Here is a 114,767-nt window from a genome sequence, read left to right on the forward strand (position 1 = left end):
GTCTAAACATATTTCAAATAAATTGAAAATTCCGCACATGCATACCTATCACACCTTGTACGAAAATTATTTGGATTATTTATTTGGTGGAATTATCAATAAAAATATATCAGCAAAAATTACCAAGAGAATTTTAAGTAATCTAAATATTGTTATAGCTGCAACGAATAAAACTAAAGACACACTTTTGAGTTATGGAATAGACAGACCTATTTATGTTATACCCACAGGAATAGAATTGAGTAAATTCCAACGAAAATTATCAGCAGAAGATAAACAAAAGATAATGTCGGAGTTGAAAATTAGTCCGGATGACCGAATAATCGGCTATGTTGGAAGAATAGCAGAAGAGAAAAACATAAGTGAAATTCTAATGCTTTTACCGGATGTTATCAAGAAAAATAAAAATGTGAAGCTTTTAATTGTAGGCGGTGGGCCGTATTTGGATCACTTAAAAGATCTAGTGAAGACCCTGCACTTAGAAGGAAATGTTATTTTTACGGGTATGATTAGTGCAGACGAAGTATATAAATATTATAAAATATCGGAAATATTTGTGAATGCATCGACCAGCGAAACTCAGGGATTAACTTTTATAGAGGCATTAAGCAGTGGCTGCCCAGTAGTGTGTAAATATGATGCTTGCATCGATGGAGTAATTGTACAGGGGAGTAATGGATATTCTTATAAGGAGCAGGACAAATTCACATCTTATATTAATGAAATACTGGAAAACCCGTCTTTAAGACAAAGAATGAGCGTCCAAGCTGTTATTAAAGCTAATGAATATTCCAGTAGCATTTTTGCAAATAAAGTATTGGATAAATATTCGAGTATGACATACGCCAATAAAGAAGCCAATATCCCCTTGGTAGATTACATGAATCCTAAGATCCAGAAGAGATAAGTTCTGGTTTAAGCTATTGCCGGGAGATAAAGGCCATGGCTTTTTTTAAAATATAAGAATTTATATGCTTCACGCAATAACTTATCCTTATATTTCTCGAAGAAACGGTACCGTCCATATTAAGGACGGCGAAGCCGTTTCATCTTACGGTCTTTTTTTTGCATTGGGTAGTACTAGCGTAAATATACCGCCTATAGCTATAGTGGAGTAATAAGTTAATACTCGCCATACAAAGATGGCTGTCAAAATGGTGCTTGCATCAAAAAACATATTGTATATTAAATAAAACCCTCCTTCTGCACCTCCTGCAGCACCTGGAAGAGGGATTATTGCCATGAAATTTGTTAAAAAGATTTGGGCACTAATCAAGGTCCATATATCAGCGGTATTAAGCCCAAAGCTCCGATAAATACAGTAAGGGATACTGAAAAAAGCTAAATATTGAAGAAAGGTGAAGAGAGATGCATAAATGCACATTTTTATATGCTTAGCGATTAAGAAGGCATTTTCATGGAAATTTTCTAGTTCAATCTCAATTTTGTTGTAAGTGGCTTCCGTATTCTTCATTAGTCTAGTCTTCTTTAATACCTTGAAAATAAGGGTTAATATACTTTTTGTCAGCTTGCTATTCAGAGAGAACATTACGGCAAATACCATTATGATAACATGGATAGAAAGCCCCAAAATACAAAGATAGGGGAAATAATCGACCCTGGAGTTAAAATAATGAAATTTAAACAAAAAGGCCAAAATTAGAATTAGGATGTTTATGAATTGATGGATCATAAATTTTATCATTAAAATAGAACCGGCCATCCCAGCCGGGATTTCATTCTCTGTCATTGCATAGAGCTGAGCGGGATTACTTCCGGCTGAAAAGGGTGAAATCGCGCCAAAAAACAAGCCGGTCATTTGAAATTTAATGGAGCGAACAAGTAGATTTTTTATATTATATAACTTTTTAGTTATTACATATAAGCTTAACATTTCGAAGAACCAAAACAGGAGCATACATGTAACGGCCAATATAATCCAAGAGGTATCTAATGTTTTGATTTCTTGTACCAGCGAATGTAAGCCTTTAGTGAAAAAGAAAAACGACAAAAAGATACATGCCGTAACGATTACCATGATTAAACTGAATATTTTTTTTTTCATTTGCGTAACTCCTAAATTCTTTTCTGTTGATCAATATCGTCATAGAACTGCTTCCATAATTTTAATACATGTTGTTTGGAATAATACTCGTGACATTGCCAGGAGTTATTGGACCATTGATCATAGTCTTCCCCTTTATGCTGCATAGAATTTATGATTTGGACGAAATCCGCGATGTTATCACCCTTTAAATAGTAATCAAATAAAATATTGTGATATAAATCCAAGTCTCTTAAGAGCACAGGGATTTTTAAGGCTATAGCTTCAAGAATGGACATTGGAAATAGTTCATTAAAGGAGGGCAAAAACATTAAGTCACAAACATTATAAATGTCATTCATTTCTTCTCGCGTAATGATCCCTATAAAATTAACGTTCTCCGGTGGATTTTCAATAATTAGTTTCAGTTCTTTATATCCTTCCGTTATGGAACCGAAAGAAAAACCACCTGCCCATATAAACTGAACTTGTGGAAGATTTTTGGCAACCTCGACAAAATCCAATATGCCCTTTCTGGTTTGAACCTGGCCGACACCTAGGACAACAAACTTGTCTAGTGGAATAGCGTATTTTTGTTTGACGGGAATGATTTGTTTCTCAGGATATTTATAAAAACGCTCTTCAGAAACATAATTGGGTATGTACGTTACTTTTTTCTCATCGATGTTATATGTTTTCAGTACCTCAATGAAATAGGGATTGACCACAACAATATGATCAACAGATTTATAGAACCAAATCATGTATGTATAAAATATTTTCTTAGCAAAAGTAGGCAGTTTTAAACTTTCTTCGATAGTTTCAGGCACAAAATGAACATAGGCTACGGTTGTACCCGATCGTTTGAAGAATGGGATGCTCAGAAAAAATTTAAGATCTATAGTATGGTAGTGATTAATATCGCCGGCTTTAAACTGATTTTTAGTCACTTTATAATGGTCCTGAAGTTCGGTTTCAATCAAATTCACTTGTTCGATGTACGCAGATAGAACCCCTTGAGCTTTTACCTTGTGTGCTGAAGATAGCATATTAATAGTTGGCATGCTTGCCCTCCGTCTGATCCATTTTTACCTACATGTGTTAATTTCATACCTCTATATAATAAGGCATTCGGAGAGTTAGTCCCTGGAAACATGTTACACTATAAACAACATTTACTGCAAACAACGCTAACCTATATACTAGCATCCCAATCACGTAGAGCTTCCTGAGAAGGAGGCTCTTTTTTCTGATCTGTGTAACATTTGCATGAATGTCAAATTAGAAGTGACGGCAGTCACATGAGCTATCTTGTGATCCATCTATACTTTGCCCATGAGAATTAGGGGTAGAAGAGGAGGGATTGTGTCATGACCGGAGCGGAATTGCTGGTACAGGTATTGCTGGAAAAAGAGGTGGATACGATCTTTGGGTATCCTGGGGGGGCAGTGCTACCGGTGTATGATGCCTTGTTCGATTGCAAGAGCATTCGGCATATCCTGGTCCGGCACGAACAGGCTGCTGTGCATGCAGCGGACGGATATGCAAGGGCAACGGGCAGGGTGGGCGTATCGCTTGTAACCAGCGGCCCTGGTGCTACTAATGCCATAACAGGCATCGCTACGGCATTCATGGATTCTGTACCCTTGATCATTCTTACTGGACAGGTTCCAACCGGTATGATTGGCCTGGACAGCTTCCAGGAGGTTGATATATATGGGATGACTATGTCGATCACCAAACATAATTATTTGGTCATGAACAAGGCGGATTTGCCGCGTATCCTCAATGAAGCCTTTCATCTGGCGACGACAGGACGCCCGGGTCCAGTGCTGATCGATCTGCCTAAAGATGTCATGATGGACAACACTCCGCTGTTACCAGAGTCTACTGATGCTAGAGCGTCTGTCTCGATACGTGGATATAAAGCAGAATGGAAGTTCAGTGCGGCGAAGCTGGATCTAATGGCAGAGAAAATCCGCAATGCGCGGCGGCCGCTGTTCTTGATTGGTGGAGGGTGTATGGCAGGAGCAACCCCAGCCTTGCTGCATGAGCTTGCTGTCCGCTTCGATCTGCCGGTGGCCTCTACACTAATGGGCATTGGCGCATTTCCATCACGGCATCCGCTGCAGTTAGGGATGGTAGGGATGCATGGAACGGTGGCGGCGAACCGCGCTGTGCAAGCGGCCGATGTTCTACTCTGCCTAGGAGTAAGATTCAGTGACCGGGTGACGGGGAAACGTGGGGTATACTCACCGGATTCCTTTAAAATTCAGGTGGACATAGATGAAGCTGAATTTGATAAAAATATCGAGGTTGATCTTACGCTCAATAGTCCGATCGCCCCTGTGCTGCAGGGAATGCTTGACCGCTTATCGGAGGGCAGCCATCCCGAATGGCAAGCTCAGATTGGTGGTTGGAGCAGACGCCCCGTCCAGCCCCAGCCTGTTAATCGCGAGGGCAAACTCACACCTCAGGAGGTCATACACTGCATTGATAAGGCAACGGTTGCGGATGCCATCATTTCCACAGATGTGGGTCAACATCAGATCTGGACGGCCCATCACTACAACTTTAAAGAGCCGCGATCCTTTCTAACCTCAGGTGGACTCGGCACCATGGGGTATGGTTTCCCGGCAGCAATTGGTGCAGCTGTAGCTTTTCCCGATAGACAGGTCGTATGTATTAGTGGGGATGGAAGCTTTCAGATGAATATGCAGGAGATCATGACTGCTGTTGATCTGCAGCTTAATGTGAAGGTAGTTATTCTAAAGAATGGGTATTTAGGAATGGTGCGGCAATGGCAGGAGCTTTTCTTAAACCGAAGATACTCGTCAGTGCGTATCAGCTCACCCGACTTTGCTGCTCTTGCCGCGTCTTTTGGTGCCCAAGGCTATCGAGCAAGCACCATGGACGAGGCGGTGGCAGTCATCGAGCGTGCTCTGAATACCGAGGGGCCGGCTATCATGGAATTCGATGTGATCGAGGAAACGAATGTCTATCCAATCGTTCCCCCCGGCGTAAGTAATCTGGAATGTATTGAGGAGTAGTGAAAGGAGCGTAATTCTAAATGAAGATAGAACTAAACGCACTAACCACAGAAAGATTAAGAGAGAGTCTTGGCGGCCAAACTGGATATTTCAAACTGTTTTTTGACACTGAAGGTTGTGGCTGCAATGGTGTCATTGTCATCCTGATAGTCAGCAAACCGGATATTACTGATATTGAAGTACAAATAGAGCCTTTTTCATTTCTTGTCGACCGACAGCAAGCGGATTTATTTGATGAATCAATGCGACTTGTTGCTGATGAGAATTATCCATCATATAAGTTAGTTAGCGATTCCGCATTATTCAGCACTAATATCCGAACAAGAGATATTCGTTAAGCTATATCCATATTTCCTATTTCTGTTTGCTAGGCACAACCATCACAGGACAGTTCGCCCGGTAAAGGACGCCTTGACTCACACTGCCGAGTACACTGCCCACGAAAGCACTATGCCCGCGTGATCCCATAACGATGCAGCGGATCTGCTGGTGTTCAGCTTCTTTAAAGATTTCGTCTTGGGCAAAACCTATCAATAGCTTCGTTTCGAATTCGATACCGGATTCTTCTAGAAGGCGGACTCCTGAAGTTATAGCTTCTTCATATAATGCTTGTTGGTAGTCCCTCATATCCGAATCGTTGAAAAAAACCTTGGTATGGGGAGTAGTGAATTTCGACTGAACATTTAGCAATAGAATCTTTTCCTTATATTTCTGCGCCATTTCGATGGCAACGCGCAAAGCTTCCCGCGCACTATCAGAGTTATCAAACGGTACAATAATATGTTGTCTCATAACGGTCCCCCCTCGATTTATTCTCGCTGTATGGTTAGAGATGTCCTTCTAATATCTATTGTATCAGTAATTCCTCTACTTATAAAGCGCTTTCATAATCCTGCGTCAGTTTATAGCTTCTCCGGATTAATAATTCAAAAATTTGATTTCAATCCTCTTTACAAAAGCTAGAGAGGAATACAATCAATTTGTAGATAAACATTATTTCAGGAGGTTATGAAGATGGAAGCAGGATTTGAAATTGCGAAGGATATTTACTGGGTAGGCAAAATAGATAAGCGTGAGGTGCCTTTCCACCGGCTTCTCTTGACTAAAGGCACTACGTACAACTCCTATTTGCTGAAGACTGGCAAGCCGACAGTCATTGATACCGTGGATATGGAATTTGGAAGAGAATATGCAGAGCGTATAGCTGAGTTAATAGATCCGCTGGATATTCAGTACATTGTTATCAACCATACGGAACCTGATCACTCCGGCGGTTTAGCTGCTCTCGCCTCCAAAGCTACGAATGCCACCATTGTCTGCACGGAAATTGCCGTGCCAGAGATTCAACAAATGTACAAGCTGCAGCATCGCGATTTTCTCGTGGTGAAGGATGGCGATCAGCTGGATATCGGCGGGAAGACACTCCTGTTCAAAGAGACTCCGTATCTCCATACGGAAGAAACAATGATCACTTACTGTATCGAGGATAAAATATTATTTCCCTGTGATATCTTCAGCACACATGTGGCAGTGAACCAGCTATTCGCTGATGAAGCCGGATATGACATCACGGAGGATTATATCGGTTATTATCAGGCCATCATTCATCCTCACAGAAGATATGTGCGGACATTGATGGATGCAGTCAAGGATTTGGAGATAGACATGATAGCCCCTTCCCACGGATTTATTCTGCGGAATGATATTGCTAAGTATATTGACCTTTATGCAACGCTCAGTTCCGAGACGACCGAAGGCAAGAAAGTCGCCATTGTCTATGTAACGATTAAGAATAATACCAAGAAAATGGCTCATATTCTCCGGGATTCTTTTCTGGAAAACAATATTGAGGTTGAACTGTGGGACGCAGACAAGGCTGAAGAGCAGGATATCCTGAACAGCATTGCCGCGGCTGACGCGGTATTCATCGGAAGTTCGACCAAATATGCCGATATGACCGGGAATTTGGAAAGCATTTTACGTAAGCTGGAGACTTTGAACCTGGATGGAAAGCTGGCAGCAGCCTTTGGTTCCTACGGTTGGAGTGGGGAAGCGATTGAAGTCGTGCAGGACTATCTGAATGGAACTAAGATGACAGTACAAAGCACTTCGCATGTAATCAAAACCACAGGCATGACTCATGTGGAGTTTCCTATACGTGTTCGCTTCTCTCCTAAAGAGGATGAACAAATTCGCAAGATCAAAAACGCTGCCGAATTCGTTTCTGATCTCCTGCTCAGTGCCATTTAAACAATCGAAGAGAAAGAGGAGATATCGATGACGGAGAAACATTATGTTATTGTCGGCAGCGGGGTTGCCGCCGTACATGCGGCCAAAGCCATCAGGGATCAGGACGGGGAAGCGGTTATCTCTATTTTTGGGGAGGAAAATACTCTTCCATATAATAGAATCAAACTTTCCAAGGGATTGTTCACAGATTTGCATAGTGAGAAGGTATTAATCAAGAAGGAAAAATGGTATCAGACGAACAACATTAAGGTCCAACACGGCACAACCATCACTGCGATTGATCCCAAGGATAAAATAGTGGTAACTGCAGACGGACAGGACGTTGCCTACCACCGATTACTTCTGTGTACAGGGGCAAGTAACCGGAAGTTGCCAATGGCCGGAACTATGCTGCGCAATGTCCATAATATCAGGGATTTAAACGATGCAGATCAGCTCAAAGATAGTTTAGTGAGTGGAGATCGTATCTGTGTAATCGGCGGTGGTGTGCAGGGGGTAGAAACTGCCTGGTCCTTTATCGAAGCTGGTTATCCGGTAACGATTGTGGAAGCAGCACCGCGGCTCATGGGCCGACAGCTGGATGAGCAGGCTTCTAATCTAATGTTGCAAAAGATCCTCGAGTTCGGAGCTAATGTCCAGCTGGGACAAGGTGTTAAATGTATTACCGGAATCGATTGTGTTCAGGGTGTAGAACTGGAGGATGGTTCCATTCTGCCTTGTGAGCATGTTGTTTACTCGATAGGAATTGTACCAAAGACGTCTCTTGCCGGCCAAGCAGGCATTGAGGTACAGGGTGGTATTCTTGTGAATGAGAACATGCAGACGAGTGATCCCTCTGTGTATGCCGCAGGCGACGCTGCAGAATTTCAGGGTCGGGTAGAAGGGTTGTGGGGAGGAGCGATGGAGCAAGGGAGAATTGCTGGAATGAATATGACTGGCAGCCCTGTTGCCTATGAGCGCGCGGTTCCTGTCACTTTGTTCAATGCTTTTGAAATGTACCTGTTCTCTATCGGTCAAGTGGACGAACAGCAATGTGACACTAGTGTGGTCCCTACGGACAGTGAGCCGTATACGCGTATCTTTATTAAGGATGGCTTAATTGCGGGAGTGATTTCATTTCAAGGTGTGGCCGCTTCGCTACCCTATAAGACAGCTATTGAACAAGGAATCAAGTACGACACATTCAATAATAAGGAGAGCTAACCATGACCAAATATATATGCCAGCCCTGTGGATATATCTACGATCCAGCAATGGGGGACCCCGACGAAGACGTTGTGCCAGGGACTGCTTTTGAAGATCTGCCTGAGGATTGGGTCTGCCCAGTCTGCGGTGAGGATACCAGCCATTTTGCTCCTGTGGAAGATAAATAGTAAAGCCAGCAAACCATGAAAGAGGTGAGAAGGTTGACAGAAAGTTCCTGCCAATATTCCAAGGACCCCTGTACCCGTAAAGTTCCAATCTTTGCTTCGTTATCTGATGAGGACCTGGCCAAGGTTAGCGCAATGATCAAGCACAGAAAATACAGTAAGGGACAAGCATTGATATTGGAGGAGCAGCCCTCAGATACTTTATATATCATTCAGCAAGGTCAGGTTAAGCTGTTGAAAATTACGCCGCAAGGCAAAGATCAGATTCTGCATATTCTTTCGACAGGTGAATTCTTCGGTGAATTAAATATCTTCAATAGTGATGAATTAAGTAATTTCAGCGCCTATGCACTGAAAAGTACGGAGATCTGTATGCTGACAAAAGACGATATGGAACAACTCATCGAGCAGAACCCGGACATCGCCCTGAAGCTGCTTAAGACCATTACGAAAAGACTGGCTCACACCGAGAATTTGGCGCAAAGCCTGGCTACGAAGGACCCTGAAATTCGCATCGCTTATATGATTCTCGAACTTGGGCACAAATACGGCAAACCGGGCAAGGAACAGATTAAGGTGAAGCTGCCCTTGTCGCGTGAAGAAATGGCGAATTACGTTGGCGTTACGCGCGAAACTATTAGCCGGAAGTTCAGTAAGTTTGAGCAGATGGGTGTGATTGAGATCAACGGCCAACGAGAAATTACGATCCGCGATATGCAGAAGTTGCATGAATATATCGATTAAGTCTTAAGAGTAAGAGAGACAAATCTAGTGATTCAAAACACATAACGGATCATTCAAAGACCTTATACTCAAGTAGTGATAATCATTATCAATGAGTAAAAGGAGATGTTATCTATATGAGTACAATAACAACTGATGAGAAGCCAGCACATCTGTTTCTAGCTTCTCTTGGCAAAACCAGATTACGACCCGGTGGAAAAGCCGCAACGGAAAGAATACTTGAGGCTTGCCACATTACTTCGGATACGCTGCTGCTTGAGGTAGCTCCAAATATGGGAACAACAGCCATTCATATAGCTCAAACCTACGGTTGTGATGTAACCGGAATTGATCTGCATGAACCTAGTATCCTGAAAGCCCGAGAAAATATCAAACAACATGGCTTGGAAAACTCTGTTCGCGTAGAGTTGGGCAATGCGCTTTCGCTTCCCTTTGCGGATGACTCATTCGATGTCGTTATTAATGAAGCCATGCTGTCCATGCTTCCTCTGGAGCAGAAACGCCAAGCTATCCATGAATATATGAGAGTACTAAAGCCAGGGGGGCGGCTGGGCACACATGACTTGTTACTGCGCCTTGACCCGGAGGCTGAAGGCAACCGTGCACGTTTGAATGCGCTTAGGAAATCGCTTTTTGTTAATGCACAGCCCATGACAGAGTCAGCCTGGAGCACCCTTTTTAATGAGGTTGGATTCAGCGAAATTGACGTTCATACAGGCAGTATGACACTGCTGTCCTTAAAGGGACTTATTATAGATGAAGGCTGGGAAGGGACTCTCAAGCTGCTGGGTAATGCCAGCCAGTATGAGTATAGCAAGCAACGTTTATTCGAGCTTATCAGTACTTTTGAAGACAACAACGACTTTTACGGACATATTACATTTGTTGCAACCAAATAATGAAATGGAGGTTTTTCTAATGGAAAAACAAGGGCTACAATCAATCAAAGACTATAATGAGGACAAATTCACGAAACGGATTGTGTTCAAAAGCGGTGAAAGTGTAGTATTTGTACTCAACTTTATGCCAGGACAGGAACTGCCAACCCATCAACATCCAGGGACCGCCGTATTTATTCTTGTGCTTGATGGTGGCGGAACGGTTACGGTAAATGGAGCAGAAACGCTCTTGGTTAAGGATGATGTCATTTCTTGCGAGGGCAACGAGCAGTTCTCTTTCAAGAATACGGGAACTCTTCCTACTAGTCTCTATGTTGTTCTAAGTAAAATCCCCGACGAAAGATATGCCCAGAATATATAAGTGGGTTAGGTGGTGAGATCATGGACCATTTTACTTTTGCGGATATGAAGAAAATTAAGCGCGAGAACTTAGGGGATGTCGTCCCCCTCGAGCTATTTAGAACGATAAGGCTGATTGGTCTCTATCAAGCGCTGCCGGCGAATGGGAAAGCTACGACAGTGACTATAGGCCGGAAAATCGGGGAAGAGCTAGGTGTTACAACAGTTACGGAATTATTCGAGTTATTCGAGAATTTGAAAATAGGCATCCCGACGATTCTTAGCGAAGATGAGAAAGGGATGACGGTTGCCGTACATGACTGCTTCTGTGAAGGCTTGCCGGTGATGGAAGGCAAAATGGTCTGCGATCTGGAGGGAGCGATTATGGAAGGCGCTCTCACCAAGATGCGGGGAAAACGTGTCTCCGTCAAGGAAGTAAAGTGTAATGTCCACGGTGATGAGTATTGTGAGTATCAAGTGAGGTACTGAGCTCTCGTCATATTTTGTCGCTAACGTTCATGATTAAGGTGATTGTCCCTATTGTAATCAGGGGGCAGCACCTTTTTTTGTATTTTTTGTCCTATTCATTTTAGGTATCTTTGAAAGCGTTCTTTTGATATATGACTTGAGTTCTTCGGAGGTCGACTATTTTTGCGCAAGCTACAAGCAGGTTTATGCCTATGCAGACGAAAGAATGAAGAATCTGGCAACAGGCTTAATGCAGCAAATGTTTAAAAGAGGATGATCCCTACACAAGCAGAACCGATAATGATCATAAGTGGATGGACTTTATATTTGACAATAAGCAGAAAAGCCGCAGCACTAATCAATAGTGTAGCAATAGATGTCCAATGGAGAATAGAATCTGCTGGATTGGAGAATCCAAAATGAATGGCAGCATATAAAATTAATGCGGTAATAATCGGCCGCAAACCATAGAAGGAGGCCTTGACCCAAGGATTGGAATGGATTTTGTAAAAAAATGCAGCAATCAGAATAACTACAATGAGAGAAGGAAGAATAATTCCGCTCGTAGCAGCTATAGCTCCCGATAAGCCGGCCGTATTATAGCCAATCAGCGTAGCGGTATTCGTGGCAATTGATCCCGGAGACATACCGGAGAGCGAAACGATCCGTTGAAACTCTTCGGGAGTGAGCCAGCTGTAGCGATACACTTCATATTGAATCATAGAAATGACCGCATAACCCCCTCCGAAGGACAGAATTCCGATTTTCATAAACGATATAAACAGCTGCCATAGTAACAAAGAGTCCACCCCTAAATATAATATTCAATTACACCCGAAACAGCGCTGCCGTTCACTGATTCTTTCTCCGTTATAACGTTCATTCCGAGCTGTTGCTTCGCATAGATAATGATAATGCCTAAAGCTAGCCCCATCATAATCATAAAAATAGGATTCCATCCGGTCAGTAGTAGCATTAGCAGTGATCCTAAGGCTAGAATTATGGTGGCTAGGTCAAATAGTGCAACTTTACCCATCTTGTAAGCAGCAACCGCGATCAATCCAATTACGGCACCGTTGATGCCTTTAAAGGCAGATTGCATTTTTGGCTCATTTTGAACAAGTGAATAAACAACGCTGAGCATATAAATAATCAAAAAGGTTGGAAGCGTAATCCCTAATACGGCAGCAATAGCACCTGGGATTTTCCCCATACGGTAACCGATGAATGCGGAGGAGTTTACGCCAACCCCCCCTGGAGCAGAGCCTGCAAGGGACAAAAGATCACTCATCTCCTGCTCGTCGATCCACTTACGCTTCTCTACCACCTCACGATCAATTATTGCCAGCATTGCATATCCGCCTCCGAAGGTGGAGGGACCAATTTTAAAGAAAATCCAGAACAAATCCCATAACATGACCAGTTTACTTTTAAATTCATTTCGCATGGTGGATTTCTCTCCCGAGTAGTATTTGTTGTAGGGAAAACCTTTCAAAAGAATTAGCTATTTCAGTATTTAGTATAGCATCTTTTTACCAAAACGAAATTAACTTTTATTGAGTTTAAGTATTAGTATTCCTTGTACGACTAAAAAGACTATTATTGATGAATATTATGATTATTCACATCGAAAATATAGGAATTAAAAAACAATATTCTCAAGTTTACTCCATATTGGTAAAAAGTCGGCTGCTAGCATTTTTGGATATTAACAGATATAATGAAATTGATATCCGATAAGAATAATGCGAATAAATGGAGCGGTCATATGAGCAAACCTAGTCTAGCGGCTTCCACAACAAAAAAAGCGATTTATGAACGAATCGCCCGTCAAAGGGATGTTCCCAAGGCGGAGCTGATGGATGAATTTAGGATGACCAGCAGTAGCCTAACTCGGTTATTGGAAGAAATGACAGATGAAGGCTGGATTGTAGAGGCGGGTTTAGGACAGTCCACCGGGGGCAGGAAACCCATTCTGTATCAGATTAACCCTACACAAAAAGTAATATTCGGGTTGGAGATATCTCGGCTGTATTCTGCGCTGGGCTTATTTGATTTGGAGATGAACACTTTATCTTTCTGTAGATGGACCATGGATGGAGCCATGACCCCTGAGCGTCTGGTTAACTATATAAGTAGCAGTATGGATACAATGCTGGCAGAGCATCATTTGGACAAGAGTAAGGTGGCAGGCATAGGAGTGGGTGCTGTTGGGCCGCTGGACCGTCACAAAGGATATATACTGAACCCGCTTTATTTTCCCGCTGCTGGATGGTCGGACGTGCCAATCTGTGAGTTGCTGGAAAATACAACTGGGATCCGGGCTATACTCGAAAACGGTGCGAATACAGCGTTAATTGGTGAGCATTGGGTGCTACGCAACGATAATATCCAGCATATGCTTTACGTACATGCAGGAACAGGGCTGCGTTCCGCTATGATGTCGAACGGCAATTTGGTACATGGAGCGGTCGACATGGAAGGGTCCATTGGGCAGATGATCATTCAGACGGACGGGCCAAGGCTTCACAATATGGGGAATTATGGAGCACTGGAAGCATTTGCATCTGTTCAAGCATTGGAAAAGCAGGTTAGAGCCCAGCGGAACATGAGAAGAGACAGGCTCACTAGTACGGAAGGACTTGAGTCTGATGTTGTTCATTTTGACATGCTTGTTGAGGCTCTTAACCAAGGCGACCCCTTCATTCATGAGATTTTTACCCAATCGGCGTCTTATATGGGTATAGGGCTGGCGAATCTGATTAATATTCTTCATCCGGAAACGGTTATATTAGGCGGTGCTCTGATTAACGCGCATAGAATTTATTATGATACTGCAATCTCAGTCGCTCAAAAAAATATATATTACTTTCCGGAATATCAACCGACTTTTTCAAAAGGAATACTTCAGGAAAATGCGGTTTCAATGGGAGCGGCCGTTATGGTTTTTAAGCAGCTTCAGATATAATTCAAATATTTATTCCTTTATATTTTAAGATTGCTAGAAAGGTGGACTGCGAATCGCTTCGGTATCCGTTATCGGGATTGCTACAATTGCGGCTTGGATTAATTCCGGCGGCCTGGGGGTTGTGCTCTTTGAAGGACTGTACCAGAACTCGCTTCCCAAAATGCTGTGGGGTACTCTTCTTGTTTCCGCTCTGGCACTGGCAACGAATCTGACACTGTTGAAGATCGAGAAAAAAACGATGCTGCGCGCACGCGGAGAGCACCGTGCCTGATATAATGCAGGTATACAAGCAAGTAAGCAAGCCCAAAAGTATTGGGGTTGTTTTTTTTTCGTTTTGCGCTTTTGTAGGAATCTACTCCTATTAGAGTCTTGAGGGAATTGTTGAAAATAGGAAGTTATGGTGATAGGAAATAAGACCTACGCGCTCTCATAATGAGGGAATAAACAAAATTAATTTTGACAACAGATTTTAAGCTCGAATCTTAGAAGGAGGATTCATATGACTAAAGTATTGATCGTGGATGATGCTGCTTTTATAAGGTCACATCTTAAGTTGTTGCTGGAGAGTAATGGCTTTGAGGTGATTGGGGAAGCTGGAAATGGAAAAGAGGCTCTGGAGAAAATTCGAGTATTGAGACCGGATATCGTTACCCTTGACATAACAATGCCTGAAATGGACGGGATTGAATGTATGGCGGAGATCAATAAAATGGATGATTCCCCTATTATTATTATGATTTCTGCACTAGGACAGGAATTGGCTGTAAAGAAGGCAATGATGAATGGTGCTAACGGATTTATTGTAAAGCCCTACAAAAGTGAAACTGTAATAAAAAGTTTAAATAAGTTCAGAACATAAGTTAATCGAATCTTGTTTGCCCTACATAGCTGCTGGATATTTGTACGCTTTCTGAATGTGCAAAAGTGAAGGAAGAATTAAATCAAACCCTACAAGAGCTATTCGATGTTCAAAATGCCTTGGATGAATCAGCTATTCTAGCCAAAACTGACGAAGAAGGAAACATCACCTATGTGAATGATCTATTCGGGTAACATCGACCATTGTCCCCTCGAAAAAAGCGGGCAAGCCTTTTCAATATACTGCCATTCTAATCAATAATCAGGGTATAGAGATTCCAATAGATGATAGCGCCGCTCCAATCAAAGATAATTATGAGAATATTACTGGTGTTGTGCTCGTTTTCCGTGAAATCATTGAACGTAAGCATTATGAGGAACAATTGAAATATAATGCCTTACATGACATGCTGACCGGATTGCCCAATCGTCGACTTTGTAGAGATCGTCTGACTAGTGACATCATTCATGCTAGATGCAATCAGGAGTGTCTGGCCGTAATGGCACCGGCTACTCTTCGCTAAGTTATCTTAAAAGGTTACCTATTGATACTTTGAAAATTGACCGTTCGTTTATCAATGAAATTGGGTCAAATCATAAAGATTATAAAATACTTTATACTATTATTCAGTTAGCCCGAAATATGGAAATGAATATTATCGCTGAAGGAATTGAGTCTGAACAGCAACAGACAGCACTTTTACGGTTAGGATGTACGGAAGGACAAGGATATTTCTTCTCTAAACCTTTAAACGAAAAAGAATTCAATGAATTCTATTTCAGAGAGCATATCAACGTATAAATCGCCTATTTATTTAAAATTTAATATGTTAAAATCAAGGGGATTTAGAACACATGTATTCATATGAGGAGCTAATATAATGAACATGTATTCTGACCATGATAGTCAAAATGAACTTGATGATATTATTTATGCAATAGACGAATCCTCAATTGTAGCCAAAACGGATGCTAAGGGTGTAATTACCTATGTCAACGATAAATTCTGTGCCATTTCCAAATATACCAAAGAAGAGTTGATCGGCAAAACTCATCGAGTCATTAACTCGGGGTATCATCCCAAGGATTTTTTCGGTGAGATGTGGCAAACCATTGCTCAAGGAAACATCTGGCGAGGGGAAGTTAAGAATAAGACTAAAGACGGTGAGTACTATTGGGTAGATACGACAATTGTTCCTTCTCTGAGAAATGGCAGGCCTTTTCAGTATATTGCCATTCGCTCTGATATTACTGAACGTATGCAAGTGGAGGAAGAATTAAAACAGACTCTAAAAGAGTTGTCTGATATCCAATATGCCTTGGATGAATCAACGATCGTAGCCAAAACAGATGGAAGAGGAATCATCACTTATGTGAATGATCGATTCTGTGAGATTTCTAAATACTCACGAGAAGAATTGATCGGCAAAACTCATCGAGTCATTAACTCCGGGCATCATCCTAAGTCATTTTTCCGCGAGATGTGGCAAACCATCGCGCAAGGGAATATCTGGCGAGGGGACGTTAAGAATAAGGCGAAAGATGGCAGCCACTATTGGGTGACAACAACGATTGTTCCATTCGTAACAGAAGGAGAACCCTTTCAATATATTGCTATTCGTACAGATATTACAGATCAGAAGCGGAATGAAGAATTGCATCGGGATCGTGAAGAATTACTGTCAACGACGCTAAATTGTATTGGTGACGGAATCATTACGACGGATCGATGGGGGAAAGTGACCTTTTTAAATCCGGTTGCCAAGGCTATCACCGGCTGGAGTTTCGAAGATGCAGAAGGCCTGGATATTTCTGATTTGTTCATGCTGATTCATGAGTATTCCAGAGAGCCCGTAGAAAATCCTGTATATAATGCCCTTCGTCAAGGCAAGAGCGTAGGGATTGATATTAATACCCTTCTAATTAATAAAGAGGGTGCAGAGATTCCAATAGATGATAGTGCTGCACCCATTACGGATAGTAATGATAAGGTGATCGGCATTGTTCTTGTATTTCGTGACATGATCGAGCGTAAACGCTACGAAGAGCAATTGAAATATAATGCTTTGCATGACATGCTGACAGGGTTGCCCAATCGCAGGCTTTTTAGAGACCATCTGACCAGTGCCATTATTCATGCTAAGCATAATCAGGAGAGCATTGCTGTCTTGTTTCTCGATTTGGATCGCTTTAAATTTGTGAATGATACCCTAGGTCATGATGTTGGTGATACTCTACTGATCAATACCGCGGATAAGCTATTAAATATTGTGAGTAAGAGGGGCATGGTCTCAAGAATTGGTGGTGATGAATTTACTATTATCCTGGTGAAAATAACGAAAGAAGAAGTTGCCGAAATTGCCGAAAGGATTGTCAGTGTATTCTCACATTCTATTGTCAATAAGGTGGAAGAAATTACGCTCACGTTGAGTATCGGGATTAGTATGTATCCACTCGATGGTGAGGATTTAGAAACGTTAATAAAGAATGCTGATACAGCGATGTACTTTTCCAAAGAAAAGGGCAGAAATCTATACCAGTTCTTTACCTCGGATATGAACGAGATCCTTAATCATAAGCGCATTCTAGAGAACGCTCTAAGTTTCGCGATTGAACGAAATGAACTAGAGCTTTATTTTCAACCCAAATATAATTTGACTACAGGCAGAATTACAGGTGTAGAGGCCTTGAGCCGTTGGAACCATTCAGAAAGGGGGATTATTTCCCCAACCGAATTTATACCCATCGCTGAAGAAACAGGTCTCATTGTTTCCATTGGAGAATGGGTTCTTCATGAAGCTTGCAAACAACTGAAACAATGGGAAAGACAATTTCAATTGTTGTTGCCACTTTCGATTAATCTGTCCAAACGGCAGTTCTATGATAAGAACTTAATCTCAACGATTACACGTATTTTGGAAGAAACCGGTGTGAATCCTCATGATCTGGAGTTGGAAATCACGGAAAGTATTATGGAAAGAGGGGATGAAAGTCTCGTCATATTAAGTCAACTTAAGCAATTGGGCTTCATCATTTCCATGGATGATTTTGGAACAGGTTATTCCTCGTTAAGTTATCTTAAGAAACTTCCCATAGACACCATGAAGATCGACCGCTCTTTTATTAATGAGACAGATACAAATCATATCGATTACAAAATACTGACCACTATTATTCGTTTAGCCCAAAGCATGGAAATGAATATTATCGCCGAAGGCATTGAGTCCGAAATTCAGCAGGCAGCACTTCTACAATTAGGCTGCACGGAAGGGCAAGGTTTTCTTTTCTCCAAGCCTCTGAATGTAGAGGATTTCAATAAATTTTATAATGAAGTGAATATCGGCCGAAGCTAAACTTTGAGGCTTTGGCCCATAAGAATCTCTAATTATGACCTGATTTTTATTTCAATTGTGCAGGTGTACTTGGCAGCGCTAATCTTTTATGATTAATGAAACCGCTATCAAATAGACCGAAGGAGCGATTGTAGATGAAGTCAACTGCTACATATCCATTTCAACAAATGGATGTACCCCTTAATGAACGAGTGCAGGATCTGCTCTCCAGATTAACTCTTGCTGAAAAAGTAAGCCTGATGCCTCAGTATCAAGCTGCCATAGAACGGTTAGGTGTTGGGGGCTACAAGCATGGCACAGAAGCGGCGCATGGAATATCCTGGTTAGGTAAAGCCACTTCTTTTCCGCAGCCAAGTGGACTAGCATGCACCTGGAATCCGGAGTTGCTGAAAGAAATCGGGGCAGCCATCGGAGATGAGGCTAGAGCCTTTTACAAGAAGAATCCGACGGTGAATGGCCTGACATTATGGGCGCCAACGGTCGATATGGAACGTGATCCACGCTGGGGCAGAACAGAGGAAGCTTATGGTGAAGACCCGGAGCTAACTGGCCGCTTGAGTACTTCACTGGTGCAAGGCATACAGGGTGATCACCCTGTATATTTGAAAGCGGTAGCAACGCTTAAGCATTTTCTGGGCAATAACAATGAGATTGACCGTGGAGTTGGCTCATCCAGCATTGATCCGCGCAATATGAGAGAGTATTATCTGGAAGCCTTTAAGCCTGCTTTTCTTGAGGGTGGTGCTCAATCTATGATGACCGCCTATAACTCGGTGAATGGGGTACCTGTTATTCTCCATCCGGCGGTAATGGATATTGTCAAAGGCGAATGGGAGATGGATGGATTTATCGTCAGCGATGCCGGGGATTTATTCGGGATTGTGAAGGATCACCATTATTATGAGTCATTCGCTCAGTCGATGGCGGAATCGATCAAGAACGGGATCGACAGTGTAACTGAAGAGACGGATGAGACGATCAAAGTGATCCACGAAGCTTTGGACCAAGGCCTGTTGAGCGAAGCAGATTTGGATCGTGCACTAGCGAACACCTTCAGAGTCCGCTTCCGTCTAGGAGAATTTGATCCTGAAGAATTGAATCCTTATGCTGGAATTGATGATTCCGTTGTGCTCAGTAAAGAGCATGCCAAGCTCTCGCTTGCGGCAGCGAAAGAGTCTATCGTTATGCTGAAAAATGACAATGAGACCTTACCACTTAGCAAAAGTAAATTGTCTAAGGTAGCGATAATCGGACCATTGGGCGATGAAGCCTTCAGAGATTGGTATTCTGGAACATTGGCTTATGGAGTAACACCTTTGCAAGGTGTAATCAAGAAGCTGCCGGGCAAGCAGGTTGTTTTTGCGAGTGGGGCAGACCAAATTATTCTGACTTCGGCAGCAGACGGCAAAGTAGTGGGGATTACCGGAGAAGATGGAAGGCTGGCTGTGGTGAATGAAGCGTTGGAGCATGGAGAGATGTTCCATCATACCGCCTGGGGCTGGGCAAGTCATACGTTGCAATCTACCAGTCGGGGACAATATGTAACACTGAGTGAGGCGGAGACGCTTACCGTGTCAGCGGATGAAATATATGGCTGGTATGTGAAGGAATCCATTAATCTGGTGCCGGAAGCGGAGGGGACTGTATCTCTGCGGACCTGGAATGATAAATTAATCTCGATCCATCCAGACAATGGCACACTTCAGGTTGCTGATCAGGCTGCTGATGTGAATGCCCGTTCTTTTAAAAAGAATATCGTCGTTGACGGTCTGCAAGCCGCAGTCGAAGCGGCGAAAGCTGCCGAAGTGGCAGTGGTATTCGTGGGTAACCATCCGTTGATAAACGGCAAAGAGGAGATCGACAGACCGGATATTGTATTGCCGGAGGAGCAGGAGAACTTGGTCAAAGCAGTCTATGCAGCTAACCCTAATACGGTTGTAGTTATTGTCGGCAGTTATCCGATTTCCTCCTCGTGGATCGACGAGCATATTCCGGCGGTGTTATACACCTCACACAGCGGACAAGAGCTGGGCAATGCGGTAGCCGATGTGTTGTTCGGAGACTATAGCCCATCTGGTAAGCTGAATATGACCTGGTACCGTTCTGTAGAGCAGCTGCCGGATCTATTGGATTACGATATTATCAAGGGTAAAAGAACCTATATGTACTTTGACGGCGAGCCGCTGTATCCCTTCGGCCACGGGCTGAGTTACGCACAGCTGTCATACAACAGCTTGCATTTAAGCTCCAAGAAGCTGGAGCAGGATGGAACCCTGAATATTTCCGTTCAGGTTGAGAATACCGGAGCTGTCGATGGTGACGAGGTTGTTCAGTTGTATGTTCAAGCCTTAGCCTCACGGGTGAAACGTCCGATCAAACAGCTGAAGGGCTTTGAGAAAGTCCATATTGCTGCTGGTCAGTCACAAACGATAGAGTTCTCATTACCGGTGGCTGAGCTGGCGTTCTGGGATGTAACACGTGAGCAATATTGTGTTGAGAATGGAGAATATGCCATCTTGGTTGGTCGTTCCTCGGCGGATATTCAGCTTACCGAGCAGGTAAGGGTTCATGGCGAGACTATCCCTGCCCGCAATCTGTATGTTAGTACCCAAGCAGAGAACTACGATGATTATGAAGGCGTGTATCTGGATGAGTGCAAGTCAGGGGGAGCTTCTATCCATCCGGTTAAGGATGGCGCTTGGATCGCGTTCAATGATGTGCTTTTGGATAAAGGTGCAGTGGGATTTGAGGCGTGGGTATCCTCGGTTAAAGGTGGCAGCATCGAGATCAGAACGGAGAGTCCTGCTGGAGAATTGGCAGGAACAGTGAATGTACCATCGGGTGGAGTACAGCAGCAGTGGGCAAGCTTGGTAGCTGAAGCTACTATTAATGCCACGACTACCAATGTCTATCTGGTCTTTACAGGTGAAGTTCTTCTTAGTCGCTTTCAGTTTAGGAATTAAGATGAGGAGTTAAGACAACCGTTCTTATTTCAAAATTACAAAAGCTAAAATGGGGCTGTCCCATAAGTAGATTTTTATGACAGGAGACAGTTCTCATTATTCTTAAAACCATAAAAAGCAAGCAAAGCAGCGATTCACCTGTTATTGGGGAATCGCTGCTTTGCGTTTTTGGTCATTGGTTGCTTGCTTCAGCAGATTGTGAGCAAGCGAAAGCCACCCGACCTCAAGCGTCACTTTCTCCATGCCGCGAAGCAGAAATCGCCGGAAGCCCCGGTTGTTCAGCCGGTTAACGGCGGTATTGACGACACGAACGAGATGATTTTCTGGAATGTCGTCCTCTAAATCCATTGGCAAGCAAAGTTGGTCCATGGTAGATTGGATGTACAAAAGAAACCTCTCCTTGATTTAAAATGGTTGGTCGCACTTCCATTTTACCAAAGAAAGGTATCTTTTTTTTATGATTTTTAGAAGGATTGTAGATACGATTCCCGCTTAACAGCGGAGCGGACGGAACGATTGTGGAAAAGCGATAGCGTTCGCCTTGGTCTCCGGATTTTCACCGCTAAGGGGAATGAAAAAAATCTGGAGACCACAGCGATTGGAACAACGGTCCGTTCGCGGAGCGTCCTCACAAGCGAAATCGTCTATCTGACTCCAACAAAAGAGCTGCCCCAAGCAGCCATTTCGTGGTTTATGGGACAGCCCCTTCTGTTTTGGTCGATTGCGGAAAGCGTTCCAACACTATGAAACAAGGTCCTGCATGAATGCTGTATGATCAAATAGGAGCGAATGGAAAGAAAAGAATGCGAGGAGGTAAGATATGGATTTCGCATCTCCGAAAGAAGCGGCGTTAAAGGTGAAACGCTGGCCAAAAGATACCATAGCGGCAGGTCATCGTCATACCGTCGGGCTTAAATCTGACGGTACGTTAACGGCTGTGGGTGATAATAAATCTGGTCAATGTGATGTAAGCGGCTGGTACGATATTGTGGCGGTGGCGGCTGGTAATGTTCATATGGCGACGAACACAGGGAATGCGCATACCATCGGGCTTAAATCCGACAGTACAGTGGTGGCTGTGGGTTGGAATAAGCATGACCAATGCGATGTAAATGACTGGCGCGATATTGTAGCGATTGCTGCGGGTTGGCGTCATACCCTTGGGCTTAAATCGGATGGCACGGTGGTAGCAGTGGGCCGAAATAATGAAGGTGAATGCAATGTGAGCGGCTGGCGTGATATGGTGGCGGTCGGGGCGGGTGACTGGCATACCATCGGTCTTAAAATGGACGGCACGGTGACGGCTGTAGGTAATAATCGGTATCGCCAATGCAATGTAAGCAGTTGGTGCGATATGGTGGCGGTCGGGGCGGGTTATCTTCATACCATCGGTCTTAAATCGAACGGTACAGTGACGGCTGTGGGTTTGAATAAACATGGCCAATGCGATGTAAGCGGCTGGCGCGGTATTATGGCAATAGCGGTGGGTAGTAATCATACCATTGGTCTTAAGTCGGACGGCACAGTGGCGGCTGTGGGTTGGAATGAGTATGGCCAATGTGATGTAAGTAATTGGCGCGATATTGTGGCGATTGCGGCGGGTTGTGCCCATACCGTCGGTCTTAAATCGGATGGCACGGTGGTTGCTGTGGGTCATAATGAATATGGCCAATGCGATGTAAGCGGCTGGCGCGGCATCCAACTGCCCGGCAAGTAGTTTTCGATATTAATAACCAAATGTTCAAGCGGGGCGGTGTGGGTGTGAGGTAAACAACCCGCAAGGGTTTTTTCAACATAAGGAGTCGGTTTTATTAATGCCGTTAGCTGCGCTTCTTCACTATGATTAACAATAAGGCACCGTGTGTCTTTAGTTCATTTTGGCGGAGGAGAGTAGTGAAATGACAATAGGTACAGAGTCGCTTCCTGTATGGGAAGATTTAAGTATATTAGGAATCAGCCGTGAGTTGCCGCGGGCCGACATGATTCCGTTCGAGAATATAGAAAGCGCTATCATCGACAAAAGAGAACAATCGCCCTTCTATCAATTGTTAAACGGAGAGTGGAGCTTCTATTATGCGCCAGCACCGGGCAGTGTGCCGCAGGGCTTCCAGCAGCCGGATTTCGCTGCTGAACAATGGGACCGAATACCGGTCCCATCCAACTGGCAACTACACGGATATGGACAGCCGCATTATAGCAGCTGCCCGTATCCTTTTCCCGTAGATCCGCCGCATATCCCTCATTTGAATCCTACAGGCTGCTACCGGACAGAGTTTCAGATTATTGAGAGCTGGGCTGGCAAGAATATTAGTCTGGTATTCGAAGGAGTAGATTCCGCATTTCAAGTGTGGGTGAACGGACAGCTTGCGGGCTACAGCGAAGGAAGCCACTATACTTCTGAATTCAGAGTGACGGACCTGCTGCAGCCGGGAACGAATCTATTGGCCGTTGAGGTTTATCAATGGTGCTCGGGGAGTTATCTGGAGAGTCAGGATAAGTGGCGGCTTAGCGGGATTTTTCGTGATGTATACCTGCTGGCACATCCGGTAGTTGGCATAAGAGATGCCGCGGTGAAGACAGTGCTGCTGGAGAATTATACCGTAGGTGTGCTGGAGACCGTCATTAGTGTGGCGAACAGGGGGGCGCAGATAGAAGAACCATGCTATCTTCGGGCGGTCTTATTAGACGAGGCAGGCGAGACTGTTTTTGCGCGGGAGTATGAACAAGCCTTGCAGCCGGAGCTACAGAGTGAAATCAATATTGTAATCAAAGAGAACATCTATGCCCCCAGTCTATGGACAGCGGAAACTCCCTATCTGTACTCCTTATTGCTAACCGTTAATGACAGTGAGAAGAAAATATTAGAGGTATACAGGATCGCCGTAGGCTTTCGGGATCTTGTCATTGCCGAAGGCCGCATGCTAGTCAACGGTCAGCCCATTATCATCAAAGGTGTGAACCGAAATGAATTTGATGCTAAGTCTGGTTTCGTAACTGCTGTGGAGGCTATGGAGCAGGATATTATCCGGATGAAGCAGCATAATATCAACACAGTCCGCCTCTCGCATTATCCGAACGACAGCCGTTGGCTGGATCTCTGTGATCGCTACGGCTTATATGTGATCGATGAGGCCGATCTGGAAACGCATGGCTTCGCGCTGACCGGCGAGCGGGTGAATCAGGAGATTCCCGGCTTCGCACGCGGGGCGGCCGAAAGCTTTCTCTCCAAGCATCCCGACTGGCGTGAAGCCTATATTGACCGCGCGCGGCGAATGGTGGAACGGGATAAGAACCATCCCTGCGTGATTGTCTGGTCCCTCGGCAATGAATCCGGCTATGGGCCGAATCATGACGCCATGGCGGAGTGGGTGCGGACGGCTGATCCGACCCGTCCAGTTCATTATGAACGGGCTTATGATGCTGAAATCGTAGATATTGTCAGCTCGATGTACCCTTCTGTAGAGATGCTGATCGCGGAGGGTCAGAAGCAGGATCACCGTCCCTATTTGATGTGCGAGTTCGGTCACGCGATGGGCAACTCGACGGGTAATCTGCAAGAATATTGGGAGGCGATTTATACCTATCCGCGATTGCTGGGTGGACTGATCTGGGAGTGGAGAGATCTGGCCATTCTTAGAGAGGAGGAAGACGGAACGGAAAGATATGCTTACGGCGGAGATTTTGGTGAGGAGCCGCATGGCGGGACCTTCTGTCTCGACGGTCTGCTATTTCCCGACAGTACGCCAAAGGCTGCGCTGCTGGAATATAAGAAAGTGATTGAGCCGCTCACAATCAAGATGATAGACAAGGGTACTACATTCATGGAGATCCATAACCGCTACGATTTCCTTACTCTGGCCCATTTGCGCGGCGAATGGCAGCTGTTCCGGGACGGTGTAATTGTAGATACAGGAGATCTGCCTGTTCTTCATACTCCAGCCGGGGAGTGTGTGCAGATGCCGATCCCGCTGAACAAGGCTATGCTGAATGAACCAGGCGAGCATTGGCTGCATGTGGCCTTCACCTTGCGCAGTGCTACACTCTGGGCAGAGGCCGGGCATGAAATAGCCTGGGCTGATCTGCTGTTGGGGAATACTGTAGCTTTCGAACCTACTCAATCGGTCGAATCCGTCGAATCCCGCTTACAGGTGGAGGAATCCCAAACGGCGATTACCGTGAGGGGGAGCGACTTTTGGATGATTGTTAATAAAGAGTCAGGGATGCTGGCGGAGTGGGAACATAAAGGGGTTAGCCTCGTGGCTTCCAGTCCGAAAGTGAATTTATGGCGCGCTCCCGTGGATAACGATGTTCATTTGGTAAAAGAGTGGGTAAAGGCGGGCTACGATCGTCTTTATACGGATGTGAGGGAAGTGTCCGTTCAGGATTTGGGCGGTCAGGGCTGTCGTATCTCGGTCCATCAAATGATGGGTGCTAGGGGAGACACTTTGGTGTGTCGTTCAACAATGGTCTACACCCTGTCAATTAACGGTACTATCCATTTGCAAATTGACTTCGAACCGCTGAAGGAGCTGCCGTCCTTGCCGCGCTTTGGAGTGGAGCTATCCATGCCGGAGAGTTTCACAACGATGTCTTGGTGCGGGCGTGGGCCTCATGAGTGCTACTCCGATCGCAAGGAGAGCGGGAAGCTGGGCATTTACAGCGGGTTGGTGCAGGAGCAGTTCGTTCCCTACATCAAGCCGCAGGAAAATGGCAACAAAACGGATACCCGCTGGGGAGTGCTCAGTGATAAACAGGGGAACGGGCTGAGGTTTACAAGTGAGGCCTTATTTGATATAAGCGCTCATCATTATTCGACACAGGATATGTCCACTGCCACCCATGTGCATAAGCTGAAGCGGCTGAACCGCACGATTGTGAAGCTGGATGCTGTCCAAAGCGGGATCGGCAATCATAGCTGTGGTTATGCGCCAACGCTGGAGCCTTATCTGCTGAAGGCAGTGAAGCGTTCGTTCGCGATCACGATGCAGCCGGTTTGGGTAGAGGGGTCGGCTCTTTCCCACGCTGTGCAAAGACTCAAAAGATGATCACTAAACCAGTATATTTTTGGCCTTCTTTCAAAAATAGAGATTCACAGTTAGATATAGAGGGAAATCCTCCCTTTATAATCGAACCCGCTGAGTTAAGTAATAAGTATATATTATCTAATTTCCATTTCTATATAAGTTGAACTTTTGATCTCTCGATTTAGAGCCTCATGCAAAGATTATTGAAGATCGATATCGGGGGATTTCAATAATCTCATCTATAAGCTGCTTAGCATCGTTCAATTGAAAACATAGACTCACTCACCTGTGGAAATGTTGGATAAAATACAACAACAGTTGTTATGTCTACTCCACAGTCAGTCCTTGTTGTATGAAATCCAACTTTCACTAGCCATGGACTCTTTTTTGAACCGAAATGTCGTATTTCCTCCAATAATTTAACTTTATCCAGCTTTTTTCGAGAGGAATGTTGTAAAAAATACAGGAATTAACCGGGATTTTCTGTTCACAACCAATATATAGTTCCAATTCATCCGAATGATCCCTCTGACTGCCCCGTTTCCCTTTGGACAAGCTTTCATCAGTTCAACTTATATAGATTAAAGGTTGAAAAAAGCCACGAAACCTCTAAAGGTTATCGTGGCTTTATTGTTGTGCAATGTATTCGTTATACGTTCTATTCGGCTGCAATCACAGCCGCAGGTGCTGCGCAGGACAGCCGCTCCGTGAAGACGGTATCCACCACCGTCTTCACGCTGGTGCGGCTGTTCTCGCTAATGGAGTCTACGAGTAAGTCTACCGCGGTCCGGGCTAATAGTTCTTTTTCCACATGAATGGTGGTCAGCTCGGGGGAGACAACGATGGATTCGCGAATGTTATCAAAGCCGATGACAGAGACATCCTCAGGGACACTCAGCCCAAGCTCCGCCAGCGTCTTCATCACACTGATGGCGATATAGTCGTTCTCGCAGAATAGTGCTGTCGGGTAACCGCCAGTAGCCTGCTTGTACACAGACAGCTGCTCCTTAAAGGACTCCTGTACCGAAAGGACGGTAGGGGAAACTGTAAACACACGTGAGTCCGGCAGGTCTACATTTAAGTCCTTCAAGGTACGCTTGAAGCCGCGTTTGCGTGAATCAAAGTTATGAATCCGCACGGAAGAGGCAACGTAACCGATCTCGCGATGGCCAATGTCGTGCAGGTGAGTAGCTGCCTGGTGAGCGCCCATTACGTTATTAATTTCGACAAAATGAATCGGGAGTGTCTCATACAAGGTGTCGAGCACCACGATATTTGGCATTTTCGCCGCAATGGTGGCGATTTGCTCCCGGCTAAGATTGGTGCCGAGCAGGATCACACCGTTGCCGGAATTCTCATCAGCGATCAGCTCGATATCACGCTCGAAGAATTCCATATCTACAGAGGAGAAAAGCATGGAATATCCCTTAGAGCGAGCCCGCTCCTCTGTATGTTGAATCAATTCACGGAAAAAGGGCTGCTGATAGTAGTCCTCCAGTACAATCCCCGAATTGGTGAAGGCCAGAAAAAGCAACGTCTTTGCTTGTTTAGCCGGAGCAGCAGGTTTAACCCGGGCGGCATACCCCGCATCCTTGGCAATACGCAGAATCCGGTCACGCGTCTCGGAGCCGATTCCCGGTTTGCCGTTTAAGGCCAAGGAGACTGCCGCTTTGGATACATTCGCTATCTTCGCAATATCTTCCATCCTCATGGGTTGATTCTCCATTCGTTCATCAAAATTCCTGTAAACAAGTTAATTTTACTACTAAACTTAAGTGGAAATCAAGCTTATCTGTAGTTTGATGTAAACTTAATATATTTGTTTGTTAAGTTATAATCAACTAAAAAAATCTCTAAAATCAATTGACGGAGCTAAACTCTGGTGATATTATGGGTCTCAAGAGGGAAATCACTGAACGACATCGATAAAGTTTAGTTTAATTAATTATATATTTAGTTAAGTTTCTGTTGCCGTTCAGCAGCCTGTTGATCCTCTCTCTAACTATATTGCACGGAGGAATTAATAATGAGGAAGTTAAAGCTCGGTTACGCTCCGACACGTCGGTTCACATTTAGCGCAGAGGATGCCTTCCGCTACAAAGTAACGATCCGCGAAAAGATTGAATCCTTCGGACTTCCTATCGAGATTGTTGACCTTGAAGGACTGAACGAAGAAGGGCTGCTATACGACGATAATATCGGAGCTGATGCCATCATCGAACGTTTCCAGCAGGAAAAGGTGGATGCCGTCTTCTTCCCTCACTGCAATTTCGGAACAGAGGATACGGTCGCCCGTGTTGCCAAAGCGCTGGGCAAGCCGATTCTGCTATGGGGACCGCGAGACGAAGCGCCGCTGGAGGATGGAATGAGGCTGCGCGATACACAGTGCGGATTGTTCGCAACAGGCAAGGTGCTGCGCCGCTTTAACGTTCCTTTCACTTATGTGACGAACTGTCGGGTGGATGATCCTGTTTTTGAAAGGGGTTTCACCAATTTTGTTGCCGCGGCTAATGTCGTTCGTCAATTCCGCTCTCTGCGTATTCTGCAGATTGGACCCCGTCCAACCTCCTTCTGGACCATGATGTGCAACGAAGGGGAATTGCTGGAGCGATTCGGGATTGAATTATATCCTATTACACTGATTGATATTACACGGGCCGCCAAGCAGCAGGAGAAGAAGAACAGTCCGGAGCTGCAGGAGACGATTGCTTATATCCGCGAGAAGCTGGATACGAGCGAAATTACGGAAGATGCCATTATACGTGTGGCCGCACTGAAGGTGGCGATGAAGAAATACGCGGTGGATTCGGGCAGTACAGCAATTGCGATTCAATGCTGGTCGGCTTTACAGGAGAGTATAGGCATCATGCCTTGCCTCGCGAATGCCATTCTGACCGATGAACAGATTCCGGTGACCTGCGAGACCGATATTCATGGAGCGATCACCTCGATCATGGTGCAAGCTGCAGCGATGAATCAAGCGCCAACCTTCTTTGCTGATCTGACGATTCGCCATCCGGCGAATGACAATGCCGAGCTGTTGTTCCATTGCGGCAACTTCCCGGTATCTCTATCTATCGAGGATAAACCGAAGATGCGCAGACATTTTCTGTTCGACGATCATGCTCCAGGCACTCATGAGGGAGAGATACGCGGCGGGGAGATGACGCTGGCCCGTTTTGACGGAGATCATGGCGAGTATTCTTTATTTCTTGGCAAAGCAAAAGGTGTAGAGGGGCCATTTACCCGGGGTTCTTATGTATGGGTGGAAGTGAACGATTGGCCGCTGTGGGAAGAAAAGCTGGTTAAAGGCCCTTATGTCCATCATTCCGTAGGTATTCATGCCAATGTTATTCCTGTTCTGTATGAAGCTTGTAATTATATTCCGGGACTGTCCCCCGATCCTGTTGATCCAACAGAAGAGGAAATCCGTGCCTGGTTGAGAGGGAGTGGAGCGAAATGACAGAGATTACGGAAGTCACTGAAATCACGAGACTGCGCCGCAAGGCTGTAGAGATCCGCATGACGCTATTGAAATTAATTCACCGTGCGCAAACAGGGCATACCGGAGGTTCGCTGAGCAATACGGATATTTTGACCGCCTTATATTATCACACGATGAAGCATGATCCGCAGAACCCCAAATGGGTAGAGCGTGACCGCTTCATTGCCAGCAAAGGACATTCCGTGGAATCGCTCTGGGCGGTACTGGCCGATCTGGGTTACTTCCCGAAGGAGGAGCTGGAAACGTACAGTGAGTTCGGTACCCGGCTGATCGGGCATCCGAACAATAAGGTGCCGGGGATCGAGATGAACACCGGAGCACTTGGACATGGGCTGCCGATTTCTGTAGGTATGGCGCTGGCTGCGAAGCGCGATGGCCTGAATTACCGTGTATTCTGTCTCATGGGAGACGGAGAACAAGCGGAAGGTTCGGTATGGGAAGGCGCGATGGCCGGAGCTCATTATAAGCTCGACAATCTCGTAGCCATCATTGACCGCAATGGCCTGCAGATTAGCGGGAGCACAGAGGATGTTATGGGTTCGGAGCCGTTGGACCGCAAGTGGGAGGCTTTTGGCTGGGATGTAGTGGAGATTGACGGTCATGATTTCGGGGCGCTTATCCACGCGTTTGACTCGGCACCGCAGGTTCCCGGCAAACCAACTTTGGTGTTGGCCAATACGATTAAGGGCAAGGGTGTATCTTTTGCCGAGAATAAAGTGGAATGGCATCATCATGTGTTGAACGACCAACAATTAGAGCAAGCGCTCGCGGAGCTTCAGGCCTCACTGAAATCTCTCGGTGCACCCGAACAGGAAGGGAGTGTCCATTCATGAAAAATACCATTCCTAACAGACAGGCTTTATGCGAAAGCTTACTAGAACTGGCAAAGACGGATAAGGACATCATGGTCCTAACCAGTGATTCGCGGGGATCAGCGGCTCTGGCACCTTTTGCCAAGGCTTACCCTGAGCAATTTGTGGAGACTGGCATTGCCGAGCAGAATATCGTAGGGATAGCAGCCGGACTGGCCCATAGTGGTAAAATCCCCTTCGTCGCGTCGCCCGCCTGCTTCCTGAGTATGCGCAGTATTGAGCAGGTAAAGGTAGATGTGGCTTACTCGAATACGAATGTGAAGCTGATTGGCATCAGTGGCGGGGTCAGCTATGGAGCCTTGGGCATGTCGCATCATTCCCTGCAGGATTTCGCAGTGACGCGGGCGATTCCAGGATTAACGGTAATAGTGCCCGCGGACCGGCATGAAACCAAAAAAATGACAGAAGCGCTCGTTCAGCATAAAGGAGGCGTATACGTCCGTATCGGCCGCAATGCGGTGGAGGATGTGTATGAATCGGATGATTACGAGTTTGAGATTGGCAAAGCTGTGCGGATGCGTGAAGGTAATGAATTAACGATTATTGCCGCTGGCGAAACCGTACGGTTCGCATTGGATGCTGCTGATTTATTGGCGCAGCAGGGCATCCACGTTAGAGTACTGAACATGCATACCATTAAGCCGCTAGATAACGATGCGGTGCTGGCTGCAGCTCGGGAGACCGGAGCTATCATTACAGTAGAGGAGCATAGTATATTCGGGGGTCTCGGAGCAGCGGTAGCAGAGGTTACTGCAGGTGGAGCGCCCGTTCCTGTGCGCATTCTGGGAATACCGGATGAGCCGGCTATTGCCGGCAAGACCGCGGAGATCTTCCAGCATTACGGCATAACTGCTGAGAATATAACCCAGATCGCCAAGACTATTGTACAAGGACGGGTGACGACGGGATGACGGAAACAGCCTCTGCGGCCCCCCTGTATATACTGACAGTAGATCAGAGCACTACGGGTACCAAAGCCCTGCTGACAGACCGCAGCGGCAGCATTATCTATCGTTATGCCGTCGCACACCGGCAAATTTATCCGCAGGATGGCTGGGTGGAGCATGATCCGCTGGAGATTTACGACAATGTCAAAGCCGCCATTAAGCATGTTGTGGCAGACTCCGGTGTGAAGGCTTCTGAGATTGCCGGATTAACGCTTACGAATCAGCGGGAAACGGCACTGCTCTGGGACCGTGAAAGCGGTCTGCCGTTAGGCAATGCGATCGTCTGGCAATGCCGCCGGACCATCGACACCTGTGAGCGGCTGAAGCGTGAAGGCTGGGAGGAGCGGATTCGTGAGAAGACAGGCCTGCTGCTCGATCCTTACTTTTCCGCCGGGAAATGGAAGTGGCTGTTGGAGCATCAAGCGGGTTCATTGAACCGAAACAGAATTCTGGCCGGGAATATGGATGCCTGGCTGATCTGGAAGCTGACGGGCGGCCAGGTCCATGCCACCGATTTCACCAATGCCAGTCGAACCCAGTTGTTCAATATTCATACGCTGGAATGGGATGAGGAGCTAGCCGGGGTGTTCGGTGTTCCTCTGAGCATACTGCCGCAGGTGCAAGCAAGCGACCAAATATACGGAGTGATTGCAGACCCGGACTTACACCCGCTGCAGCTGCCGATTACAGGAGTTATTGGTGATTCGCAAGCTGCTCTGTTCGGCCAGCAATGCATCCGCCCTGGGATGGCTAAAGGCACTTATGGCACAGGAACCTCCGTCATGCTATATGCTGGAACGAATCCGCCGAAGGCGGCAAATGGTCTGGTGACGGCTATTGCCTGGGGTATCGGGAACAAAGTGGAATACGCGTTTGAAGCCATTATTCATTCTACAGGAGATGCTCTGAATTGGGTCAAGGATCAGATGGGTTTATTTGAGACTTATGAGGAGCTGGAACGCGAAACGGCGTTAATCAATGACACTGGCGGTGTGTACTTGATTCCTGCCTTTGTAGGCTTGGGGGCTCCTTATTGGAATCCCAGCGCCAGAGCAGCCATAGTTGGCCTGAACCGCAGTTCTGGGCGGAGGGAAATTATGCGGGCGGCATTAGAGAGCATAGCTCATCAGGTTACGGATGCTGTTGCCCTATTGGAACAAGAAACGGGGATCAAGCTGGAGGAGCTGCGTGTGGACGGCGGAGCGACAACGAACGGCTTGCTGATGCAGCTGCAGGCAGATCTGCTGCGGGCCCCGGTGGCCTGTCCAGAAGCAGTAGAACTGTCAGCGCTTGGCTCTGCTTATATCGGCGGCTTGGCGCTTGGTTTTTGGCGACGGGAGGAACTTGAAGCCTTGTATCGGAAGAGCAGAACGTATTCACCCTCGATGGGTGAGGAACAACGCTTCAAGCTTCGCCGTGGCTGGCTGTCGGCAGTAGCTGGAACGCTGGCGGTGGAAGGTGCGCTGCAGAGGGAAAAGCTAACTACTTAAAGAACTTTCTTTATTAGATGAACTAAAAAACATAAGAACAGGCGAACGGAACGAAGGGGAATTTTGGAACTGAAGGAGCGTTAGCGACCGCCTTTGTCTCCGGATTTCATCTGCAAACAGCGGTATAAATCAAGAAATCTGGAGACAACAGCGGCCGGAGGTCCAAACATTCACCGCAGTTACGAGTAAAGCCGGTTTAGGGAAATCTTAAGTTCAACTTATCTAGAGTAATCTAGAGTTGAGCTGAATAATGGAGGAACTTGTAATGACAATTTCGGTTATAGGCTGCAGGACTGAATATTTGGACAATCCGCTAGGACTCGACGTGCAACATCCGCGCCTGTTCTGGAAGCTGGAATCAGAGGCGTCTGCCGCTATGCAGACTGCATATCAGATTCTGGTGGCTGCCACTGAGGAGGGGCTGGATCAAGATGAAGGAGATATGTGGGACAGCGGCAAGACAGATAGTAGCCATTCCACCCATATTGTCTATGAAGGAGCGGCCCTTCAGGCGGAAAGCACCTATTATTGGAAAGTCCGGGTGTGGGATGAACAGCATGTGATATCGGCTTGGAGTGAGCCGGCACTGTGGAGTATGGGCATCCTGGCCCGTACCGGCTGGAAGGCCAAATGGATTGGCCGCAAAGCCGAGCCGGATCTAAAAATGCAGCCATCGCCATTTTTTCGCAAGGATTTTACATTGGGCTCTAAGGTAAAGCGGGCGGTGGTCTATGCCACAGCGCTCGGACTATACAATCTGCGAGTTAACGGAGATAAGGTTGGTGACCTGTTTACCCCAGGCTGGACGGATTACGATAAACGGGTTCAGGTTCAGGCCTATAATGTTACGGACAAAGTGAAACAAGGGAATAATGCTTTTGGAGTTATTTTGGGCGAAGGCTGGTATGCCGGAACGGTTGGATTCATATCCGACAAGATATACGGCGAGCGGCCCTTTCTTTTTCTGCAAATGTCTGTAGAGTACGAGGATGGTACGAAAGAGCGGATTATCACTGACGGTAGCTGGAAAACAACCAGAGGCCCTATCCATTATTCCGATATGATTCTGGGCGAGAAATATGATGCGACTCAGGAGCTGCCGGGCTGGGATCGGGCGGGCTATGATGATTCCGCTTGGGAGCTGCCGGACATCCGGCCGGGCTATAACGGACTGCTGGTAGCGTCCATGGAACCGCCAATCCGGATTACGAAGACGATGCGACCGTTAAGCCTGCGCAAGACCGAAGCCGGAACCTATATTTATGATATGGGCCAGAATATGGTTGGCTGGTCAGAGGTTAAGGTCAAGGGTGAACGCGGGACACAAATTACACTTAGCCACGCAGAGATGCTGAATACCGATGGCAGCATGTATCTTGATAACTTACGGGTGGCGGTGCAGCAGGAGCATTATATTTTGAAGGGTGAAGGTGAGGAGCGGTACGAGCCTCATTTCACTTTTCACGGATTCCGCTATGTGGAGTTGATTGGGTACCCGGGAGAGCCTGATCTGGATACGATTACCGGCAAGGTGATTCATTCGGATACCTCGGTATCGGGCAGCCTCGAAACCTCTGATCCCATGGTCAATCAGCTGTACTCCAACATTACCTGGGGGCAGCGCGGTAACTTTTTGTCCGTGCCGACGGACTGTCCACAACGGGATGAACGGCTAGGCTGGACGGGGGATGCACAGATTTTTGCCCGCACGGCTTCTTACAATATGGATGTATCCCGCTTCTTCAATAAATTTATGTGGGACATGATTGATGCCCAGCAGCCTTCCGGTGCATTTACGGACGTGGCACCAGATGCTGGCTGGATGCGCTACAAGATGTGGAGCACACGGCTCGACTGGTTCGCTCCCGATAATGCGGGCTGGGGGGACGCGGGTGTCGTAATTCCATGGACGTTATACCTGATGTACGGAGATGTCCGAGTTCTGGAAACTCATTATGACGCTATGGTTCGCTGGGTAGAGTACTTGGAGTCGATGACGGATGAGCTGGTGCGGCCGGATTATGCCAACTATGGCGACTGGTTGTCTATCGGTGCCGATACACCAAATGATGTGCTGGCTACTGCTTATTTTGCTTACAGTACGAAGCTGCTGGCCTCTATTTCAGAGGTGCTGGGCAAGCGCGAGGATCAGCAGCGTTTTGAGACTTTGTTCGCTGGAATTGCTGAAGCTTTCCGGGCTGCATTTGTGGCTGAGGATGGCCGTGTTCAAGGGAATACTCAAACTGTGTATGTACTTGCACTGCAATTTGGTCTCTTAACACCGGATCAGCAGACATTGGCTGTCCAGCATCTGGTCGAGGATATTAAAGCCCGTGGAAATCGGCTGTCGACAGGTTTTCTCGGCGTAGGATATCTGCTGCCTGCTTTGACTGACCATGGACAATTGGATGTAGCCTATTCACTATTAACGCAGGAAGAATTCCCATCCTGGATGTACTCGATCAAACATGGAGCAACAACGATTTGGGAACGCTGGGATGGGTGGACCGAGGAGAACGGCTTTCAGACGCCGGACATGAATTCCTTCAATCACTATTCCCTTGGTTCTGTGGGAGAGTGGATGTTCCGCTATATGGCGGGCCTGGAGACTGATCCGCAGCAGCCTGGATTCAAACATTCCATCATCCGTCCGCAGCCGGGCGGGCAGATCACCTCGGTCAAAGCAGGTTACGAAAGCCTGTATGGAAGCTTGCAGGTAGAGTGGCAGCTAGCGGACGACGGAGAATTCCAGCTCACTGTGCATATTCCGGCTAATACAACGGCAACGGTATACCTCCCAGGCAGTGGTGTCAGAGTAGAGGGGGTGGGCAATGCGCTGGCTCAGCCGAACCCCACGGCGGCAGCTGGAATCCATGAGGAAGCAGCCTTCCACATCGGCTCGGGGACCTATAGCTTCACTTCCCGGATTTAATAAATTGGGTAATATTAACATAAACATTGATGTTATGCTAGTAGAAGATGCTTCTAAAGTTATATAGGTAAATTAACATGAATTACTGCCTCTAATTCGGCTCATGGAAGCTAATTTCTTAAAAACAGAGGAAAACTTTGATGTTCCGCTTCCCCACTCTTAATAAACTAAGAAACAGAAGATTAACAAACGAAGAGCATCCATAGCCATCCATACGGCTATGGATGCTCTTTTTACGCTATGACCTCCTTGGGTGCGGTTCAGAGTTTTTAACTAACTACTACCGCAAGCAGGATTATTGAATGATTGCCAGCAGCTACAGACCTGTTCATTTATTTATTGTCTTCCAGATTTAGTGAATTTGTTCAGAAAAGTTTGAACGGACCTGATGAGGTCATTAGATGTTGTCCATACAGTCATTGACCAATGGGAAGTTCCTAAAATGATCATTGAGAATAGTGACTACCTTTGGAGCGAATATAACCATCGAATCAATGAATTTGTAGAACATTTATAGATAGGATTCACCAGCTTGAAAAAATTAATAATGCACCCCCTAGATTTTATCGGATAAAACAGGGGTTTAATCCGACGTGTTCTAAGGGATGCACCTCACCGTCAATGCCGGTCAATCACATTCACATCTCAAAATCGCTGTGCTCTTAAGGCTCCAGTCCCCAGGCCAATACGCCGTTCAAGTACAGCGGCACTTTGGTCCAGTCGGTGTAAGAAGTCTTGGCCGGATCATAAGAATAGTCTCCAACCTCATTGTAATTGCTCCAGTCGGTTTTGTTGATACGCAGTTGAATTTCTCCAGTATTGGCTCCTGGAGCCAAACTGCCAGCACCCGCAGCGAAGGAGATCTCAACGTAGTAGTCGGCCCGCGCTACGGAAGGAGTTAGCTTCACAAAGCTACCAAGCACATTGCCGCTGCCAAGCGTGGCATAATCCACATTGAATTGTTGATCCTTCTCCCCATCAATCGTGTAATAATAACGGAGTTTCACTTTGGTTAGGTCTACCGCTGTGGTTCCGTCATTCACAATCCTTAGATGTGGACGGAACTGCGAGTCTGTGGCGTTATTATCCGTTGTACGGTATTGAACCACCAAATTCCCCACTGTCGGTGTAGCTGTTGGTGTAGCCGTGGGCGTAGCTGTAGCCGTTGGTGTAGTTGTTGGCGTAGTTGTTGGCGTAGCTGTAGGTGTAGCTGTCGGTGTAGCTGTTGGTGTGGTTGTTGGTGTGGTTGTTGGTGTAGCTGTAGCAGTCGGTGTAGCCGTTGGTACAGGCCCTGCGCCTTTGTTGATCAACCGATCATATTCAGCATAGGCTGTAGCCATATCCACCTGTGACCAAAAACGGTGGTAGGTGAATTCAGGAGCTCCATTGTCCCAAGTCTTGGTGGCTTTATTATAGGAGCTGTTGTATATTCCCTCCAGATAATTCCACTTAGAATCATTTTTGATATTCGGAAGAATATCAGTATAGCTTGCGTATACTCCGTTTCCTCCCTTTGCCGGGTCGGAAGCGATTACAGAATTGCCTGGTATTGTATTTCCTTGACCAAAGGTACCCGTCCAGCCAGTAGGGAAATACACTTCTTTGGTGAAGTAACGGAAATAATCCTCACGCTTCTCTGCTGTGGCAATACCTAAGCCATCATTGTAGCCCCATGCCGAATCCAGCAGGGATTTGGCTAACTGTGAGGCTGTTCCGCCAAGAGCAGTATAGCTGCCGTGCTCTGCCTTGTTCCCAGCGGCAAAGAAGGTAAGCGCTTTAATGTAGCTGCCCAGAACTCCGGTATCCTGGCCCGGATTTTTGGTGACAGCCTTCAAATTGCTGTTGCCTGTGAACGTACTGAAGCCATTCCAAGTATTCGGCTGTCCCTGCCATTCGACATTGCCCGGAATCCAGAACTCGCCGGGTGCAGATACTGTAGCCACTTGCGGATTATTTCCACCTAAAATCCGTTGTCCTTGACTGTTCAAATAGTAGCCCTCGGAATCTGTGACCGGACGGCTGCCGGCAAAGGCATAATCCGAAGACCAATCAATCCAATTCTCTATGACCTTTTTGGCCATTTTGAAGTTGTTCGAGGTGGTGTCTCCGCTGGAAGCCAGAATGTAATACAGCTCAGCTACGCGCTCTACACTCCATGTCTGCATGCCGAACCAATTGTTGGATGGAGGATCATGATAGACCGGAGCTTCATCATAGGCCATGCCATAGAAGGTGCTTGTGCCAGCAGGGTAGGCGCTGTATGAGCCGTTATAGCTGTTGGTGGCTCCGCCCGCAATGGCGCCTTCTGACGATTGCAGCCAGTTATAGAACTCAAGCTGGCGTGTTAATGATTTGTCCCAATCCTGTCCCGCCGTTGCCGAAGCCGGAATCAGACCGCCGTCTGGGTTCGAAAGAGCGTACGCAGCGACAACGTTCTGGTAGCCTTGATGGGAGTGGCTGGCGCCAATTCTCCAGGCCCAGTCTCCGCCTGAGCCAATTCCACCGCCCCATGCGGTATACCAGGCCAGCAAATATTGATTGGAATCCTTCCCGGTTCCGGCTTCAGGCGTCCCGTCAGCTGCACTGCCGACTTTTTGGAAATACTTGTCATACATACCATACCGCAGATAGTCGCCCATTTTCTTGGCTTTGTTTAAATATACGGTATTGGTATAGCCCAATTCCTTGGCCCAATACATAGCCTGTAAAGCACGCGCGTCGGCATCTGTAGCGTTGGTATACCGCCACTGTGCGGCAGGCACATTGCTTTCTTTGGTGAATAGGCTCATGAAGCCTTCATTTGCTTTGCCAAACGTTTTGTTATCCTGGGAAGGATGAGATACAGCCTCCCACACAGACTCCTGCACGCCCCGTTGGAACGTATTCACGTAAGAGGCTGTATGCGTAGGATTCAACAGGTTACCAAAACCATACCAGTTGTCCACATCTACCAGCCAGTGCATTAGATAGGTCTGGTTGTTGCCATAGGTGGACTTCAGCTCGGAATCAATCGGGTCTTTTCCTGCCGCATATTTGCCGTTCAGCGGACTTGGATACTGATCCGGCTGCCCGAACTCCGATGCATAGGTTGCCGGGCTGTTCGGGTTGTAATTGCTCATGGTCGGCTGTTCCTGCACACCATCGCCTTCATTGATCGGAATGATGTATTTCTCCATATTATCCCAGGCAGATTCCAGCTTGGTCCAGTCCCCGGTATTATAGCCATACAGCACTTCAAGCCACATCCAATAGCTGTATGCCTCTGAGGTAGTCATATGCCCATAATTGGGCGCTTCACTGAGCAAAGTCTCCACGGAGTGATAGGGAATGCCTTCAGCCGAGAAATAACCGTTCGCCGGGTTTTTTAGCTGGGCATACATTTGTAGAAAACGCGTTTCTTCCACCGAAGCAGCCTTAGCTGTTGCGGGTTTATAATTAAATATACTGGTTGAAAGAGAGACTACTAGAATGGCAGATAATATTGCGGATACAGGCTTTTTAATGGATTTTAGTTTCATCTTCTCGCACGCTTCCTCTCTGGAATGATTTATGGTTCCAAGCCCCAAAGCAACGTTCCTTCGCGGTACAGTGTGACTTTATTCCAATCAGCGAAGGCCTGCTGAGTGCCGCTGTAGGAATAATCATTGCTTTCGTTATAAGCCGCCCAATCCGTCTTGTTGAAGCGTACCTGGATTTCACCGGTATCCGCTCCCGGAGCAAGGCTTCCGGCACTTGAGCCAAAAGAAATCTCGACATAAGTATCCGCAAGTGTGACCGCCGGATTCAGCTTGCCAAAGCTGCCGCTCAGATTTCCGCTGCCGACAGCAGCGTAGTCGCAATGAAATTCCTGCGGCTTGTCCCCGTCCACTGTGTAATAATAACGGAGCTTAAGCCCGCTGAGCTGGGCCGTTTCCGTTCCCGTGTTCACGATCCGGAACTGGCTGCGGATTTGGGAGTCGCCGGGACTCGGATCATTGGTGCGATACTGCACATGCAGATTGCCTGCGGCTGGTGGAGGGGTCTCATACGGACGTGCGCTGACCTGTGCGGATGATATGCTCTCGCCCACATTGTTCGACGCAGTCACTACGTAATAATAGTCCACTCCGTTGACCAGTCCGATGTCGCTGTAGACTGCCCCTGTTGCGGTCCCGATTGCCGTATAGGGTCCGCCGCTCACCAGTGAGCGTTTGACGGTATACTGTGCCGCGCCGCTGACAGTATTCCAGCTTAAGGCCACGCTGGAATTGCCCGCCACGGCCTGCACCCCGGAAGGATGTCCCGGAACCTGCGGTTCAGTGGGCTGTCCGCCGGTAGGCAGTTGTCCATACACTCGAACTCCTGCATCGAAGACCGGAATATAAGGGTTCTTCACAGGTGAGGATGCCGTAAGAGCTACGTCCTTGAAGGAAAAGTCGTTTGAGTTATCCCAAAAGGCCGTGTTCAGCGGAGCTGATATCCGGAACTGAATCTCCTTGCGGTAGGCAGATTGCCCACCAGGATAGATCGGTGTGCCGGTGAAGTCAACCTTGGTGTAATAAATATGATTCGCTGCATCATAAGGCTGCAATTGCGAGACGGTACCACCCTGGTTGTAGCCTCCCGCTTTGACCGTGATATCCTCCGGCCCATAGCCTGCTGCTACAGCTTCACTTAGATCCACATAATAATTAAAAGACATCTGGCTGCTGGAGCGTGCCGGCCACCCGGAACGGTTATTGAGCAACACACGGATTTCCACGAAATTGCTGCCGCTGGTATTGACAGAGGTCTCGGCAAACATCTCATCCTCACGTGTTTCAGCCACAGGGAAGTTGTCTAGCGGCTGCTGTCCCTGCCCGTGAAGGATCATCATTTTAGCCAAAGCGCCTGTAAATGCTGAATTGTAATCGGTTGCAACTTCATTCGAAACATAATCGCTGATGGTGTCGGTATAGCTGTCGCTCTTGGAAGGCCCCCCTACCAGAGCGCCGTAAAGAATATGCCGGTGGTTCGCAGGTGTGGTCTGGCTGTCGCTCCATGAACCATGCGAGGTCCGGTGATGCGGATGCTGAGGCGCATTGCTGCCAAAGCCGATAACATAGCTGCTGTTACGAGGATTATCTCCCAGCGCATACGTAATCTGCCGCTCGGCGAACGTACGCGCTGTGGCCTGCTTCGCCGGATCGCTTACCCAGTCGGCATAGACAAATGCCAGAAAAGCCTGGTTAGCCGCATACCGCAGCGCCCCCCACTGATCCAGATGCGCAAGTCCGCCAGGAGTATAAGTGACACGATCCGATGTTCCGTTCACTCCAGTCGTCCAATATTGCATGTTCCGTTCAGTGGATTGAATGAACTTGCTGTCCCCGGTGATGCGCGACAGCAGCAGTTGGGCGCCATAATGCTTGTCATCCCAGGACTGGGTCCATTGATAGCCCCATTGTCCGGCTTGATTGGTAGACCACGAATTACTTGCGGTTATGGCCTTGTCCAGATAAGTTTGTTCGCCGGTCGCCATATACAGCCAGACTCCGCCCCAGCTTAATTCATCGGCATAGCCGCTCCATGAATTGTAATACTGCTTGGCGTCAGTGATACTTTCGGAGTATACTCCCCGGTACGTGTCGGCAAAATTGTACAGTTGTTTGGCATGCAGCAACAGCTTGTCTGCATAAACGGCATCAGAATCCCTGAAAATGATGGATGCTGAAGCAAGCGCCGCTGCGGTTTCGGCTGCCAGATCAGAGCCGGGATGGGCCGCATCAATCTTATACGAAGGACGCGCCATCGGCATGACCTCCGCTGCTCCCCACCAATTGTGATCCGCAGAACCATTGCCGACCTGTCCCCACAGCTCGTTTGGAGCGGTATGGGCTTTTACAAAATAGTCCGTCGCCCATCGGATATTGTCCAGAATCTCCTCCAGTTGTCCAGACTGAACATAACCATCCTTGTACTCATAGACTGACCATGCCAGCATCGTGGCGGTGTACGCCATCGGAAAGCCAAACTTGACATGATCTCCTGCATCATACCAGCCCCCGGTCAGATCATGACCGACATCCGCTCCATCCTGCAGTCCCGATTCGCCTCTCCATTCCACGCGGTTGTCATCCGGCAAAGCACCGGATCGCTGGGCTTCATAGAAATAGATTGATTTCTGCAGTGCCTCTGCATAATTGTATTCACTGCTTGCCGCCTCGCTCACAGATGGGTGAAATGCAGCTCCTGATACCATGGTGCATGTTAACATTAAACTGAAGGATAGAATTAGACCTTGCTTCCTTTTCCTCTTGTTCATCTTAACCCTGCTCCTTTCTTTTTCTTAGTTTTCGTTTGAATAGACTTCATCACGCGCCAATACTCCCCAGTGGCTAGAATAGACATTTCATTCTGCTAAATTCATCCTCCACCTCCCATGCAAATTTCAGGATAAGTTCATCCCATATACACATATACCATAAACAGACATTTATTTCTATATATTTACAATGTAAAATAGACTAAATGTGGGCTTATTTGTAAATTTATTTTTCGTTTCGATAATTAGCTCTCACAAAAAAGAACCGCTGCTAAACAAATAGCTGGCTTGCCTTTTTTTTATGTAGAAGAAGATAAGATGTGAGAATTTTATTTAATGTAGTAAAATAATCTCAATAGAGAGGGGAGTACTTATGCAGTTATGGAATAATTTCCGCTACCGGATCTCAGGCATCCGCACGACGCTGCTCTTAAGCTATTTGGTTATTATCTTTATTTGCATTGCCATGGTAGGGGCGGCTTCCTACTATATTTCTTATAAATCGATGTTGGAGAAGGTAGAGACGGCCAGCTTTCAGATTGTACGGCAAATTGAAAATAATATGGATAACGATATGCACAGCAAACGCAATCTGCTGCTGTCTCCCTACTACAATCAGCAATACATAGATGATATCAATGCCTATGCCTCTATGAGCAGCGAGAGCAAATTTGTGATCCGTCAAAGTTTCGAGGACTTGTATTTGAAAACGTTTAATACGACTCCAATCACGGATTTCGTTCGTTTTCGAATCTACTATAGCACGGGGGAAATGATGAGCTCTTCCAACAATAGCGCCCATGAGAATCCTGCTAAAGTGCGGAATGAATCATGGTTCAAGGACACAGTGAACAAAGACGGAAGAGTGAATTTCATTAACGTTCCAGACTCGGAATCCATATCTGAAGAGCGGACCATTGCCTACTCGACAGCAATTTTAATTCGTGATTTTGCCAATCCGGATCAATTTATTGTGGTTCGTGCCGATTACAGCGACAGCTTATTCCGCAGCATTTCCCAGAATGCCGATCTTACGGAGACCAGTAAATTTCTCGTGCTGGATGAGAACAATACCCCCGTGTATGTCTCGGAAGGTTATTCAGTTAACCTGCTGCAGGATATTCTGTCCCGTATGGAGGGCAAGCAAGGGAAATTCTGGTTCAATCATGAGGACAGTCAGTACTTTATTTCGTATACACGTTCAGAATATTCGGGCTGGAAGACCGTGCTGTTGATGCCAAAAGAAGAAATTGTGAGCCCACTAAATTCGATCAAAACGGCGGTCATTTATACAGGCGCTTTTGCTTTCATGATCACCTTTCTGCTGTCCATTCTGCTGGGTCGGATGATTACGAAGCCGATTCTTGATTTACATAAAAGCGTCAACCGGATCAAACGGGGCGATTTCTCAGTGGGGCTAGATGTGAACCGCAGAGATGAAATCGGCCGGATCGCGATGAATTTCAATGCGATGCGCAATGAATTGCAAATGCTGATTGAGAACAAATATATCTACCAGATCAAGCTGCAGGAAGCGGAGCTAGCGATGCTCTATTCACAGATCAATCCGCATTTTCTCTATAACACCCTCGATAGTATTAAAGCTATGGCCGACTACTATTCTGTGGAAGAGATTAGCGAGATGGCTCAGTCACTGGCGGACATGTTCCGATACAACATCAAGAACAGCGACGAGGTAGTTTCCCTGCGCGAGGAACTAGAGCAGATTGAGGCTTATATCAGAATTCAAAGCTTCCGGTTCGATGGGAAGTTTCAATATAGTGTGGACGTGGAAGAAGAGCTATACGATTATTCGATTTTGAAAATGACATTACAGCCACTCGTGGAGAATGCAGTCTTCCATGGGATTGAACCGATGAGAGAAAAAGGCAGGATTGTGATCGCTGCGCGCAGATACGCAGACGGTGTACACCTGAGCGTCAGTGATAATGGGGTTGGGATTATGGAGGAAAGGCTGGAGGAAATCCGGGCCGCGCTCGTGCGTCCGGTAGTTCAGGAACAATATTTGAGTCTGCCCTCTGGCGTAGGGATTGGCATTCGTAATGTTTATGCTCGATATGCAATTCGTTATGGTACCAGAATGGAATTTCGGATCGAAAGCAATGAAGGTGCAGGTACGCTGATTACGCTGATACTTCGTGAGGAAGCTGCCGGAAAGTCGAAATAATCAACACTAATAGTCGAGATCGTGAATGGGAGATGGAAAGCGCTTGCATTAAAATAAAGGAGTAGCACAGGGAGCTAGATTAATGGGGAGGTTATAGCAAGTGAGAAAAATGAAAACGGTATCAATGTTGCTCGTAGTATCTCTGGCATTGCTCGGTTTAGCAGGTTGCGGAGGGAATAATAATAACAGCAATGCAGCAAATAACGGCAATACAGCGAGTACAGATGCAAATGCCACAAACACCAAAAACACTAAAGATACCAAAGCGAAGGACCCGGTCACACTTAGCTTTGTGATACCCAATACGGTAGATACAGCACCGTTTACCCAGCTATTCGGGGAATTTGAGAAGCAGACAGGCAATAAGGTTGAATTGCAAGCGCTTCCGGGTGGAGAGTTTGACAATATGATGAAGACGCGTTTCTCTACAGGAGATTTCCCCGATCTGTTCCTGATGCAGCCCGGTACGAAACAATACGTAAAGCTGCGGGCAGATGAAATGCTGCGTGAGTGGTCCGGCGATGTGGATGTGTGGGCACGAATCATTCCTTCGATGAAGGACGCTCAAACCTTGGACGGTAAAATCTATGGTGTCCCTTATGGAGCTACCGGCATGTACGGTGTGTTCTATAACAAGGATGTTTTTACAAAAGCTGGCGTAGAGCCACCTAAAAATTACGCCGACCTCATTGAGATTGCCAAAAAAATTAAAGCAACGGGTGTTACCCCGTTTTATGAAGGTGTTAAAGACGGCTGGCCTGCCCAAATCTTCTATCTGACGGGTTGGGTATCGAATGTGGACCCTGCCATCGGTGATGAAGGTGTGGCTAAGCTGCAGACAAATGAATTGAAGATGAATAATATTCCAGAACTGAAGAATCTGTTCACTAAACAGAAGGAACTCATAGATCTGGGCTTGTATCAGGATAATGTGCTGGCAGGTACCTTCGATGAGATGCAGACGATGCTTGGCGAAGGAAAAGCCGCTATGGTCTTCAATCTGGACGGTATTATCCCGCAGTTGGAGAAGAAATTCGGCAAAGAGTTTGTTAACGATAAGCTGGGCTTCTTCCCATTCCCTTCAGACACAGATCAAGGTGTGGCGGTAGTCACTCCTCCGAATCAGTTGATGATTCCTACACAGGCCAAACATGCGGATGCGGCAGTCGAATTGGTGAAGTTCATGCTTACCAAAGAGATGACAGATATGTATTATGCTGCAGCTCCGGGTATTCCAATCTTTGAGGATGCCAAGGTAGATCTGGTTCCGGTTCAACAGACTGTTAAAGATTTGATAGAAGCCGGTAAATCCAAAATCAACATCCAGAACCGTCTGACTCCGGTCTTTGCAGATTTCCAGAAGCTGCTGCAAATCTTCTTTATCGATGGCGATGTGGATAAGGCGTACAAGGATTTTGCGGCTAACTATGAGAAAGACGGCAAATCGAAGCTTCTCGAAGGCTTCAAGTAAGTACAGAAGGAATTGGGGCTATACCTGCTGCCCGCCTCTACCCCGTAAATTGTTAGGGAGGGCGGCGGAAGGTCCAATCTGACTAGTCCTTTCGGCTGACAATATAGAGAAAAGGAGAGAGATCCATGAAAGGACGCAAATACCCTTTATATTTCGCATTCCCAGCGCTGGCGGTGTTCCTGCTGTTCTTCATTACGCCGACCGTTATCGGCTTCTATTACAGCTTTACGGACTGGAACATTAACGCGGATACGATATCTTTCAACGGACTGGATAATTACCGGGCGTTGTTTCAAGAGCCGAGACTCTTGACCGCTTTTAAGAATACGCTTATATTCGCAGCTGCAGTTACGGTGTTTCAGAATGTTTTGGGGCTTGGACTGGCATTGATTCTAAACGAGGCACTCAAGGCAAAGAACTTTTTGCGGATGATCTTTTTTATGCCTTATGTCATCTCACCGATCGTCATTGGTTACATTTTCCGGGCCATCTATCATCCCTCGAACGGTATCATAAATCATGTGCTGAACTCTGTTGGGCTAGGCTTTATGGCGCAGGATTGGCTCAATAATCCGAAGTTTGCTTTATTTTCAATCATCATGACCGATTTGTGGCGGGTTACAGGCTTCTCCATGGTTGTCTATCTGGCAGGTTTGCAATTTATCTCCAAGGATTTAATTGAGAGTTCCTCCATTGATGGCGCGCATTACTGGCAACGTTTCCGCTTTATTGTATTCCCTTTACTGGCGGCTTCTTTAACGGTGAATGTGCTGCTGGCAATGATCAATTCAATGAAAATCTTTGAAATGGTAATGGTGCTGACAGATGGCGGGCCAGGGTATACGACAGAAGTGTTCTTCACTTATATAAGGAATATGTTCAGTACGGGGCAATTTGGATATGCTACTGCGGTCAATCTGATGCTGTTTGTGCTGGTTACCCTAATCGGTGTGCCTGTGCTAATGGGCCTGAAGAAGAGGGAGATGGAATACTAATGCAAACGCAGAGACGTGGCAGGCTGATTGTGCTGGAGGTAGTGGCTTTTGCGCTGGCGATTCTGATCCTGATCCCTTTCTTCATGATTCTGATTAACTCCTTCAAGGACATTCGCGAATCCGCATTGTTTGGACTTGGATTGCCATCCGTGTGGAAGTTCTCCAACTATAAAGATGTATTCGAGCAGGCCAATATCCTACGCGGATTTAAAAATAGTGTCATGATCTCCGCTTCAGTAGTTGTATGTGTCAATCTGTTTGCTTCGATGGCGGCCTTCGTCATTCAGCGGAGGGATGACAAGTTCATGCGTGACACCTTTTATATGTTTATTGTAGGCCTTATCGTTCCGGTATCCATTGTTCCGACGATCAAGCTGATGAGCGATCTGCATATTAAAGGCACTTACTTCAGTCTAGTGATGTATTATACGGCGGTGCTGCTGCCCTTTGCAATCTTCATGCTCGTAGGCTTCATGAAATCGATCCCGCGTGAGCTGGATGAAGCGGCATTACTGGAAGGGAGCAGCTATTTCCGGCTCTATTTTCAAATGATTCTGCCGCTCCTGATGACGGTTCTGGTCACTGTAACCATCGTCGTACTGGTGTCCGTGTGGAATGACTTCTTCGGGCCCTTTTACCTCATGACGGATAGCACCAAGTGGACGCTAGTGCTGCAGGTGTTCAACTTCGTTACCCTTTACAGTACCAATTGGGGCGTTGTATTCGCCTTCATGGTGATGGTGGTTGCACCCGTGCTTATCATTTATCTGTTCCTGCAGCGTTTTATCATTGACGGATTAACAGCAGGTTCATTGAAAGGCTGAGGGTTCGCCTTCTCACAGCCCGCTAGCTCTATCTAGCCAACTTCATCCCTACTTCGGAGGTTATAAACATGCGCAGAGTATTAATCGTTGATGATGAAAAGTGGATACGTAGAGGTTTAATTCAGTCGATTGCCTGGAGTGAATTTGAGCTTACGCTGGTGGGAGAAGCGGAGAATGGGGACGATGCCTATACATTGGCACTATCGGTACAGCCGGATGTGCTGTTTCTGGATATGCGGATGCCGGGCATGGATGGCAAACAGCTGCTCGCACTGCTCAGTCAAGAGCTGCCGAATCTGCTGGTCATTGTAATCAGTGGGTATTCGGATTTCGAATATACCAAAGAGGCGATCCGCCATAAGGTATTCGATTATCTGCTGAAGCCGGTCCGGAAAGAAGAGCTGAATACGGTACTGCGCAAAGCTTGTGAGGAGCTGCAGCAGCGTGAGGATAATCAGCGTGCAGCCTTGCAGCAAAGAGGACAGGGCTGGCTCCGGGCACTGCTGGACAGTTCGGCGGAAGAAGAAGGTGGAACAGCTATTGGCGTGACCGAAGCTATGCCACCGGAGTGGGCAGGACAGGAGTTGGTTGCGCTCATCGGGCAATCTGATGTCTTCTTAGAGACTATGGAGTTGGATTCAGCTTGCCTGCTGAGCAGCCTCCGGGAGCAATTGAACCGAATTCAACCGTTTCTTTTTGGGAACGGAAGCTGGTCCTATGAAGCCTCTTTTATGAGCGGCAGTTCTCGGGAACTGCTGCTTGTGTGTTCCGGTAGCCGGTTTGAGCGGGATGATCTGCAGCGGGTATGCAGTATTCTGCAAAATGTCCTGAAGCGGGCGGGTTGTCCCTTCGCAAGTGTTGGAATCAGTACGATCAAGCAGGAAGGGCGTAAGCTCCGGGAAGCCGTGCGGGAAGCAGAGCAAGCACTGAAGGGTAGATTGCTGGGACAAAGAGATCTAGTTCTAGAGGCGGAGCACAAGCAGGCAGCCGCCAAGTTTACCTATCCAGGAGAGCAAGAGCGGGCTTTTCTACTCTCCCTGCAATCCGGAAGCCTACTTGCGGCTCAACATGAATTTTTCGAATTTCTATATAAAGTCTCAATGGATACGGTGAGTGTGGAGCAGTTGCAGCGGAGCTCGTTGCTGCTCTTGTACGCGGTAGAGAAACAGCTTCAGGCCAAAGGTGCAGATTTCGGACATATTTGCGGAAAAAGTCCTGCGGTTTATACAGAAATTCTGGGTGCACGAAATGATAAAGCCTCAGTCACTACAATATTCACAGAAGAGCTAATTCCTGCTGTAACTGACTTTTATAACAAGCTCGGCGAGAAACAAGCTGGGAAAGTTGTGGAGGAAATGAAGCAGCAGGTGGAAGCTTATTACGATCAATCCTTGTCATTACAGGGAATCGCCCAGAGTTACTATATGAATCAGGACTATTTAAGCCGGATCTTTAAGAAAGCAACGGGCAAGAATTTCATCGATTACCTGACCGATGTACGTATATGCAAATCCAAGGAATTGATGAAGTTCTCTAAATATAAAAATTATGAGATCGCGCAAATGGTGGGGTATGAGGATTATCGGTATTTCAGCCAAATATTCAAAAAAAGACTGGGTATGACCATAGGGGAGTACCGTAATTCCGCAAGCCAGGCCGATCATCAAGGGAGAGAAGAACCATGTCCAAACATCTGATTCCTGACACACTAATGCTTGAAGAGAGAGCCTTGCACGCCATTAACGCGCTTGTGGGCATTGCCGATCACGACCATGACGGAATTCCGTTTTTCGCGGCCGATTTGATGCAAGAGCCTGCCTGCATGACCCATGGAGATTGGGACTACGGCTCATCTCACGGGCGGATGATTGATGCGCTGGTGCTGGCCCGCCACATGACGGGTTCAACAGAGGGCCAAGAGACGGAAGAGAAATACCGTGCGAATCTAATGTCCTATTTCAAAGAAGATGGACTTAGCTACCGCCAGGTCAGCCCGGCTCATGACTGGGAGCCTAACGCCAATCTGATCGACCAACGGGCAGTCATTCTATCCCTGACCTCTTGGTATATGGAGAGTGGCGACCCCAAGGTGAAGGAAGCGGCAGACCGACATGTTGCAGCATTGAAGCGGATTGCCATTAAAGAACGGGACATCTGGTTCTACCCCGCCTCTGAATATAAGGAAGGCGGCTGGCCTTCCTCGAATGGGATCCTGCTGCGTCTTGCACCAGATCCGGCCTCCTTTTGCGGCAGGCTGGTTATGCCGCTCTTGAAATATCATGAGGTGACGGGCAACAAGGATGCTTTTGAGTTATGCCAGTTCTTTACGGCGCTGATTATCGAGCGCAGCGGTGTGTTTAACGAGGACGGCAGCTTTAATACGGCGCTCGCTTATCGCAGTGGGCATTTCCACACGCGTATAGGGACGCTGGATGCGATAGCCCGGTTTGGAGCTTTTACCGGAAATGCAGCGACGATCGCTTGGGTGAGGAAGAGTTATGATTGGGCGCTGACCGTGGGCACTACCTTCGGCTGGACTCCTGGTGATATGCACGAGCAGGCTTATGAACACGAGACTTGTTCGCTGGTGGATCTGATCTCAACCGGGATTACGCTGGCCCAAAGCGGTTATGTAGAATATTGGGGTATCGTAGAACGTTTCCTGCGCAATCATTTAACAGAATCCCAGCTGCTGGATTTGGATTGGGTACAGCAGTCGGAAGACCACTCGAACGATATTCATGGCGATATTTCCTACTATAAAGTAGCGGACCGGACTAGAGGCGCTTTTGCGGGCTACTCAGCCCCGAATGATTTTGTCTGCGATGTGATTGAAGGGCGGGGCCACACGAATGATCTGCAAATCTGCTGCCTTGGCTCGGGAACCCGCGGATTGTTCATGGGCTGGAGCAACACCGTTACGGAGCACAAGGGCACAGTTAGTGTAAACTTCCTGTTGAACCGTGGCTCCAAATGGCTGGATGTGCATAGCTATCTGCCCCATGAAGGCAAGCTTGTCTTGAACATCAACGCCGATATTCCGCGTCTGCTGGTGCGTATTCCCGAATGGGCAGGCTTCACTAAGATCAAATATACCCGCGAACGTGGCGGCATAGTAACAGCAGGACATGGCAAAGAACCAAGCCGCTGGGTGAACCGCTGTTTCCTGCTGCTGGACGAGGCCTATGAAGGGGAGACGATTACGATTACGTTCCCGCTTAGCTTCCGTACGACTGTGGAAACAGCTGTGGATCAGAGCTTCGTGACCGAATGGCGTGGAGACGATGTGGTCAGCATTACTCCACAGGGCAAGACCAAACCGCTCTACACCTCGCGTGTAGTCTTCGAGCAAGCGCCAATGAAGGAAGGTAGCTTGCGACGTCCGGAGCAGGATTTTATCTGGTAGGGGATATAGAAAGGTATAGCTATATAGGCAGGAATAGATTTAGCTGCACTCTGTACACTTATTCTGGGGAATTGAACCGCTAAAGTGACTTTAGTTGTATTTCGTGCAGCTAAATTCCGATGAAATCCCACTTCACGCCTTTGCCAATGAATATAACTGCAGAGAATGCAATTAAAGTATCAGTTCTCGGTAAAGGCGATGTTTTAAGTGTACAAAGTGCAACTATTCTTGTAACGCAGGCATGTAACCCAAACAGGACTGTGCGTATAGTGCATTCTGTATAGGTAGGATGTAAGTTGAAATATTCACCGCAGTTACGATTAAAGCCGATTTAGGAGAATCATAAGCTTATATAGAAGAATAAGAATCGAAAGTAATAACTTAGGGAGTGAGTAAAGATGAAGACTGTGGTAGCTGTGTATACAGGACAAGGATTGGCTGATCCACTGAAGGCGATATTCAAGGAGTTGCTGCCTGATATCAGATTGGTGAACATTATTGATGATAGTCTGATCGGAGATGTGGTGCAGGCCGGAGAGGTTCAACCCGGTGTAGCCAGACGGCTGGTGCAATATTTCCATAACGGTGAAGAGCTTGGAGCCGATGTGATTCTGAATACCTGCTCATCTGTCGGCGAGGTTGCTGATGATGCGCGGAAATTGATCGGTGTGCCTATTGTGAAGATAGATGACTTGATGGCAGCGAAGGCGGTTGAAGGCTACAGCCGAATTGCTGTGCTGGCGACTCTGCCGTCCACGCTTGCGCCGACGATGCGGTTAATCCGCAAGAAGGCCAAGGAAGCTGGCAAGGAAGTTACTCTGGTGGACGGACTCGCGGCAGGGGCCTTTGACGCGCTGGTCTCCGGCAAACCAGAGGAGCATGATGCTATCCTGCTGCGGACAGCTATTAAAGCTGCGGAACATGCGGAAGTCATTGTGCTGGCACAGGGTTCGATGGCCAGAATGGAGCAGGCATTGCAGGCGGCAACGGGCATCCCTGTGCTCTCTTCCCCACGGCTCGGCGTTCAGCAAGTGAAAGAATTGCTGAATCGTTTATAGGAAAGTCTGCTCGAAGTCAGTCATAGAGAGTTATAGACTGTATTTTGTTTGATCGGATTCTATTGTACGAAATACATTAGAATCCTTTTTTTAGCCAAATTGGACATTTCTAATGTACGTTCTGCAATGAAAGAGAAAGGTGAACGCGGATGGAAAAGCTGAAGCTGGATGAGATACAGAGCAGATTTGCCGAGCCAGACTCACAACGTCTGGAAGAGCTTTTATCTGTAGCCCTTAAGAGTAATCACAGTAAAATTATTGTCCTGGATGATGATCCAACAGGTGTGCAGACGGTACATGATGTAACGGTAATCACCGATTGGGAGTTAGAGAGCATTCGAAAGGGGTTTCTTACCCCTGAGAAGGTGTTTTTTATCCTGACGAATTCAAGAAGCTTTACCGCAGCGGAAACGAGTGCAGCACATCAGGAAATTGCCGAGAATATTATGACCGTCTCCCGGCAGTTGGATCGAGATTATATGATTATCAGCCGTGGGGATTCCACTATGCGAGGGCATTATCCGCTGGAGACTGAGGTTATAAAAGACAGCATCGAAAGCAAAGTGAGCTACAAATTTGACGGTGAGATCCTTTGCCCTTTTTTCAAAGAAGGCGGTCGGTTCACGGTTAATAACATTCACTATGTTGCGGATCATGGCCTGCTGACTCCCAGTGGCGACACGGAGTTTGCCAGAGACAAAACCTTTGGCTACACTTCATCCCAGCTCGGGGAATGGGTGGAGGAGAAAACCGAAGGCGCCTTCCTGTGTGACAGTGTGACGATGATCTCTCTGGAAGAGCTGAGAGCTTGCGAGATCACGGCTATTGTGAAGAAGCTGAAGGCTGTAACAGGCTTCAATAAAGTGATCGTTAATGCGCTGGATTATTGCGACTTGCAGGTGTTTTGCATCGCTTTATATGAGTCGCTGGCTGAAGGGAAGAAGTTTCTCTATCGCACAGCCGCGAGCTTTGTAAGGGTGATTGGCGGAATCAGTGAACAGCCACTGCTGACAGCGGAGAAGCTTATAGGTTCGGGGAACGGCCATGGAGGCCTAATTGTTGCAGGGTCGCACACCGCAAAAACTACAGCACAGCTGGAACAGTTGAAGCACGGCAGCAATGTGGTCACGCTAGAGTTTAATCAGCATTTGATGGTGGAGTCGGAGGAGATCGTGCAGCGTGAAATCGCTAGGGTAATTGAACAGTGCACACTTCTACTGAGTCAGAATAGAACTGTTGCCCTCTGTACACGGCGTGAACGACTGGATTTGAACAGCGGTAATAAAGAGGATGAGCTGAGAATATCCGTCAAAATCTCTGATGCGTTAACCAGCATTGTCGCCAGTTTGCAGATTAGACCCCGCTTTATCATTGCCAAAGGAGGCATTACCTCCAGCGATATCGGAACCAAGGCCCTGAAGGTGCAGCAAGCTATTGTTGCCGGGCAGATCAAGCCAGGTATTCCGATATGGATATGCGGGGAGGAGAGCAAATTCCCGCAGTTGCCCTACGTTATTTTTCCGGGGAATGTCGGAGAAGAGTCTACGCTTAAAGAAATTGTAGAGGAGCTAACCTCATGAGAAAGGTAATTATCTCTGTTGCCCCAACCTCTGCTCAAGTCACCGCTATTGATCCGACTGAGCTTGCACGGGAGGTGCTGGAAGCTAGACAGGCAGGAGCCGCCATGGTCCACATGCATGTAAGAGATCGTGGAGGACAGCTTACTGCGAATATTGAGGTGTTTAAAGATACGGTGGAGCAGATTATCCGTGAGAGTGACATTGTAATCCAAGCCTCGACAGGTGGCCTGTCTGAGCTGACTATTGAGCAGCGCTGTGCACCCTTAGCTTATGACAAGGTAGAGACCGTCTCCTTGAATGTGGGATCAGTGAATCTTGGGGAGGCCATTTATCGGAACCCGCTTGGCGAGGTGAAGTATTGCGTGGAACAGATCCTAGAGAATCATAAAGTTCCAGAAATCGAAATTTTTGAGCTGGGCATGATTCATACGATGCTGGAGCTGGATAAGCAGTTTAACCTGCCGAAGCCGATTCTATTTGATCTTGTGTTGGGCCATCAGGGTGGCGCACCAGCCACTATTGAAGCCTTGATCGCTTTGCGAAGCTGCGTTCCGCGGGACGCCCTGTGGGGAATTACTCATGCAAGACGAAGTGATTATTCGATTATTACGGCAGCTATCGCGATGGGAGCGAGCCTTGTCCGGATCGGCTTTGAGGACAGTGATTATCTTGCTGAACACGAGCGCGCCAGCAGTAATGCCCAGCTTGTAGCGAAGATAGCGAGTATTATTGAAGCTATGGAATTTGAGGTTGCCAGCCCGGAGGATGCGCGAACTATACTGAACGTTCGATGATGACTCGATGAAGGTGGAAAAGTGAGATTGTAAAATAGAACCCGCAGACACTTTACAGGTGCCAACGGGTTCTTTGTTATTTTTAATTTCAATCTCCACCACCGCCGCCAGCGTCACCACCACCAGAGTCGCTATGGCCGCTATGACCACCGCCACCAAAGTCGCTATGACCACTATGGCCCCACCCACCGGAGTCATGAGGATTGCTGGGAGAAGAATCATTAGAGCTCTGTCCATTCAGTAAATCTGGAGTAGAGGCGACCAAGAAGGAAAGGCTTGTTGCATCATCATTGAGATTGCGTCCACGTCTGCTACTCCTGCTCCGTCTTTCATGGTTGTTGTTATCGCGCAGGAGAGCCCGTATCACAATAAATACAAACACCACTATTACTATAACGCCAATGCCCATAGTCACGCTCCCTTTAGAAGTCGTTCCAAAAGTTATATTCCCTAAATTGTACCATACTAATTTCTGAATTGTCTTGGCGTAGTCCCGGTATATTTCTTGAATACCTTGGTAAAATAGCTCTGGTCGTTAAAATGGAGCCGGGTTGCGATATCTGACAAGGTAACGCCGGAATACTCCATTAGGCGTTTGGCTTCTTCAATTCGTTCCCGTTGAATATAATCACTGACCGCGATTCCGGTCTCCTTCTTGAACAGCTGGGAGAGATAGCTCCCATTCAAGCCCGCCACCTCCGCCAGCTTGTCCAAAGAAAGCTCCTCATACAAATGGTTGAAAATATAGTTCTGGCAGACCGCCGCGGTGCGTGACAGCATCGTGGTTCGAGTGTCCTTGACCTGATCGGCAAAGTCGCATAGGGCGTCGAGGACGGCGTTCTCTACGGCAGGAACATCCCTCAATTCTTCGATGTGCTGAATATGGAAGTCACTTAAAGTATAGGCGATCTCCCAGAACAGCCCCCCACCAATAGCTGCGCGTGTTGCCAGCGTAATAGAAGCAACTGCCAGATTTTTTTTGCTGCGCAGATGGCTTTTTTTGGAGAGCAGTCCGTATTTCTCCTCGGAAAAGGTGGCGTGCGTGCGCAGCAGCTCCGCTTTATTTCCGTTTTGGATATGGCGGAACAAATCCTGTTCCTGCATAGGTTCGTGGTGCAGCCATATATTCTCGCGCCGGAAGGAAACATTCAGATCGGGGCTCCCGACTGGTTGCTGCTTCGGCTTTGAGGTGCGGGCGTCCAGCAGTAACTCGGTAATAGATAAGGTTTGGCCAGTGACCAGTGTGTATAGCAGCATAGCAGCATGGTACAATCTCGTCCGGGTTAGTACGGTTAGGTTGCGGTAATAGTGCTGCCACTGCTCCTGTAGCCCCAACGGAATATTATTATCGCGCAGTAGATTCGCTGCTTTGCTCTCGGTAAGGGGTTCGTAAAGAGAGGGCCCGACCACGATTGTTCCAGCGGTTTGGTGCCCAGACGTCAAAGGGAGAATAATGAAATTCTCCAGCGAATGGGTGGTGCGGATGATAGGTATGGGTGTAGTGGCCACCACAGCAAGATCAATCGGACTGGCAGAGTCTATAGGGTCCGTAATCTCCTTAAGCATCTCCCCAAAGTCAGGAGTCAAAGGGCGACCTTCTAACGATAACGGCAGTTGATGCACAATCCCCCGACTGGAGTCCAGCACAAACACGGGAGTCTGGTAGGCCTCAAAGATTAATTTGCAAATATACTGCATTCCTTCTTGATCCTCCAGAGTCATCAATATTTATCTCTCCCATCTAATGAAAATACCAATAATACAATGATAATGCCATAAATCCCGAATGAAGTCTATTAGAATGGAAATAGTAAACGTATTCAGAGGAGGCAAAGGATGACAACGAAAATACAGAATCTCATCTCACAAATGACACTCGAAGAGAAAGCTGGGCTCTGCTCAGGACTGGACTTCTGGAATACTAAAGGCATTGAGCGGTTGGGAATCCCGGCTTTAATGGTGACGGATGGACCGCATGGCTTACGTAAGCAAAAAGAAAGCGCCGACCACCTTGGCCTCCACAATAGTGTGGCAGCGACTTGTTTTCCTTCGGCGGCTGGGTTGGCCTCCTCTTGGAACCGCGAATTAATCGGACGTGTTGGGGAAGCGCTAGGCAAGGAATGTCAGGCGGAGAATGTTGCCGTTCTGCTCGGCCCGGGCACGAATATTAAACGCTCTCCACTGAACGGGCGGAATTTTGAATATTTTTCGGAGGACCCTTATCTCTCCTCGGAGATGGGTGCGAATCATATCAAGGGCGTGCAGAGCCAAGGCGTTGGCACATCTTTGAAGCATTTTGCCGCTAATAATCAGGAGCATCGCAGAATGTCCATCGATGCTGTAATTGATGAGCGCACCCTGCGCGAGATTTATCTGGCCAGCTTTGAAGGCGCCGTTAAGCAAAGTCAGCCTTGGAGCGTAATGTGCTCCTATAATCGGGTGAATGGGGAATATGCTTCTGAAAGTGAGTATTTGCTGACACGGATTCTTCGAGACGAGTGGGGCTTTGAGGGTTTGGTTGTCTCCGATTGGGGGGCGGTGAACGAGCGGGTTAAGGCATTGCAGGCCGGATTAGAGCTGGAAATGCCATCGAGCGGAGGCATCGGTGATGCCAAAATTGTAGCCGCCGTGAATAGTGGTGAGCTGTCAGTAGAAACGTTGAATTTGGCGGTAGAGCGGCTGCTGACATTTATTTATAAGGCGGTGGATAATCAACAGGAGAACGCTACGTTTAATATAGACGATCACCATCAGCTGGCGCGGGAAGTGGCGCGGGAGAGCATGGTACTGCTGCGTAATGAGGACGGGATTCTGCCGCTCTCCAAGCAGGGCACTGTTGCCATTATCGGCGAGTTCGCCAAGAAGCCGCGTTATCAGGGCGGAGGCAGCTCGCATGTGAATCCGACCCGCCTGGATGAAGCTTTTGCCGAAATACAGGCCATTACCGGAGATGCTGTAGAACTGCTCTATGCTCAAGGCTATGAGCTGGATTCTAAGGAGATTAACGAGGTGTTGCTGCAAGAGGCGCGCGAAACCGCGGCCCAAGGGAAAGTAGCGGTGTTGTTCCTCGGACTTCCAGATAGCTATGAATCAGAGGGTTATGACCGTAGTCATCTATCGCTTCCAGAGAGTCATCAGGCGCTAATTGCAGCGGTAGCCGAAGTCCAGCGTAATATCGTAGTCGTACTCAGTAACGGGTCGCCGGTGGAGATGCCGTGGATCACCCATACCAAGGGAATTCTTGAAGGATACCTCGGCGGTCAGGCCTTTGGTGGTGCGATTGCCGACTTGCTCTTTGGAGAAGTTAGCCCCAGCGGCAAACTGGCGGAGACCTTTCCGCAGAAGCTGAGCGACAATCCGTCTTTTCTGAATTTCCCTGGCGAAGGCGACAAGGTGGAGTATAAAGAAGGTCTGTTTGTCGGCTACCGTTATTATGATAAAAAAGAAATCACACCGCTATACCCATTCGGCTTCGGACTTAGCTACACGGAGTTTCAATATAGCGATTTGTTGCTTTCCGCAAGCCAAATGAATGATGCCGAGACCGTACAGGTCACTGTTACTGTCAAGAATACTGGCAGCCGTCCGGGCAAAGAAATTGTTCAGCTGTACGTAAACGATGTCGAGAGCAGTGCGATTCGCCCGCTGCAGGAGCTGAAGGGCTTCCAGAAGCTGGAGCTTCAGCCAGGGGAAGAGCAAACAGTAACTTTTGAGCTGAACAAACGCTCCTTCGCGTATTACAATGTCCATCTCAGTGATTGGCATGTGGAGAGCGGAGCCTTTACGATAAGCATCGGCTCCTCTTCACGGGATATTCGCCTGTATACTTCTATTGAAGTAGAATCAACTACGCGCATTGCACCGGTTAGTTTCCATCGCAATACGACCGTCGGCGATCTGCTGGTGAACCCACTTACTGCAGACAGAGCGAAGAAGTACAGCGGTATCTTTGGCTTGGAGGACGCCATGGACGATAACCCGGATATGTTCGAGGCGATGATGAAGTATATGCCACTCCGAGCGATGATCGGGTTCGGTCTGGGCAAATATACCGAAGAGAATTTGGCAGAGGATCTTCGGGAATTAAACGCACTGGTGGCTGAGCAGTAATCCATAACCAGCGCATTTACACAAAAGGCAGCAGCCCAAATGATGGGCTGCTGCCTATATTTATCCTGCATTAAGGAACTAAGATGAGTAGCTTCTGCTCAGGTATGTAGTGGAAGCTAGTACAATTCCCTATGTATTCTGCAAGAATAGCTTTGGTACGGATATCGTGAAGCAGTACATGACCTGTGGAGAATTTCTGGGTAAGCGCATAGCTGCTGTTTGCGAAGCGTAGGGTTCGCTCCATATAGGTTGTAAACAGTCGTTGTCCGTTGCTGGTATCATACAGATCATGGGTGGAATCCGTTTTCTTTAACCCGAGTACTTCGGGGTATTCAATAAACACCTTCTCGAATCTGTTCCTAAGATTGATTTCTGTGCGCTGTTTAGTATCCACATCGTATAATACAACCTCAGAGCAGTGATCAGGGAAACAATGTTTATAGGCACCGACAATCCCAGGATCCGAAAGGCTTAACCCGATAAAACCGTTCAGCGGATCAGTGTGCGTAATAATGTAGGATTCGTCGATAGGCTGTTGGGTATGTACCAAGTCAATAAAAGTGTTGAACTCTATAACGGCTAAGCTCTGATAAGCTATGTCACTGCTAGTGTTGGATGTTCTGATAGCAAGGTGAGGGCCGCGATTAGGGCTTACAACTTCGATTGAATCCATATATATCAGAGAATCATTGTCGCCTAATCGGTCTGGAATGATAGTTTGGGTCTGTTGTTCAATATCAATGAGCAGATGGTGAGCGTAGCGTGACCCTGCTCCTCTGGCCGGGTAAGGCAGTTGCGGAATTCCCACAACTAGATAACGGTCGCTGATTCCGAACATTTGGATGGCCCAGAGTCCTGATTTCACATCACCAGCAAGAATATCCTCCAACTGCAGGTTATATACTTTTCGCTCGCTCATGTCACGGCAATCCAACTGATGAATGCTAACCTCGGCTAACTGATTAACCCAGGTGATGTAGGCAAAATAAATACTGTTCTGCGCTGATGTTTTACTCTCCAAATATACCTGTGGTTCATAAGCAAAATATTCAGTCGTTTCGTTCAGGTAATCATACTTGAGAATACCCGCCTGAAATCCCGACTCAAAGCTAAAATCTTCATCATAATTCCGACTTACCGTAAACACAGCATATTGATTATCCAAAGTGATTCCTGAATATAGAACATATTGATTTTCGTATCCGGTAATATATTTGATGTTATGCATGCTGAACACCTTTCTGGAGATCTTGTATTAGACTTCTTCTATTATACCTTATAGCCTTTCATTAAATGTCCAGGTTAAAAAAGTGCAAGTCAACACGGCAGTTTTGTCCAATTTAATAGGCTATCCTATAAGATATAATGAAAGCGCAATCAAATATGATTATATCTGTTTTCTCTTGAGAATTCCCACTATTTAAGCAAAATTATTCTTATCTTACCAGATTAATGGACACACTACTGACGATATAGGAGGTTGCGGGATATGCATAAGCATGAGTTACAATGGTTTTCCAGCACAGAAGATTTACCTTGGGTGGAGGAACTAATAGATCAGATATCGCTATTACCACACACAGCCGACGGAGCAAGAGTCAATCTAACCGTCACCTCGGAAACATTTCAGATTTTGGAAGGCTTCGGGGGCTGCTTTAACGAGTTGGGTTTCACAGCACTTGCCCATTTGTCGGATCAGGATAGAGAAACGGTAATGCATGCTTTGTTCCATCCAGAGGGCGAGCAGCGGTTCAGCATTTGTAGACTTCCGATCGGTGCTAGTGATTATGCACTGGATTGGTACAGTCTGAATGAGCAGGATGGGGACTATGCGATGGAGCATTTCTCAATTGAACGTGACCAGCTAATGCTGATTCCCTATATAAAAGAGGCTCTGGCGCTAAATCCAGACTTGAAGTTATTCGCATCTCCTTGGAGTCCGCCAACATGGATGAAATTTCCAAAGTCTTATAACTACGGTACGCTGCGCTGGGAACCGGAAATTCTGGAAGCTTACGCTTTATATTTCGTCAAATTCGTTGAGGCTTACCGCGCAGAGGGGATTACGATTCATCAGGTGCATGTACAGAATGAGGTAGTCGCAGATCAGAAGTTCCCTTCCTGCGTATGGACTGGAGAGCAACTGCGTGTATTTATCCGCGATTACTTAGGACCGGCGTTTGTGCAGCATAATCTGGATACGGAGATTTGGCTTGGTACCATCAATGCTCCGGAGCCATGGGATGAATGGCTGAAGAAAAAATCCACGGATTATGATGCCTTCGCCAGCGTAGTACTTAGTGATCCCGAGGCGTACAAGTACGTAAAAGGCGTCGGTTACCAATGGGCTGGCAAACATGCGATCCAGCGCACTGTGCAGAGTTATCCAGAGCTGCGATATATGCAGACTGAAAATGAATGCGGCGACGGGGAAAATACCTGGTTCTATGCCAAATATATCTTTAACTTATATCAGCATTATTTCATGAATGGTGTGAATGCTTATATTTATTGGAATATGCTGTTGGAGCCCCGAGGACGGAGCACTTGGGGCTGGGAGCAAAACTCGATGCTGACTATAGATCCTGCAGTGGGACAAGCCGTAAGGAATCCAGAGTATTATGTGATGAAGCATTTCTCACGATTCACGAGTCCGGGTGCAGTAAGAGTTGGACTCAAGGGACCATGGAGCGGCAATGCAGTAGCCTTTAAAGGAACGGATGGTCGTATAACTCTAGTGATCTCCAATCCGTTTGACGAGCAGCGGACGCTGAACTTGAATAGTAATTCTTCCTTGCACTCCTTTGTACTTGCACCACAATCCTTTCACACGATTGTCCTGAACTAAAGGAATTAGGAGCTTAAGGTTCACTGCAATTCTATGGCATAATCCAAAGGCTAACGTCCTGTTTCGCAGGGTGTTAGCTTTTTGAAATATTAGAGAAGCTAAACGTTTACGGAAAGGTGGAAGCCACAATGTTTGCTAAATGGGTTGTAAAGCTAACGGAGCCTTTCCGGCGCAGCATCCGCAATAAACTTATTCTTACAATGGTAATTCTGGCTGCAGTGCCGATTGTAACCATTACGGCATTAGCCGCCGAGAATAATCGCAGATCGATGGAGGCTGAAGTTATTAGTACGAATCTATCCAACATGAAATGGACAGGGGTTTATCTTGGCGATCAATTCGCCCAGCTGAACAATCTGATTTATACCGTTCTGATCAGTCCCCATCTAAGTGATTACCTGGCTAATGCCGAGGAAGCTAGCTTGTCCAGTCAGTTCGCCGCCCAGAAAAATATTATTGATACCTTGATGAATCTGTTCTACTCGGCGGGCAATCATGTGATCGGGGTGGAGCTGTATTTGAAGGAGTACAATAAGCTATTCACTATCAATGCTTCCCAAAGCGATATTGAATCACCTGTCAGTATTCCGACACCCTACAAAATGCTGTTCGAGCAAGATAAGGATTTCATGATCCAAGTGGACAGCAGTGATAACAGCAAGTTCCAACTGATCCGCAGCATCAATCGGTTTGAGAATCAGGAGAAGCTGGGGGGGATTTCTCTGGAGATCCGCTGGGGAGTGCTGGACCAGACTTTAGATCTGTTGGGACGCGGTGACGAGCACACGGTGCTTATAGTTGGACCTACTGGAGAGATTCTGTACCAGCCCTGGGGCCAAGCTCCAACGCTGGAAATACTGCAGCAGGTAGCTGATACCGACACCGGAGAGGGTTATTTCCGAAGTGACAGTGAATATGTGTTCTATAACACCATTGATCCGGTGGGCCTCAAGCTGATCACGATTATACCGAACAGCTTTATTAATCAGAGTTCACTCGCCACCATGAAATTTGGTCTCATCGTCGGCATGTTTACGGTGATTGTAGCTACATTAGTAGCTATTATTCTGGCGTGGCGGCTAGCGACCCCTATCGTTAGTCTGGCCCGTTCCATTCAAGGCTTTGGGCTCATGAAAGAGCGTGAGGTCCAGATTAGCAACCGCGTTGATGAAATTGGCTTTCTGGAGACGAAGCTGTATCAGATGTCTCATAGGATCAGAGAGCATATTAAGACAGAATATATGATTAGTCTGGAGAAAAAGAGTGCGGAGCTCAAAGCGCTGCAAGCGCAGATTAACCCGCATTTTCTGCAAAACACGCTGCAAATGATAGGCAGCATGCTCTTCAAGAGCAATCCGGCGGAAAGCTACGAGGTGATCAGATCACTTAGCGATATGTTCCGCTACATTATACGAGAGCCAGACGCGTTGGCTCCGCTGCATGCTGAGCTGAATCATCTGAACAATTACATGCAGATCCAGAAGCAGCGCTTCTCGTCCCGGCTAACCTATACCATTCAAGTCGATGAGAAGGCGCTAAAGAGCGTTATCCCGAAGCTGACGCTGCAGCCTGTCGTCGAGAATGCATTTGTTCACGGTCTGGAGCTGCAGGCAGGGCCATGGGAGCTGGAGGTCAATGTTATCACAGATGCTAATGAGGTAATCATCAGCATTCGTGATAATGGAATCGGGCTGGAGAACAGCAAGCTTGCAGAGCTGCGCGGACGGCTGAACCTGACGGAAGGCTTATGGACACACGGAGACCGGATCGGGCTGCAGAATGTTGCTTCCCGGCTGCATATGCACTTTGGCGGTCGCTATGGAATCAGCGTAGACAGCCAGCGTAGGCAGGGAACTATAGTAGTAATGACCATTCCGCTTGAGAGGAACAGTGATATCAATGATTAAAGTGCTCCTAGTAGACGATGAAAGCTGGAATCGTGATATCGTAAGGACGTTTGGGGCTTGGGAGAATCTTGGTATGGAGATTGCTGGCGAAGCAGAAGATGGAATAGAAGCATTGAAGCTTACCCAGCTGTTGTCGCCACAGATTGTCATTACGGATATGCGGATGCCCGGTGCGGATGGCGTCCAACTGATGAATAATCTCCATGACCTCTATCCTGAGGTGAAGGTAGTGGTAGTGAGTGGATACGATGATTTCAAATATGCGCAGAACGCCTTGCGCTATGGAGCTGTAGATTATTTACTGAAGCCGATAGATCCCAAGGAGCTGAATGCGGTTCTGCAAAAGTGCAGGAAGGAGCTGGAGTCTGTCTCCCGGGAGTCAGGAACGCTAGCCCTTGATATGGATGTTTCGTTTTCCTTATCTTCATATAAACAGCTGCTGCGGGTTCATTTCAATGAATTGAATTCGGAGGGTATGATCAGCGTGCTGCAGGGGATGGGCAGGGAGCTGCAACAGAGTGGAATTACGAAGTTCGAGGTCCTTCAGCAGATCACTCGAGAAATGCTGCTGCTCCTAATGGAACTTATGAAGTGTAATGCCCTTGAGGATGAATCCATGACCTTCGAAGTGAATCGCGAAGTCTTATCGTCCTGCGAGAATACTATAGCTTTCCTCATGAAGCAATATAGTGAAAGCCTGGAGCAGCTGATCCGCCAGCGCAAGTTCAAGAATAGACTGAATCTCGAAGAGGTCAGGCAATATATTGACAACCATTTTGCAGAGGCCGTTACTTTGGAGGCCTTAGCCAGAGTTTTTTTTGTCAGCAAAGAATATTTGAGCAAGATCTTCAAGCTGGAATATGGCCGCAACGTGACGGACTATATACTGCACCTGCGGATGGAGAGAGCGAAGCAGTGGCTAGCCGAGGATAGCATACCCATCAAGTCTGTGGCCGAAATGAGCGGGTACGAGGATGTGGCCTATTTCTATAGAGTATTTAAGAAGCATTATGGTATTGCACCTGGCGAAATGAGAAAGAATGGGCAGGTTTAAAAATGTCCAATCCAGGAGGGTAATTCCGTCCAATTAAACGCTTTCATAATAAAGATACAATGAAAGCGTAAACAAAATAGAGGCATTGGGAGGTCTTACTAGATGAAAAGAATGACAACAAGTATACTTTGCACATTTCTAGCAGCAACACTTCTGGCAGGCTGTGGCAGCAACAACAATACAGGCAACGCAGGTTCTGGAGAGGGTGACAAAGCAGTTACAGAAAAGGCCAAAAGCGTTACCCTCAAGATGTTCATTGCACAGCCGCGCTTCAAGGAACATTATGACAAATATATCGCTGATTTCGTAGCCAAGGAAAAAGCTGATAAAAATATTGATGTAACTGTTCAACTGGAAATGCCGACAGCCGACAACGCTTCGCAAATTCTGAAGACACGGCTGGCTTCCAATGATGCACCTGATATATTCGCCATTCACGCGGTCAACGAGATTCCTTCATATTATAAAGCCGGATATCTAGAAGATCTGACCAGCCAGCCTTTTGCCGCTAAGCTGCTGGATAGTGTGAAACCATCCGTGACTACAACCGATGGCAAAGTCGTAGCTCTCCCGCTGGAAACCTTAACATGGGGTTATCTGTACAATAAAACTATATTTTCGGAGAATGGCTTGACACCTCCAACAACCTTGACGGAAATGAAAGCTGTTGTAGAGAAACTTAAAGCAAATAAGATTACCCCTTTTGTACTTTCGTATAAAGAATCTTGGATTCCTCAGCTTGTTCTGCCGCTGGCAGTGGGTGGAATGATGAACACGAAGGATCCTGAATTTGTTAATAAAATGAACAAGGATGCAGCCTCCTTTACGGAAATGAAATCGGCCATCTTCGATGTGTTTGATCTGATCAACAGCAACGGTACCGAAAAAGCAACCGAGGTGGGCGGCGATGATGGCGCAGCAGTTTTTGCCGCAGGTAAGGGGGCGATGTGGCTGATGGGACCATGGTACGCAGAGACGATTCTGAAATCAAATCCGGATCTCGATTTTGGTGTAGCACCTCTGCCGATTAATGATGATCCGAACGCTACCTTGATCAATCTCAGTGCTTCTACTTCTTTAGCTGTATCGCCTACAAGTAAGAACAAGGATGTAGCGCTAGATTTCCTGAATTATGTGCTGGATGACGAAGCATCTAACGCCTTCTTCCAATCCTTGAAGTTTAATCCGGTAGCAACCATTCACACGTATGAAAGTTACCCTTGGATTAATGATGCTATGACTTATGTGAAAGCTGGCAAGTCTGTTCAAGATCCGGCCATGCCGCAAGCGGTTAAAGATGAGGTGGGCAAAGGTCTGCAGGCTTATTATGCGGGGCAATTGTCTCAGGATGAGGTATTGAAGGCGCTTGATAAGGCTTGGAAATCTTTTAACAAAGTAAATAAATAAGAAATGTACTATTCGGGATGGAAGGTGAGGGTTAAATCCTTCTTCCTCCATCCCGATTGCTTTATAGACATACGGATAAGGGGAGAATACCATGCCGGTTAAGAGCTACAAGAAGTATATTTCATTGCTTGCTTTCGTAGGGCCTGCATTTATATTTTATGCAATATTTCTATTAATTCCAACAGTTGCGGGTATGTATTACAGCTTTACAGACTGGAACGGACTGAACCCGAACTATTCTTTTAATGGTCTCGCCAATTTTATCGAAGCACTGCGTGAAGACCCGGACTTTGTGAATTCATTGTTGTTTACACTTAAATATGTCCTATTTATGGTTGTGCTGCAAAATGTACTCGCCCTAATGTTAGCAGTATTTATTGAATCTAAAACAAGAACCAAGGGCTTCTTTCGCACGATCTTCTTTATGCCTAATATGATCAGTACTATTATAAGTGCCTTTATGTGGACCTTCGTATTCTCTCAGGTATTGCCGCAAATCGCTGAGAAGACCGTTATGAAATTCCTCGATCAATTATGGATTGGAGATCCGAAATATTCCTTCTATTCGATTATTATCGTATCGCTGTGGAATGGTGTCGGCTATATGATGATTATATATTTGGCAGCCCTGCAGGGCGTACCGCAAAGTTTGAAGGAAGCGGCGCATATTGATGGTGCAACCCCATTTCAGGCGTTCCGTAATGTAACGATGCCGATGATTACGCATGCGATTACGATTTGTTTCTTTCTTACCCTCAATGGTGCCTTTAAAGTGTACGAGGTTGTCTACGGTCTCACTGGCGGTGGTCCCGGACGCAGTACACAGGTGATAACGATGAACATTTATGAAGAAGCGTTCTCCAACAACTTTCGCTACGGTTATGCAAGTGCTAAATCCGTCATTCTGTTCGTCATTATCTTAATCTTTACCTTCATTCAGATCAGAGTCATGAAGAAAAAAGAGGTGGAAGCATGAGACAGAAAAAAGCAACGGATGTATTCATTACGCTGTTCCTCTGTATAGGCGCTATCATTTCATTTTTTCCAATCTATCTGGCCATTATTAATTCGGTGAAGACGCAGGGAGAGATGTTCTCTTCTTTTGTAGCTTTGCCCACCAAGCTGCATTTTGAGAACTACAGCCAGGCTTTTGATAAAATCAATCTTTTGAATAGCACACTCAATTCTGCTATTGTTTCTGTGATCGGTATAGGTGGAATCGTATTTTGTGCGGCTTTGGCTGGCTACAAGCTGTCACGAACTAGCGGCAGGCTGAGCAACATGATCTTCTTCCTGTTTATCGCTTCGATGCTGGTCCCTTTTCATTCCATTATGATTCCGCTGACCCGGATGGCCAAAAACCTGCATGTCAGCGGCAGCACCTATGGTCTGGCCATTATCTATGTCGGCCTTGGCGTAAATATGGCAATCTTTCTTTACCATGGATTTGTGAAGTCCATTCCCCGGGAGCTGGAAGAAGCCGCCCGGATCGATGGCTGCGGTGAATTTCAGACTTTTTTTCGTATTATCTTTCCGCTCTTGCTGCCAATCACAGTAACGATTGCGATTCTCGATTTTTTGTGGATTTGGAATGACTTTCTACTGCCTTTACTTATGCTAACCGATTCAACAAAATATACGCTGATTCTGTCCACAAACACATTGTTTGGCGAATACAACAAGGAATGGTCGTTGATACTGGCGGCGCTTGTCTTGACTGCACTTCCGGTTATCGTCATCTATGCGTTCTTTCAAAAATTCATTATGCAGGGGATCGCGGAAGGTGCAATTAAAGGCTAATCAGAGAGGAGTCTAAAAGGATGAGTAAACTACGATATGGTGTTGCCTATTACGATGAATATATGCCTTATGAGCGGCTCGCTGAAGATATCGCCATGATGAAGGATGCGGGCATTAACGTAGTCCGTATTGCGGAGTCCACCTGGAGTACCTATGAGCCGCAAAATGGCGTATTCGACTTTACATCGGTAGATCGAGTACTGGATGCTATGCACGCAGCCGGAATTGCAGTTATTGTCGGGACACCTACTTACGCCGTTCCGACTTGGCTGGTGAAGGAGCATCCGGATGTGCTTGCAGTTACGGCCAAGGGTCTTGGACGTTATGGTGCCCGCCAGATTATGGACATCACGAATCCGGTCTATCTGTTTCATGCGGAGCGGATTATCCGTAAGCTGATTGGCCGGGTAAGCAAGCATCCTGCGGTCATCGGCTATCAGACAGATAACGAGACCAAGCATTACGATACTGCAGGTGATAATGTACAGCTGCAGTTCGTCAAATATATGCGTGAGAAATTCGGCACGCTGGGGAATATCAATGAGCGTTTCGGGCTTGATTATTGGAGCAACCGGATCAACAGCTGGGAAGACTTCCCTTCGGTGGTAGGCACCATTAATGGTAGTCTTGGGGCGGAGTTCGCCAAGTTTCAGCGAGGGTTAGTTAATCATTTTCTGGCTTGGCAAGTGGCACTGGTGAATGAGTATAAGCAGCCAGGACAATTTGTTACGCAGAATTTCGACTTTGAGTGGCGGGGATATTCGTATGGTGTGCAGCCCGCTGTGGATCATTTTGCTGCTGCGGAGCCTTTCGATATTGTCGGTGTGGATATTTATCACCCGTCGCAGCATGAACTGACTGGAACGGAGATTTCATTTGGTGGCGATATGGCACGGTCACTGAAACGCGGCAATTATCTTGTTCTGGAGACACAGGCGCAAGCCTTTCCCCAATGGACACCTTTCCCGGGACAATTAAGGCAACAAGCCTTCAGCCATCTCGCCTCAGGTGCGAATATGGTAGCTTATTGGCATTGGCACTCTATCCACAATTCGTTCGAAACCTATTGGAAAGGTCTGCTGAGTCATGACTTCAAGCCTAATCCGGTATACAACGAGGCCATGACGATTGGCAGGGATTTCCAAGCTTTAAGTCAGCAGCTAGTCGATTTGCGCAAGGATAACAGGGTTGCAGTGATGGTCAGCAACGAAGCATTGACGGCGATGGAATGGTTCAAGCTGCCTGACGGCAAGACGTATAACGATGTAGTGCGCTGGCTGTATGATGAATTGTACCGGATGAATGTCGAATGTGATTTTATTCAGCCCTCATTTAAAGAGCTCAATCAATACAGCTTGATCGTAGTTCCGGCGCTTTATGCCGTGGAGGATGTACATTTGGAGCACCTGAATGAATATGTTCGCCTAGGCGGGCATGTTGTATATTCCTTCAAAAGCGGTTTTACCGACGAGAACGTCAAGGTTCGGAGCACTCAGCAGCCGGGGATCATTAGCGAAGCCTGCGGGATAGGCTACAGCCTGTTCGTTACCCCTCATGAGGTGCACTTGAAGAGCGGGAGTATGGATCTGGGGACAGAGGGTGAAAAAATAGAAATTTGGATGGAGTTGCTTACTCCTACCACGGCTGAGGTACTGATCAGTTATGATCATCCGCATTGGGGCGAATACGCCGCTGTGACTCGCAACCGTTATGGTCAGGGTACAGCAACTTATATGGGATGTATGACAAGCCCGGCTGTAGCCGGAAGTGTACTGAAAGAAGCTGTGCAAGAGGCTGGATTATGGGGCAGCAATCAGGAGCTTGCTTATCCGATAATCGTAAAATCTGGTTACAACAGTGATAATAAGGCAGTGCATTATTATTTCAATTACTCGGATACGCCTGCTTCCGTGGTGTATACACATGGCGAAGGTATGGAGCTCTTATCGGATTGTGCAGTGAAGCAGGCTGATCCTCTTGACCTTGATCCTTGGGGAGTATTGATTGTGCTGGAGGGTTGATTTGTTGACCCGAATTTGCTAACATGTGATGTAACTTAATAGTTGTTTTGTTTTCTAGGGTTCCGCAGCTGCTAAATAGGCTGGCTGGTCCGAGGGAAAACGCATGAATCTGTGAATGTGCAGGCTCGTGTCTACACGGAGGGATAAAAGCCCGGGAGGAATCGTCATACATGACGATCACCTTCCGGGCTTATTTGTATTTAGGGGGAGATGGAAGTGAAGAGGAATTCGGGTTGGGCAAAGGTCGTTGGCGCTGCGGTGCTGGAGGTGCTTTGGGTTATAGGGCTGAAGCATGCAGACACACCGTGGGAGTGGTTTATTACAGTAATAGCGATTGCGGCCAGCTTCAGTGTGATGATCTCCGCAAGCAAGACACTGCCAGTTGGCACGGTATATTCTGTATTTGCAGGACTGGGATCTGCCGGAACGGTACTGGCAGATATCCTGTTCTTTGGTGAACCGTTCAAGCTTATGAAGCTGATGTTGGTGCTTCTGCTGCTGACCGGCGTGATAGGCTTAAAAATGGTAACCCATGACAACACAGTTAAGGAGGTGTCTTAAATGGCTTGGTTATTTCTTGTCATAGCCGGACTCTTCGAAATGTATGGGGTGTCGATGATTAGCCAACTGCATAAGAATCGCAGCTGGCAGGGTGTTGTTAAACTTTTTCTTGGTTTTGGAGGGAGCTTCTTTCTACTGTCACTAGCCATGAAGAACCTGCCAATGGGGACAGCCTATGCGGTGTGGACGGGAATCGGCGCCTCCGGCGGAGCATTCTTGGGCATGCTGCTGCATGGAGAAGCACGAGACCTGCGGCGGATAGCTTGTATCATCTTGATTCTGGGTGCGGCAGTAGGTCTTAAGGTAATCGCCTAAGATAATTTAAATATTTGGACACTTATCCATGTTTTTGAAATGCTTAACGTGGTAAGTATAATAAGTAAACAACTGATCTCTAAGGGGACTTTAAATATGAATAGGGAAATTTCTAACCGGCTGCTGCTTTCGGATGGGGCTTCTGTGCCCAGAATTGGGCAAGGAACGTGGTTTATGGGTGATAAGGAGGCCCAAAGGGCAGAAGAGATTGCGGCCTTGAGACTGGGCGTGGAGCTGGGTCTGGATCTGATAGACACGGCTGAAATGTATGGAGATGGGCGATCGGAGGAGTTGGTTGGAGAAGCTATAGAAGGCATCAGGGATAAAGTGTTTCTTGTATCGAAGGTGTATCCGCATCATGCTGGGAACGAGCATCTTGCCCGCAGTTGCGAAGAAAGTCTGAGCCGACTGAAGACCGATCATCTGGATCTTTACCTGCTTCACTGGCGGGGGAATATTCCGCTTGAGGAAACTGTAGAAGGTATGGAGAAGCTGGTGGCTGCAGGCAAAATAGCCAGATGGGGCGTATCCAATCTCGACATGGGGGATATGAAGGAACTATTGCATATAGCTGAGGGAACTCATTGTGTTACGAACCAGGTACTCTACCATTTGGGCTCCAGAGGAATTGAGCATGAGCTGCTACCTTGGTTAAGAGGCCACAAGATCCCGGTAATGGCTTACTCTCCCTTGGCGCAAGCCGGCTCACTACGTAAAGGACTGCTTGAGAGTGAGGCTGTGCAGGAAATTGCCTTTGCTCACGGAGTTACACCTCTACAAGTGTTGTTGGCTTGGTCGATCCGTGATGGGGATATTATCGCCATTCCCAAAGCGGGCACGGTGGAGCATGTTGCCGAGAATGCGGCTGCCGGGTTGATTACCTTCACTAAAGATGATTTGTGGAAACTGGAGGATGCTTTTCCAAGACCATCCTGGAAGGTTCCGCTGGATATGATTTGAGGGTTTCACAATTATATATGGTGTTGAGATAACCGTCTGGGAAATTGCCGGACGGTTATTTCTTGTTTTTTTTTGTTATGGTAATATACAGATAAGTTTGCATTAATAAATAAAATATAAATAACAAATACAAAAAAGTATTTAACTTTTCATTAGCAAATTGTAATATAAACATCAAAAGCCATTATGCAATCTATAATTGTTGCCATAGCGAGTGAGTTCCGCTTTATGCTAACAAGAATAACAGGAGGAATAAGATTCATGACCAAGATTGAATTTCCGCAAGACTTTATCTGGGGTGCGGCAACAGCTTCCTATCAGATTGAAGGGGCCTACCAGGAGGATGGGCGGGGTTTGTCGATTTGGGATACGTTCTCTCGCATTCCGGGCAAGGTTATAAATGGTGATAATGGTGATATAGCTTGTGACAGTTATCATCGTTACCGCGAAGATATCGCTTTAATGAAAGAGCTGGGTATCAAATCGTATCGTTTCTCGATCGCTTGGCCGCGTATTTTTCCGGAAGGTACCGGGGAAGTTAATGCTAAAGGTTTGGAATTCTATGAATCCTTTATTGATACTTTGCTGGAAAATGGCATAGAGCCGGTATGCACTCTGTATCACTGGGACTTACCACAGGCTTTGCAGGATAAAGGAGGCTGGCGCAACCGCAGCACCATTGAGGCGTTTGTCGGATATTGTGAGATGCTATTTAGAACTTTCCACGGTAAAATCAAACAGTGGTACACGATTAATGAGCCCTGGTGCGCTTCGTTTCTGTCTCATTATTATGGAGAGCATGCTCCAGGGGACAAGGATTTGCAGATTGCAGTCGATGTGGCCCATCATCTGCTCATAGCTCATGGAGGAGCCGTTAGGAAGTTCCGCGAACTCCAGTATGACGGCAAGATTGGATATGCACCGAATGTGACTTGGATGGAGCCCTACAGTTCACGGCAGGAGGATCTAGATGCCTGCAGAAGACAGAATGGCTGGTTTCTGGAGTGGTTCATGGATCCGGTATTCAAGGGTAAATACCCGTCCTTTCTTGTAGAGTGGTTCCGTGAAGCTGGTGCTGAACTGCATATAGTCGAGGGTGATATGGAGCTTATCAGTGAGCCTATTGATATGCTGGGTATCAATTATTATAACGGCTCAGTTGCCAAGTTCGACAAGGAAGCCGGACTTATACAATGCAGCACGATGAATGTTGGCTACGAACATACGGATATCGGCTGGCCGATCTATCCACAAGGTTTTTATACCGTTTTAAGCTACATTCATTCCTTGTATGGAGATATTCCGATTTATATTACGGAGAATGGTGCATGCTATAACGAAGAGCCGGTAGATGGAGTGGTGTCCGATCAGAGACGCATTGAGTTCATCCACAAGCATTTGATTCAGTTAGAACGCTGCTTAACTTCTGGTATTCCCGTCAAAGGCTATTATTGTTGGTCTTTGATGGACAATTTTGAATGGGCATATGGCTATACCAAACGTTTTGGTCTGATCCATGTGGATTACAACACGCTTCAACGAACCAAGAAGGATAGCTATTACTGGTACCAGGATACGATAGCAAACGGTGGGTTTGATATTTAATATGGTGAATTTGCGGGAGCCAAGCGTTACATGCTAGCTTCCGTTTCTTCTAAGCAGGAGCTCTTAAATGTTGTCAACAATGTTCATGACGAAACCGTGTTTTCAATTTGGTGACAAAGAAAGCGCTTTGATTTAGGATGTGTACATAGGGGATGACCTTTAACAAGCTTAACAGCAAAGGAGTCCCATTCAATAATTTAAGGGGGCATTTCAAATGGCCACAACGGCAACTAAGCAAAATTCATCCGGTGGGGTACGGGTGAGAGTACAACAATTCGGCCGTATGCTTAGCGGTATGGTTATGCCGAATATCGGCGCTTTTATCGCCTGGGGGTTAATTACAGCTTTATTCATCCCAACAGGCTGGCTGCCTAATAAAGATTTGGCAACACTGGTTGATCCAATGATCAAATTCCTGCTGCCTTTACTTATCGGTTATACTGGCGGTCAGATGATTCACGGCAAACGCGGTGGAGTAATCGGGGCCATAGCCACGATGGGCGTTATTGTCGGTTCCGATATTCCTATGTTCCTTGGAGCCATGATCGTCGGTCCATTGGCAGGCTGGATACTGAAACAATTCGACCGTGCGGTTGAAGGCAAAATCAAAGCTGGCTTCGAAATGCTGGTCAACAACTTTTCATTGGGGATTATCGGCGGGGCTTTAACCCTTGGAGCCTATAAAGGTATCGGACCGCTAGTAGTAGGTCTTACCAATATATTGTCCGATGGAGTAGAGTTTCTTGTCAACAATCATCTGCTGCCGCTGGTCAACATTATTATTGAACCGGCAAAAGTGTTGTTCCTGAACAACGCCATCAACCACGGGATACTTAGTCCAATAGCGGCTGAAGAGTCCGCAAGATTAGGGAAATCCATTCTGTTCATGCTCGAATCGAACCCTGGACCAGGGCTTGGTATTCTGCTGGCTTACTGGCTGGTAGGACGTGGATCTGCTAAATCGTCCGCACCTGGTGCGGTTATCATTCACTTCTTTGGCGGTATTCACGAAATTTACTTCCCTTACATCTTGATGAATCCCCGCCTGATCCTGGCTGTTATCGGTGGTGGTGTTACTGGTACATTTACTTTCCAATTGCTGGGTGCAGGTCTTACAGCCTCTCCTTCTCCGGGTAGTATCTTTGCCTACATTGCAATGACGCCTAAGGGTGAATTCTTCCCGATGTTTGCGGGTGTAATAGCTGCAACTGTTGTATCCTTCCTCATTGCTTCTGTTCTGCTGAAGACCAGCAAGAAGAACGGCGAAGAAGAAGAAGATCTGGAAGAAGCAGCAGCAAGAGTAAGAGAAATGAAATCCGCGGGTACAGCAGCGCAAACAGCAGCTACTGTAGTCACAGCTAACGTTGCCGCTAATGTCCGCAACAAAGCTGATGTTAACAAAATTGTCTTCGCTTGCGATGCAGGTATGGGTTCCAGTGCCATGGGTGCTTCCGTGCTGAGAAAGAAATTGCAAGCAGCAGGCATTAACATTACAGTCGTTAACTCTGCAGTCAGTGAAATTCCGGCAGACGCCGATATCGTGATTACCCAGAAGACGCTGACTGATCGTGCAATTGCCAACAGTCCGAATGCAGAGCATATCTCTATTGACAACTTTCTGAAGAGTCCTAAGTATGATGAGCTCGTGGAACGTTTGAAGTAAGAGGCAAAATTGTACATTGATATTTTAAACGTATAAAATGGTGAATAAAGGAGACGCTGGCTGACAAAGCCAGCGTTTGTCTCCATTTAAGGCGAGGGTCCCCAGATATGAGGAAAATTACCGCCAGGCAACGCCAGATGATATTGCTCCTCTTAGGAGTGAGTGAGGGAATTACGGCGGCTGAAATTGCGGCAGGTACTAGAGTAAGCGTAAGAACCGTTCATCGGGAAATGGAAGACATCGAGTTGATCCTGCAGGATTTCGGTCTGGATTTAAGCAGGAAATCAGGAAAAGGGCTTCAATTGAACGGTCCTGAGGCCGGTCTTGAGAAATTGCGTCTTTTTTTGCGGGAAGAAAAGTTGGCGGAGTACTCGGGTGAGGACCGTAAAGTATATGAGTTATGTGCTCTACTGGAGGCTGAGGAGCCTGTAAAGCTCTACTCCCTTGCTCATTCATTGAAGGTAACCGTGGCATCGATCAGCTATGATCTGGATGAACTGGAGCCGTGGGTCCGAAAGTTCGGATTACTTCTGGTGCGCAGAAGAGGATACGGTGTGGAGATCACCGGTTCTGAGATAGACAAACGCCGGGCCATAAGCCGTCTGGCCGCTGAACATCTTGATTTGTCAGATTTGGTGGGCCATAACTTGCAGCTTGATGTGAATCCAATATTCAAGATGCTGTTGTCTACTGTAGGTAAGAATAATCTTATGCACGTGGAGAACACGTTATGGGACATGGAATGGAAATGGACAACAGAACTGCCGGAAATCGTATACATGGAGCTTCTGCTGGGTCTAGCCGTTACTACAAGACGGATAGAGATAGACAGAGGTGTGGATAGCGCCGAAGAGGCGGGATATACACGTTTGTCTAATCATCGTAATATTGCAGGTGCAGAGATTTATGCGCAGCGGCTGGGTGAGACTTTGGGTCTGAAATTTCCATCGGTGGAAATTGTTTATATTGCCGGATTATTTGATCAGGTTCAGGATTCATTCTCCTCTGCAGGCTTTGCTTATGGAGATATTGAGTTGATGGAAATTGTATATAGACTGACGGAGAGTGTTGTGAAGCGGACAGGGATTTCCTTCCAAAGCGATCGCTCACTACGAGAAGGTCTGCTTGAGCATATTGATCCGGCGTTGAAACGGATTCGTGAAGGAACCCGTATTCGAAATCCTCTTCTTGGACCCATACGCAGAGATTATGAATACTTATTCAATATCGTCCGGGCAGCGGTTGAGGATTTGCAGATGGAGCCGGAAATTCCGGATGAAGAAATCGGGTTTCTGGTCATGCACTTTGGTGCATCCGTGGAACGATTGAATCAACTTAGGCGTAATGTACGGGCCATTCTCGTCTGTGCCAGTGGGTTGAGCTCTTCACGGCTGTTGGCTACAAGGCTTACAAAGGAGATGCCGCAGATTGTAATTCTACGGAATATTTCCTGGTACGAGGCTGCTCGGCTGCCGGAGGATACCTATGATCTGATTATTTCAACGATTGATCTTCCACTGGATAAAGACCGATATATCAAAATCAGCCCTCTGCTGTCAGCGGAAGAAATAGAAAAGCTGCTGAATTACATTCAGAATACTACATTGAGTGATCGGAAGATTTCTTCACCCGGCGAACCTGACAAATCGGTTCGGGAGGAAGCAGCATTAGACCGAATGAAGAGTCATCAAAGCATTCTGAATGAGATGGTTAGTTTGCTCGAACGTTTCCGGTTTCATCCGTTGGATAACAGTGGGATGAGCTTGCGAACAACACTTTCGGAAATGCTGGATATGCTGAGTGGCAGCGGTGTGATCGGTGATGCCGATATTCTGCTGGAGCGTCTGCTGGAACGGGAGAGAATGGCCAGTCAAGTCATTCCAGATACAAGGCTCGCGCTGTTCCATACACGAAGCAGCCACATTCATATGTCCTCGTTGACGTTATATCGTCTGAGACAGCCCGTTCATCTGGAAGGGAACACCGAGGTCAGAGTGATTCTGCTCATGCTTGCCCCGCGCAAGTTATCTAAGGAGAGTCTGGAAGTGCTCAGTGAAATTAGCGCCTTGCTGCTGAATTCTGAATTAGTCAAGCTGTTGGAGGAACGGACGGAGTCGGAGATCAGGCGATATTTATCGTCAGAACTCCTGCGTTTTTTTGAAAATAAAATTTGAAAGCGAGAGAAACCATATGAGTATACTGTCAGAAGATAAAGTAATAATGAATGGTGCCGCAAAAGATAAATACGAAGCGATCACTATGGCTGGTAAACTGCTTGTTGCTGCAGGACATGTGACTGAGGAATATATTCCTAAAATGCTGGAGCGTGAAGAGGTAGTATCGACCTATATGGGCGAAGGGCTTGCCATTCCGCACGGCACCAAGGAGGCCAGACCTTTTATCAAATCTACTGGATTGTCTGTAGTTCGCTTTCCGGATGGCGTTGATTTTGGCGGTGATGAACCAGCTTTTGTCGTCATTGGCATTGCAGCTGCGGGCGATGGACACATGGAAGTACTGACGAATGTAGCTATGATCTTCTCCGAAGATGGCGCACTTGATCGTGTAATGAATGCTGCTACTGCCGCTGATATCATCGCTATCTTTGAAGGAGGCGTTGAATAATGAAGGCTGTACACTTTGGCGCGGGTAATATTGGCAGAGGGTTTATTGGTCTATTGTTATCTCAGGCGGGTTATGAAGTATGCTTCGTCGATGTGAATGAGGATTTTGTCTCGCAGCTGCAGAAACGTGGAGAATATCCGGTGACACTGGCAAGTGATGGTCAGGAAACGGTAATGGTTAACAATGTAACAGCGCTCAGCAGTGTAACTCATGCTGCAGAGGTGGTTGCGGCCATTGCCGAAGCAGACCTGGTTACAACAGCTGTCGGCGTATCTATCTTGAAATTTATTGCGGGTGCAGTTGCTGATGGTATCAGCAAACGGGTGGCTGTTTCCGCAGCTCCGCTGCATATCATCGCTTGTGAGAATGCGATTGGCGGGAGTGCGCAGCTCAAAGAACTTGTGCATGCGAAGCTGGATGAAGACACCCGCCGCAAAGCAGATGCTTCTGTGGCTTTCCCGAACGCTGCAGTAGACCGAATTGTGCCGCTTCAGAAGCATGATGATATTCTAAAAGTAGTTGTTGAGCCCTTTTATGAATGGGTCGTGGATTCCTCGCAGATGATTCCGGGTTATACTCCTATAGAGGGTGTACATTATGTGGAGAATCTGGAGCCTTACATTGAACGCAAGCTGTTCACAGTAAACACCGGACATTGCTCAGCTGCTTATCTGGGTTACCTGCGTGGCTACGAAACCATTCAACAGGCGATGGCCGATGAGCCATTGACGGCTCTGGTGCGGGAAGTGCTAGAGGAGACTGGTGCTGTATTGGTGCAGAAACATGGCTTCGATAAAGCTGAGCATAGCAAGTATATCGATAAAATCCTTGAACGTTTCCGCAATCCCGCGCTGACGGATGAAGTGTCCCGTGTAGGCCGTTCTCCGCTCCGTAAGCTGTCTCCGAACGACCGGCTTGTGTCACCGGCGCTTCAGGCTTGCGAGAGAGGGCTGAGCTACACTGCACTGACCCGTTCCATGGCTGCAGCTCTGTTATTCGACGTTACTGATGATCCAGAAGCAGTGGAGCTTCAAGCTGCTATTGCCGAGCTTGGAGTCGAGGCCGCAGTTACTAAGTACACAGGACTTGCTGCAGACCATGAAATACACCAATCAGTTATGGCCGAATATGGCAAGCTGAAGAAATAATTCACTTGAATATGAAAAGCCGAAGGGAGGATAATCTTCCCATCGGCTTTTTGTCATTTCAATATTATCTGAAGAAGTCTCAGCTATTCTCAATAATCGTCTGAAGCGTTGTGCGGTCCAGCCCTTCTACCAGCTTGATTAGCAGTTCTTTGGCTGCTGCATAGTCATCGCTGTGTATTACAGACGAGGCAGTATGTATGTATCGTGAGCAGATACCTATTACTGCTGACGGTACACCGATTCCACTGACATGCACCTGACCGGCATCCGTTCCCCCTTGGGAGACAAAATACTGATATTTGATCCGGTGGGTATCCGCCATATCTTGAACATATTCGATCAGTCCGCGGTGGGTGACCATCGTTGGGTCATAAATGCGCAGCAATGCGCCTTGACCGAGCTGGCCGAACGCTTGGCGATCTCCAGTCATATCGGCAGCAGCGCTGGCATCCAGACCGAAGAAAATGTCAGGTGAGAGCAGATTAGCCGCAGTGCGTGCTCCCCGCAATCCTACTTCTTCCTGTACGGTAGCTCCAGCGAAGACGGTATTCGGCAGCTTTTTGCCATGCAGCTCTTTAACCAGTTCAATGGCCAACCCTAGGCCGTAGCGGTTATCCCAAGCTTTAGCCATAATTTTCTTAGGGTTGGCAAGTGGAGTAAAGGGACAAATCGGCAGGATTTGCTGGCCCGGGGCAACGCCGAAGCTCTCTGCTTCTTCTCGACTATCTGCTCCGATATCAATGTACATCTTGCGGATATCTACAGTCTTGCTCCGCTCTTCATCACTCAACAAATGGATGGGAGTGCTTCCCACAACGCCTGTCAGCGTTCCCTTGCGAGTAATGATCTGCAGTCGCTGCGAAGCTACAGCAGCGGACAGCCAGCCACCCAGCGGCTGGAAACGGATCATTCCGTTGTCAGTGATGCCGGTTACCATGAAACCTACTTCATCAAAATGCCCAGCTACCATAATTTTGGGCCCATTCTCTTCACCGCGCAGCACACCAAACAGGCTTCCTAGACGATCCTGCACGAATTCATCAGTATACGGTGCCATAGCATCCTTGACGTAAGCGCGCAGTTCGCGTTCGAAGCCTGGAGCTGCGGGGAATTCAGTCAGAGTCTTGAATAAATCCAACGTTTCTTGATTCATATTCGTATCGCTCCTTTGTTAATCATCTTATCCAGTATGAACATTGTCGGCTCGCTTGTCCATGCTTGAGGCAAACGAACACCGGGCACAATCACTCCGAATACTATGCAGTAGTGGCTCTGGTGGCAGGAGCAGTAGAAAGGATGCGAATCTAGGATGAGGGTAGCTGATAGTATGCTGAAAGGAAGGAAACCGGTATACTCCCGGAGCGTACAGGCCAGCAGAATGGTAAAGAGACACCGGTATCGGTACAGCTTAGAGAATGAAACTGTACTGATACTTGTTCTGTTTATGCTGCTGGTTGTGGTGTTACTGTATTTTTCCTGAGCTCTAAGGGACATAACAAAGCAATAAATGGCTAACAATAAGAGAAACTTCTAAGCGAAGACAAGTTAAAGGGGCCACACAGGTATTTCGAGAGGCCATGAGGCCCCCTTCGTTTAACTTCAGGAGGTGTCCTCTTTGCCAGTGAAAACCAAAAGATCCGGTGTCAAGCTGCGGCTTGATACGCTGACTCCACAGGATTATGAGAAATTGTCCAAGCCATTTGTGCCAGCACGACCTGTATTTAAAAACTGTGTGCGGGCCTTCTTCTCGGGCGGCCTGATCTGTGTCATTGGACAAGGCATACAGGAGGCCTTTATGGCTATTTTCGGAATGACTTCCAAGGAGGCGGCGAGTCCTACCGTTGCTGTGATGATTCTAATTTCGGTTATACTTACCAGTTTTGGAGTGTACGACAAAATGGCTCAATGGGCTGGCGCTGGCACAGCGGTACCCGTCACAGGTTTTGCCAATAGTATGTGTTCCGCCGCACTTGAGCATCGTGCCGAAGGTCTGGTGCTCGGGGTTGGCGGGAACATGTTCAAGCTAGCCGGATCTGTAATTGTGTTTGGAGCTGTGGCGGCCTTCGTGATTGGCATAATCTATGCCTTTCTGGGCTTAGGAGGTGGGCATTAAGATATGCAGCAACTCGGCAGTCAGACCTGGCAGTTCACTACTCGTCCTGTAATTTTAGGTTCTTCCGCCGTGGTAGGACCCGAGGAGGGAGAGGGGCCGTTAGCAGCGGATTTTGACTTCATCTATGACACTTTGAAGATGGGGGAGAAAACCTGGGAAAAGGCAGAGCGCACTCTTTTTGAGAAAGCTTCGCAGCTGGCGTTGTACAATGCGGGAATAGATGAGAAGCAACTGGAGTTTTTTGTCGGTGGAGATTTGATGAATCAGATTATCAGCAGTTCTTTTGCAGCAAGGAAGCTGGGTGTGCCTTATCTCGGAGTATTCGGCGCCTGTTCTACCTCTATGGAAAGCCTGGCAATCGCCTCAATGATTGTAGATTCTGGAGGCAGCAAATATGTACTGGCTGGAACCTCAAGCCATAATTGTACGGTGGAGAAGCAGTTCCGTTACCCGACTGAATATGGTTCTCAAAAACCACCAACCGCCCAATACACAGTAACTGGCTCTGGCTGTGCGGTTATCGGCAAAAATGATGGTTCCGGCAAAGGGGTACAGGTCGTATCAGCCACCATCGGACGTGTAATGGATTTAGATATTACCGACCCATTTAATATGGGGACAGCAATGGCACCTGCTGCGGCAGATACAATAACAGCGCATTTCCGGGACACCACCCTTTCCCCGGGATATTATGATTTGATTATCACCGGTGATCTCGCATCGGTTGGTTTGCCTATAGCTAAAGCCTTGCTGGCAAAAGAGGGCATTCCCATGGAGCAAACCAAGTTTGATGACTGCGGTCTGCTTATTTATGATTTGGACAAGCAAAAATATGTGATCGCTGGTGGAAGTGGCTGTGGCTGCTCTGCAGTCGTAACTTATGGACATATTCTGAAACGTATGAAGAAAGGGGAGCTGAAGCGAGTGCTGATTGTAGCAACTGGCGCTTTACTGTCACCTTTATCCTATCAGCAGGGCGAGAGCATTCCCTGTGTGGCACATGCTGTAGCCCTGGAAATCGGAGGTGAAGGAGTATGATTTATTTATGGGCTTTTTTAATCGGAGGAGCGATTTGTGTAATCGGTCAGTTGATGTTCGACGTATTGGCACTGACACCTGCACATACGATGAGTACCTTGGTTGTGGCAGGAGCTATTGCTGATGCTTTCGGGCTGTATGATCCCTTGGTCAAATTCGCCGGGGCGGGAGCATCCATTCCTATTACCAGCTTTGGGAATTCCCTAGTGCACGGAGCATTAACCGAACTTGAACAGGAAGGTTGGATCGGGGTAGTCACCGGTATGTTCAGTTTGACTAGCGCCGGGATTTCATCAGCGATTGTGTTCTCATTCCTAGCAGCCTTGGTGGTAAGACCAAAGGGTTAGAAACACACAACTCAGCAGAATAAATAAAGACCGCCAATGGAGGTGGTCTTTATTTATTGATAGGACTTTAGAAGTGAATTTTGCTAGTTGCAGCGGGTGCAGATGGAGGCTACAGGAAGTCGTGTGGAATATTTATTAGTTCGTGTGAGAACATCTGTGGACGGACTTTACGAGTTCACTGGTAACTTTAAAGGGGAAGTTGAGATGGTGGGGGCCATTACGAGCGAGGTAGCCATCGGATTTCAGGAGGTCTCCAAAGGAATTGAATATCAGGCTAGTAGCATAGCAGATATTACAGAGTCTATTTCAGTATCCGACAATCACATCCGTGATGTAGCAGGGTATTCTATAGAGATGAAAGAGTTGTCCGCCGAAACGGCTGCGGTCAGTGAGCAGGGAAGCGAGAATATTTCGATGCTGACGGGTCAATTCTCCGAGCTGCGGGAAGTGATGGATATTACATCGAAACAGATGCAAGTGTTCTCTCAAAGAAGTATAGATGTTCATACGATGTTGGATGGAATTACACAAATATCAAGACAGACCAATCTGCTAGCACTGAATGCATCTATTGAAGCAGCTCGTGCTGGAGAACATGGAAGAGGATTCGCAGTAGTTGCCGGAGAAGTACGTAAGCTTGCTGAGAGTTCCGGGCGAACGGTTGATTCAATTAGTGGTGTAATGGCAGGCCTGCAGCTTCAGACAGAGACACTGATTGCACAGTTTGAGCATAGCCGCGAGATTCTAAGATTAGGCAGCGAATCCGTTCAAAGCACTGAAAAAGTGTTCCAATCTATTCAGGTTAATGCTCATAAAGTACTTGTACAGGCCGGAGATGTGGAGGAAAGCTCATCTGGAATGAAGCATTTCTCCGAAAAAATTGTAAGCGAAATGACGGAGTTTTCCAGTGTTACCGAGCAGTCCAGCGCCACAACGGAAGAGATTCTCGCAGGTGTGGAGGAGCAGCGCAATATTACAAATCAGATGGTGGAGAGCTTTAAACAGCTGGAAAGTCTAATCGTAGGACTAAATGAACTGGTATCTGATAAGGAAACGACGAATTAAGCCTTGAAAAAAGGTTGAGCTGGAGCCTCTGCTTCAGCTTTTTTTCTGGTTGTATATATATCTTCAATTTCCACGTTACAATAATGTACTTTGGGTCCCCGAATCATGTAAAATATAAATGATACTGCTTATTCTGACATAGGAGGTTTACCATATATGCCCGTACGTCAAGAATCAATGCAAATAGTACATGCTGTTCGCACTAATCTGGAATCCTGCATACTAGGCAAATCATTTGAGATACAATTATTGCTGACGGCATTACTTGCCGGTGGGCATGTCCTGATTGAGGATGTGCCGGGAACTGGCAAAACCCAGTTGATTCGGGCACTCTCAAGATCAATGTCAGGTGAATACCGCCGGATTCAATGCAACCCGGATATTCTGCCGAGTGATATAACCGGCGTGTCGGTGTATCATCCGCGGGATGAGATGTTTCATTTTCGACCAGGACCGGTCATGACGAATATTTTACTCGCTGATGAGATCAACCGGGCTACAACCAAGACCCAGTCTGCACTTCTGGAAGTCATGGAGGAGCGGAATGTAACCGTGGACGGCGAGACCTATCCTCTACCGCATCCGTTCATGCTATGCGCCACCCAGAATCCGATTGATTTCGAGGGGACTTATACGTTGCCTGAGGCTCAGCTTGATCGCTTTATGCTGCGAATGAGCCTAGGCTATCCTGATGCTGCAACCGAGAAGAGTCTACTGCTCAGCCATCAGGAAGGACAGCCTCTCGACAGACTTTTGCCAGTAACAACTATGGGTGAGATTGCTGCCATTCAAGAAGAGATTCGTGAGATTTATATAAGCGATCCCGTATTGACCTATCTGCTGGATGTTGTACGTCAGACGAGAGTACATCCGCTTGTTTTGCTGGGTGCCAGTCCACGGGCTTCGTTATCCTTTATGATGGCCTGTAAAGCTTATGCCTTTTTGCAAGAACGTGACTATGTGCTTCCTGATGATGTAAAGGTGCTCGCGCCGTATGCACTCGGCCATCGCATTCTGCTGCGTCCAGAGTCGCGTCTGGACAACGTCAGTGTGGATTCTATGCTGCAGAAGCTTCTGCAGAGTATAAATGTACCTGTTGCGATGAGGCAATAAAATGAGACGTTTCTTGTCTGCGGCGGCAGCTGTCATCCAGCCGGCGAAGCTCGTCGGCATACTCGTGATTTGGTGTATTACTCTAATGTACGTACTTTTTCAGGGCGGCAAGACATCATTTATGCTCTTTATTATGGTCTCCGTACTCCTGATTTATTTAATTGTCGGAGGTTTGGGTGGTGTCCGGCGCGCTCGGGGCTCTCGCAGCTTATCTTCTGGTCAAGACAAGCCAGATCTGTTGTATGCCGGGGGATATTTACGCGTGAAGCTTAATATTACGATTCCGGGATTTCTGCCGTTGCCCTATGTGGTGGTAAGAGAGATTCTGCGGCGGCATAATGGCGAATCCTGGGTATTTGAGGAAAGTGTTATTCCCAGCATGAGGGGAAAAGGCGAACTGCGCTTTCAGACACCGCTGCTGGAACGGGGGAGTTATATGTTCTCCGAGACGGATATCTTAAGTGAGGATATATTTGGTCTGGTTGAGCACAAGGGGACATTTATGGCTGAAGGGCATTTTCGTGTGCTGCCTCGTGCTATATTTGTCCCGCGCTGGCAGTTGTACGAACGGAAATCCCGGCTGGCGGGACCACAGGTCTCGCTTGTGCAATCTAGGCGGGAAACTACGCAGATCAATGGTGTCCGCGATTACGTTTACGGTGATCGTCTGACGCGTATTCATTGGAATGCTACTGCCAAGACCGGCTCCTGGAAATCCAAAGAGTTCGAGCATGAATCTGTCCCCAAAACAATGCTTGTTCTGGACGGCAGTGCGTCGGCTTACGCGACTTCGCATCAATTTGAGCTGGCGGTTTCTGTTGCTGCTTCACTGCTCGGCTTCGGTGTACGTGAGCGTATTGGCATTGGCTTGTGCTGTTTAGATAAAGCTACCAAAGTATTTACCCCTGCGGAATCAGGGGCAGAACGGCAGAAGATGATTCAATATTTGATTGATATCAATGCTGAAGGTCGTGGTCCGCTAGTCTCCAGACTGGAAAAAGGACAGCTTATGTTCCCCAAAGGTTCATATTTCGTGCTGATCAGCCCTCAGAGCGGCAAACCTGTACTGGATACGCTGCGCTGGGCAGAGAGCAGGGGAATGACGCCTTCACACCTGCATGTACGCAATCCTTCAGGAATAAACCGCAATACCGATTGGATGGATGTGTTGAGATCACGCAATTTATCTGGCTATAACATCCGTTCCCTTCAGGAGCTTCCCGCAGTATTAGGAGGGGATCTATGATGAGAGGCTGGCTGAATCTGCAGAAGTCGTCCTGGCACCGTTCCATTAGTCTACTATGGGTTATGATCATTGCGCTGCAGTGGGTCTCCTACACAGATTCGATCTGGCTTACGGTGACAACTGCCCTTGTCTCGATTGTCCTGACAACAGTGGCTGTTATAGAAATCCTTTTGCCTGTCAGATGGATATACCGGCTGCTGATGGAAGCAATAGCTATTGTCTATATTATGTACCGCACGCTCATTCACTATGGTATTTACCTTACTGATCCAATGCTTACCCTGAGAGAAGAACTACCGAATATAGCTGCCGAGATGCTCCCCTATCTATGGTTTGTATTAGGCGCTTGGGGCCTGCTGCTGCTATCGTCATGGTGGGTATCCTCAAAGGCCCGCATCTTGCTATTTATAGGGATGAACATTGCTGCGTTTGCTGCCTTGGATTCCTTTACACCCTCTATATTGTGGCAGGAGGTAGCTTGGACAGTATTCGCCGCAATGGGATGGCTAGTAACTCAGCATTTGCGGAACTTCCAACTTCAATATCCGAATGGCTGGTCCTATCTGCTTGATTATCCTATTAAAGTAGTCGTTAATATAGCCATCATCTTCTCATTAGTTATTATTACTGGTGTTAATATGCCTGAAGTAAGTCCTACCCTGACTGATCCCTATACGGCATGGAAAGACTGGAATGGAACAGGGACGTCTTCCGGCTCCCGTTCCAAGGGGATTTCACAAACCGATAATGGAAATACCGCTGTGAATAATACCACCTCCGGCTATAGCATGGATGATGGGAATTTGGGTGGAGGCTTCAGCTTTGATTATTCACCGGTGATGACAGTGACCTCGGATTTACGCACCTATATGCGCGGAGAGACTCGCAGCGTCTATTCTGGAAGTGGTTGGACAGATAATGACCGGATTAACCGGGGACCACTCAAAGGTGCATCGGTGGGTGAAGGTCTGGAGACCACGGTAGCCACCAAAGTCCAGTACCAGGCGCTGCAACAAACGGTTAAGCTGCTAAACAACAATGATTATCCAGTGCTCTTTGGTCCTTATGCTATCTCCAAAGTGGAGTCCGTTAATGGTGAGAACAGTAGCAATGGGTTGTTCTGGAGAAGCCGGGATAGTGAGCTGCTCTGGGATACCGACGAAAATAACCGTAAATATCCGCTGTCCTACGAGTTAACCGCTGAGGTACCTGTCATTCCAGTTCAAGAGCTGACCGCCAAGACTTATGCGGAGCTGTATGACGGGAATACTATGGATAAGCAATTTCTGCAACTGCCCGATAAATTCCCGGCAAGGGTGAAGGAACTGGCCGAAGAGATAACGGCAACGGGACAAACACCGTATGAAAAAACGGCGCTTTTGCAACAATATCTACAGGAAACGTTTCCGTATACCAATGAACCGGATCTAACACGCAGTACAAGCTCGGATTTTGTAGATAGCTTTCTGTTTGAGGTGAGGGAGGGCTATTGCGATTATTATTCTACTGCCCTGGTAACAATGGCCCGTTCTTTGAATATTCCTGCACGGTGGGTTAAGGGTTATGCGCCTGGAGAACAAGCACAGCTACCGGATAATATGGCTTTACAGCAAGGAAGAATCCTTAATAATAATTACACTATTACGAATGCAGATGCCCATTCCTGGGCTGAGGTCTATTTTGGGGAATATGGCTGGATTCCCGTCGAGGCAACCCCAGGCTTCAATGTTCCTCTGCTGACACAGAATGAGAATACTCCTGATTCAGATCATACAGATCAGGAAGAGAATGAGCCGGACGAAGCAACGGCGGTGAACGACGGCGCAGGACAGACAGGATTCCATCTGGGAGACTGGGCTGTCGTAGCAGCGGCAGCAGTATTATTGGCGTGGCTAACATACCTGGTTTGGCAACAGCGCTTTAACCTTCGTTTCTTGGTTCAACGACTGCGCAATAGGCGTCCGTTAACACCGGATCAGAAAATTGTGGCGGAAACCGAGCTGTGGATTCGCTATATACATCGTAAAGGATTAACAAAAGAAGAGCATGAAACACTGCGTGAAGCAGTAGGACGCTGGAGCCGTGAACGTCCGGCCATTGCCGAAATTCTCTATTCACTGCTGGTACTGTTTGAGCAGGCGAAATATAGCCCAGATGTTATTGAAGACAAAGACTGGCGCAGGGTGTATACTGAAGCTTTGCGGCTGCGGAAAAGCATGAAGTCCAAAAACTAAGGTTATGCAGTAGTGAATCCCTGTAGCAGATTCATATGCGTTGCGCAAAGAGTATGATATAGTTTTTGGTATGAAATCGAGGTGAACGTATTGTTTGAAATGCTAGTCCCTAAACTCCGTGTAAATACGGTATTTGATATTGCACTAGAAGAGTTGTACCAGCAAGGCTATCGAGGCATTATTACGGATCTGGATAATACGCTTGTTGGTGCCAAAGCACCATTGGCAACACCAGAGCTGTTGGTATGGTTCGAGAAGGTCAAAACCCTGGGCTTTAAGCTCATTATTGTATCGAATAATAATATGGACCGGGTATCGAAGTTTGCTACGCCGCTAGATATTAAATTCGTGCATCAAGCCCGCAAGCCGAGCAATGCTCCCTTTCACAAGGCGATCAAGCTGATGGAGCTTGCGCCTGAGCAGACGATTGTGGTAGGTGACCAGATGCTTACAGATGTATACGGCGGGAATCGGTTGGGTCTGTATACGGTCTTGGTGCTACCTATCTCTGTACAAGATGAGGGCATCGGCACGAGAATTAATCGTCGGGTAGAGCAGATTGCTCTGACACGGCTGCGTAAAAAAGGATTGTGGCAAGAGGAGGATAAATCTAAATGAACCAAGAAAGTGAAACACAGCGCCCTGTAAAATGCAATGGCTGCGGAATCAAGCTGCAGACCGAACATAAGGATCTTCCTGGCTATATTCCAGAGGTCGCTTTTGAACGGGAGCCGGTCATTTGCCAACGCTGTTTCCGGATTAAGAATTATAATGAAGCCTCTTCCGTTTCTGTAAACCAGGATGAATTTCTTCGTCTGCTGAGCGGTGTAGGTGAGAAGAACGCTCTTGTCATCCATATTGTCGATCTGTTCGATTTCGAAGGCAGTCTGATTTCTGGCCTGCAGCGTTTCGTAGGCAATAACCCGGTTATTCTTGCCGTGAACAAAAGTGATTTGCTGCCCAAGGTGACGAACTGGAACAAGATGCGCAACTGGCTACAACAACGCTGTAAGGAGCAAGGACTGCGTACAGTAGAAATTGTACTCGTCAGCGCCAAGCGTAATCAGGGCTTTGACCGTTTGTTGGAAGCGGTAACCGAGCAGAGAGGTCAACGTGATGTTTACGTTGTTGGAGCGACCAACGTTGGTAAGTCTACTCTGATTAACCGTTTGATCTCCGACTATAGTGATTTGGAGCAGGAGTTAACCACTTCCCGCTATCCAGGGACTACTTTGGATACGGTTAAGATTCCTCTGGATGACGGTCACTATATCATTGATACTCCAGGCATTGTGTATCCTTGGCGCTATAGCGAATTGGTAGAGCGGCAGGATCTGGAAGCCGTTATGCCTGAAAATACACTGAAACCGGCGGTCTATCAGCTGAATGAAGGGCAGACGCTTTTCTTTGGTGGATTGGGACGGTTTGATTTCGTACAGGGTGTACATCAATCATTCACCTGCTACATCAGCAGTACGCTCAAAATTCACCGCACGAAGCTGGAACGGGCTGATTCTCTGTACCAGGAACACCGCGGCGTTATGCTCTCACCACCCGCTAGCGACCACATGGACAAGCTTCCACAGTGGCAGCGTCATGAGTTCAGCATTAGCAAAGGCACTCAAACGGATCTGTTCATTTCGGGTCTGGGCTGGATTAAGGTCAACGGAACCGAAGGCGCAGTTGTCGCTATTCACGTTCCGCGTGGTGTGAAGGTGCTTACCCGCCCTTCGCTGATCTAACTAGGGAGGATTATACTAGTGACAACTGCAACTGGGGCTTATAAGAACGGGGACATTCTGCTGGGTGTAATGGGCGATCCAATTGCTCAGTCCAAATCTCCCATTATGCATGGTGCTGCACTGAGGGCAATGGGGATTGCCGGTGCCTATGTACCGCTGCATGTAGCACCGGAGAAGCTGGAAGAGGCGATCCAAGCGATCCGCACCCTTGGCTTCCGTGGTGTTAATGTGACTATTCCCCATAAGGTAGCAGTGATGGCTCATCTGGACCATCTGGACGAAACTGCGGTAGCGATCGGTGCAGTCAATACCATTGTTAATAATAACGGAGTGCTGACCGGATACAATACGGACGGAATCGGTTATGTACGTTCACTGAAGACAGAGGTTATATCTGAATTGAACGGCGCAAAGATTATGGTGATCGGGGCAGGCGGTGCGGCAAGAGGAATTGTGTCTGCGTTGCTTCAGGAGCACCCTTCCTCGATTATTATTGCTAACCGTACAGCTGCTACAGCGAGTGATCTGGCTAAGGCTTATTCGAGCCAAGGTGAACTTACTGGAATCAGTATGGGCGAAGTTGCGGGAATGATGGACGATGTAGATGTGCTTATTAATACAACCTCTGTAGGCATGTTTCCTCAGATGGACGAGACACCGCTGGATTCTGCACTGCTTCATGAAGGAATGGTAGTAAGCGATCTTATCTACAATCCATTGCGTACCCGGTTGCTGCTAGAGGCACTTGAATGTGGCTGCCGTATTCACGGCGGTCTTGGCATGTTCGTCTATCAGGGGGCGTATGCGCTTGAGTATTGGACGGGACAGCCTGCCCCTACTGATATCATGCGCAAGACGATTCTGGATTGCCTTGGTGGAGAGCAGGAAATGGAATCAGAAGTTTAGGGTAATAATATATGTAAATAAGGAGTTAGTTCAATTATGTTAACTGGAAAACAAAAAAGGTACCTTCGTTCACTAGCGCATCATCTTGATCCTGTATTTCAGGTCGGTAAGGGTGGCGTGAACGATCACCTCGTTCGCCACATTGAAGAAGCTATTGAGAAGCGCGAGCTGATGAAGATTAGCGTGCTAAACAATAATGTTGAAGATCCAAAGGAAATCGGTGCTGCATTGGCTGAACAGTCCGGCTCTGAGCTTGTTCAGGTCATTGGGAAGACGATTGTATTGTACAAAGAATCTCGCGATAATAAGACAATTGAGCTTCCACGTTAAGGGATGAGTCAAACATCGCTTGAGGAGGTTGGACTCTTGAAAGTCGGAATTATGGGTGGGACCTTTGATCCTCTTCATATCGGTCATATGATGGCGGCGGAAGCTGCAAGATATACTTATGGGCTGGATGAAGTATGGTTCATGCCTTCGCATATCCCGCCGCATAAGCATGAGGCTGGTGTATCTGGTGCGGACAGACTGGCAATGGTGCTGGAGACGCTCAGAGCGCATGATTCTTTTCGCACGTTGGATTGGGAAATAACCAGAGGCGGAGTATCTTATACCATTGATACTGTTAGGGAGCTCAAGGAAAAATATCCGCTTTTCGATTTCTATTTCATCATCGGAGCGGATATGGTCCAGAATCTGCCGGAATGGCACGGCATTGAAGAGCTAGTGCAGAGCCTTACTTTTATTGGAGTGGGTCGTCCGGGAACACCGCTGGATCTTGAAGCACTGCCCGGATTTATTGCGGAGAAGGTGCTGCTAGCGGATATGCCCTTGGTGGATATCTCATCCACCATGCTAAAAGAGCGGATCGCAGAAGGAAAATCGATTCGGTATATGGTGCCTGATGCTGTTTTCGATTATGTGCAAAGGAGTGGATTGTATGGCATATAGCCGTGAAGCGCTGATTGAAGCGGTCTCTACACAAATGCCCGACAAGCGCTGGAAGCATACACTGGGCGTTATGGAATCATCGATCAAGCTGGCGGAGCGCTACGGAGCTGATCCTGTACGTGCGGAAGAAGCGGCGATTCTTCATGATGTAGCCAAATATTGGCCAGTGGACAGCATGAAAGAGATTATCGAGCAGAACGGCTTGTCGGCGGAGCTGTTGAAGCATGATAAACAACTCTGGCATGCGGAAGTAGGCGCATTTGTGGCTGAACGGGACTACGGGATTATCGATCCCGAAGTTATTGCCGCAATCCGTTTTCATACTTCAGGCCGTGTAGGCATGAGTCTCCTTGAGAAAATTGTTTGTCTTGCCGATTATATAGAGCCTGGCCGGGATTTCCCCGGCGTGGAGAACATCCGCAAGCTGGCAAAGATAAGTCTGGAAGAAGGTTTGGTAGCCGGGTTTGATTCCACAATCAGCCTGCTGCTGGAGAAACGACGGATCATTTTTCCGTTAACGGTATTGGCGCGTAATGATTTAGTTAGACTATTGGAGGAAAATAAATGAACATACAAACAAACAAGCTGTTACAAATGACGCTTAAGGCTGTAGAAGATAAAAAAGCGGGCAACGTCGTTTGCCTGGATTTGCGTAATGTTTCACCAATCAGTGATTACTTCGTAATCTGTCATGGTAATTCAGATGTGCAGGTACAAGCGATTGCTACTGAAGTTCGCAAGGTTGTACATGAAGCTGGTGGGGTTATTCGGGGGATTGAAGGTATGAATTCAGGCCGCTGGGTACTGATGGATCTTGGGGATGTAGTTGTGCATATCTTCCATCGCGACGAACGCGAATATTATAATATCGAGCGCCTGTGGTCAGACGCCAAGGTTGTGGAAACAGTATGAGTCTGATTGCTGGAACCACAGTTACGCTGGAAATAGTGCGTGAGGTATCCCCTTACGGTTTCTTTCTAAATGCAGGTGATGAGGATGTCATGTTGCATTATACGGAGCTAACTGAAAGAGTGAAGACTGGCGATAAAGTCGAGGTCTTTATATTTTTTGATACCGAGGATCGTTTGGCTGCTACAATGAAAAAGCCTTTCCTGACGCTTGGTGAAATGGCGTTATTGGAAGTCGCTGATATTCATCCGCGTCTGGGCTGCTTCCTCGAAATGGGGCTCGGACGCCAGCTACTGCTGCCGCTCAGTGAGCTCCCGGAATTGAAGGACCTGCATCCAATGGTGGGCGACCGCGTATTCGTGATGATGGAGCATGACCGGCAAGGACGTCTGCGCGCCAAGCTCTCTGGAGAGCTGGAACTGTTGCCGTTTGTTGTTCCTGCACCTGAATCCTGGATGGGCAAGATGGTCTCCGCCCGTGTGTATAGACCGCTGCAAATGGGCACGTTCGTCTTGGTTGATGGGGGTGTGCTTGGGTTTGGTATTCTGGGCATGGTCCATTCTTCTGAACGCAGCCGTCTGCTTCGCTTAGGTGAGCTGTTTGAAGCGCGTGTCTCCCATGTTCGTGAAGATGGCCGGATTAATATATCCATGACGCATCGCAGAGAAGTTGGCCGGGATGTAGATTCCGCTGCACTGCTGGAGTTCTTGCACGCCCGTCCGGGTGGAGGAATGCCTTATTCAGATTCCACACCACCTGATGTGATCAAGCAACGTTTTGGGATTAGTAAGTCTGCTTTCAAGCGCGCGCTTGGCAAGCTGTTGAAGGAAGGCCTGATTACTCAGAAGGAGAATTGGACCTATCTCGCTGTCAGTGAGGAAGCACCTGCTGAGGGTGAAACGGCTACAACTAAAGAATCAACTGAAAAAACGACCGAATAATTTACCGGAGCAGCGAAAGCTCACTTAAATTTGGTGATAGAAAGTGCGGTGCACCTAGTGTCTTCCTATGGGAAATTTGCTTATGTATACGATGTGCTCATGGCAGACATGCCTTATCCGGATTGGTTAACGTTCGCGGAAACCGCCTGGAAGAAGTATGGTAAACCCTTGACTGTCGCTGAGCTTGGCTGTGGAACTGGCAGCATCACCATTCCGCTTGCCGCGGAAGGCTATCATATGACCGGAATTGATCTGTCATCAGATATGCTGTCCGTGGCCCAGCGCAAGATGGAGGAGCATCCTCAGGGACGTCGTTTTCTTCGCGAGGGCAGTGTACGCTGGGTTAGACAAAACATGAAGGAATGGGAACTGCTGGAGCCTGTAGATTCTGTGATTTCCTTCTGCGATTGTCTCAATTATTTGCTCGAAGAAAGTGACATCTCTGCTGTCTTCGCCCGTACTTATGCGGGTCTGAAGCCAGGAGGTACTTTTCTGTTCGATGTGCATCATCCGAACACACTGATCCGTTACGAGCAGGAGCAACCGTTTATTCTGGATGAGTCTACGGTGTCGTATATTTGGACCTGTGAGCTGGATGCTCCACGCTGTGAGATTGAACATCACCTGTCCATATTCGCACGTGAAGAGGGACGGAGTGATCTGTACCGCCGCTTCGAAGAGACGCATATTCAGCGTGCGTACGATCCGGAATGGATGACAGCAGAACTGTTCAAGGCAGGATTCAGCACTGTGAATACCTATGCCGATTTCGAATGGGCAGAGGCGGATGAGGATGCAGAACGGCTATTCTATGTAGTTGTGAAATAAAGCGGAATAGGATGAGCGGTCCAAGCCTGAATCGGGTTAGGGCCGTTTTTTTGTTATATTAGCATATTTTAAAAAACCGAGCAGGAGACGGTTAGTCCTACCTGCCCGGCATCCTCCAACCCATCTTACCGATGCTCAAACAGGTCAATGGTACCCAATACAACATGTGCCAGACCAAATCCAAGTACGCCAGTTGCGACCATTTTGTACCTGCTGCCAAGCAAAGCGGCGCTGGACGCGGTTACTACGGTTCCAAGAACGGCGGGAATCAGACCTTCACGCATTCGAAACACTCCTTCTCGGTGGTTTGGGAGACAGGGCTTAGTGTGGGTTGAATGGAGGTTAATTATACAAACGGAACTTATCCAATCAATAAAGGGCTGTCCCAAAGGCCATGGAAATGGCTGCTGGGTCTTTTGAGCAAATCGTAAGTAGGTGTTTGAAGAGACGCTCCGCGAACGGAACGTTGCTCCAATCGCTGTTGTCTCCAGATGTATTGAATTACACTTAGCCGTGTACATCCGGAGACAAAGGCGACCGCTACCGCTTTTCCGCAATCATTCCGTCCTCTCCGCTGGTTTCAGCGGAAAAACATACTCGAAATCTTCATTAAAATCACAAAAAAAAGCTCTTTGATAAAATGGAAGTAACACCAACCATTCAACTGAAGAACAACCGGGGATTCCGGCGTTTCCTGCTTCGAGGGTTGTCAAAAGTGACGCTCGAAGTCGGGTGTTCGCTTGCCCATAACCTGCTAAAGCAAGCCGCTACGGATCGAAAACAAAAACGAGCCAGTCTCCAATAACCCAGAGACGGGCTCGTTTTTTAGCTTTTACAGCTTTGAAGTGTAAAAGGCTGTCTCATACGTGAAAATAACTTCTTTTGGGACAACTCCCTTATTCTATTGTTGCGGTAGTGAGACGACTATTGCTTTCTTCAACCTCATGCACATTATAAAGCACTCGCGCCATCAGATCCTGGCTATAATTGCCGAAATGTTTGCCATAAATCGTTAATCCACGTTTATTAACGGGTTTATTTGTTACGGCAATGCGGAAGGTCAGCTCACTTTTGTAGTCCAGCTTAATATCATCCAGGGTTACGTCGGAGATGCGGCAGCCATCAATAAAGCTTCCGTCTTTATTAATCCGAATCAGCTTGAGCATTCCATATTGATTCAAGTGAGGAGGCCACCAGTCAGGATTAAATGTGCCACGGGTGTCACCGAAATCGCCAGGACTGGTCCAGAAGCCAATTTCGATACCGTTCACATAGAAATATAGATCTGAGGGATAGTTGTCGTTGAAGCCGGGGGCTTCTGAGCCGAGCTCCATGGAGAATTGGATTTCACGAAATGATTGATTGGCTTTGAGATAGTTCGGAATACGATATTCGAGAAAACCCTCACTCATCCAAATAATCTCCGAATCAATCCGCTGCGGATCAGCAAAATAACGAGGCTCATCGAAGTCGCCGATGATACTGTCCTTGGTGGCCAACCCGCAGGTAGGAACCGCCTGATAGTTGCTGTAATGACCGACCTGAATCTCAACTTCATACAGATTATCAACATCCTTACTGCGAAGATCGACCATAAGTTTATCTTTATTTAAATAGCAGACCTTCTGAATGCCATGCTTACCAACTGAAGTATTAATCTCAATAAGGCCGCTATCTTCTAACTTCTTAATATGCATGGTAATGGCACCATTGCTGAGGTTTAGCTTCTTGGCAATTTCATTCAGGTTCAAGGCCTGATTGGTGGCTAGAAGTTCCAGAATTTGAATTCTAATTTCCGAACTGAGCGCCTTGAAAATATCGATTCCACTCATAAGATCTTTAATATAAATCATATCATAGTACCTTCTTCCGGTGACGTTGTAAAAAATCAACTATTTCATAAAATTATAAACTAATTAGCCCTAAAAATAAAGCTTTCTTCCTAAATATGTAGAATTGGCTTAAAATTAAGTTATTTTTTTATGGATAAATTATTTGTGTTCACAAAATACTAAAGTATAAATCAATAATTTTCAGAAAATAAGCCATTTATTTCACTAATAAGCTACTTTTTGTTTTCATTTTATAAATATATGAATAGTTTTATGTTTGTTTGTTTACAGAGGCGTTTATATATGTTATTTTATAACTGTAAGCGAATACATTCAAACGTTTTTTAATTATTTAACAAATATCTAAAATGGAAGGTGAGCCAATTGTCGCAGGACACAATAAAAGCAACGCTTATCGTTGATAAGTCATTTGTTATAGCCGAAGTAGATAAGCGAATATACGGCTCGTTCATTGAACACTTGGGCCGGGCGGTGTACGGCGGAATCTACGAACCAGGGCATTCCACGTCTGATATTCACGGTTTCAGAGGCGATGTAAAATCGCTGGTCAGGGAGCTGAATGTGCCGATTATCCGCTACCCAGGAGGGAATTTCGTATCCGGATATAACTGGGAGGATGGGGTTGGCCCCGTTGAAGATCGTGCCAGACGTCTGGAGCTGGCCTGGAGAACGATAGAACCGAACGAGGTAGGTACGAATGAATTTATGAATTGGGCTAAAGAGGTAGGCTCCGAGGTTATGATGGCTGTTAATCTGGGAACACGTGGAGTAGACGCTGCGCGCAACCTGCTCGAATACTGCAATCATCCTGGTGGAACTTATTGGAGCGATTTACGGCGCAAGCATGGGGTAGAACAGCCGCATCAGATTAAGACCTGGTGTCTCGGTAATGAAATGGATGGACCTTGGCAAATTGGCCAAAAGACGGCCGTGGAGTATGGCAGACTAGCCTACGAGACAGGCAAGGCCATGCGTTTGGTAGACCCAAGTATTGAGCTTGTATCCTGTGGAAGCTCCAGCTCGGCGATGCCAACCTTCCCAGAATGGGAAGCGGTAACATTGGATCATACCTATGATGTTGCAGACTTCGTTTCCCTACATCAGTATTATGGAAACCGTGACAAGGATACTGCCAATTTCTTGGCGCGTTCCATGGATCTGGAGCATTTTATCAACACGGTTACCTCAACCTGTGACTATATCAAGGCGAAGAAGCGCAGCAAGAAGACGATGTACCTGAGCTTTGATGAGTGGAACGTCTGGTACCATTCCAATGAATCGGATACCAAGATCGAGCCTTGGACGGTGGGACCTCCGCAGCTGGAGGATCAATACAACTTTGAGGATGCGCTGCTTATCGGCAGTATGCTCATCACATTCCTGAGACATGCGGACCGCGTGAAGATGGCCTGTCTGGCTCAACTGGTGAATGTTATTGCTCCTATTATGACAGAAGCGGGTGGAACGGCCTGGAAACAGACGATCTTTTACCCCTATCTACATACTTCCCTATATGGGCGCGGCGTTTCGCTTCAACCTATTGTGAACTCGCCCAAATATGACGCTCAAGATTATACGGATGTCCCTTACCTGGATAGTGCAATCGTGTACAACGAAGAAGCCGATGAGCTGACCATCTTTGCGGTTAACCGTCATCTTGAGGCAGGCATGTTGCTGAAATGTGATGTTCGGGGGTTTGAGGGGTATACCTTGATCGAGCATATCGTTCTGCAGCATGATGATCTGTTGGCTGTGAATACAGCGCAGGAAGAGAAAGTGAAGCCTGCAAAGGCTACTGGCACAGTGTGTAAGGACGGATTTGTTGAGACTCTTGTTTCCAAGGCTTCATGGAATGTTATTCGACTGGGTAAAGGTAGCTTGAACTAATAAGAACCCGCAAACGGTTACTTAGTTCTTCTATATAGCATTACTTCTGTTCAGAAAATTCTAGGAGGGGTTACATTGCTAAAGAAAAAGGGTTGGTTTACACTGCTGTCGTTAATTCTGACAGTATCGGTTGTACTAGCAGGCTGCGGAGGAAACAACAACAATGCGGCTAAGAGTAATACCGGAAACACAGGAACAACAGAAAACACAGCAACTAAAACGGATGATTCAAAAGAAACTAAAGAATTAACTTTTATGTACAGAGGTGGAACGGATGAGCAGGCAGCTTACAAAAAAGTAGTCGAAAAATTTGAAGCTGACCATCCAAATGTAAAAGTGAAAATAATTGTGACAGCAGCCGATCAATATGCTACGAAACTGAAAGCCTCCATAACCGGTAAAAGTATCCCCGACGTGTTCTATTTTGAGTCTGGTGATTTGAAGGCATATGTGAACAGTGGCGTACTGCTGGATCTGAATAGCTATATTGAAGCAAATAAGGATATTAACCTTGATAATATTTGGAAATATGGCGTAGACCTGTACCGTTATGACGGCACAATGGCGGGTCAAGGCAATATTTACGGTATGCCTAAAGACGTTGGACCTTTCGCACTGGGCTACAACAAAACCATGTTTGAAAAAGCGGGCATTCCCCTTCCTGACAAAGACAAACCATATACTTGGGATGAATTTGTTAAAGTTGCTCAACAGTTAACAGTTGATACTACCGGAGACGGCAAACCGGATCAATACGGTACTGGCTTTAACGTGCAATGGGCGCTTCAGGCTTTTGTATGGAGCAACGGGGCTGACTGGATTGATTCAACTAAAACAAAAGTAACCATTGATGATCCGAAATTTGCGGAAGCACTGCAATACATGGCTGACCTGCAAAATAAATACAAAGTCACGCCTTCCACTGAGCAAGCACAAACACTCGATACTTACCAACGTTGGATGAAGGGCGAAATGGCGTTTTTCCCAGTAGGTCCTTGGGATATGAGCACTTATGAAACCTTGCCGTTCGATTATGATCTAATCCCTTACCCTGCAGGTTCTACCGGCAAATCAGCAACATGGACTGGTTCGTTAGGTATCGGTGCCTCTGCGAAAACGAAGTATCCGGAAGAAGCGGTAGCGCTGATTGATTACCTGACAGCTTCGAAAGAAGGTATGGAAGCGCTTGTAAAAGCAAAAGTGCAAATTCCTAACTTGATTGATATGGCTACAGAATGGGCAGCAGATACGTCTACCAAACCAGCCAATAAAGAAGAATTCCTGCAAATCGTCAATGATTACGGCAGAGTTCTTCCAGGTCACTACACTTACAATGCAGAATGGTACAATCTGTTCTTCACGGATATTCAACCGGTGATCGATGGCAAAGTAACCGCTGCTGACTATGTGAAATCAGAGCAGCCTAAAATGCAGAAGTTGCTGGACAAAGCGATTGAGCAAGAAGAAAAATCCAAAAAATAAGTTAAAAACTTCTTCTTTAAACCAGATGAATAATGATGTTAGCTTCTGATTCCATCAGACTAACATCATTTTCATTCTGATATCAGAATCTGAGGTGAAAGAAAACATGACCACGTCCAACCTCTATCGGAAAGAAAAGATCTACGGATTTTTGTTTATTCTTGCTCCTTTACTGGGCCTAATTATTTTTACGCTTTATCCTATGTTGTACTCCATCTATGGTTCATTAACAGACTGGGATGGTTTGGGCCAGATGAGCTTTATTGGTTTAAGCAACTTCACGGATCTGTTCACGGATGAATTGTTCCATAAAGCAGTGTTTAATACGCTATTCATGATGCTGGGGATTCCAATTGGTATCACGCTGGCGCTCCTGCTCGCGCTTGGGTTGAATCGTGGAGCACGAGGCACTACTACCTTTCGTGTCATTTACTATGTCCCGGTTATTTCTTCGTTGGCAGCAGTTTCCATAATGTGGAACTGGGCCTATAACGGAGACTATGGTCTAGTCAATCAGTTTCTTGATCTGTTTGGTATTTCCGGTCCTAACTGGATGGCGAATAAGTATACCGTTAAACCAGCCTTGATTATTATGGCGGTCTGGAAGGGTCTTGGTTATACGATGCTGCTCTATTTGGCAGCGCTGCAGAGTGTATCCAGAACCTATTATGAAGCCGCAGAACTTGATGGGGCTAATGGCTTTCAATCCTTTCGGCATATCACCTGGCCGATGGTGCGTCCTGTTACCTTCTTTATTGTGGTTACGAATATTATCGGAGGATCGCAAATTTTTACCGAGATGAACATTATGACCCCTACAGGCGGTCCGGAATATGCTTCAGCTTCCGTAGTGTTCTACATTTGGCAAAAGGCTTTCGGCAGCTTCCAGATGGGTTACGCTTCCGCTATGGCAGTAGTGCTCGGCGCTTTCATATTTGTCGTGACTCTTATCCAATTTAGAATGAACGAGAAATCTTCGTTCGATGTCGATTGATATGGAGAGAGAGGAGCGAATATAATATGTCCCATTCACGTAAAAGAAATCTAACGAGTACAATCATTTTCATTGTGTTGCTGATTGGTGCAGTGTTTATGATAGGTCCGCTGCTGTGGATGCTGTCCACCTCACTTAAAGATAAGCAGGATGTCTTCGCTTTGCCGCCAGTATGGATTCCGAGCCCGTTCAATTTTGGCAAGTACAAAGAAATCTGGGAGGCCGGTCCGCTACTTAGCGGGATTAAGAACAGTTTGATTATTGCCCTCTCCGTAACCGTGGTGGGTACGTTCACCTCGAGTCTAGCGGCTTTTGCTTTTGCCAAGCTGAGATTCCCGGGGAAGAATAAAATATTTCTGCTGATGCTGTCTTCCTTGATGATTCCGTATCCGGCTGTTATGATTCCGCAGTTCTTCATCTTTTCCAAACTTGGCTGGATCGATACCTTGTGGCCTTTGATCGTACCCGGTCTATTCGGCAACATTGTTATGATCTTTTTCCTGCGGCAGTATTTGAGCAGTGTGCCTAATGCTATTATTGAAGCCGCCAAGATTGACGGAAGTTCGTACTTCCGGCTGTATAGCTCGATTACCTTTCCACTGATTAAGCCGGCGATTGCTGCACAGCTGATCCTGTGGTTTATGGGTATCTGGAATGATTATTTGGCGCCGATTATTTATCTGAATTCACCGGAGAAGCAGACGCTGCAGCTCGTTATTGCGAACTTCAATGCGACTTATGCCATTCAGACCGATTACCCGCTTATCATGGCTGCTTCGATCATTTCGTTATTGCCGATGCTGATTATATTTCTGGTCTTCCAGAAACAAATTATCGAGTCCGTGGCGATTTCTGGAGTCAAAGGGTAGTCAATAATTGGAGGTGCACTCGAAAATGGATAGGTTGCCAGTCTTCCCGGACTCTCCCGGACTCTTCACTATGTATGATACTTCCATTATCCATGAAGAAGCGGCTTGGACCATTCATAACGCTCATGACCCCGGGATCATTAAGACGGAGCAAGGCTACTACGTATTTTCTACCGATGTGAAGGTCGGTGGTGAACTGACCCCAGGAGTTATGGTTCGTAAATCACAGGATCTGATCCACTGGCAATGGGTGCATTATGCGTTGCCAGGAATTCCACAGGTGGCTAAAGACTGGGCCGATTCCGTGAATTTATGGGCTCCGGATGTTGTGAAATACGGTGAGCAATACCGGATGTATTATTCGGCGTCCACGTTTGGGAGCAGACAATCGCTGATTGGCCTGCAGACCTCAGCATCCATTGAAGGGCCTTGGACAGACGAAGGCGTGGTGATTCAGACGCGTGCAGAGGATCATCTCAATGCGATTGATGCCAACGTACTTACGGACGCTGAGGGACGGATGTGGATGGTTTATGGTTCTTTTTTTGGCGGCATTCATCTGATTGAGCTGGATAAGGAATCAGGTAAGCCGAAACAGGCTGGCTTCGGACAGCAGATTGCTAGACGCGATAGGGTTACTGAAGACGGAGCTGTTGAAGGACCCTACATTGTGTACAACGAGCAGTTCAAGAAATATTATCTGTTCGTTTCCTACGATTCCTTGTTTGAAGATTATAACGTCCGTGTGGCGCGTGCAGAAGTGATCACTGGGCCTTATCTGGATTATAACGGCCAAGATATGAGCGACAGTGAGTATCTGCCACAATCTGAGATCGGCACCAAAATTCTCGGTGGCTATCGCTTTGGCGATGATCCGGGATGGATAGCTCCTGGGCATAATTCAGTATTAAACGATAACGGCAGCTATTACATGGTTCATCATGCACGAGGGGAACAGGATAAGCACTGGGCTTATCTGCATGTCCGCAAAATAGTGTGGACAGAGGATGGCTGGCCGGTAGTCTCACCGGAACGTTATGCAGGAGAGCTGGAACAGGAGATCCCACAACATCTAATAACCGGAACATGGGAACAAGTGCTGATGGACCCTTCGGTGGACGGACAGGTACAATCGGCCCCGCTAGTATTTCAGGATAATGGCAACGTTGAGGGAGAGAACGGTACAGGACAATGGTCCTTGGACGGTAACAGAACATTAATTTTGGTATGGAACGATATTCACCAGGGAGCGGGACGCACGGAGAAGCTTCAGCTGTTGCCTGCATGGGATTGGGAGCAGAACAGATCCACGCTTGTATTTACTGGACTGAATGAAAAGGGTATTGCCAGTTGGGGTAAACAGAGCTCCTAAAGTGAACGAAGACATGGAGCAGGAAAGGATGGAGAACAGAACATATGACTACTATTTTGAAATTAAATGCAGGAATAGGTAAAGGTACTATCAGTCGTCATCTTTACGGCCATTTCGCTGAGCATTTGGGCCGATGTATTTATGAAGGGATATGGGTTGGTGCAGATTCACCTATTCCGAATACGGAAGGCTTCCGTAATGATGTCTTGGCCGCACTCAAGAAGGTGAATATACCTGTGCTGCGTTGGCCGGGCGGATGTTTTGCTGACGAGTACCACTGGAAGGATGGCATCGGGCCATCAGAAGAGCGCAAGCGGATGGTTAATACGCACTGGGGTGGGCTGGTAGAGAACAACCACTTTGGCATACATGAATTCTTCCGGCTATGCGAATTGCTGGATTGCGAGCCGTATATTTGCGGCAATGTAGGCAGCGGCACGGTTCAGGAAATGTCGGAGTGGGTTGAATATATGACCTTTGAAGGCGAATCTCCAATGGCTGACTGGCGCCGGGAGAATGGTGGCGAGACACCATGGAAGCTCAAGTATTTCGGTGTCGGCAATGAGAACTGGGGCTGTGGCGGCAATATGCGTCCTGAATACTATGCGGATTTGTACCGGCGTTACCAGACGTATGTAAGAAATTACGGTGACAACCAGCTCTACAAAATCGCAGGTGGGGCAAATGTTGATGATTACAACTGGACGGAAGTATTGATGCGGGAGGCCGGGCGCTTCATGGATGGCCTGAGTCTGCATTCCTATACCATCCCCGGAAGCTGGGAAGAGAAGCGTCCTGCGCTTGGTTTCGACGATACCGAATGGATCGAGACGATGAAGAAATCACTCCATATGGACGAACTCATTACCCGTCATTCTGCCATTATGGATCAGTATGATCCAGAGAAGCGGGTAGGATTGATTATAGATGAATGGGGAACGTGGTTCCTGAATGAGCCTGGAACGAATCCAGGATTTCTGTACCAGCAGAATACCTTAAGAGATGCATTGGTAGCGGGCATACATCTTAATATTTTTCAACAACACTGCAGTCGGGTTCACATGGCCAATCTTGCTCAGGTAGTCAATGTACTACAGGCGATGATACTGACAGAGGGCGGCAAAATGCTGCTTACGCCTACCTACCATGTGTTTGAAATGTACAAAGTGCATCAGGATAACGAGCTGCTTGAACTAACGTTTGAGAGTCCTGATTATACCTTTGGAGAAGTTACAATTCCGCAACTTAGCGTTTCTGCTTCCCGTGATGCTAGCGGAAAGGTATACGTATCGATCTGTAACCTGAGCCACAAGGAACAAGCGAATCTTAGCTTCAGTATAGAAGGTGCGGCACACGAGAAGGTATCCGGTCTAATCCTGACGCATACAGAGTTGAATGCCCATAATACGTTTGAGGACGCGGACAACGTAACGCCGTCCGCGTACGATGGCGCTTCCTTAAAGGGCGGAGTACTGGATTGCGAGCTTCCGCCTGCTTCTGTTGTTGTGCTAACTCTAGAGTAGCAATCTTGTAGTGAATAGAGGCGGTTATCAGGAAAGGACGTGGAGGCCATCGCAGAGAAACTGCTAGCAGCAACACCCCCCATGGGCTGGAATAGCTGGGACTGTTACGGCGCTAGTGTCAATGAAGAAGAAGTAAGAGGCAATGCGGAGTACATGGCCCGCCATCTGAAGGATTTTGGCTGGGAGTACGTGATCGTAGATATCCAGTGGTATGAGCCGGGAGCGAATTCGTCGCAATACCGTAATTTTGTACCCCTAGTGATGGACGAATATTCTAGACTTCAACCCGCGGAGAACCGCTTCCCCTCAAGTGCAGGTGGAAAAGGCTTTGCACCGCTAGCTGAGTATGTGCATAGTCTATGTTTGAAATTTGGCATTCATATTATGCGCGGTATCCCGCGTCAGGCAGTTCATAGTGCCAGTAGAATTCTTGGTTCAGAGCGAACCGCTCGTGATATCGCCCACCCCAACTCTATTTGTCCTTGGAATACGGATATGTATGGAGTGGATGCTGCGCAGGAAGGTAGTCAGACCTACTATGACTCACTCTTTGAGCTGTATGCCAGCTGGGGTGTGGATTATGTCAAGGTAGATGATATTGCCGCTTCACGACTTTATGGATACCACAAGGACGAGATTGAACTGATCCGCAAGGCTATTGATCGTTGCGGACGGGAAATAGTACTTAGCTTGTCACCTGGACCAGCTCCGTTGGAGGAGGCCGAACATTTGGCAGGCCACGCCAACCTTTGGAGAATGACCGATGATTATTGGGATCATTGGCATCTCTTGCGCGGGATGTTCGAGCGCTGTGAGCAATGGGCAGCTTATGTTCAACCAGGCCACTGGCCCGATTGTGATATGCTGCCGCTCGGCCATCTAGGCATCCGATCCGTAGACGGAGGGGGCGATCGGTTTACGCGGTTTACCCCTGATGAGCAGGTTACGATGATGACGCTGTGGAGTATCTTCCGCTCACCACTGATGTTCGGGGGAGAGTTGCGCGACAATGATGAATGGACGTTATCTTTGTTGACCAATGAAGAAGTACTGCACTTGCATCGATATGGCAAGGGAGGCATTTCGGTTCTGCGGAATGACGAGTTGGCTATCTGGACAGCGGAGGATGAACAAGGCAACCATTACGTTGCTATATTCAATCTTAGCGATGAGAATTTAAACGTTCACCTGTCATTCCAGCAACTTAACCTGCCAGCCCAAGCTACGATTCGTGATTTATGGAGAGGCTGTGCATTTGAAGCTGAAGAGGATGCTGTCTCTCAAGATCTTCCGCCGCATGGCTGCTTACTGTTGAAGTTCACAAAGGAGAAACCATTATGAATATAAATAGACAATACCTTAATCCGCTGGTGGAGCAGCGCGCCGATCCATGGGTGTACAAGCATACTGACGGCTATTATTACTATACGGCTTCCGTACCGGAATATGATCGCATTGAGGTACGCAGAGCAATGTCCATTGAGGGACTGACGGCTGCACAACCCATCGTAGCTTGGCGCAAGTACGAAACCGGTCCACTGAGTGCCAATATTTGGGCTCCGGAAATCCATTACATTGATAGCAAATGGTATATTTATTTCGCTGCTGCCCGCACGACGGAGACGCAGGACGGCTTATTCGATCACCGGATGTATGCACTGGAGAACGAATCTGCGAACCCGCTGGAAGGAACATGGGTAGAAAAAGGCCAAGTAAAAACGGCCTGGGAGTCGTTCGCGCTGGATGGGACTACTTTTCAGCATAAAGGTGTGCTGTATTATGTATGGGCTCAGAAGGATCTGATGATTAAAGGGAACTCGAACCTGTATATTTCGGCAATGAGCAATCCGTGGACGCTGACCGGCCCGCAGACAATGATTTCTACTCCTGAATACCCGTGGGAGATTATTGGCTTCAGTGTCAATGAGGGCACAGCTGTATTGAAGCGTAATGGGCGGATCTTCATTAGCTTCTCTGGCAGCGCTACCGATTTCAACTATTGTATGGGATTGCTCTCTGCGGATGAGGATAGTAATCTCTTGGATGCTGCTTCATGGACGAAATTGCCGGAGCCAGTATTTCAGACCAGTGTAGAGAATGGACAATTTGGCCCAGGCCATAACAGCTTCACCATCAATGAAGCTGGGGAAGATGTGATGATCTACCATGCCCGCAATTATAAAGATATCATTGGCGATCCACTGTACGATCCGAACCGTCATACCCGTGCGCAAGTCTTTCATTGGAATGAGGATGGCACACCTAATTTCGGAGTTCCGGTAAAAGATAGTAGAAGTTAAGCAATCCTTCACTTCACTTAATAATACGCATAAGGAAGAAGACTGTAACGACCCTTGAGTCGTACAGTCTTCTTTTAAATTAATAACTAATAATCTGCAGCTCTGCAGATTGTATTAAGAGATATTCTTCTATCTGATCAGGTCGGCTGCGAGCAAGCCGGCATCTTTTACCCGGGGAAACGGCTGCCCGCAGCGATGCCTTTAGGCGAGATCCGTTCGATTTGGGCAAGCTCATCTTCCGACAAGGAAACCTGCAGAGCACCGAGGTTCTCCTGTACTCTGTCCAGCCGCTTCGTTCCCGGAATCGGCACAACATTCTCTCCCTGTGCGAGCAGCCAAGCAAGCGCAAGCTGGGAGGGGGCGCATCCTTTTTGCGCAGCCATCTTTTCAATCAGCGTTACGACCTCGAGATTCTTAGCGAAATTCTCACCTTGGAAACGTGGATAATAGCGGCGGTAATCATCTAGTGGCAGATCGTCGAAGCTCTTGATCTGGCCGGTCAGAAAGCCGCGGCCGAGCGGACTATAGGGAACAAAGCCGATCCCTAGCTCCTTCACGAGCGGTAGAATCTCGTCTTCCACTTCTCTGCTCCATAGCGAATATTCGGTTTCCACAGCGGCAAGCGGATGGATGGCATGCGCACGGCGGATCAGCTCGGGTGAGGCTTCTGACAGGCCAATGTAGCGGATCTTCCCTTCCTTGACCAGATCGGCTAACGTCCCGATGGTCTCTTCGATAGGGGTATTGGGATCGGGACGGTGCTGATAATACAAGTCGATATAATCCATACCAAGCTGGTAGAGGCTGGCATCCACGGATTTTTTGATATACGCCGGATCTCCTTTAGGTCCTTGGGTATGCGTAATCCCAAATTTAGTCGCAATTACGGCCTCGTCCCGCCGACCCTTGAGCGCCCGACCAACCAACTTCTCATTGCCTCCAAAGCGCCCCTGCAAGAATTCTCCGTAAATATCTGCTGTATCAAAAAGAGTCACCCCCAGATCCAGTGCTCCCAGGAGGGTACTTACCGATTCTTCATTGTCTGGCATCATCATCGTGCCAAGGCCCAAGGCCGATACTTCCAGTCCTTCGCGTCCCAGTTTTCTTTTCTGCATAGTGTGATTCCCCTCTTCTTGGTAATAATGGTTGGTTCATATTCTCATTCTAATCGACCTGTCGGCAGGCAACCACAGTATGCTTATGCTAGTAAGATTATTACTAGGGAGTTGCCTTAGTTATCCGGCAGAGTCGGCGTATAGATGCAAACGTGCAGGTCCGGATGGTCAGCAAGACTTGCGAAGGAATGGATATCATAGGTTACAGCCTTAGTAGCATCTTGGGGCTGGATATAGACTCGGCTTACTTTTTTGCGCTGAATATTATGCAGCTTCCACATCTGTGCGAACTCAGCGCTTTCCGCACATAGCTGCTCTACGAGCTCCCTAAACCACGGGTCTTCCTGATGCTTGTCATAATAAGTTCTAAAGACAGCGACGGCGTGGAGCACGAATTCTTCCCAATTCACCATACGGTGGCGCAGCCAGGAATCAGTAAACAACAAACGCAGCATCACCCGCTCTGACACTGGCAAAGCATTGAAATCAATGAGGATTTCGTTAGCCGCATCATTCCAGGCGAATACCTGTGTTCTTTCATTCGTAATAAAGGCAGGGTAAGGCAGCAGGCTAATCATATTCTGCCACTGTGGATTCACCATCGTATCTATAGAAATAACTGCCTCAGGCTCATGGGGATTCCATAGCTCCATCAGATGTTGACTCTCATCCGCACTCAACTGCAGTGCTCTTCCGATATTCTCGATAATCTCTCTGGATGCAGTGACTTCTCTCCCTTGCTCCAGCCAAGTATAGTAGGTCGCACTGACACCAGCTAGTGTTGCGACTTCTTCCCGCCGGAGTCCCGGTGTTCTCCGCTGGCTGTAAGAATCGTGAAATCCTGCCTGTTCCGGCTGAAGCCGGTTCCGCCGTGATGTCAGAAACTCACCAAGTGTTTTGGATTTGCTATTTTCATTCAGCATCGTTAACCTCTTCTCCACACCATCAATATTATTATTTTACCTCAACTGAGTCATTTCACAAATATTTCTACCCCGTCAACCCTAATGATCGGCAAGGTATTGTAGAGTACAAGACGCCATGATTGACAGCTTGCCGATAGCCAATGATCAATACGAGCTTGAAGATCACATAAGGGCAAGAATACTTCGGTAGCTACTTGCAACTATATTCCATTTGAAGGGTATAATTAACATAAAATAATAGAGGAGGAGAGATCATTGAGAAAAATAAATAAACTACTCTTTTTAGTACTTGGCTTAATGATTTTACCGGGGACTATGCTTTATGCTGCATCGAGCCAATCCGAAGTCTCAGTATATGTGAATAATGTGGTCCAAAAACAATCGGGAATATTGTCCGAAGGGGAGGCTTTCATCCCTGCTGAACAGTTGTCTGAAAATTTGTATGGGTTATTGTCTGTGGAGGAGTCAGGAAATACGGTTCGAATCTATAAGCCAAACGTAAACACGACTTTGCTTGATGACAAAGGAGGGATTTTCGGTAAGGTAAAAAGTCCTGCCCGTATTACATTTTCTACGCTAGTACAGGTGGATAATTTGAAAACGGAAATTTCAGATATAAAAATTACGATCACCGATCCTGCAGACAAAACAGAAGTAATTGATACTCAACAGATTAATAATAAAGAGGAAAACTTTTGGTTCAAGTCTGTTGAATTTACATACAACTTCAATACAAAAGGAAGCTATGCAATTCTAGTATATTTTAAAGATATTAATTCAGGGAAATGGTTTCCTGTTTCCGAAATTCGAATATTTGGAATTTGAATTATTCTGGAATCGGTGATTTGGAACTCAGAGTATAATCCTACAAAAAAGTCTCGGCTTGTGACCTGCAATTCCATTATGGAATAGACAGATTCTCATGCCGAGACTTTTTCATTCAAGACCGTTAGGCCCTGTTAATTTGGGGATTTATTAAGGAGTATATTGTTGAGTAATTGCAGTTATCTTGCCATCTTGAATCGTGATGTGATAAGGAGACTGGCTCAGATCAAAAACGTCTGTCTTGTTAAATTGAGCGATAAACTCTGGTAAAGTGAGCTGTTCATTCCAATTAATATCGAGATCATTAATGTTTCCGGTATGATCGTAGATCTGCATGCTCACTGTAGCATTATCTGCGACAGGATAATCACTTAATGTATCACTGTCATTCAAAATGTAGTAACCATCCAGTGCACCACCCAGTTCAGCGGCAGCCTCCGGATCTTGTTGGGCAAACACACGATCTGCTTCTGCGCCTTCATACCACTGAATTTCATCTGCTGTAATTATAGTAGCGCCATTGTCCGTCTGAAGCGCATGAATATAAACCGTAAGTTGCTGGCTCTTGGCACCGCTTTGCGCATCTACCCGTGTTCCAACTGTACTTGCCGTAGTAATGAGAGAAAGGAATAGCAGGACAAGAACAGGCAAGACATAAACTGACTTTTTCATAAACATGAACAATCTCCCCCTTGGCCTTTGTAGAGCTCAGTGTCGTAAGCCTATATAGGTAATTACCCTTACTGATAGTTCTCAAACGGCATTATACCTCTATAAACGGAAGCATCCCGAAAAAGTTGCAATTATTTACGAAAACTAGTGGTTTCCAATTACTGGACGCCTAAGAATAGCAGATTAATAGAAATTTCGGCTTAGGAGTGATAGCAAATGGCGGCAATCTGTTGAGCCAGTTTCTGGGCAGCAAAGAGAAGTTCATTGAGCAGGCCTCCAACAGCTTACAGGCGTATCTGACCCAAATAGAGTCTGCTTATCCGCTATTCCAGAACAATACGAGCCTGACAGAATACCTGAACGGTGCTTATCACAGTGACTGAAAGATAATTTATAACTATAAGAAAGAGATATTGCCAATCTTCTCGTTCACCTATTAGGGGAAGAAAGGGATCGATATGATCCATATCTATAAGAAGAATACCGAGGTATTATCGCTTAATCAGGATGTTGTCAATGTAGATAAGCTCCCAGCAACGGTCGACAAGCAGCGGCTGCAAAAGCTGAAGCCCGAGGAAGGACTCTGGGTGCTGGAGCAACAACAAGATAGTGCTTCGTCAGGGCTGCGATATTATCGCAAACTCTACACGGACACCTACTCGAAGGAGCTGGGCTTTCTGATCTCCTCTTATAATTCGATGATTGCACGGATCGACGAGCTGACCAACACCGTACACAAGGTTGAGCTGATGAAGAAGGAAGCTGATTTCAAAATGCTTCAGGCGCAGATCAATCCGCACTTTCTATACAACACGCTGGAAACGATGCGTATGCATGCCGAGCAGAACGATGATCCCGATGTGGCTGAGATGGCTTGTTCACTAGGCAAGCTGCTGCGCTATAGTCTGTCGAAGAGCGAGAATGAAACCTCACTGCTGAGTGAAATTGAACATGTGGAGCACTATACAGCGATCCATAAAGTGCGCATGGGCTCACGGCTGGAAGTGGTCTGGGATATTAGCGAGGACGTCGCCAGCAGGCTGAGTACCTTCCGCTGCCCGCGCTTTATTGTGCAGCCTATGGTGGAGAACAGCATTCAGCACGGCATCTCCAAGAAACGGCGGAAAGGGATGATTACGATCTCGGTGGAGGATACCACGGAGGAGGTAGTGCTCACGATCGCCGATAATGGGGTGGGAATCCCACCGGAGCGGTTGGAGATTATCACCAAGGTGCTAAACGGGAGTCTGGCACCGGAGGACATTCCTTTTACAGGCGGCATCGGTCTGTATAACGTAAATGAACGGATTAAAGCTTTTTACGGTAACCCATTCGGTATTTCCATGACAAGCGTGGATGGCGAGGGCGCACAGTGCATCATCCGGTTGGGGAAGCAGATGTAGGTATATAAGAAGGCAGTTCATCCATTAGGAGGATCTGCTTTTTTAATTTATCTTTTTAATACTCAGATACAAAAAAAGAATGGATATATATAAATTTTATGGTAAATAAAACCGATAAATAGAAGTCTAATGCTTTTTTGATAGATACATATGCATTTGCCACTTAGCGATTGACTAAGTACATACGATTATCGTGACTAATTTGTATTCATGTAAACGAAGAGGAGAAAGTAATATGAAAAAATGGTTGATTATCGGTTTTTTTGCAGTAATTTTGGCAGGAAGTGTATTTACGAGCGAACGCGGGCCCGTGCAGGCTGCAGCATCTGAAGGGTCTACGTTCTCGGATACGGCAGGACATTGGGCGGAAGCTGATATTCTGGCGGCTGTCCAAAAAGGTTATGTCGATGGGTATCCAGAAGGAACCTTTCAGCCGGATAAGACCGTAGCTCGCTCTGAGTTTATTGCGATGATGATTCGTTCCCTGGGACAGACGTTGGATACCAGTGTGACTTCACCTTGGTATACCCCTTATGTTAAGGCTGCTACAAAGGCTGGATTTTATGTTGCTGGCGACTTCAGCTCCAACGATTGGAACGCTCCCCTGAGCCGGTTGGAATTGGCTAAAATCGCCGTTCGCGCCATTGGGAAATCAGCAAAAGAAGATACAGAATTTATGTATGTTGCCACCGCTAACGGAGTGTTATCCGGAACAGGAAATGGGGAATTGGACGTAACCGGAACAACGACAAGAGCCCAAACGGTGACAGTCATTGAACGAATCTCGCGAATATTACTAGGGGAGACCTTGCCCACAGATAAACTGGCCGTGGCTAATGCGGAAAAAGCGATGAACACTCCTAAAGACCAATGGGGAAGAGTCATCCGCACGACAAATCTTCCGAAAAATGCAAAAAATTATCCCTATATCCTCGAAAAGTATCCAAACGAAATGTATGAGATGGGTGTCCCATTCCATGATGCTATTATGCCGGCACAACTATATCTAACTAATATTTATGTTCAACATAAACCAACTATGGATTCGTGGAAACAAAATGCCGAAGACTATTACAAATTACTATTAAATGTTGATTATCGAACCATAAATGAGAGCTGGGCTACTGAGTTATTTAGTCATATGAATAATTGGAATAGATTCCAAATAACTGAAATTAAAGAATATGTTGCTTGGGTAAAAAAGAATAAAGTTGTGACGGAAGGAACTCTTGAGGTTGAACCATCAATGGTGTTTTCCAGTAGTATAACTGGATGTTATTACATGCGAACTGAGTTTTCTTTTGTAATTAAAGACTATAGCGAATACAAGGATATCTTTTATGACGAAAAGTTCAATGCTCATGAAAAACTCCAAAAGGGACACTTGTATTACGGTTTTGTTGATATTGGGCTTAGTACTACTGTTCAAGGGGGCGTCCGAAAAGTATCCAATGCTTCCTTATTTAATGAGCAGAGCATAATTCACAAAAAGAATTAAGGCGGATTGAGTATGAATAAGTTTAAAAAGATCAGTTCGAAAATCATTACTATCCTCTTACTTTACTCACTATTGATATCAATTTTTCCAAATATAATATTTGCAGCTGACTTAGTAACTGTCGATGAAGCTGGAAGTATCACTTTTAATACAACTAGTACTCAAGCAACAACCGGAATAAAATACCGAACTGTAGGATTCACAATAAATCGCTCTCCTAGTTGTAGCGCAGATGGTCAATGTATTCCGCAATCCAGTGCACATGGTGAAGTAAGGATTCAACAGGTGAATGAAGTTCCACACGGAGATAACACAGTTACCACTTATTTTAAAGTCCCTGAAGCTCTAGTATCTAAAGCTTTAGAGGAAGCTGGGCTCTAAGATATTTCCTATGGAGGTACTATATATCTATCTTCTATTTTCCATGTTATTCACGGTACAACTGAAGAGAGTACAGACTATGTTGACCTTCAAGGCATAAAAAGTGCAGAAGCTTGGGCAGACCCAAGCGGCTTCAGACAATATTTTGATATTGCTGTACAATACCATGCAAAGTTTCCAGTCACCAAGATATACAAAAAAAGTACTGGAGAGCTAATTTCACAATCTAGCGTGGAAAACCCAAACGATTCAACGAAAAATTGGAAGGTCGGAGAAACCATCCATGCTGATCTTGATAAAACACTCACTGGTTCCGATGGTAAAACGTATACTCTCGTCAAATCATATCTCCAGTCAAAACATTACTTAAACGATCAAAATTATGTACAAACCGGGATTCCAGCAACTAATCCAGCTTTATTCAGCCGTAACTTTACGACTTATCTCGGAGGAACTAATGTTATCGCGGTTTTCCAAGAAGATCCAGGCACTGTTATTATTCCTCCAACAGATCCAAGTCCTTGTAATGTGGTTATTAACCCGCCCTCAAAGGCAACAATTATTTCTAATTCGACATTAGACCCTTCAGCAACAGGTGTTATTCGTGCGGATCGTCGGGATGCAGAACAATTTGATGTAACGCAAGGTATTCCAACATCAGAAAGCCTATATGCAAATGTACTGGCCAAGAATTATCTCGATCAATACAAATTTGCTAATATGACAGGTACAGTAACGTATACAGTCCCTGTTACCAAAACATACACGCTGAAATGGACGATACCTGGCATTGTTGCTGTACCACCTGCAACGAGTACTCCAGCTCAACCAAAGGAATTAGAACAAACAGTAACTAAGAATATAACCATAACCAGACCCTATTCCTATTGGCAGATAGACAATCTGGAGGTCTATAAGATTTCAAGAGCCATGCTAACTAACTATGCTCTGCCCAATGGATCGGTGGCTTTAAACCCCAGTGGATATACAGAGCCTTCACTTTCTACTGAAGACAGTACTAATGTAACCGACCATGTAAAGCCATATGCCTGCGAAGCCATTGAAATGCCTGCGGAAACCATTTCCGGTACTACGACCCAACCTCAAGTTCCGGATCAGATCTCTGTATTCCAAAGCAAGGCAGAGTCAACGACCGGGAAAAACACGGTTAATAATGATTTTGTTGTCTTTAATGGGGCGACTATAATGGATAAAGCACCAGTTTCTCAATCGGCTCCTACACCGGGAAACTTACCGGCTCCAACGCAGATTGATCGAAATGTCCTTTTTGGTTCGAATTATATGATAAGTTCAACATTACTGAATAGAGCGAACACATCAAGCTCAGGATTGATTTACTACGATCTAATTCCAGGGAACGTCAATGGGGGTAGCAACAATTCTTTCCCGATTAACGGGATCAATACAATTACAGTACATACACCAGTAGTCAATTATTCTGTCCTGCCAGACGATAACCGTCCTTTCGATCAGCGGATGATCCCGGATATGACAAGAACGGTTCTTATCCTGGA

Annotated in this window: 99 protein-coding genes and 1 riboswitch (1 of these 100 running past the window's edge); of the genes, 81 read left to right on the top strand and 18 right to left on the bottom strand. The window is 46.8% G+C overall.

Features of this window, described 5'->3' with window-relative positions; genetic code table 11:
• Nucleotides 1-907: the 3' portion of a glycosyltransferase family 4 protein gene (locus GJB61_RS04100; RefSeq protein ID WP_154117154.1), read on the top strand. The gene continues 296 nt to the left of window position 1, outside the view; only the last 907 of its 1,203 coding nucleotides appear in the window; its start codon lies off the left edge, out of view; the stop codon is at nucleotides 905-907.
• A 144-nt stretch (nucleotides 908-1,051) separates the two neighbouring features.
• On the opposite strand, the gene GJB61_RS04105 is transcribed toward GJB61_RS04100, so the two are convergent.
• Both GJB61_RS04105 and GJB61_RS04110 read right to left on the bottom strand, forming a co-directional pair.
• Complete coding sequence (locus GJB61_RS04105) at nucleotides 1,052-2,065, bottom strand: lysylphosphatidylglycerol synthase transmembrane domain-containing protein (RefSeq protein WP_154117155.1); 1,014 nt, start codon at nucleotides 2,063-2,065, stop codon at nucleotides 1,052-1,054.
• 11 nt (nucleotides 2,066-2,076) lie between these two features.
• Nucleotides 2,077-3,108 carry a glycosyltransferase family 4 protein gene (locus GJB61_RS04110; RefSeq protein WP_154117156.1) on the bottom strand — a complete coding sequence of 344 codons (1,032 nt, stop codon included), beginning with the start codon at nucleotides 3,106-3,108 and terminating at the stop codon, nucleotides 2,077-2,079.
• Nucleotides 3,109-3,414: 306 nt separating this feature from the next.
• Between GJB61_RS04110 and ilvB the strand changes: the two genes are divergently transcribed.
• Together ilvB and GJB61_RS04120 are read left to right on the top strand one after the other, a co-directional pair.
• Nucleotides 3,415-5,094 (top strand): biosynthetic-type acetolactate synthase large subunit, encoded by a 1,680-nt coding sequence (gene ilvB, locus GJB61_RS04115; protein ID WP_154117157.1) that lies wholly within the window; start codon nucleotides 3,415-3,417, stop codon nucleotides 5,092-5,094.
• A 20-nt stretch (nucleotides 5,095-5,114) separates the two neighbouring features.
• Entirely contained in the window at nucleotides 5,115-5,432 is a 318-nt protein-coding gene (locus GJB61_RS04120; RefSeq protein WP_154117158.1) for an iron-sulfur cluster biosynthesis family protein, read from the top strand.
• Nucleotides 5,433-5,448: 16 nt separating this feature from the next.
• On the opposite strand, the gene GJB61_RS04125 is transcribed toward GJB61_RS04120, so the two are convergent.
• A complete protein-coding gene (locus tag GJB61_RS04125; protein WP_154117159.1) occupies nucleotides 5,449-5,886 on the bottom strand; it encodes a universal stress protein in 438 nt (145 codons plus the stop codon).
• Nucleotides 5,887-6,108: 222 nt separating this feature from the next.
• Here GJB61_RS04125 and GJB61_RS04130 point away from each other — a divergent pair, with 222 nt between their 5' ends.
• From GJB61_RS04130 to GJB61_RS04160, 7 genes are all read left to right on the top strand, one after another.
• Nucleotides 6,109-7,344, top strand: coding sequence for an FprA family A-type flavoprotein (locus GJB61_RS04130; RefSeq protein WP_154117160.1), 1,236 nt, complete (start codon nucleotides 6,109-6,111; stop codon nucleotides 7,342-7,344).
• 27 nt (nucleotides 7,345-7,371) lie between these two features.
• On the top strand, nucleotides 7,372-8,547 hold the full coding sequence (locus tag GJB61_RS04135; RefSeq protein WP_154117161.1) for an NAD(P)/FAD-dependent oxidoreductase: 1,176 nt from the start codon (nucleotides 7,372-7,374) through the stop codon (nucleotides 8,545-8,547).
• Nucleotides 8,548-8,549: 2 nt separating this feature from the next.
• On the top strand, nucleotides 8,550-8,717 hold the full coding sequence (gene rd / locus GJB61_RS04140; protein WP_154117162.1) for a rubredoxin: 168 nt from the start codon (nucleotides 8,550-8,552) through the stop codon (nucleotides 8,715-8,717).
• Nucleotides 8,718-8,732: 15 nt separating this feature from the next.
• Nucleotides 8,733-9,458: a Crp/Fnr family transcriptional regulator gene (locus tag GJB61_RS04145; protein ID WP_154117163.1), complete on the top strand. Its 726-nt coding sequence runs from the start codon at nucleotides 8,733-8,735 to the stop codon at nucleotides 9,456-9,458.
• Nucleotides 9,459-9,574: 116 nt separating this feature from the next.
• Complete coding sequence (locus tag GJB61_RS04150; protein ID WP_154117164.1) at nucleotides 9,575-10,357, top strand: class I SAM-dependent methyltransferase; 783 nt, start codon at nucleotides 9,575-9,577, stop codon at nucleotides 10,355-10,357.
• A 19-nt stretch (nucleotides 10,358-10,376) separates the two neighbouring features.
• The gene (locus GJB61_RS04155; protein ID WP_154117165.1) at nucleotides 10,377-10,718 is read left to right on the top strand and encodes a cupin domain-containing protein; all 342 of its coding nucleotides are present in this window, start codon (nucleotides 10,377-10,379) and stop codon (nucleotides 10,716-10,718) included.
• A gap of 20 nt (nucleotides 10,719-10,738) precedes the next feature.
• Nucleotides 10,739-11,185 (top strand): V4R domain-containing protein, encoded by a 447-nt coding sequence (locus GJB61_RS04160; protein WP_154117166.1) that lies wholly within the window; start codon nucleotides 10,739-10,741, stop codon nucleotides 11,183-11,185.
• A 242-nt stretch (nucleotides 11,186-11,427) separates the two neighbouring features.
• Here the strand turns inward: GJB61_RS04160 and GJB61_RS04165 are convergent, their stop codons facing one another.
• Together GJB61_RS04165 and GJB61_RS04170 are read right to left on the bottom strand one after the other, a co-directional pair.
• Nucleotides 11,428-11,964, bottom strand: a complete 537-nt coding sequence (locus GJB61_RS04165; protein WP_154117167.1) for a chromate transporter — start codon at nucleotides 11,962-11,964, stop codon at nucleotides 11,428-11,430.
• An 11-nt stretch (nucleotides 11,965-11,975) separates the two neighbouring features.
• Nucleotides 11,976-12,611 carry a chromate transporter gene (locus tag GJB61_RS04170; RefSeq protein ID WP_154117168.1) on the bottom strand — a complete coding sequence of 212 codons (636 nt, stop codon included), beginning with the start codon at nucleotides 12,609-12,611 and terminating at the stop codon, nucleotides 11,976-11,978.
• Nucleotides 12,612-12,884: 273 nt separating this feature from the next.
• Here GJB61_RS04170 and GJB61_RS04175 point away from each other — a divergent pair, with 273 nt between their 5' ends.
• The 7 genes from GJB61_RS04175 to GJB61_RS04205 all read left to right on the top strand — a co-directional run bounded on the left by GJB61_RS04175 (nucleotide 12,885) and on the right by GJB61_RS04205 (nucleotide 21,306).
• On the top strand, nucleotides 12,885-14,132 hold the full coding sequence (locus tag GJB61_RS04175; protein WP_338115660.1) for an ROK family protein: 1,248 nt from the start codon (nucleotides 12,885-12,887) through the stop codon (nucleotides 14,130-14,132).
• A 121-nt stretch (nucleotides 14,133-14,253) separates the two neighbouring features.
• Nucleotides 14,254-14,403 carry a hypothetical protein gene (locus tag GJB61_RS31090; protein WP_195724231.1) on the top strand — a complete coding sequence of 50 codons (150 nt, stop codon included), beginning with the start codon at nucleotides 14,254-14,256 and terminating at the stop codon, nucleotides 14,401-14,403.
• 228 nt (nucleotides 14,404-14,631) lie between these two features.
• A complete protein-coding gene (locus GJB61_RS04185) occupies nucleotides 14,632-14,991 on the top strand; it encodes a response regulator (RefSeq protein ID WP_154117170.1) in 360 nt (119 codons plus the stop codon).
• A 65-nt stretch (nucleotides 14,992-15,056) separates the two neighbouring features.
• On the top strand, nucleotides 15,057-15,185 hold the full coding sequence (locus GJB61_RS32125) for a hypothetical protein (protein ID WP_267490771.1): 129 nt from the start codon (nucleotides 15,057-15,059) through the stop codon (nucleotides 15,183-15,185).
• Nucleotides 15,186-15,465: 280 nt separating this feature from the next.
• The gene (locus GJB61_RS04195; protein WP_154117172.1) at nucleotides 15,466-15,792 is read left to right on the top strand and encodes an EAL domain-containing protein; all 327 of its coding nucleotides are present in this window, start codon (nucleotides 15,466-15,468) and stop codon (nucleotides 15,790-15,792) included.
• Nucleotides 15,793-15,871: 79 nt separating this feature from the next.
• A complete protein-coding gene (locus GJB61_RS04200) occupies nucleotides 15,872-18,343 on the top strand; it encodes an EAL domain-containing protein (protein ID WP_154117173.1) in 2,472 nt (823 codons plus the stop codon).
• 134 nt (nucleotides 18,344-18,477) lie between these two features.
• Nucleotides 18,478-21,306, top strand: coding sequence for a glycoside hydrolase family 3 protein (locus GJB61_RS04205; RefSeq protein ID WP_154117174.1), 2,829 nt, complete (start codon nucleotides 18,478-18,480; stop codon nucleotides 21,304-21,306).
• A 141-nt stretch (nucleotides 21,307-21,447) separates the two neighbouring features.
• On the opposite strand, the gene GJB61_RS31520 is transcribed toward GJB61_RS04205, so the two are convergent.
• A complete protein-coding gene (locus GJB61_RS31520; protein WP_154117175.1) occupies nucleotides 21,448-21,693 on the bottom strand; it encodes a transposase in 246 nt (81 codons plus the stop codon).
• A gap of 129 nt (nucleotides 21,694-21,822) precedes the next feature.
• Between GJB61_RS31520 and GJB61_RS04215 the strand changes: the two genes are divergently transcribed.
• The 3 genes from GJB61_RS04215 (at nucleotide 21,823) to GJB61_RS04225 (ending at nucleotide 26,351) form a co-directional block, all read left to right on the top strand.
• On the top strand, nucleotides 21,823-22,053 hold the full coding sequence (locus GJB61_RS04215) for a hypothetical protein (RefSeq protein WP_154117176.1): 231 nt from the start codon (nucleotides 21,823-21,825) through the stop codon (nucleotides 22,051-22,053).
• A 73-nt stretch (nucleotides 22,054-22,126) separates the two neighbouring features.
• Nucleotides 22,127-23,023, top strand: coding sequence for an RCC1 domain-containing protein (locus GJB61_RS04220; protein ID WP_154117177.1), 897 nt, complete (start codon nucleotides 22,127-22,129; stop codon nucleotides 23,021-23,023).
• A gap of 181 nt (nucleotides 23,024-23,204) precedes the next feature.
• Nucleotides 23,205-26,351, top strand: coding sequence for a glycoside hydrolase family 2 TIM barrel-domain containing protein (locus GJB61_RS04225; protein WP_154117178.1), 3,147 nt, complete (start codon nucleotides 23,205-23,207; stop codon nucleotides 26,349-26,351).
• Between the two features lie 637 nt (nucleotides 26,352-26,988).
• Here the strand turns inward: GJB61_RS04225 and GJB61_RS04230 are convergent.
• Nucleotides 26,989-28,041 carry a LacI family DNA-binding transcriptional regulator gene (locus GJB61_RS04230; protein ID WP_154117179.1) on the bottom strand — a complete coding sequence of 351 codons (1,053 nt, stop codon included), beginning with the start codon at nucleotides 28,039-28,041 and terminating at the stop codon, nucleotides 26,989-26,991.
• A 315-nt stretch (nucleotides 28,042-28,356) separates the two neighbouring features.
• On the opposite strand from GJB61_RS04230, the gene GJB61_RS04235 reads away from it, so the two are divergent.
• The 5 genes from GJB61_RS04235 (at nucleotide 28,357) to GJB61_RS04255 (ending at nucleotide 36,076) form a co-directional block, all read left to right on the top strand.
• Complete coding sequence (locus GJB61_RS04235; protein ID WP_154117180.1) at nucleotides 28,357-29,793, top strand: L-fucose/L-arabinose isomerase family protein; 1,437 nt, start codon at nucleotides 28,357-28,359, stop codon at nucleotides 29,791-29,793.
• Entirely contained in the window at nucleotides 29,790-30,668 is an 879-nt protein-coding gene (locus GJB61_RS04240) for a transketolase (protein WP_154117181.1), read from the top strand. The genes GJB61_RS04235 and GJB61_RS04240 overlap by 4 nt, the downstream gene beginning before the upstream one ends.
• The gene (locus GJB61_RS04245) at nucleotides 30,665-31,618 is read left to right on the top strand and encodes a transketolase family protein (RefSeq protein WP_154117182.1); all 954 of its coding nucleotides are present in this window, start codon (nucleotides 30,665-30,667) and stop codon (nucleotides 31,616-31,618) included. The genes GJB61_RS04240 and GJB61_RS04245 overlap by 4 nt, the downstream gene beginning before the upstream one ends.
• A complete protein-coding gene (locus GJB61_RS04250) occupies nucleotides 31,615-33,144 on the top strand; it encodes an FGGY family carbohydrate kinase (RefSeq protein WP_154117183.1) in 1,530 nt (509 codons plus the stop codon). Before GJB61_RS04245 ends, GJB61_RS04250 begins: the two co-directional genes overlap by 4 nt.
• Nucleotides 33,145-33,409: 265 nt before the next feature.
• Nucleotides 33,410-36,076 carry a glycoside hydrolase family 78 protein gene (locus tag GJB61_RS04255; protein ID WP_154117184.1) on the top strand — a complete coding sequence of 889 codons (2,667 nt, stop codon included), beginning with the start codon at nucleotides 33,410-33,412 and terminating at the stop codon, nucleotides 36,074-36,076.
• A 662-nt stretch (nucleotides 36,077-36,738) separates the two neighbouring features.
• Here the strand turns inward: GJB61_RS04255 and GJB61_RS04260 are convergent.
• Both GJB61_RS04260 and GJB61_RS04265 read right to left on the bottom strand, forming a co-directional pair.
• The gene (locus GJB61_RS04260) at nucleotides 36,739-39,594 is read right to left on the bottom strand and encodes a glycoside hydrolase family 48 protein (RefSeq protein ID WP_154117185.1); all 2,856 of its coding nucleotides are present in this window, start codon (nucleotides 39,592-39,594) and stop codon (nucleotides 36,739-36,741) included.
• 29 nt (nucleotides 39,595-39,623) lie between these two features.
• Complete coding sequence (locus GJB61_RS04265; protein ID WP_229521438.1) at nucleotides 39,624-42,311, bottom strand: glycoside hydrolase family 9 protein; 2,688 nt, start codon at nucleotides 42,309-42,311, stop codon at nucleotides 39,624-39,626.
• Between the two features lie 421 nt (nucleotides 42,312-42,732).
• Between GJB61_RS04265 and GJB61_RS04270 the strand changes: the two genes are divergently transcribed.
• The 9 genes from GJB61_RS04270 to GJB61_RS04310 all read left to right on the top strand — a co-directional run bounded on the left by GJB61_RS04270 (nucleotide 42,733) and on the right by GJB61_RS04310 (nucleotide 54,675).
• A complete protein-coding gene (locus GJB61_RS04270) occupies nucleotides 42,733-44,547 on the top strand; it encodes a sensor histidine kinase (RefSeq protein ID WP_154117187.1) in 1,815 nt (604 codons plus the stop codon).
• Nucleotides 44,548-44,656: 109 nt separating this feature from the next.
• Nucleotides 44,657-46,018, top strand: a complete 1,362-nt coding sequence (locus tag GJB61_RS04275; protein ID WP_229521477.1) for an ABC transporter substrate-binding protein — start codon at nucleotides 44,657-44,659, stop codon at nucleotides 46,016-46,018.
• A gap of 125 nt (nucleotides 46,019-46,143) precedes the next feature.
• Nucleotides 46,144-47,013 carry a carbohydrate ABC transporter permease gene (locus GJB61_RS04280; protein WP_154117189.1) on the top strand — a complete coding sequence of 290 codons (870 nt, stop codon included), beginning with the start codon at nucleotides 46,144-46,146 and terminating at the stop codon, nucleotides 47,011-47,013.
• Nucleotides 47,013-47,837 (top strand): carbohydrate ABC transporter permease, encoded by an 825-nt coding sequence (locus tag GJB61_RS04285; protein WP_154117190.1) that lies wholly within the window; start codon nucleotides 47,013-47,015, stop codon nucleotides 47,835-47,837. The genes GJB61_RS04280 and GJB61_RS04285 overlap by 1 nt, the downstream gene beginning before the upstream one ends.
• Before the next feature lie 68 nt (nucleotides 47,838-47,905).
• On the top strand, nucleotides 47,906-49,534 hold the full coding sequence (locus GJB61_RS04290) for a response regulator transcription factor (protein ID WP_154117191.1): 1,629 nt from the start codon (nucleotides 47,906-47,908) through the stop codon (nucleotides 49,532-49,534).
• Complete coding sequence (locus tag GJB61_RS04295) at nucleotides 49,519-51,243, top strand: glycoside hydrolase family 88 protein (protein ID WP_154117192.1); 1,725 nt, start codon at nucleotides 49,519-49,521, stop codon at nucleotides 51,241-51,243. The genes GJB61_RS04290 and GJB61_RS04295 overlap by 16 nt, the downstream gene beginning before the upstream one ends.
• A gap of 398 nt (nucleotides 51,244-51,641) precedes the next feature.
• On the top strand, nucleotides 51,642-52,301 hold the full coding sequence (locus GJB61_RS04300; protein ID WP_154117193.1) for an aspartate/glutamate racemase family protein: 660 nt from the start codon (nucleotides 51,642-51,644) through the stop codon (nucleotides 52,299-52,301).
• Between the two features lie 149 nt (nucleotides 52,302-52,450).
• Complete coding sequence (locus GJB61_RS04305; protein WP_154117194.1) at nucleotides 52,451-53,881, top strand: four-carbon acid sugar kinase family protein; 1,431 nt, start codon at nucleotides 52,451-52,453, stop codon at nucleotides 53,879-53,881.
• Entirely contained in the window at nucleotides 53,878-54,675 is a 798-nt protein-coding gene (locus GJB61_RS04310) for a beta-keto acid cleavage family enzyme (protein WP_154117195.1), read from the top strand. The genes GJB61_RS04305 and GJB61_RS04310 overlap by 4 nt, the downstream gene beginning before the upstream one ends.
• An 88-nt stretch (nucleotides 54,676-54,763) precedes the next feature.
• On the opposite strand, the gene GJB61_RS04315 is transcribed toward GJB61_RS04310, so the two are convergent.
• Together GJB61_RS04315 and GJB61_RS04320 are read right to left on the bottom strand one after the other, a co-directional pair.
• On the bottom strand, nucleotides 54,764-55,090 hold the full coding sequence (locus GJB61_RS04315) for a hypothetical protein (RefSeq protein WP_229521439.1): 327 nt from the start codon (nucleotides 55,088-55,090) through the stop codon (nucleotides 54,764-54,766).
• 50 nt (nucleotides 55,091-55,140) lie between these two features.
• The gene (locus GJB61_RS04320) at nucleotides 55,141-56,397 is read right to left on the bottom strand and encodes a helix-turn-helix domain-containing protein (protein ID WP_229521478.1); all 1,257 of its coding nucleotides are present in this window, start codon (nucleotides 56,395-56,397) and stop codon (nucleotides 55,141-55,143) included.
• A 114-nt stretch (nucleotides 56,398-56,511) separates the two neighbouring features.
• On the opposite strand from GJB61_RS04320, the gene GJB61_RS04325 reads away from it, so the two are divergent.
• The gene (locus GJB61_RS04325; RefSeq protein WP_154117198.1) at nucleotides 56,512-58,785 is read left to right on the top strand and encodes a glycoside hydrolase family 3 C-terminal domain-containing protein; all 2,274 of its coding nucleotides are present in this window, start codon (nucleotides 56,512-56,514) and stop codon (nucleotides 58,783-58,785) included.
• 70 nt (nucleotides 58,786-58,855) lie between these two features.
• Here GJB61_RS04325 and GJB61_RS04330 read toward each other — a convergent pair whose 3' ends face one another.
• Nucleotides 58,856-60,013, bottom strand: a complete 1,158-nt coding sequence (locus GJB61_RS04330) for a hypothetical protein (RefSeq protein WP_154117199.1) — start codon at nucleotides 60,011-60,013, stop codon at nucleotides 58,856-58,858.
• 261 nt (nucleotides 60,014-60,274) lie between these two features.
• Between GJB61_RS04330 and GJB61_RS04335 the strand changes: the two genes are divergently transcribed.
• The 15 genes from GJB61_RS04335 (at nucleotide 60,275) to GJB61_RS04405 (ending at nucleotide 78,699) form a co-directional block, all read left to right on the top strand.
• Entirely contained in the window at nucleotides 60,275-61,633 is a 1,359-nt protein-coding gene (locus GJB61_RS04335; protein WP_154117200.1) for a glycoside hydrolase family 30 protein, read from the top strand.
• Between the two features lie 128 nt (nucleotides 61,634-61,761).
• On the top strand, nucleotides 61,762-63,540 hold the full coding sequence (locus GJB61_RS04340) for a sensor histidine kinase (protein ID WP_154117201.1): 1,779 nt from the start codon (nucleotides 61,762-61,764) through the stop codon (nucleotides 63,538-63,540).
• Entirely contained in the window at nucleotides 63,533-64,594 is a 1,062-nt protein-coding gene (locus GJB61_RS04345) for a response regulator transcription factor (RefSeq protein ID WP_154117202.1), read from the top strand. Before GJB61_RS04340 ends, GJB61_RS04345 begins: the two co-directional genes overlap by 8 nt.
• A 102-nt stretch (nucleotides 64,595-64,696) precedes the next feature.
• On the top strand, nucleotides 64,697-66,001 hold the full coding sequence (locus GJB61_RS04350; protein ID WP_154117203.1) for an ABC transporter substrate-binding protein: 1,305 nt from the start codon (nucleotides 64,697-64,699) through the stop codon (nucleotides 65,999-66,001).
• Nucleotides 66,002-66,092: 91 nt separating this feature from the next.
• Nucleotides 66,093-66,977 (top strand): carbohydrate ABC transporter permease, encoded by an 885-nt coding sequence (locus GJB61_RS04355; RefSeq protein WP_154117204.1) that lies wholly within the window; start codon nucleotides 66,093-66,095, stop codon nucleotides 66,975-66,977.
• On the top strand, nucleotides 66,974-67,801 hold the full coding sequence (locus GJB61_RS04360) for a carbohydrate ABC transporter permease (RefSeq protein WP_154117205.1): 828 nt from the start codon (nucleotides 66,974-66,976) through the stop codon (nucleotides 67,799-67,801). The genes GJB61_RS04355 and GJB61_RS04360 overlap by 4 nt, the downstream gene beginning before the upstream one ends.
• Nucleotides 67,802-67,821: 20 nt before the next feature.
• Complete coding sequence (locus GJB61_RS04365; protein WP_154117206.1) at nucleotides 67,822-69,822, top strand: beta-galactosidase; 2,001 nt, start codon at nucleotides 67,822-67,824, stop codon at nucleotides 69,820-69,822.
• 43 nt (nucleotides 69,823-69,865) lie between these two features.
• Nucleotides 69,866-69,982: riboswitch (guanidine-I (ykkC/yxkD leader) on the top strand.
• A gap of 50 nt (nucleotides 69,983-70,032) precedes the next feature.
• On the top strand, nucleotides 70,033-70,383 hold the full coding sequence (locus GJB61_RS04370; protein ID WP_154117207.1) for a DMT family transporter: 351 nt from the start codon (nucleotides 70,033-70,035) through the stop codon (nucleotides 70,381-70,383).
• The gene (locus tag GJB61_RS04375) at nucleotides 70,384-70,698 is read left to right on the top strand and encodes a DMT family transporter (protein ID WP_154117208.1); all 315 of its coding nucleotides are present in this window, start codon (nucleotides 70,384-70,386) and stop codon (nucleotides 70,696-70,698) included.
• Nucleotides 70,699-70,794: 96 nt separating this feature from the next.
• Nucleotides 70,795-71,658, top strand: a complete 864-nt coding sequence (locus GJB61_RS04380; protein ID WP_154117209.1) for an aldo/keto reductase — start codon at nucleotides 70,795-70,797, stop codon at nucleotides 71,656-71,658.
• A 261-nt stretch (nucleotides 71,659-71,919) separates the two neighbouring features.
• Nucleotides 71,920-73,263 carry a GH1 family beta-glucosidase gene (locus GJB61_RS04385; RefSeq protein WP_154117210.1) on the top strand — a complete coding sequence of 448 codons (1,344 nt, stop codon included), beginning with the start codon at nucleotides 71,920-71,922 and terminating at the stop codon, nucleotides 73,261-73,263.
• A 214-nt stretch (nucleotides 73,264-73,477) separates the two neighbouring features.
• A complete protein-coding gene (locus tag GJB61_RS04390) occupies nucleotides 73,478-74,926 on the top strand; it encodes a PTS mannitol transporter subunit IIBC (RefSeq protein WP_154117211.1) in 1,449 nt (482 codons plus the stop codon).
• Between the two features lie 107 nt (nucleotides 74,927-75,033).
• On the top strand, nucleotides 75,034-77,100 hold the full coding sequence (locus tag GJB61_RS04395; RefSeq protein ID WP_154117212.1) for a BglG family transcription antiterminator: 2,067 nt from the start codon (nucleotides 75,034-75,036) through the stop codon (nucleotides 77,098-77,100).
• 16 nt (nucleotides 77,101-77,116) lie between these two features.
• Nucleotides 77,117-77,551, top strand: a complete 435-nt coding sequence (locus GJB61_RS04400; RefSeq protein ID WP_154117213.1) for a PTS mannitol transporter subunit IIA — start codon at nucleotides 77,117-77,119, stop codon at nucleotides 77,549-77,551.
• Nucleotides 77,551-78,699, top strand: a complete 1,149-nt coding sequence (locus GJB61_RS04405; RefSeq protein ID WP_154117214.1) for a mannitol-1-phosphate 5-dehydrogenase — start codon at nucleotides 77,551-77,553, stop codon at nucleotides 78,697-78,699. Before GJB61_RS04400 ends, GJB61_RS04405 begins: the two co-directional genes overlap by 1 nt.
• 79 nt (nucleotides 78,700-78,778) lie before the next feature.
• Here the strand turns inward: GJB61_RS04405 and GJB61_RS04410 are convergent, their stop codons facing one another.
• On the bottom strand, nucleotides 78,779-79,852 hold the full coding sequence (locus GJB61_RS04410; protein ID WP_154117215.1) for a M42 family metallopeptidase: 1,074 nt from the start codon (nucleotides 79,850-79,852) through the stop codon (nucleotides 78,779-78,781).
• Nucleotides 79,853-80,362: 510 nt separating this feature from the next.
• Here GJB61_RS04410 and spoVAC point away from each other — a divergent pair.
• The 16 genes from spoVAC (at nucleotide 80,363) to GJB61_RS04490 (ending at nucleotide 94,132) form a co-directional block, all read left to right on the top strand.
• Nucleotides 80,363-80,812, top strand: coding sequence for a stage V sporulation protein AC (gene spoVAC, locus GJB61_RS04415; RefSeq protein ID WP_420819729.1), 450 nt, complete (start codon nucleotides 80,363-80,365; stop codon nucleotides 80,810-80,812).
• A 3-nt stretch (nucleotides 80,813-80,815) separates the two neighbouring features.
• Nucleotides 80,816-81,850 (top strand): stage V sporulation protein AD, encoded by a 1,035-nt coding sequence (gene spoVAD / locus GJB61_RS04420; RefSeq protein ID WP_154117217.1) that lies wholly within the window; start codon nucleotides 80,816-80,818, stop codon nucleotides 81,848-81,850.
• Nucleotides 81,847-82,197 (top strand): stage V sporulation protein AE, encoded by a 351-nt coding sequence (gene spoVAE, locus GJB61_RS04425; protein ID WP_154117218.1) that lies wholly within the window; start codon nucleotides 81,847-81,849, stop codon nucleotides 82,195-82,197. The genes spoVAD and spoVAE overlap by 4 nt, the downstream gene beginning before the upstream one ends.
• Before the next feature lie 123 nt (nucleotides 82,198-82,320).
• Entirely contained in the window at nucleotides 82,321-83,262 is a 942-nt protein-coding gene (locus GJB61_RS31525; protein WP_195724232.1) for a methyl-accepting chemotaxis protein, read from the top strand.
• 156 nt (nucleotides 83,263-83,418) lie between these two features.
• Nucleotides 83,419-84,375, top strand: a complete 957-nt coding sequence (locus tag GJB61_RS04435; protein WP_154117220.1) for an AAA family ATPase — start codon at nucleotides 83,419-83,421, stop codon at nucleotides 84,373-84,375.
• 1 nt (nucleotide 84,376) lies between these two features.
• Nucleotides 84,377-85,621: a DUF58 domain-containing protein gene (locus GJB61_RS04440; protein ID WP_154117221.1), complete on the top strand. Its 1,245-nt coding sequence runs from the start codon at nucleotides 84,377-84,379 to the stop codon at nucleotides 85,619-85,621.
• Entirely contained in the window at nucleotides 85,618-87,855 is a 2,238-nt protein-coding gene (locus GJB61_RS04445; RefSeq protein WP_229521440.1) for a DUF4129 domain-containing transglutaminase family protein, read from the top strand. The genes GJB61_RS04440 and GJB61_RS04445 overlap by 4 nt, the downstream gene beginning before the upstream one ends.
• Before the next feature lie 90 nt (nucleotides 87,856-87,945).
• On the top strand, nucleotides 87,946-88,473 hold the full coding sequence (locus GJB61_RS04450) for a YqeG family HAD IIIA-type phosphatase (protein ID WP_154117222.1): 528 nt from the start codon (nucleotides 87,946-87,948) through the stop codon (nucleotides 88,471-88,473).
• A complete protein-coding gene (gene yqeH / locus GJB61_RS04455; RefSeq protein ID WP_154117223.1) occupies nucleotides 88,470-89,597 on the top strand; it encodes a ribosome biogenesis GTPase YqeH in 1,128 nt (375 codons plus the stop codon). The genes GJB61_RS04450 and yqeH overlap by 4 nt, the downstream gene beginning before the upstream one ends.
• A gap of 18 nt (nucleotides 89,598-89,615) precedes the next feature.
• Nucleotides 89,616-90,503 (top strand): shikimate dehydrogenase, encoded by an 888-nt coding sequence (aroE, locus tag GJB61_RS04460; RefSeq protein WP_338115661.1) that lies wholly within the window; start codon nucleotides 89,616-89,618, stop codon nucleotides 90,501-90,503.
• Between the two features lie 36 nt (nucleotides 90,504-90,539).
• Nucleotides 90,540-90,833, top strand: coding sequence for a ribosome assembly RNA-binding protein YhbY (gene yhbY, locus GJB61_RS04465; protein ID WP_154117224.1), 294 nt, complete (start codon nucleotides 90,540-90,542; stop codon nucleotides 90,831-90,833).
• A 36-nt stretch (nucleotides 90,834-90,869) separates the two neighbouring features.
• A complete protein-coding gene (locus GJB61_RS04470) occupies nucleotides 90,870-91,454 on the top strand; it encodes a nicotinate-nucleotide adenylyltransferase (protein WP_154117225.1) in 585 nt (194 codons plus the stop codon).
• A complete protein-coding gene (yqeK, locus tag GJB61_RS04475) occupies nucleotides 91,444-92,022 on the top strand; it encodes a bis(5'-nucleosyl)-tetraphosphatase (symmetrical) YqeK (protein ID WP_154117226.1) in 579 nt (192 codons plus the stop codon). The genes GJB61_RS04470 and yqeK overlap by 11 nt, the downstream gene beginning before the upstream one ends.
• Entirely contained in the window at nucleotides 92,019-92,366 is a 348-nt protein-coding gene (rsfS, locus tag GJB61_RS04480) for a ribosome silencing factor (protein ID WP_154117227.1), read from the top strand. The genes yqeK and rsfS overlap by 4 nt, the downstream gene beginning before the upstream one ends.
• Nucleotides 92,363-93,304: a CvfB family protein gene (locus tag GJB61_RS04485; RefSeq protein WP_154117228.1), complete on the top strand. Its 942-nt coding sequence runs from the start codon at nucleotides 92,363-92,365 to the stop codon at nucleotides 93,302-93,304. Before rsfS ends, GJB61_RS04485 begins: the two co-directional genes overlap by 4 nt.
• Before the next feature lie 57 nt (nucleotides 93,305-93,361).
• Nucleotides 93,362-94,132 (top strand): class I SAM-dependent DNA methyltransferase, encoded by a 771-nt coding sequence (locus GJB61_RS04490; RefSeq protein WP_338115673.1) that lies wholly within the window; start codon nucleotides 93,362-93,364, stop codon nucleotides 94,130-94,132.
• Between the two features lie 125 nt (nucleotides 94,133-94,257).
• Here GJB61_RS04490 and GJB61_RS04495 read toward each other — a convergent pair whose 3' ends face one another.
• Nucleotides 94,258-94,416: an asparagine synthase gene (locus GJB61_RS04495; RefSeq protein ID WP_154117229.1), complete on the bottom strand. Its 159-nt coding sequence runs from the start codon at nucleotides 94,414-94,416 to the stop codon at nucleotides 94,258-94,260.
• 356 nt (nucleotides 94,417-94,772) lie between these two features.
• On the opposite strand from GJB61_RS04495, the gene GJB61_RS31100 reads away from it, so the two are divergent.
• Nucleotides 94,773-94,937 carry a hypothetical protein gene (locus GJB61_RS31100; protein ID WP_195724233.1) on the top strand — a complete coding sequence of 55 codons (165 nt, stop codon included), beginning with the start codon at nucleotides 94,773-94,775 and terminating at the stop codon, nucleotides 94,935-94,937.
• Between the two features lie 91 nt (nucleotides 94,938-95,028).
• Here GJB61_RS31100 and GJB61_RS04500 read toward each other — a convergent pair whose 3' ends face one another.
• Nucleotides 95,029-95,985, bottom strand: coding sequence for an ArsR/SmtB family transcription factor (locus GJB61_RS04500; protein ID WP_154117230.1), 957 nt, complete (start codon nucleotides 95,983-95,985; stop codon nucleotides 95,029-95,031).
• Nucleotides 95,986-96,348: 363 nt separating this feature from the next.
• On the opposite strand from GJB61_RS04500, the gene arfA reads away from it, so the two are divergent.
• The 8 genes from arfA (at nucleotide 96,349) to GJB61_RS04540 (ending at nucleotide 106,412) form a co-directional block, all read left to right on the top strand.
• Nucleotides 96,349-97,872, top strand: a complete 1,524-nt coding sequence (arfA, locus tag GJB61_RS04505; RefSeq protein ID WP_154117231.1) for an arabinosylfuranosidase ArfA — start codon at nucleotides 96,349-96,351, stop codon at nucleotides 97,870-97,872.
• A gap of 75 nt (nucleotides 97,873-97,947) precedes the next feature.
• Nucleotides 97,948-99,354 carry an ABC transporter substrate-binding protein gene (locus tag GJB61_RS04510; protein WP_154117232.1) on the top strand — a complete coding sequence of 469 codons (1,407 nt, stop codon included), beginning with the start codon at nucleotides 97,948-97,950 and terminating at the stop codon, nucleotides 99,352-99,354.
• Nucleotides 99,355-99,460: 106 nt separating this feature from the next.
• Complete coding sequence (locus GJB61_RS04515) at nucleotides 99,461-100,348, top strand: carbohydrate ABC transporter permease (RefSeq protein WP_154117233.1); 888 nt, start codon at nucleotides 99,461-99,463, stop codon at nucleotides 100,346-100,348.
• Nucleotides 100,349-100,374: 26 nt separating this feature from the next.
• Complete coding sequence (locus tag GJB61_RS04520; protein ID WP_154117234.1) at nucleotides 100,375-101,217, top strand: carbohydrate ABC transporter permease; 843 nt, start codon at nucleotides 100,375-100,377, stop codon at nucleotides 101,215-101,217.
• 25 nt (nucleotides 101,218-101,242) lie between these two features.
• A complete protein-coding gene (locus GJB61_RS04525) occupies nucleotides 101,243-102,589 on the top strand; it encodes an arabinan endo-1,5-alpha-L-arabinosidase (protein WP_154117235.1) in 1,347 nt (448 codons plus the stop codon).
• A gap of 44 nt (nucleotides 102,590-102,633) precedes the next feature.
• Nucleotides 102,634-104,112: an alpha-N-arabinofuranosidase gene (locus tag GJB61_RS04530; RefSeq protein WP_154117236.1), complete on the top strand. Its 1,479-nt coding sequence runs from the start codon at nucleotides 102,634-102,636 to the stop codon at nucleotides 104,110-104,112.
• 81 nt (nucleotides 104,113-104,193) lie between these two features.
• On the top strand, nucleotides 104,194-105,453 hold the full coding sequence (locus GJB61_RS04535) for a glycoside hydrolase family 27 protein (RefSeq protein WP_154117315.1): 1,260 nt from the start codon (nucleotides 104,194-104,196) through the stop codon (nucleotides 105,451-105,453).
• A complete protein-coding gene (locus GJB61_RS04540; protein WP_154117237.1) occupies nucleotides 105,450-106,412 on the top strand; it encodes a glycoside hydrolase family 43 protein in 963 nt (320 codons plus the stop codon). Before GJB61_RS04535 ends, GJB61_RS04540 begins: the two co-directional genes overlap by 4 nt.
• 167 nt (nucleotides 106,413-106,579) lie before the next feature.
• Here the strand turns inward: GJB61_RS04540 and GJB61_RS04545 are convergent, their stop codons facing one another.
• The gene (locus GJB61_RS04545; RefSeq protein WP_154117238.1) at nucleotides 106,580-107,527 is read right to left on the bottom strand and encodes an aldo/keto reductase; all 948 of its coding nucleotides are present in this window, start codon (nucleotides 107,525-107,527) and stop codon (nucleotides 106,580-106,582) included.
• 116 nt (nucleotides 107,528-107,643) lie between these two features.
• Entirely contained in the window at nucleotides 107,644-108,450 is an 807-nt protein-coding gene (locus tag GJB61_RS04550) for a helix-turn-helix transcriptional regulator (protein WP_154117239.1), read from the bottom strand.
• Between the two features lie 258 nt (nucleotides 108,451-108,708).
• Between GJB61_RS04550 and GJB61_RS04555 the strand changes: the two genes are divergently transcribed.
• Nucleotides 108,709-109,278, top strand: coding sequence for a hypothetical protein (locus tag GJB61_RS04555; protein ID WP_154117240.1), 570 nt, complete (start codon nucleotides 108,709-108,711; stop codon nucleotides 109,276-109,278).
• A gap of 150 nt (nucleotides 109,279-109,428) precedes the next feature.
• Here the strand turns inward: GJB61_RS04555 and GJB61_RS04560 are convergent, their stop codons facing one another.
• Nucleotides 109,429-109,956, bottom strand: coding sequence for a hypothetical protein (locus tag GJB61_RS04560; RefSeq protein ID WP_154117241.1), 528 nt, complete (start codon nucleotides 109,954-109,956; stop codon nucleotides 109,429-109,431).
• A 200-nt stretch (nucleotides 109,957-110,156) separates the two neighbouring features.
• Between GJB61_RS04560 and GJB61_RS04565 the strand changes: the two genes are divergently transcribed.
• The 5 genes from GJB61_RS04565 to GJB61_RS04585 form a co-directional block, all read left to right on the top strand.
• Nucleotides 110,157-110,333 (top strand): hypothetical protein, encoded by a 177-nt coding sequence (locus GJB61_RS04565; RefSeq protein WP_195724234.1) that lies wholly within the window; start codon nucleotides 110,157-110,159, stop codon nucleotides 110,331-110,333.
• Between the two features lie 75 nt (nucleotides 110,334-110,408).
• Nucleotides 110,409-111,353, top strand: coding sequence for a sensor histidine kinase (locus tag GJB61_RS04570; RefSeq protein WP_154117243.1), 945 nt, complete (start codon nucleotides 110,409-110,411; stop codon nucleotides 111,351-111,353).
• A gap of 235 nt (nucleotides 111,354-111,588) precedes the next feature.
• Complete coding sequence (locus tag GJB61_RS04575) at nucleotides 111,589-112,851, top strand: S-layer homology domain-containing protein (protein WP_154117244.1); 1,263 nt, start codon at nucleotides 111,589-111,591, stop codon at nucleotides 112,849-112,851.
• A 12-nt stretch (nucleotides 112,852-112,863) separates the two neighbouring features.
• Nucleotides 112,864-113,232 (top strand): hypothetical protein, encoded by a 369-nt coding sequence (locus tag GJB61_RS04580; protein ID WP_154117245.1) that lies wholly within the window; start codon nucleotides 112,864-112,866, stop codon nucleotides 113,230-113,232.
• 231 nt (nucleotides 113,233-113,463) lie between these two features.
• Nucleotides 113,464-114,767: DUF5704 domain-containing protein (locus tag GJB61_RS04585; protein ID WP_338115662.1), on the top strand; the 1,304-nt coding region annotated here is incomplete at its 3' end.

This window comes from Paenibacillus monticola, assembly GCF_009664975.1.
In the GTDB taxonomy this organism is placed as follows: domain Bacteria; phylum Bacillota; class Bacilli; order Paenibacillales; family Paenibacillaceae; genus Paenibacillus_AQ; species Paenibacillus_AQ monticola.

Bases quoted from the DNA above. Each gene is read 5' to 3' on its own strand.
- GJB61_RS04105 (WP_154117155.1), bottom strand. From the start codon at position 2,065: ATGAAAAAAAAAATATTCAGTTTAATCATGGTAATCGTTACGGCATGT.
- GJB61_RS04110 (WP_154117156.1), bottom strand. From the start codon at position 3,108: ATGCCAACTATTAATATGCTATCTTCAGCACACAAGGTAAAAGCTCAA.
- ilvB (WP_154117157.1), top strand. From the start codon at position 3,415: ATGACCGGAGCGGAATTGCTGGTACAGGTATTGCTGGAAAAAGAGGTG.
- GJB61_RS04120 (WP_154117158.1), top strand. From the start codon at position 5,115: ATGAAGATAGAACTAAACGCACTAACCACAGAAAGATTAAGAGAGAGT.
- GJB61_RS04125 (WP_154117159.1), bottom strand. From the start codon at position 5,886: ATGAGACAACATATTATTGTACCGTTTGATAACTCTGATAGTGCGCGG.
- GJB61_RS04130 (WP_154117160.1), top strand. From the start codon at position 6,109: ATGGAAGCAGGATTTGAAATTGCGAAGGATATTTACTGGGTAGGCAAA.
- GJB61_RS04135 (WP_154117161.1), top strand. From the start codon at position 7,372: ATGACGGAGAAACATTATGTTATTGTCGGCAGCGGGGTTGCCGCCGTA.
- rd (WP_154117162.1), top strand. From the start codon at position 8,550: ATGACCAAATATATATGCCAGCCCTGTGGATATATCTACGATCCAGCA.
- GJB61_RS04145 (WP_154117163.1), top strand. From the start codon at position 8,733: ATGAAAGAGGTGAGAAGGTTGACAGAAAGTTCCTGCCAATATTCCAAG.
- GJB61_RS04150 (WP_154117164.1), top strand. From the start codon at position 9,575: ATGAGTACAATAACAACTGATGAGAAGCCAGCACATCTGTTTCTAGCT.
- GJB61_RS04155 (WP_154117165.1), top strand. From the start codon at position 10,377: ATGGAAAAACAAGGGCTACAATCAATCAAAGACTATAATGAGGACAAA.
- GJB61_RS04160 (WP_154117166.1), top strand. From the start codon at position 10,739: ATGGACCATTTTACTTTTGCGGATATGAAGAAAATTAAGCGCGAGAAC.
- GJB61_RS04170 (WP_154117168.1), bottom strand. From the start codon at position 12,611: ATGCGAAATGAATTTAAAAGTAAACTGGTCATGTTATGGGATTTGTTC.
- GJB61_RS04175 (WP_338115660.1), top strand. From the start codon at position 12,885: ATGAAATTGATATCCGATAAGAATAATGCGAATAAATGGAGCGGTCAT.
- GJB61_RS04185 (WP_154117170.1), top strand. From the start codon at position 14,632: ATGACTAAAGTATTGATCGTGGATGATGCTGCTTTTATAAGGTCACAT.
- GJB61_RS04195 (WP_154117172.1), top strand. From the start codon at position 15,466: ATGCAATCAGGAGTGTCTGGCCGTAATGGCACCGGCTACTCTTCGCTA.
- GJB61_RS04200 (WP_154117173.1), top strand. From the start codon at position 15,872: ATGAACATGTATTCTGACCATGATAGTCAAAATGAACTTGATGATATT.
- GJB61_RS04205 (WP_154117174.1), top strand. From the start codon at position 18,478: ATGAAGTCAACTGCTACATATCCATTTCAACAAATGGATGTACCCCTT.
- GJB61_RS04220 (WP_154117177.1), top strand. From the start codon at position 22,127: ATGGATTTCGCATCTCCGAAAGAAGCGGCGTTAAAGGTGAAACGCTGG.
- GJB61_RS04225 (WP_154117178.1), top strand. From the start codon at position 23,205: ATGACAATAGGTACAGAGTCGCTTCCTGTATGGGAAGATTTAAGTATA.
- GJB61_RS04230 (WP_154117179.1), bottom strand. From the start codon at position 28,041: ATGAGGATGGAAGATATTGCGAAGATAGCGAATGTATCCAAAGCGGCA.
- GJB61_RS04235 (WP_154117180.1), top strand. From the start codon at position 28,357: ATGAGGAAGTTAAAGCTCGGTTACGCTCCGACACGTCGGTTCACATTT.
- GJB61_RS04240 (WP_154117181.1), top strand. From the start codon at position 29,790: ATGACAGAGATTACGGAAGTCACTGAAATCACGAGACTGCGCCGCAAG.
- GJB61_RS04245 (WP_154117182.1), top strand. From the start codon at position 30,665: ATGAAAAATACCATTCCTAACAGACAGGCTTTATGCGAAAGCTTACTA.
- GJB61_RS04250 (WP_154117183.1), top strand. From the start codon at position 31,615: ATGACGGAAACAGCCTCTGCGGCCCCCCTGTATATACTGACAGTAGAT.
- GJB61_RS04255 (WP_154117184.1), top strand. From the start codon at position 33,410: ATGACAATTTCGGTTATAGGCTGCAGGACTGAATATTTGGACAATCCG.
- GJB61_RS04260 (WP_154117185.1), bottom strand. From the start codon at position 39,594: ATGAAACTAAAATCCATTAAAAAGCCTGTATCCGCAATATTATCTGCC.
- GJB61_RS04265 (WP_229521438.1), bottom strand. From the start codon at position 42,311: ATGTTAACATGCACCATGGTATCAGGAGCTGCATTTCACCCATCTGTG.
- GJB61_RS04270 (WP_154117187.1), top strand. From the start codon at position 42,733: ATGCAGTTATGGAATAATTTCCGCTACCGGATCTCAGGCATCCGCACG.
- GJB61_RS04275 (WP_229521477.1), top strand. From the start codon at position 44,657: ATGAAAACGGTATCAATGTTGCTCGTAGTATCTCTGGCATTGCTCGGT.
- GJB61_RS04280 (WP_154117189.1), top strand. From the start codon at position 46,144: ATGAAAGGACGCAAATACCCTTTATATTTCGCATTCCCAGCGCTGGCG.
- GJB61_RS04285 (WP_154117190.1), top strand. From the start codon at position 47,013: ATGCAAACGCAGAGACGTGGCAGGCTGATTGTGCTGGAGGTAGTGGCT.
- GJB61_RS04290 (WP_154117191.1), top strand. From the start codon at position 47,906: ATGCGCAGAGTATTAATCGTTGATGATGAAAAGTGGATACGTAGAGGT.
- GJB61_RS04295 (WP_154117192.1), top strand. From the start codon at position 49,519: ATGTCCAAACATCTGATTCCTGACACACTAATGCTTGAAGAGAGAGCC.
- GJB61_RS04300 (WP_154117193.1), top strand. From the start codon at position 51,642: ATGAAGACTGTGGTAGCTGTGTATACAGGACAAGGATTGGCTGATCCA.
- GJB61_RS04305 (WP_154117194.1), top strand. From the start codon at position 52,451: ATGGAAAAGCTGAAGCTGGATGAGATACAGAGCAGATTTGCCGAGCCA.
- GJB61_RS04310 (WP_154117195.1), top strand. From the start codon at position 53,878: ATGAGAAAGGTAATTATCTCTGTTGCCCCAACCTCTGCTCAAGTCACC.
- GJB61_RS04320 (WP_229521478.1), bottom strand. From the start codon at position 56,397: ATGACTCTGGAGGATCAAGAAGGAATGCAGTATATTTGCAAATTAATC.
- GJB61_RS04325 (WP_154117198.1), top strand. From the start codon at position 56,512: ATGACAACGAAAATACAGAATCTCATCTCACAAATGACACTCGAAGAG.
- GJB61_RS04330 (WP_154117199.1), bottom strand. From the start codon at position 60,013: ATGCATAACATCAAATATATTACCGGATACGAAAATCAATATGTTCTA.
- GJB61_RS04335 (WP_154117200.1), top strand. From the start codon at position 60,275: ATGCATAAGCATGAGTTACAATGGTTTTCCAGCACAGAAGATTTACCT.
- GJB61_RS04340 (WP_154117201.1), top strand. From the start codon at position 61,762: ATGTTTGCTAAATGGGTTGTAAAGCTAACGGAGCCTTTCCGGCGCAGC.
- GJB61_RS04345 (WP_154117202.1), top strand. From the start codon at position 63,533: ATGATTAAAGTGCTCCTAGTAGACGATGAAAGCTGGAATCGTGATATC.
- GJB61_RS04350 (WP_154117203.1), top strand. From the start codon at position 64,697: ATGAAAAGAATGACAACAAGTATACTTTGCACATTTCTAGCAGCAACA.
- GJB61_RS04355 (WP_154117204.1), top strand. From the start codon at position 66,093: ATGCCGGTTAAGAGCTACAAGAAGTATATTTCATTGCTTGCTTTCGTA.
- GJB61_RS04360 (WP_154117205.1), top strand. From the start codon at position 66,974: ATGAGACAGAAAAAAGCAACGGATGTATTCATTACGCTGTTCCTCTGT.
- GJB61_RS04365 (WP_154117206.1), top strand. From the start codon at position 67,822: ATGAGTAAACTACGATATGGTGTTGCCTATTACGATGAATATATGCCT.
- GJB61_RS04370 (WP_154117207.1), top strand. From the start codon at position 70,033: ATGGAAGTGAAGAGGAATTCGGGTTGGGCAAAGGTCGTTGGCGCTGCG.
- GJB61_RS04375 (WP_154117208.1), top strand. From the start codon at position 70,384: ATGGCTTGGTTATTTCTTGTCATAGCCGGACTCTTCGAAATGTATGGG.
- GJB61_RS04380 (WP_154117209.1), top strand. From the start codon at position 70,795: ATGAATAGGGAAATTTCTAACCGGCTGCTGCTTTCGGATGGGGCTTCT.
- GJB61_RS04385 (WP_154117210.1), top strand. From the start codon at position 71,920: ATGACCAAGATTGAATTTCCGCAAGACTTTATCTGGGGTGCGGCAACA.
- GJB61_RS04390 (WP_154117211.1), top strand. From the start codon at position 73,478: ATGGCCACAACGGCAACTAAGCAAAATTCATCCGGTGGGGTACGGGTG.
- GJB61_RS04395 (WP_154117212.1), top strand. From the start codon at position 75,034: ATGAGGAAAATTACCGCCAGGCAACGCCAGATGATATTGCTCCTCTTA.
- GJB61_RS04400 (WP_154117213.1), top strand. From the start codon at position 77,117: ATGAGTATACTGTCAGAAGATAAAGTAATAATGAATGGTGCCGCAAAA.
- GJB61_RS04405 (WP_154117214.1), top strand. From the start codon at position 77,551: ATGAAGGCTGTACACTTTGGCGCGGGTAATATTGGCAGAGGGTTTATT.
- GJB61_RS04410 (WP_154117215.1), bottom strand. From the start codon at position 79,852: ATGAATCAAGAAACGTTGGATTTATTCAAGACTCTGACTGAATTCCCC.
- spoVAD (WP_154117217.1), top strand. From the start codon at position 80,816: ATGCAGCAACTCGGCAGTCAGACCTGGCAGTTCACTACTCGTCCTGTA.
- spoVAE (WP_154117218.1), top strand. From the start codon at position 81,847: ATGATTTATTTATGGGCTTTTTTAATCGGAGGAGCGATTTGTGTAATC.
- GJB61_RS04435 (WP_154117220.1), top strand. From the start codon at position 83,419: ATGCCCGTACGTCAAGAATCAATGCAAATAGTACATGCTGTTCGCACT.
- GJB61_RS04440 (WP_154117221.1), top strand. From the start codon at position 84,377: ATGAGACGTTTCTTGTCTGCGGCGGCAGCTGTCATCCAGCCGGCGAAG.
- GJB61_RS04445 (WP_229521440.1), top strand. From the start codon at position 85,618: ATGATGAGAGGCTGGCTGAATCTGCAGAAGTCGTCCTGGCACCGTTCC.
- yqeH (WP_154117223.1), top strand. From the start codon at position 88,470: ATGAACCAAGAAAGTGAAACACAGCGCCCTGTAAAATGCAATGGCTGC.
- yhbY (WP_154117224.1), top strand. From the start codon at position 90,540: ATGTTAACTGGAAAACAAAAAAGGTACCTTCGTTCACTAGCGCATCAT.
- yqeK (WP_154117226.1), top strand. From the start codon at position 91,444: ATGGCATATAGCCGTGAAGCGCTGATTGAAGCGGTCTCTACACAAATG.
- rsfS (WP_154117227.1), top strand. From the start codon at position 92,019: ATGAACATACAAACAAACAAGCTGTTACAAATGACGCTTAAGGCTGTA.
- GJB61_RS04485 (WP_154117228.1), top strand. From the start codon at position 92,363: ATGAGTCTGATTGCTGGAACCACAGTTACGCTGGAAATAGTGCGTGAG.
- GJB61_RS04495 (WP_154117229.1), bottom strand. From the start codon at position 94,416: ATGCGTGAAGGTCTGATTCCCGCCGTTCTTGGAACCGTAGTAACCGCG.
- GJB61_RS31100 (WP_195724233.1), top strand. From the start codon at position 94,773: ATGGAAGTAACACCAACCATTCAACTGAAGAACAACCGGGGATTCCGG.
- GJB61_RS04500 (WP_154117230.1), bottom strand. From the start codon at position 95,985: ATGATTTATATTAAAGATCTTATGAGTGGAATCGATATTTTCAAGGCG.
- GJB61_RS04515 (WP_154117233.1), top strand. From the start codon at position 99,461: ATGACCACGTCCAACCTCTATCGGAAAGAAAAGATCTACGGATTTTTG.
- GJB61_RS04520 (WP_154117234.1), top strand. From the start codon at position 100,375: ATGTCCCATTCACGTAAAAGAAATCTAACGAGTACAATCATTTTCATT.
- GJB61_RS04525 (WP_154117235.1), top strand. From the start codon at position 101,243: ATGGATAGGTTGCCAGTCTTCCCGGACTCTCCCGGACTCTTCACTATG.
- GJB61_RS04530 (WP_154117236.1), top strand. From the start codon at position 102,634: ATGACTACTATTTTGAAATTAAATGCAGGAATAGGTAAAGGTACTATC.
- GJB61_RS04535 (WP_154117315.1), top strand. From the start codon at position 104,194: ATGGGCTGGAATAGCTGGGACTGTTACGGCGCTAGTGTCAATGAAGAA.
- GJB61_RS04540 (WP_154117237.1), top strand. From the start codon at position 105,450: ATGAATATAAATAGACAATACCTTAATCCGCTGGTGGAGCAGCGCGCC.
- GJB61_RS04545 (WP_154117238.1), bottom strand. From the start codon at position 107,527: ATGCAGAAAAGAAAACTGGGACGCGAAGGACTGGAAGTATCGGCCTTG.
- GJB61_RS04550 (WP_154117239.1), bottom strand. From the start codon at position 108,450: ATGCTGAATGAAAATAGCAAATCCAAAACACTTGGTGAGTTTCTGACA.
- GJB61_RS04560 (WP_154117241.1), bottom strand. From the start codon at position 109,956: ATGTTTATGAAAAAGTCAGTTTATGTCTTGCCTGTTCTTGTCCTGCTA.
- GJB61_RS04570 (WP_154117243.1), top strand. From the start codon at position 110,409: ATGATCCATATCTATAAGAAGAATACCGAGGTATTATCGCTTAATCAG.
- GJB61_RS04575 (WP_154117244.1), top strand. From the start codon at position 111,589: ATGAAAAAATGGTTGATTATCGGTTTTTTTGCAGTAATTTTGGCAGGA.
- GJB61_RS04580 (WP_154117245.1), top strand. From the start codon at position 112,864: ATGAATAAGTTTAAAAAGATCAGTTCGAAAATCATTACTATCCTCTTA.